At 64.2% G+C, this 115343-nt stretch carries 94 protein-coding genes, 1 tRNA gene, 1 other RNA gene and 1 pseudogene; 48 read left to right on the top strand and 49 right to left on the bottom strand.

Annotated elements, in window-relative coordinates; translation table 11 throughout:
* Positions 1 to 68 precede the first annotated feature (68 nt).
* Both QD208_RS02290 and QD208_RS02285 read left to right on the top strand, forming a co-directional pair.
* Entirely contained in the window at positions 69 to 989 is a 921-nt protein-coding gene (locus QD208_RS02290) for a recombination-associated protein RdgC (RefSeq protein ID WP_043331446.1), read from the top strand.
* Positions 990 to 1051: 62 nt separating this feature from the next.
* Positions 1052 to 2320 (top strand): 1-acyl-sn-glycerol-3-phosphate acyltransferase, encoded by a 1269-nt coding sequence (locus QD208_RS02285; protein WP_225347142.1) that lies wholly within the window; start codon positions 1052 to 1054, stop codon positions 2318 to 2320.
* Between the two features lie 85 nt (positions 2321 to 2405).
* Here the strand turns inward: QD208_RS02285 and QD208_RS02280 are convergent, their stop codons facing one another.
* Positions 2406 to 3869: a TrkH family potassium uptake protein gene (locus QD208_RS02280; protein ID WP_225347143.1), complete on the bottom strand. Its 1464-nt coding sequence runs from the start codon at positions 3867 to 3869 to the stop codon at positions 2406 to 2408.
* A 421-nt stretch (positions 3870 to 4290) separates the two neighbouring features.
* Between QD208_RS02280 and QD208_RS02275 the strand changes: the two genes are divergently transcribed.
* The 20 genes from QD208_RS02275 to QD208_RS02180 all read left to right on the top strand — a co-directional run bounded on the left by QD208_RS02275 (position 4291) and on the right by QD208_RS02180 (position 24395).
* Positions 4291 to 5004: a beta-ketoacyl synthase chain length factor gene (locus tag QD208_RS02275; RefSeq protein WP_225347144.1), complete on the top strand. Its 714-nt coding sequence runs from the start codon at positions 4291 to 4293 to the stop codon at positions 5002 to 5004.
* Between the two features lie 8 nt (positions 5005 to 5012).
* Positions 5013 to 5816, top strand: a complete 804-nt coding sequence (locus QD208_RS02270) for a lysophospholipid acyltransferase family protein (protein WP_225347145.1) — start codon at positions 5013 to 5015, stop codon at positions 5814 to 5816.
* A 145-nt stretch (positions 5817 to 5961) separates the two neighbouring features.
* Positions 5962 to 6231 (top strand): phosphopantetheine-binding protein, encoded by a 270-nt coding sequence (locus tag QD208_RS02265; protein ID WP_043331448.1) that lies wholly within the window; start codon positions 5962 to 5964, stop codon positions 6229 to 6231.
* Entirely contained in the window at positions 6221 to 6493 is a 273-nt protein-coding gene (locus QD208_RS02260) for an acyl carrier protein (RefSeq protein WP_043331449.1), read from the top strand. Before QD208_RS02265 ends, QD208_RS02260 begins: the two co-directional genes overlap by 11 nt.
* Positions 6490 to 7107, top strand: a complete 618-nt coding sequence (locus tag QD208_RS02255) for a hypothetical protein (protein WP_225347146.1) — start codon at positions 6490 to 6492, stop codon at positions 7105 to 7107. Before QD208_RS02260 ends, QD208_RS02255 begins: the two co-directional genes overlap by 4 nt.
* Before the next feature lie 126 nt (positions 7108 to 7233).
* Positions 7234 to 9288, top strand: coding sequence for an AMP-binding protein (locus tag QD208_RS02250; RefSeq protein ID WP_279835485.1), 2055 nt, complete (start codon positions 7234 to 7236; stop codon positions 9286 to 9288).
* Entirely contained in the window at positions 9285 to 10148 is an 864-nt protein-coding gene (locus tag QD208_RS02245) for a glycosyltransferase family 2 protein (protein ID WP_225347148.1), read from the top strand. The genes QD208_RS02250 and QD208_RS02245 overlap by 4 nt, the downstream gene beginning before the upstream one ends.
* Positions 10145 to 11188 (top strand): glycosyl transferase, encoded by a 1044-nt coding sequence (locus QD208_RS02240; RefSeq protein ID WP_225347149.1) that lies wholly within the window; start codon positions 10145 to 10147, stop codon positions 11186 to 11188. Before QD208_RS02245 ends, QD208_RS02240 begins: the two co-directional genes overlap by 4 nt.
* Positions 11189 to 11301: 113 nt before the next feature.
* Positions 11302 to 12906, top strand: coding sequence for an aromatic amino acid ammonia-lyase (locus QD208_RS02235; RefSeq protein WP_225347150.1), 1605 nt, complete (start codon positions 11302 to 11304; stop codon positions 12904 to 12906).
* Positions 12907 to 12920: 14 nt separating this feature from the next.
* Positions 12921 to 13433: an acyl-CoA thioesterase gene (locus QD208_RS02230; protein ID WP_225347151.1), complete on the top strand. Its 513-nt coding sequence runs from the start codon at positions 12921 to 12923 to the stop codon at positions 13431 to 13433.
* Positions 13433 to 14038 (top strand): LolA-related protein, encoded by a 606-nt coding sequence (locus QD208_RS02225; RefSeq protein WP_225347152.1) that lies wholly within the window; start codon positions 13433 to 13435, stop codon positions 14036 to 14038. The genes QD208_RS02230 and QD208_RS02225 overlap by 1 nt, the downstream gene beginning before the upstream one ends.
* Positions 14035 to 16491: a hypothetical protein gene (locus QD208_RS02220; RefSeq protein ID WP_225347153.1), complete on the top strand. Its 2457-nt coding sequence runs from the start codon at positions 14035 to 14037 to the stop codon at positions 16489 to 16491. Before QD208_RS02225 ends, QD208_RS02220 begins: the two co-directional genes overlap by 4 nt.
* 84 nt (positions 16492 to 16575) lie before the next feature.
* Positions 16576 to 17967, top strand: a complete 1392-nt coding sequence (locus tag QD208_RS02215; RefSeq protein WP_225347154.1) for a tryptophan 7-halogenase — start codon at positions 16576 to 16578, stop codon at positions 17965 to 17967.
* Between the two features lie 9 nt (positions 17968 to 17976).
* Positions 17977 to 18792, top strand: coding sequence for a DUF3261 domain-containing protein (locus QD208_RS02210; RefSeq protein WP_225347155.1), 816 nt, complete (start codon positions 17977 to 17979; stop codon positions 18790 to 18792).
* Positions 18785 to 20104 (top strand): beta-ketoacyl-ACP synthase, encoded by a 1320-nt coding sequence (locus QD208_RS02205; RefSeq protein ID WP_225347156.1) that lies wholly within the window; start codon positions 18785 to 18787, stop codon positions 20102 to 20104. Before QD208_RS02210 ends, QD208_RS02205 begins: the two co-directional genes overlap by 8 nt.
* Positions 20098 to 20706: a hotdog family protein gene (locus QD208_RS02200; protein ID WP_225347157.1), complete on the top strand. Its 609-nt coding sequence runs from the start codon at positions 20098 to 20100 to the stop codon at positions 20704 to 20706. The genes QD208_RS02205 and QD208_RS02200 overlap by 7 nt, the downstream gene beginning before the upstream one ends.
* On the top strand, positions 20706 to 21479 hold the full coding sequence (gene fabG, locus QD208_RS02195) for a 3-oxoacyl-ACP reductase FabG (RefSeq protein WP_225347158.1): 774 nt from the start codon (positions 20706 to 20708) through the stop codon (positions 21477 to 21479). The genes QD208_RS02200 and fabG overlap by 1 nt, the downstream gene beginning before the upstream one ends.
* Positions 21479 to 22738, top strand: a complete 1260-nt coding sequence (locus QD208_RS02190) for a beta-ketoacyl-ACP synthase (RefSeq protein ID WP_225347159.1) — start codon at positions 21479 to 21481, stop codon at positions 22736 to 22738. The genes fabG and QD208_RS02190 overlap by 1 nt, the downstream gene beginning before the upstream one ends.
* A 214-nt stretch (positions 22739 to 22952) precedes the next feature.
* Positions 22953 to 23492, top strand: a complete 540-nt coding sequence (locus QD208_RS02185) for a heavy metal-binding domain-containing protein (RefSeq protein WP_225347160.1) — start codon at positions 22953 to 22955, stop codon at positions 23490 to 23492.
* A gap of 33 nt (positions 23493 to 23525) precedes the next feature.
* Positions 23526 to 24395 carry a hypothetical protein gene (locus tag QD208_RS02180; protein ID WP_225347161.1) on the top strand — a complete coding sequence of 290 codons (870 nt, stop codon included), beginning with the start codon at positions 23526 to 23528 and terminating at the stop codon, positions 24393 to 24395.
* Positions 24396 to 24407: 12 nt separating this feature from the next.
* On the opposite strand, the gene QD208_RS02175 is transcribed toward QD208_RS02180, so the two are convergent.
* The 12 genes from QD208_RS02175 to QD208_RS02120 form a co-directional block, all read right to left on the bottom strand.
* Positions 24408 to 25142, bottom strand: coding sequence for an NYN domain-containing protein (locus tag QD208_RS02175; RefSeq protein ID WP_131432607.1), 735 nt, complete (start codon positions 25140 to 25142; stop codon positions 24408 to 24410).
* Positions 25143 to 25166: 24 nt separating this feature from the next.
* Positions 25167 to 26534 carry a biosynthetic peptidoglycan transglycosylase gene (locus tag QD208_RS02170; RefSeq protein ID WP_225347162.1) on the bottom strand — a complete coding sequence of 456 codons (1368 nt, stop codon included), beginning with the start codon at positions 26532 to 26534 and terminating at the stop codon, positions 25167 to 25169.
* A 124-nt stretch (positions 26535 to 26658) separates the two neighbouring features.
* Positions 26659 to 27015 carry a RidA family protein gene (locus QD208_RS02165; protein WP_043331456.1) on the bottom strand — a complete coding sequence of 119 codons (357 nt, stop codon included), beginning with the start codon at positions 27013 to 27015 and terminating at the stop codon, positions 26659 to 26661.
* A 422-nt stretch (positions 27016 to 27437) separates the two neighbouring features.
* Positions 27438 to 28328 carry a universal stress protein gene (locus QD208_RS02160; protein WP_279835482.1) on the bottom strand — a complete coding sequence of 297 codons (891 nt, stop codon included), beginning with the start codon at positions 28326 to 28328 and terminating at the stop codon, positions 27438 to 27440.
* A 176-nt stretch (positions 28329 to 28504) separates the two neighbouring features.
* Positions 28505 to 29992, bottom strand: coding sequence for a SulP family inorganic anion transporter (locus QD208_RS02155; protein ID WP_054555610.1), 1488 nt, complete (start codon positions 29990 to 29992; stop codon positions 28505 to 28507).
* Between the two features lie 264 nt (positions 29993 to 30256).
* The gene (locus QD208_RS02150; RefSeq protein WP_225347164.1) at positions 30257 to 31306 is read right to left on the bottom strand and encodes a DMT family transporter; all 1050 of its coding nucleotides are present in this window, start codon (positions 31304 to 31306) and stop codon (positions 30257 to 30259) included.
* A 6-nt stretch (positions 31307 to 31312) separates the two neighbouring features.
* The gene (locus QD208_RS02145; protein WP_225347165.1) at positions 31313 to 32173 is read right to left on the bottom strand and encodes an HAD-IB family hydrolase; all 861 of its coding nucleotides are present in this window, start codon (positions 32171 to 32173) and stop codon (positions 31313 to 31315) included.
* 134 nt (positions 32174 to 32307) lie between these two features.
* Positions 32308 to 33336 (bottom strand): cyclodeaminase, encoded by a 1029-nt coding sequence (locus QD208_RS02140; protein WP_225347166.1) that lies wholly within the window; start codon positions 33334 to 33336, stop codon positions 32308 to 32310.
* Positions 33337 to 33394: 58 nt separating this feature from the next.
* Complete coding sequence (locus tag QD208_RS02135) at positions 33395 to 34504, bottom strand: pyridoxal-phosphate dependent enzyme (RefSeq protein WP_225347167.1); 1110 nt, start codon at positions 34502 to 34504, stop codon at positions 33395 to 33397.
* 3 nt (positions 34505 to 34507) lie between these two features.
* Entirely contained in the window at positions 34508 to 35968 is a 1461-nt protein-coding gene (locus QD208_RS02130; RefSeq protein ID WP_225347168.1) for an aminotransferase, read from the bottom strand.
* A gap of 96 nt (positions 35969 to 36064) precedes the next feature.
* Complete coding sequence (locus tag QD208_RS02125; protein ID WP_225347169.1) at positions 36065 to 37618, bottom strand: NAD-dependent succinate-semialdehyde dehydrogenase; 1554 nt, start codon at positions 37616 to 37618, stop codon at positions 36065 to 36067.
* A gap of 252 nt (positions 37619 to 37870) precedes the next feature.
* Positions 37871 to 38419 carry a hemerythrin domain-containing protein gene (locus QD208_RS02120; RefSeq protein WP_043331576.1) on the bottom strand — a complete coding sequence of 183 codons (549 nt, stop codon included), beginning with the start codon at positions 38417 to 38419 and terminating at the stop codon, positions 37871 to 37873.
* Between the two features lie 312 nt (positions 38420 to 38731).
* Here QD208_RS02120 and QD208_RS02115 point away from each other — a divergent pair, with 312 nt between their 5' ends.
* Positions 38732 to 40099 (top strand): replication-associated recombination protein A, encoded by a 1368-nt coding sequence (locus QD208_RS02115; RefSeq protein WP_153636423.1) that lies wholly within the window; start codon positions 38732 to 38734, stop codon positions 40097 to 40099.
* Positions 40100 to 40230: 131 nt separating this feature from the next.
* On the opposite strand, the gene lolA is transcribed toward QD208_RS02115, so the two are convergent.
* Both lolA and QD208_RS02105 read right to left on the bottom strand, forming a co-directional pair.
* A complete protein-coding gene (gene lolA / locus QD208_RS02110; protein WP_054555615.1) occupies positions 40231 to 40899 on the bottom strand; it encodes an outer membrane lipoprotein chaperone LolA in 669 nt (222 codons plus the stop codon).
* A 193-nt stretch (positions 40900 to 41092) separates the two neighbouring features.
* Positions 41093 to 45181, bottom strand: a complete 4089-nt coding sequence (locus QD208_RS02105; protein ID WP_225347170.1) for a DNA translocase FtsK 4TM domain-containing protein — start codon at positions 45179 to 45181, stop codon at positions 41093 to 41095.
* A gap of 170 nt (positions 45182 to 45351) precedes the next feature.
* Between QD208_RS02105 and aat the strand changes: the two genes are divergently transcribed.
* The 3 genes from aat to infA all read left to right on the top strand — a co-directional run bounded on the left by aat (position 45352) and on the right by infA (position 47481).
* The gene (gene aat / locus QD208_RS02100; protein ID WP_225347171.1) at positions 45352 to 46068 is read left to right on the top strand and encodes a leucyl/phenylalanyl-tRNA--protein transferase; all 717 of its coding nucleotides are present in this window, start codon (positions 45352 to 45354) and stop codon (positions 46066 to 46068) included.
* A gap of 36 nt (positions 46069 to 46104) precedes the next feature.
* Entirely contained in the window at positions 46105 to 46908 is an 804-nt protein-coding gene (locus QD208_RS02095) for an arginyltransferase (RefSeq protein ID WP_054555616.1), read from the top strand.
* Positions 46909 to 47262: 354 nt separating this feature from the next.
* A complete protein-coding gene (gene infA / locus QD208_RS02090) occupies positions 47263 to 47481 on the top strand; it encodes a translation initiation factor IF-1 (RefSeq protein WP_024953359.1) in 219 nt (72 codons plus the stop codon).
* A gap of 575 nt (positions 47482 to 48056) precedes the next feature.
* On the opposite strand, the gene clpA is transcribed toward infA, so the two are convergent.
* The 3 genes from clpA to icd all read right to left on the bottom strand — a co-directional run bounded on the left by clpA (position 48057) and on the right by icd (position 52518).
* A complete protein-coding gene (clpA, locus tag QD208_RS02085; RefSeq protein WP_043333850.1) occupies positions 48057 to 50321 on the bottom strand; it encodes an ATP-dependent Clp protease ATP-binding subunit ClpA in 2265 nt (754 codons plus the stop codon).
* Between the two features lie 33 nt (positions 50322 to 50354).
* Positions 50355 to 50756 carry an ATP-dependent Clp protease adapter ClpS gene (gene clpS / locus QD208_RS02080; RefSeq protein WP_225347172.1) on the bottom strand — a complete coding sequence of 134 codons (402 nt, stop codon included), beginning with the start codon at positions 50754 to 50756 and terminating at the stop codon, positions 50355 to 50357.
* A gap of 499 nt (positions 50757 to 51255) precedes the next feature.
* Positions 51256 to 52518 carry an NADP-dependent isocitrate dehydrogenase gene (icd, locus tag QD208_RS02075; RefSeq protein WP_279835477.1) on the bottom strand — a complete coding sequence of 421 codons (1263 nt, stop codon included), beginning with the start codon at positions 52516 to 52518 and terminating at the stop codon, positions 51256 to 51258.
* 100 nt (positions 52519 to 52618) lie between these two features.
* Here icd and QD208_RS02070 point away from each other — a divergent pair.
* The 11 genes and pseudogenes from QD208_RS02070 to QD208_RS02020 form a co-directional block, all read left to right on the top strand.
* A pseudogene (locus QD208_RS02070) lies at positions 52619 to 53158 on the top strand (pseudouridine synthase); the annotation flags it as partial.
* 263 nt (positions 53159 to 53421) lie between these two features.
* Positions 53422 to 53871 carry an NUDIX hydrolase gene (locus tag QD208_RS02065; RefSeq protein WP_043333853.1) on the top strand — a complete coding sequence of 150 codons (450 nt, stop codon included), beginning with the start codon at positions 53422 to 53424 and terminating at the stop codon, positions 53869 to 53871.
* Between the two features lie 201 nt (positions 53872 to 54072).
* Positions 54073 to 55254, top strand: coding sequence for a tRNA 2-thiouridine(34) synthase MnmA (gene mnmA / locus QD208_RS02060; RefSeq protein ID WP_054555617.1), 1182 nt, complete (start codon positions 54073 to 54075; stop codon positions 55252 to 55254).
* On the top strand, positions 55251 to 55886 hold the full coding sequence (hflD, locus tag QD208_RS02055; RefSeq protein WP_043333854.1) for a high frequency lysogenization protein HflD: 636 nt from the start codon (positions 55251 to 55253) through the stop codon (positions 55884 to 55886). The genes mnmA and hflD overlap by 4 nt, the downstream gene beginning before the upstream one ends.
* Before the next feature lie 149 nt (positions 55887 to 56035).
* Positions 56036 to 57403 carry an adenylosuccinate lyase gene (gene purB / locus QD208_RS02050; protein ID WP_192837462.1) on the top strand — a complete coding sequence of 456 codons (1368 nt, stop codon included), beginning with the start codon at positions 56036 to 56038 and terminating at the stop codon, positions 57401 to 57403.
* 257 nt (positions 57404 to 57660) lie between these two features.
* Positions 57661 to 58905, top strand: a complete 1245-nt coding sequence (locus QD208_RS02045; protein WP_054555618.1) for a cupin domain-containing protein — start codon at positions 57661 to 57663, stop codon at positions 58903 to 58905.
* Positions 58902 to 59333, top strand: coding sequence for a GNAT family N-acetyltransferase (locus QD208_RS02040; RefSeq protein ID WP_225347173.1), 432 nt, complete (start codon positions 58902 to 58904; stop codon positions 59331 to 59333). Before QD208_RS02045 ends, QD208_RS02040 begins: the two co-directional genes overlap by 4 nt.
* A gap of 338 nt (positions 59334 to 59671) precedes the next feature.
* Positions 59672 to 60442, top strand: coding sequence for a hypothetical protein (locus QD208_RS02035; protein ID WP_225347174.1), 771 nt, complete (start codon positions 59672 to 59674; stop codon positions 60440 to 60442).
* 197 nt (positions 60443 to 60639) lie between these two features.
* Positions 60640 to 61950: an isocitrate lyase gene (gene aceA, locus QD208_RS02030; RefSeq protein WP_225347175.1), complete on the top strand. Its 1311-nt coding sequence runs from the start codon at positions 60640 to 60642 to the stop codon at positions 61948 to 61950.
* A gap of 488 nt (positions 61951 to 62438) precedes the next feature.
* Positions 62439 to 62942 (top strand): glycine zipper 2TM domain-containing protein, encoded by a 504-nt coding sequence (locus tag QD208_RS02025; RefSeq protein ID WP_052384587.1) that lies wholly within the window; start codon positions 62439 to 62441, stop codon positions 62940 to 62942.
* Between the two features lie 549 nt (positions 62943 to 63491).
* Complete coding sequence (locus tag QD208_RS02020; protein WP_107336769.1) at positions 63492 to 64469, top strand: lipid A deacylase LpxR family protein; 978 nt, start codon at positions 63492 to 63494, stop codon at positions 64467 to 64469.
* Positions 64470 to 64627: 158 nt separating this feature from the next.
* Here the strand turns inward: QD208_RS02020 and QD208_RS02015 are convergent, their stop codons facing one another.
* A complete protein-coding gene (locus tag QD208_RS02015) occupies positions 64628 to 64912 on the bottom strand; it encodes a hypothetical protein (RefSeq protein WP_043333859.1) in 285 nt (94 codons plus the stop codon).
* 493 nt (positions 64913 to 65405) lie between these two features.
* Here QD208_RS02015 and QD208_RS02010 point away from each other — a divergent pair, with 493 nt between their 5' ends.
* Positions 65406 to 65888, top strand: coding sequence for a peptidylprolyl isomerase (locus tag QD208_RS02010; RefSeq protein ID WP_043333860.1), 483 nt, complete (start codon positions 65406 to 65408; stop codon positions 65886 to 65888).
* Positions 65889 to 66090: 202 nt separating this feature from the next.
* Here QD208_RS02010 and QD208_RS02005 read toward each other — a convergent pair whose 3' ends face one another.
* The 5 genes from QD208_RS02005 to QD208_RS01985 all read right to left on the bottom strand — a co-directional run bounded on the left by QD208_RS02005 (position 66091) and on the right by QD208_RS01985 (position 72906).
* Entirely contained in the window at positions 66091 to 66789 is a 699-nt protein-coding gene (locus tag QD208_RS02005; RefSeq protein WP_225347176.1) for a DUF3047 domain-containing protein, read from the bottom strand.
* An 82-nt stretch (positions 66790 to 66871) separates the two neighbouring features.
* Positions 66872 to 67534 carry a CDP-alcohol phosphatidyltransferase family protein gene (locus QD208_RS02000; protein ID WP_225347177.1) on the bottom strand — a complete coding sequence of 221 codons (663 nt, stop codon included), beginning with the start codon at positions 67532 to 67534 and terminating at the stop codon, positions 66872 to 66874.
* Between the two features lie 59 nt (positions 67535 to 67593).
* Positions 67594 to 69357: a hypothetical protein gene (locus QD208_RS01995; protein WP_225347178.1), complete on the bottom strand. Its 1764-nt coding sequence runs from the start codon at positions 69355 to 69357 to the stop codon at positions 67594 to 67596.
* Entirely contained in the window at positions 69333 to 70616 is a 1284-nt protein-coding gene (locus QD208_RS01990) for an ABC transporter substrate-binding protein (protein ID WP_279835475.1), read from the bottom strand. The genes QD208_RS01995 and QD208_RS01990 overlap by 25 nt, the downstream gene beginning before the upstream one ends.
* A gap of 67 nt (positions 70617 to 70683) precedes the next feature.
* On the bottom strand, positions 70684 to 72906 hold the full coding sequence (locus tag QD208_RS01985; RefSeq protein ID WP_225347180.1) for an FAD-dependent oxidoreductase: 2223 nt from the start codon (positions 72904 to 72906) through the stop codon (positions 70684 to 70686).
* A gap of 296 nt (positions 72907 to 73202) precedes the next feature.
* Here QD208_RS01985 and msrA point away from each other — a divergent pair, with 296 nt between their 5' ends.
* The gene (gene msrA, locus QD208_RS01980) at positions 73203 to 73880 is read left to right on the top strand and encodes a peptide-methionine (S)-S-oxide reductase MsrA (protein ID WP_225347181.1); all 678 of its coding nucleotides are present in this window, start codon (positions 73203 to 73205) and stop codon (positions 73878 to 73880) included.
* A gap of 141 nt (positions 73881 to 74021) precedes the next feature.
* Here the strand turns inward: msrA and QD208_RS01975 are convergent, their stop codons facing one another.
* Positions 74022 to 75341 carry an MFS transporter gene (locus QD208_RS01975; RefSeq protein ID WP_225347182.1) on the bottom strand — a complete coding sequence of 440 codons (1320 nt, stop codon included), beginning with the start codon at positions 75339 to 75341 and terminating at the stop codon, positions 74022 to 74024.
* A gap of 187 nt (positions 75342 to 75528) precedes the next feature.
* On the opposite strand from QD208_RS01975, the gene QD208_RS01970 reads away from it, so the two are divergent.
* Entirely contained in the window at positions 75529 to 76503 is a 975-nt protein-coding gene (locus QD208_RS01970; protein ID WP_225347183.1) for a LysR family transcriptional regulator, read from the top strand.
* A gap of 150 nt (positions 76504 to 76653) precedes the next feature.
* Here QD208_RS01970 and QD208_RS01965 read toward each other — a convergent pair whose 3' ends face one another.
* The 13 genes from QD208_RS01965 to QD208_RS01905 form a co-directional block, all read right to left on the bottom strand.
* Positions 76654 to 77253 (bottom strand): NlpC/P60 family protein, encoded by a 600-nt coding sequence (locus tag QD208_RS01965; RefSeq protein WP_131432632.1) that lies wholly within the window; start codon positions 77251 to 77253, stop codon positions 76654 to 76656.
* Positions 77254 to 77565: 312 nt separating this feature from the next.
* Positions 77566 to 80202 (bottom strand): YbeU/YbeR family protein, encoded by a 2637-nt coding sequence (locus QD208_RS01960; RefSeq protein ID WP_279835473.1) that lies wholly within the window; start codon positions 80200 to 80202, stop codon positions 77566 to 77568.
* 227 nt (positions 80203 to 80429) lie between these two features.
* Positions 80430 to 83513 (bottom strand): efflux RND transporter permease subunit, encoded by a 3084-nt coding sequence (locus tag QD208_RS01955; protein WP_215823365.1) that lies wholly within the window; start codon positions 83511 to 83513, stop codon positions 80430 to 80432.
* Positions 83514 to 83516: 3 nt separating this feature from the next.
* Positions 83517 to 84749, bottom strand: coding sequence for an efflux RND transporter periplasmic adaptor subunit (locus tag QD208_RS01950; RefSeq protein ID WP_225347185.1), 1233 nt, complete (start codon positions 84747 to 84749; stop codon positions 83517 to 83519).
* A gap of 86 nt (positions 84750 to 84835) precedes the next feature.
* Positions 84836 to 85462, bottom strand: a complete 627-nt coding sequence (locus QD208_RS01945) for a TetR/AcrR family transcriptional regulator (protein WP_225347186.1) — start codon at positions 85460 to 85462, stop codon at positions 84836 to 84838.
* A gap of 393 nt (positions 85463 to 85855) precedes the next feature.
* Positions 85856 to 86335 carry a YcgN family cysteine cluster protein gene (locus QD208_RS01940; RefSeq protein ID WP_054555633.1) on the bottom strand — a complete coding sequence of 160 codons (480 nt, stop codon included), beginning with the start codon at positions 86333 to 86335 and terminating at the stop codon, positions 85856 to 85858.
* Positions 86336 to 86404: 69 nt separating this feature from the next.
* Complete coding sequence (locus QD208_RS01935) at positions 86405 to 86761, bottom strand: YcgL domain-containing protein (RefSeq protein WP_225347187.1); 357 nt, start codon at positions 86759 to 86761, stop codon at positions 86405 to 86407.
* Between the two features lie 115 nt (positions 86762 to 86876).
* Complete coding sequence (gene rnd / locus QD208_RS01930) at positions 86877 to 88058, bottom strand: ribonuclease D (protein ID WP_225347188.1); 1182 nt, start codon at positions 88056 to 88058, stop codon at positions 86877 to 86879.
* A gap of 217 nt (positions 88059 to 88275) precedes the next feature.
* Entirely contained in the window at positions 88276 to 88902 is a 627-nt protein-coding gene (gene recR / locus QD208_RS01925) for a recombination mediator RecR (protein ID WP_043333870.1), read from the bottom strand.
* Positions 88902 to 89234: a YbaB/EbfC family nucleoid-associated protein gene (locus QD208_RS01920; protein ID WP_043333871.1), complete on the bottom strand. Its 333-nt coding sequence runs from the start codon at positions 89232 to 89234 to the stop codon at positions 88902 to 88904. The genes recR and QD208_RS01920 overlap by 1 nt, the downstream gene beginning before the upstream one ends.
* A gap of 181 nt (positions 89235 to 89415) precedes the next feature.
* The gene (dnaX, locus tag QD208_RS01915) at positions 89416 to 91689 is read right to left on the bottom strand and encodes a DNA polymerase III subunit gamma/tau (RefSeq protein ID WP_225347189.1); all 2274 of its coding nucleotides are present in this window, start codon (positions 91687 to 91689) and stop codon (positions 89416 to 89418) included.
* A gap of 430 nt (positions 91690 to 92119) precedes the next feature.
* Positions 92120 to 92216: signal recognition particle sRNA small type (ffs, locus tag QD208_RS01910), an RNA gene on the bottom strand.
* A 129-nt stretch (positions 92217 to 92345) separates the two neighbouring features.
* On the bottom strand, positions 92346 to 93509 hold the full coding sequence (locus tag QD208_RS01905; protein ID WP_225347190.1) for an AbrB family transcriptional regulator: 1164 nt from the start codon (positions 93507 to 93509) through the stop codon (positions 92346 to 92348).
* Between the two features lie 179 nt (positions 93510 to 93688).
* Between QD208_RS01905 and QD208_RS01900 the strand changes: the two genes are divergently transcribed.
* The 3 genes from QD208_RS01900 to QD208_RS01890 all read left to right on the top strand — a co-directional run bounded on the left by QD208_RS01900 (position 93689) and on the right by QD208_RS01890 (position 97529).
* Positions 93689 to 94519, top strand: a complete 831-nt coding sequence (locus QD208_RS01900; protein ID WP_225347191.1) for a response regulator transcription factor — start codon at positions 93689 to 93691, stop codon at positions 94517 to 94519.
* Positions 94516 to 96240, top strand: a complete 1725-nt coding sequence (locus QD208_RS01895) for a sensor histidine kinase (protein ID WP_225347192.1) — start codon at positions 94516 to 94518, stop codon at positions 96238 to 96240. Before QD208_RS01900 ends, QD208_RS01895 begins: the two co-directional genes overlap by 4 nt.
* A 128-nt stretch (positions 96241 to 96368) precedes the next feature.
* Complete coding sequence (locus tag QD208_RS01890) at positions 96369 to 97529, top strand: ABC transporter substrate-binding protein (RefSeq protein ID WP_225347193.1); 1161 nt, start codon at positions 96369 to 96371, stop codon at positions 97527 to 97529.
* A 144-nt stretch (positions 97530 to 97673) separates the two neighbouring features.
* Here the strand turns inward: QD208_RS01890 and mscK are convergent, their stop codons facing one another.
* Positions 97674 to 101219: a mechanosensitive channel MscK gene (gene mscK, locus QD208_RS01885; RefSeq protein ID WP_225347194.1), complete on the bottom strand. Its 3546-nt coding sequence runs from the start codon at positions 101217 to 101219 to the stop codon at positions 97674 to 97676.
* Between the two features lie 425 nt (positions 101220 to 101644).
* Here mscK and QD208_RS01880 point away from each other — a divergent pair, with 425 nt between their 5' ends.
* The 4 genes from QD208_RS01880 (at position 101645) to QD208_RS01865 (ending at position 104446) form a co-directional block, all read left to right on the top strand.
* Entirely contained in the window at positions 101645 to 102859 is a 1215-nt protein-coding gene (locus QD208_RS01880; protein WP_225347195.1) for a phospholipase A, read from the top strand.
* Positions 102860 to 103300: 441 nt separating this feature from the next.
* A complete protein-coding gene (locus tag QD208_RS01875; protein WP_082388358.1) occupies positions 103301 to 103639 on the top strand; it encodes a DUF883 family protein in 339 nt (112 codons plus the stop codon).
* Positions 103639 to 104061, top strand: coding sequence for a phage holin family protein (locus tag QD208_RS01870; RefSeq protein ID WP_225347196.1), 423 nt, complete (start codon positions 103639 to 103641; stop codon positions 104059 to 104061). The genes QD208_RS01875 and QD208_RS01870 overlap by 1 nt, the downstream gene beginning before the upstream one ends.
* A 34-nt stretch (positions 104062 to 104095) precedes the next feature.
* A complete protein-coding gene (locus tag QD208_RS01865) occupies positions 104096 to 104446 on the top strand; it encodes a YqjK-like family protein (protein ID WP_225347197.1) in 351 nt (116 codons plus the stop codon).
* A gap of 95 nt (positions 104447 to 104541) precedes the next feature.
* Here QD208_RS01865 and QD208_RS01860 read toward each other — a convergent pair whose 3' ends face one another.
* Positions 104542 to 105738 carry an MFS transporter gene (locus QD208_RS01860; protein WP_225347198.1) on the bottom strand — a complete coding sequence of 399 codons (1197 nt, stop codon included), beginning with the start codon at positions 105736 to 105738 and terminating at the stop codon, positions 104542 to 104544.
* Positions 105739 to 105984: 246 nt separating this feature from the next.
* Here QD208_RS01860 and QD208_RS01855 point away from each other — a divergent pair, with 246 nt between their 5' ends.
* Positions 105985 to 106893: a LysR family transcriptional regulator gene (locus QD208_RS01855; RefSeq protein WP_225347199.1), complete on the top strand. Its 909-nt coding sequence runs from the start codon at positions 105985 to 105987 to the stop codon at positions 106891 to 106893.
* A gap of 28 nt (positions 106894 to 106921) precedes the next feature.
* Here QD208_RS01855 and QD208_RS01850 read toward each other — a convergent pair whose 3' ends face one another.
* The 9 genes from QD208_RS01850 to QD208_RS01810 form a co-directional block, all read right to left on the bottom strand.
* On the bottom strand, positions 106922 to 108118 hold the full coding sequence (locus QD208_RS01850; protein WP_225347200.1) for an NAD(P)/FAD-dependent oxidoreductase: 1197 nt from the start codon (positions 108116 to 108118) through the stop codon (positions 106922 to 106924).
* 181 nt (positions 108119 to 108299) lie between these two features.
* Positions 108300 to 109889, bottom strand: a complete 1590-nt coding sequence (locus QD208_RS01845; RefSeq protein WP_225347201.1) for an ABC-F family ATPase — start codon at positions 109887 to 109889, stop codon at positions 108300 to 108302.
* 94 nt (positions 109890 to 109983) lie between these two features.
* On the bottom strand, positions 109984 to 110265 hold the full coding sequence (locus tag QD208_RS01840) for a peptidylprolyl isomerase (RefSeq protein WP_043333877.1): 282 nt from the start codon (positions 110263 to 110265) through the stop codon (positions 109984 to 109986).
* A gap of 276 nt (positions 110266 to 110541) precedes the next feature.
* Positions 110542 to 110629 (bottom strand) — tRNA-Ser (locus QD208_RS01835).
* 176 nt (positions 110630 to 110805) lie between these two features.
* Positions 110806 to 111393, bottom strand: coding sequence for a YiiD C-terminal domain-containing protein (locus QD208_RS01830; RefSeq protein ID WP_225347202.1), 588 nt, complete (start codon positions 111391 to 111393; stop codon positions 110806 to 110808).
* Between the two features lie 66 nt (positions 111394 to 111459).
* Complete coding sequence (locus tag QD208_RS01825; RefSeq protein WP_054555640.1) at positions 111460 to 112020, bottom strand: NAD(P)H nitroreductase; 561 nt, start codon at positions 112018 to 112020, stop codon at positions 111460 to 111462.
* 150 nt (positions 112021 to 112170) lie between these two features.
* Positions 112171 to 113049, bottom strand: coding sequence for an NADPH-dependent 7-cyano-7-deazaguanine reductase QueF (gene queF / locus QD208_RS01820; protein WP_225347203.1), 879 nt, complete (start codon positions 113047 to 113049; stop codon positions 112171 to 112173).
* Positions 113050 to 113183: 134 nt separating this feature from the next.
* Positions 113184 to 113957: an ABC transporter permease gene (locus tag QD208_RS01815; RefSeq protein ID WP_043333883.1), complete on the bottom strand. Its 774-nt coding sequence runs from the start codon at positions 113955 to 113957 to the stop codon at positions 113184 to 113186.
* On the bottom strand, positions 113954 to 114922 hold the full coding sequence (locus QD208_RS01810; protein WP_043333884.1) for an ABC transporter ATP-binding protein: 969 nt from the start codon (positions 114920 to 114922) through the stop codon (positions 113954 to 113956). The genes QD208_RS01815 and QD208_RS01810 overlap by 4 nt, the downstream gene beginning before the upstream one ends.
* Between the last annotated feature and the right edge of the window lie 421 nt (positions 114923 to 115343).

The following is a 115343-nucleotide window of genomic DNA, read 5'->3' as shown; positions in this document are numbered from 1 at the left end:
TGAGTTTCGCCATAATATGCGCCATTCAGACGGGCAGCCCCCGTTCACCGGACTCAAGGACTGGTCGCATGTGGTTCAAGAACCTGCAACTGTATCGCCTGCACGATAGCGCCCCGCTGGAAGAGGGTCGTCTCGCCGACGCCCTGCCGGAGCATGTCTTCCGCCCGGTCACCGGCGTCGAAGCCAAGCGTATCGGCTGGGTCGCACCGGGCGGCCGCAACAGCGACCTGCTGGTGCACGAGATTCAGGGCCATTTCCTGATCAGCGCCCTGCGCCAGGAGCGCGTACTGCCCTCCGCCGTGGTCAAGGAAGAACTCGAGGAGCGCGTGGCCGAGCGCGAGACCGCCGAAGGCCGTCCGCTGCGTCGCCGCGAGAAGCTGACCCTCAAGGAGCAGATCTACGAGGAGCTGCTGCCGCGCGCCTTCACGCGCTCCTCGCGCACCGACCTGTGGTGGGACAGCCGTCGCGGCCTGATCGCCGTCAACGCCTCGAATGCCAAGCGCGCAGAGGAAGTGCTGGACCTGCTGCGCCAGACACTGGGTACGCTCAAGGTCACGCCGCTGGCCGTCGCGCAGCCGCCTTCCCAGGTGATGACCACCTGGCTCAAGGATGTCAGCTCGCGCCCGGAAGACCTGATCGTCGGTGACCAGGTCGAACTCAAGGCGCCGGGCGGCGAGGATGGCGTGCTGCGTGCACGTCAGTTCGATCTCGACGGCGAGGAAATCCAGACGGCGCTGAATCTGGGCCGTGTGGTCAGCAAGCTGGCGCTGGAAGTCGATGGCCGCGTCGCGCTGGTGCTCGGTGAGGACATGGCGCTCAAGAGCCTCAAGTTCGCCGATGCCGTGGTCGATGAAGCCAACGCCCAGGATGACGGCGAAGACCCCATCCTGCGTCTGGAGACCGACTTCGCGCTGATGGCCCAGGTGCTGTCCGGCGTGATCGAGCAGATGACCGCCTGGCTGGGTGGTGAAGCCCAGCCCGCCAGCTGAGCCTTGGGCCCGCTGCCGACCCTCTCTTTTTTCAGAATGACAAACCCGGATGACGTGCGTCGATGACTGACACTGCAACACCCAAGCCTGCCACGACCAGCGAACAGGACCCGTTCGCCGATATTCGCCCCTACCACGACGACGAGGTAGCGGAGGTGCTGGTACGCCTGGAGCAGGACCGCGAGCTGCTCGACACCCTGACTCGCTTCCGCCTGCCGGGCCTGACCCAGCGTTTCCCGTGGCTGGCACGCCAGGTCGCGCGCCTGGCCATCAAGCGCGAGATGATTGGCGTCAAGGATGTTGCCAGTTTCCAGAGCCGCATCGCCGTCTACATGGCGCGCATGATCCACACCACCACCACCAGCTTCGAGACGGTGGGGCTGGAGCGCCTGTCCCCGGACACGCCGTATCTGTTCCTGTCCAACCATCGCGATATCTCGCTGGACCCGGCCTTCGTCAACTACGCCCTCTATCGTCACGGGCGTGACACGGTGCGCATCGCCATCGGTGACAACCTGCTGCAGAAACCCTTCGTCACCGACCTGATGCGCCTCAACAAGAGCTTCATCGTGCCGCGCTCCGCCAAGGGCAAGCGCGCGATGCTGGCCGCCTACCAGTCGCTGTCGGGCTATATCCGCCACTCGCTGACCCACGACCAGCACTCCATCTGGCTGGCCCAGCGTGAAGGGCGCGCCAAGGATGGCCGTGATGGCACCGAGAGTGCCATCATCAAGATGCTGACCATGGCGGCGCGCACCGCCGACAAGACGCGTCCGTTCAGCGAGGCGGTCAGCGAGCTCAACATCGTGCCGGTGTCGATCAGCTACGAGTTCGACCCCTGTGACCTGCAGAAAGCGCGTGAGCTGGCGGCCGTCGCCAATGAAGGCCGTTACGAGAAGGTGCAGTACGAGGACATCAAGTCCATCGCGGCGGGTATCAGCGGGCACAAGGGGCGCGTCAAGCTGGTGTTCGGCGAGCCGCTCAAGGGCGACTTCGAGACCCCGGAAGACGTGGTGAAGGAAGTCGACCGCCAAGTGCTGGCCTACTACACCCTCTACCCGAGCCATCAGCTGGCACTCGAGAAGCTGGCCGCCAGCCGCCCGCAGCTGCGTGAGGAGCCGCGCCTGGCCTCGGCGCTGGATGTCTCGGCCATCAGCGGTGCCGAGCGCGCCACCTTCGAGAACCGCCTCGCAGAGGTGCCCGCAGAGCTCAAGGACTGGTGGCTGGTGCAATACGCCAACCCGATCCTCAATCGCGAAGGGCTCTCCATCGATCTCGATGAAAAGCTCGATGCCGCCGAGGCGACGGACGGCGAGAAGGTCGCTCAGTAAGCCAGCACTGCGGAGCAAGACACTTGAGTCTTGTACCTGCCACGAAAAAGCCACCGTCAATCGACGGTGGCTTTTTCGTGGGCTGCTACTTGCGCCAGAAGCTGGGCGAGAACAGCACCAGCACGGTCAATATCTCGAGACGCCCCATCAGCATGCCGATGCACAGCAACCACTTGGCGCTGTCCGGCAGGCTCGAGAAGTTGCCCGCCGGGCCGATGATCTCACCCAGCCCCGGGCCGACGTTGGTGACGGCCGTGGCGGCGCCGGTCACCGCGGTGATCAGGTCCAGCCCGATGAACGACAGCGCCAGCGCCAGGCCACCGATGGTGATGAAGAAGAAGAACGAGAAGGCGATCACGGCGCGCACCACCTCATCGGGCAGCGCGCGACCGTTGTAGCGCTGCGAGAAGACGCCATTGGCATGGATCAACGAGCGCAGATGGTTGCCGAGCATGATCAGGCCGATCTGCAGGCGGAAGATCTTCATGCCGCCGCTGGTCGAGCCGCTGCAGCCTCCGACGAAGGTCAGATAGAAGAAGGCCACCACCGCAAAGGACCCCCAGGCACTGTAGTCGTCGCTGGCGTAGCCGGTGGTGGTCACCACCGAGATGACATTGAAGGTCACCTGGGTCAGCGCCGTGAAGATGGCCTCGCCATTGACGACGCGATACAGCGTCAGCAAGGCGATCACCCACCCCAGCAGACGCAGGAAGCCGCGCACCTGGGCATCACGCCACAGGACACCGGCCTGGTCCTGCCAGGCGCGGATGAACAGCACGAAGGGCAGCGCCCCCAGCAACATGAACGCCGACGCCATCCACAGCAGATAGGGCCGGTCGGAATAGACGCCCATCGAGCTGTCGTAATTGGAGAAACCGCCGGTGGCCAGCGACGTCATGCCATGCACCAGCGCATCCAGCCAGTGCATGCCACCGAGCCAGTAACAGACGATGGCCAGCAACGTCAGCCCGACATAGACCAGCCCGATGGCCTTGGCCACGCCACCGGCACGCGGCAGCACCTTGTCGGACCAGTCCGAGGATTCGGTCTGGAACAGGCGCATGCCGCCGACCTTCAGAAACGGCAGGATCGCGATCGCCATCACGATGATGCCGATACCACCGACCCACTGCATCAGGCCGCGCCACAGCTTGAGGCCATCCGAGAGCCCTTCGATGTCAGACAGCACGGTCGAGCCGGTGGTGGTGATCGCCGACACCGATTCGAACACGGCATCGGTCACGCCCAGGTGGGTCGCACCGAAGATCAACGGCAGGCTCGAGTAGGCCGACACCAGCACCCAGCTCAGCGTCGTCAGCACGAACATCGCACGCGGCTTGAGTTGCAGCTCCACCTTGCGCGAGACCGTCAGCATGATGACCGCCGAGCCGAGCGTGATGCCCAGCGAGATCAGAAAGGCGCTGGCATCCGCATCCGCTTCGCCGAGCAACACCAGCAAGGGCGCCAGCATCATCAAGGCCACCACGCATAGCAGCAGGCCGAGTACCCGGATGACCGGCAACCACTCCGAGAGCGAAAGAAGGCGCATCAGCGCCTGCGAGTGCGCTCGGGTCGCCTGCCCTGCGCGAGCACTTGCGCGCGCTCGTCTACGCAGCAGGTCCCGCGAGCCACCCTTCATGCCACCGGCCTGTTGATGACAGTCATCATTGTGCGTCCTCAGCGTTTTACCCCATGACGCCCCGGGCGCCAGTCTCAGTGCGACGATACCCTACACCCTCTTCTGCCGCTGTCCAGCGCCGCCACAGCGGTGACCCGCCGCAGGACATCACACCCCGACACCTCACGTCAGGCGCCTTGTGCCGCCCTGCAAGCTGCTATCCTGCCAACGACACGCGTAGCCACGCCGCCTGCTCAGTGCCAACACGCCTGAGTCCGGTTGGGCTGCCCAACCCCTGTGCGGTACACTGAGGCCCCAATATGGCAACGATGCGTTCACGGACAAGAACCTCATGCGTCTGACTGATTGGCGAGCCTGGCAGGCGAGTGCGTCCCGCACCGCCCACGACAGCCGCGTAGATATCACCCCCTCCCCGCGTGCCGAGCAAGTCCCGGCCATGCAGCGTCGTCGACTCAGCCCGGTCGGCCAGGCCTGCTGCAAGCTGCTGTTCGCGCTCGACCCTGACGCCGACCTGCCTATCATCCATGCCTCGCGCCATGGCGATACCGGCAAGATTCTCGCCCTGCTGGACGCCGCCACCCAGTCCGACGAAGCCCTGTCACCGGCGCGCTTCTCGCTCTCGGTGCACAACGCCGTGCTGGGCATGTACTCGATCACCGGCAAGTCCCATCAGCCGCTGGAAGCCCTCGCCGCCTGTGGCAACGAATTCGAGGCGCTGATGAGCGAGGCGCTCGGCTATCTGAGCGAGCGCGGGGACGTCATCGTGCTGTTCTCCGATATCGCCGCGCCGGAGGCCTTCCTGCTCCACGGTGACTACCCGGCCTGCGCCAGCGCCGTCGCCCTGCGCCTGAGCCGCAGCAGTGACGATGACAGCGCATGGACACTGAGCGCTACGCCTGGCGAATCGTTGACGGACAGCGCCCCGACGCCGCTTGAGGTCATCGCCTGGCTCGAGCAGGCCGGGGCTGAGACGCTCCCCTGTCGTCGCCATCACTGGCAGCTGAGCCGCGCTCACGCCGCCTCACCGACGCCGCCAGCAGACTGATGCCACGCATGCTGTCGTCTCCCCTCGGGCGCCTGTGGCGTGGCATCGCTACGGCCATCAGCTTCCTGACCTTCGGGCTGGGCGGCTTGCTGGTGGGGGGAATGTGGCCCCTGCTGACACTGGTGGTACGCCGCCCCGACAAGCGACAGAAGCTCGCGCGCAGCATCATCCATCACTGCATGCGCGGCTTCGTGGGCCTGATGCGCGGCCTGGGCGTGCTCGACTATCGCCTGCACGACTGCGAGCGTCTGCAACGTCCCGGCCTGCTGGTGCTGGCCAATCACCCGACGCTGATCGACGTGGTCTTCCTGCTCGCGCTGATTCCCCACGCCGACTGCGTGGTCAAGGGACGGCTGGCACGCAACCCCTTCACCCGTGGCCCCATCCGCGCCGCTGGCTACATCACCAATGAAGAGCCGCAGGGCGTGCTCGAGGCCGCCGGCGCGAGCCTGGCGCGCGGCAATGCCTTGATCCTGTTTCCGGAAGGCACGCGCAGCGTGCCCGGGCGCGCGCTGAAATTCCGCCGCGGCGCCGCCAACATCGCGCTGCGCACGCCAAGCGAGATCACCCCCGTGCTGATCGACTGCCAGCCCAGCACCCTGACCAAGGGCGAGCCCTGGTATCACATCCCGGCCCGACGGGTGATGCTCAATATCAAGGTGCTGCCGGACATGACGGCGCATGTCGCACCGCCACCGGCAGCAGAGGATGAGGTGCCGCTGTCACGCGATGCCCGCCAGTTGACGCGCCGCCTGGCCAGCGACTTTGCCGCTGAGCTGGCCGCCTTTCAGCGACGGATTCGCGAGTCATGACAACGCGCTGATCCGCACTGCCCCTGATCTCGATGTTGATCAGATAGCGAGAAAAAGTGATTAAGATATTCGGCCTTCCCGCCGTTAATAAAGCCTGCTGCCATTCATACCGGCCATTATCGGTACGCCGACACGAGGAATACTCATGAGCGATAGCGCCAAGCTGGAACTGGAACTCAAGCAACTGATCATCGACACCCTGGAGCTTGAGGACATCACGCCGGACGACATCGTCGCCGATGAACCGCTGTTCGTGGACGGCCTGGGGCTGGATTCGATTGACGCCCTGGAGCTCGGTCTCGCGCTGCAGAAGCAGTACGGCATCACGCTGGACGCCGAAGCCGAGGACACCCGCGCGCATTTCGCCAGCCTCAATGCCCTGCGTGAACTCGTGGAGGCCCGTCGTGAGCGCTGAGCAACAGACCGCGTCCCGCGAAGAGATCTATGCCCATGTGCGCAGCACCCTGATCGAGCTGTTCGAGATCGATGCCGCTGACATCCACCCCGAGGCGCTGCTCTATGAAGACCTCGACATCGACAGCATCGATGCGGTGGACCTGGTGGTCGAACTCAAGAAGTTCACCGGCCGACGCATCGAAGCCAATGACTTCAAGAGCGTACGCAGCCTCGATGACGTCGTGACCGCCGTCGAGCAGCTGATGCAGCGCCAGGCATGACGTCATTGTCCTCTGGTCGAGGGCGGCGTCCGTCACTGCCAAGGCTGCTGCTCGGCGGGCTGGGCGTCGTGGCCGCCATATGCTGGCCACTGCTGGTCTATGCCCTGCTCTCGCGGCTGACGGCAGACCCGGTGGGCGACGCGACCAGCGGACATGTCTCGCCCTGGGTGTGGGCACTGATCGCGCTGGGCGCCTTGCTGATCCAGCGTCTGCCCTTGCCGTTGATCCTGCGCCTGACGCTGGCCGCGCTGCTGATCGCCATCAGCCTGCTCAGCGAGGCGGAACTGGGGCTGCGCGCCTATCCGGTGCTGGTCAATCTGGCCATGCTCAGCGTGTTCGCCACCAGTCTGTGGCGCGGCATGCCGGTGATCGAGCGCCTGGCGCGTCTGCAGGAGCCTGATCTGCCCGCCGCCGGCGTGCGTTATACCCGCAAGGTCACCCGAGTGTGGTGCGGCTTCTTCGTCTTCAATGCCAGTGTTGCCGCGACCACGGCGCTGTATGCCGACCTCGCGACCTGGACGCTCTACAACGGCCTGGTGAGCTACGTGCTGATGGGGCTGCTGTTCTGCGGCGAATGGCTGGTACGCCGTCGCCTGCGCCGCGCCGATGGCTGAACCTGGTTATCGATGAGCTTGGCTATCGATGAGCTCGGCTATCGATAGCTGAATCCATGTATGGATACGCCCGGCGTGGATACGCCCCCAGATGAATTCGACTTTCTGAAGAGTTGCCTGCCTCACATGTCTGATGCCCGCCAGCCTGCCAGCCGCGCCACCGCACGCTCCACTGAGCAAGACGCCGCCCAGCGCGCCACCTCCCTCATCCATCAGGGTTGGCGCCAGCTCGCCCGACTCGCGCCCGCGGCGCCGGCCTGCTGGCTGGCCAGTCCCGGTCAGCCGCTGCGCCCGCTGAGTCGTGCCGAGCTGATGGCACGCGTCGATGCCTGGCATCAGTGGCTGGACAACCTGCCCGCTGCGCATGCTGGCCGCCGACCCGCCGCCCGTTGGGTGCTGTTCCAGCCCACCACACTGGGCGCCTGCGTGCAGCTGCTGGCGCTGTGGGAGCGCGGCATGCTCGCCGTGCTGCCCGGCGATGACCGCCCGGAAACCCTGGCCCGCCTGGCCGAGAGCAGTGATGGCAAACTGCCCGAGACCAGCGCCGCTGGCTGGCCGCCGGAGCAATCCGGAGCTCTCAGCTCTACCGGCACTCTCAGCTCTACCGACTCTGTCGGCTCTACCGCAGCACCGAATACACCGTTCGAGATCACGCCGGACGGCGGGCGTCTCGCGCTGGAGCTCTGCACCTCCGGCTCCACCGGCGAGCCGCTGCGCATCGCCAAGCGCTTCGATCAGCTCGAGGCCGAACTGGCCGTGCATCGCGCGCTGTGGCCGCTGGCGACGGACGCTTCAGGCACTGACTCAGCGTCTGAGCCAAGCACAGGCGCCGTCAGCCTCAGCCAGGTCAGTCACCAGCACATCTACGGTCTGCTGGTGTCGCTGCTGCGCCCGCTCAGCGAAGGGGTGCCGTTTCTCAGCGAAGCCTGTCATTACCCGGAGCAGCTGGCCGCCGCCATCGCGCAGCTGTCCGGCCTCGGGCATCGCTGCCAGCTAGTCAGCTCGCCGGCCCAGCTGGCGCGCCTGCCCCAGGCCAGTGACGGGAGCCGCGTGGCGGGCCAGGCTCAGGCTCAGGTGTTGCGGGTCTTCTCTTCAGGTGCCCCGCTGCCGGCCGAGGCCGCCCGCCACGCAGAGAACTGCCTGCAGGCGCCGGTGATCGAGATCTACGGCAGCACCGAAACGGGCGGCATCGCGCATCGCCGCCAGCACGAGACGTCCGACTGGACACCGCTGCCGGAGGTCGAGATCCGCTTCTCGCCCGCCTTCGCGGTGCGCTCGCCGTTTCTGGAGCAGCCGGACCAGTGGTGGCAGCAGGCCGACAACGCCGCGCCAGTGGCGGCTGAAACGTCGTCGCAAGGCGAGCAGCAGGCGGCGCCACGCTTCCAGCTGCTGGGGCGCAGTGATCGGCTGGTCAAGCTGGCCGGCAAGCGGGTCTCGTTGAGCGCGGTGGAGCGCTGCCTCAGCGCGCAAGCGGAGGTGCTGGAAGTACGTTGCCTGCCGATGCCCACCCGCGATCATCGTCTGGGCGCGGTGGTGGTGATGGACGAGAGCGCGCTGCCGCAGGACCACGCCAGCCGCCGTGATCTGATTGCCCGTCTGCGCCGTGCGCTGATGCCGGGTTTCGAGCGCATCGCCCTGCCGCGCTACTGGCGATTCGTCACGCGCCTGCCGCTGAATGCCCAGGGCAAGTTCACGGCGGATTCCGTCGCGCGGCTGTTTGCCGATCTCGACGATCATCGTCTGCCACGCTGGCTGGGCGAAACCTCCAGCGGTCCGCAGCAGCTGACGCTGGAAGCCGAGGTGCCCGACAGCCTGTGCTACCTCGAGGGGCATTTCGCTGACCAGCCACTGGTGCCCGGCGTGGTGATGCTCAAATGGGCTCGCGATCTCGGTCGCCGCCTGCGCCTGGCGGGTGTCGGCGTGCAGGAAAGCCGTTTTCAGCGTCTGGAGCGCATCAAGTTCTCCAACCTGTTGCTGCCGGGCATGCGCTTTACGCTGGCCGCGACACTGGTCGCCGACAGTCACGGCCTGCGCGTCGACTTTCGCCTGGAATCCCGCGCGGGCCTGCACGCCAGTGGCCGCTTGCGCTACGGTGCTGAAACCGATAGCGCGGCTGATAGCTCGCCCCTCAGCCCACCACTCAGTTCGCCCCAGACGACACCCACACCGGAGGCGTCATGAGCCAGCCCCAGGCGCCGATGACCGGCCACACACCCTCTCCCCCCGTCAGCGAGTCGCCACTGCGCGCCTGCGTGGTGATTCCGGTCTACGACCACCCCGCCACCATCGCCGGCGTGTGCGCGGGTCTGGCACCGCTCGGGCTGCCCATCGTGCTGGTGGATGATGGCTGCAGCGCGCCCTGCGCCGAGGTGCTGGATCAGCTGGCGGCCGAGGGTCATCACCTGGTGCGCCGTGAGCAGAATGGCGGCAAGGGCGCTGCCGTGCGCAGCGGCCTGCAGGCTGCCGAGCAGCTCGGCTTCACCCATGCCCTGCAGGTGGATGCCGATGGGCAGCACGACGTCAGTGATCTGCCCGCCTTCCTCAACGGCATGCAGGAAAATCCCGACTGCCTGCAGATCGGCTATCCGCAATACGACGCCAGCGTGCCGCGCATCCGCTTCTATGGCCGCTACGCCTCGCACATCTGGGTGTGGATCAACACCCTGTCGCTGGCCATCCGCGACACCATGTGCGGCGTGCGCCTCTATCCGCTGGCCGCCACCAACCGGCTGCTGGCGCATCATGACTGTGGCGATCGCATGTCCTTCGACACCGAGGTGCTGGTGCGCTGGTACTGGGCCGATGGCGAGGTCGCCAACCTGCCGGTGCATGTCAGCTATCCCACCGGAGGCGTCAGCCACTTCCGCCCCGGTCACGACAACCTGTTGATCAGCGCCATGCACACGCGGCTGTTCCTCGGCATGCTGCTGCGCTCACCGAAACTTGCCTGGCGCACGCTGTCGGGACGCAATGGCAGGACATCATCCACTCATGTCAGTCGCCCCTCGCAGCCTGACGATGCGAAGGGGAAACACGAATGACCCATTGGGCACGCCTGTCGGAAACCGGCTCCACCACTGGCATGCGCCTGATGGTGACGATTCGTCGTCGCCTAGGTGCCTGGCCGTTTCGTATCGCGCTGTTTCCGGTGCTGGTGTGGTACTTCCTGCTGCGCGGGGTGGCGCGGCGTGCCTCCTTCGACTTCCTCAAGCGCCTCGAGCCAGAGCTTGGCGGCGTGCGCCTATGGACGAGAAGCTTCGCCCACTTCATGCAGTTCGGTGAGGCGATCATGGACAAGGTCTCGGCCTGGAGCGGCGAGATTCCGCTGACCTCGCTGACCGGCACCGGCCCGGAAGACCTGCGCGACGCCGCGCTGCGTGGCGAGGGCGGCATCATCCTCGTCGCTCACCACGGCAATCTGGATGTGATCAATGCCATCGGCGAGCGCCACGACATCGATCTGTGCGCGCTGGTGCACACGCGCCACGCCGAGAAGTTCAATCAGCTGCTGGAGCAGGCCACCGGGCGCAAGCCGCCGCAGATGATCGAGGTCAGCGAGATCACGCCTGCCACCGCCATGGCGCTGGGCGATCGGGTCAATCGCGGCGGCTTCGTGGTCATCGCCGCCGACCGCGTGCCGATTCCGCCCACCGCCGACGATGCCAAGGCAGACACCCCTCCAGCAGAAGGCAGCAGACTCGCGTCGCCGGCCAGTGCCGCGGCCTCACCGCGCGTGCTGCACTGTGACTTCATCGATCAGCCCGCGCCCTTCCCGCAGGGGCCCTTCATGCTGGCCGCGCTGCTGCGCTGTCACGTCTATACCCTGAGCTGCATTCGCGAACAGGGCGGCGCCCATCCGCGTTTCCGGGTCGACTTCGCGCCCTTTGATGACAGCCGCGCCGTCAAGCGCAGCGGTCGCGAGGCGTGGATCCAGCAGGCCATGCAGCGTCACGCCCGTCATCTGGAAGCGCGCGTGAAGCGCCATCCGCTGCAGTGGTTCAACTTCTTCGACTTCTGGCATCAGGCGCCTGACAGCACGTCGAATCCAGACAGCGCGTCGGCTCCGAAACAGGACGCCTGAGCCGCGCCGGGCCTGCGGCAACGCTGCTTCGCGCCCGGCTCTGCGGCCTTCACCTTGTTCGCTCTTCACGTTCAGCGCATTTTCACGCTTCTCTCTTCGCCAGGTACCTCGTCATGTCACAGCCCGCCACCTCTTCCTCCGCCCTGATTCTCGACGGCAGTGATATCACCCTCGAGCAGTTGATCGATGTCGCCGAAGGCCGCCGTGAGGTGCGCCTGACTTCGGATGCCGCCTTCCGCGCCCGTATCGAGGCCGGCCCGGCCCTGCTGGAACGCCTGCTGGAGGAAGAAGGCGTGGTCTACGGCGTCACCACCGGTTACGGCGATTCCGTGACGCGTGCCGTGCAGGGGGCAGAGGACCTCGAAGCCCTGCCGCGCCATCTCTATACCTTCCACGGCTGTGGCATGGGCGCGGACCTGGATGTGGTCAGCAGTCGCGCGGTGGTGATGGTGCGCCTCGTCTCGCTGTGCCGTGGTGTCTCCGGGGTCAGCATGGCGCTGCTGGAGCGCCTCGTATGGCTGCTCAATCACGACATCCTGCCGCGCATTCCCGAAGAAGGCTCGGTGGGAGCCAGCGGCGATCTCACCCCGCTTTCCTATGTCGCCGCCGTGCTGTGTGGCGAGCGTGAGGTCTGGGTGCGCCCCGGCGCAGGCCAGCCCCACGCGCTGCGCCCGACGGCCGAGGTCTTCGCGGCACACGGCCTGACGCCCTATGTGCTGCGCCCCAAGGAAGGCCTGGCGCTGATGAACGGCACCGCCGTGATGACGGCTCTCGCCGCGCTGGCCTATGGCCGCACCTGCTACCTCAGCCGCCTGAGCGCGCGCATCACCGCCCTCAGCGTGCAGGCGCTGGAAGGCAACCCCTACCACTTCGATGCCGACCTGTTCGCCGCCAAGCCGCACCCCGGTCAAGCCCGCGTGGCCCAGTGGCTGCGCGATGATCTGGCCCACCCGGCGGCACCGGAAGTCGACGCCACGCCGATCAACTCGCCGCGTCTGCAGGACCGCTACTCGACGCGCTGCGCGCCCCACGTCATCGGCGTGGTCGAGGACAGCCTCAGCTGGTGGCGCAGCTTCCTGGAGACCGAGCTCAACAGCGCCAACGACAACCCGCTGATCGATGTCGAGGCCGGCAAGATTCTCCACGGCGGCCACTTCTATGGCGGCCATGTGGCGATGGTGATGGACAGCCTCAAGACGGCGGTCGCCAACCTGGCTGACCTGCTCGACCGCCAGCTGGCACTGCTGGTCGACAGCCGCTACAACCGTGGCCTGCCCAGCAATCTCAGCGGTGCCACGCCCGAACGCGCGCCGCTCAATCATGGCTACAAGGCGGTACAGATCGGCGCCTCGGCCTGGACGGCGGAAGCCCTCAAGCTGACCATGCCCGCCAGCGTCTTCTCGCGCTCCACCGAGTGCCACAATCAGGACAAGGTCAGCATGGGCACCATCGCCGCGCGGGATGCGCTGCGCGTGCTGACACTGGTGGAACAGGTCGCCGCCGCCACCCTGCACGCCGCCGTGCAGGGCAGCGAGCAACGCGCCGACATCACGGGTCAAGCCGCCACGCCGCCCAGACTGGCCGCCTTCACCCGTGAACTGCGTGAAGACATCGCGCCCCTCGAGGAAGATCGCGGTCTGGAAGCCGACCTGCGCCTGCTGTGCGCGCGCATCCGTGAGCGCCATTGGGCCCTGAGCGCCGGCGAGGCCAACGCATGAACGAGAGACAAGCCATGAATCAGCCAGCCGAAACACCGATGCCGACCGCCACGGTAGAGATGGAAGTGCCCTTCCACGACGTCGACATGATGGAAGTCGCCTGGCACGGCCATTACGTGCGCTATCTCGAGATCGCCCGCTGCAAGCTGCTCGACATGCTCGACTACAACTACCCGCAGATGCGCGATTCCGGCTACGCCTGGCCGGTGATCGACCTGCGCCTGCGCTATGCCGGCCCGGCGCGCTTCGGTCAGCGCATCGCCGTCACCGCGCGGCTGCGTGAGTGGGAGAACCGCCTCAAGCTCGACTACGTGATCCGCGATGTCGAGAGCGGCAAGCGCCTGACCCGCGGCTACAGCGTGCAGGTCGCCGTCGGGTTGGAAGATGGCGAGATGCTGCTGGCCTCGCCCGCCGCGCTCAGCGAGCGGCTGGCCGCCTGGCAGGCCAGTCAGTCGCAAGTCAGCCAGTCACGCTCCAGCGACGAGGATGCGCCTGCCACCCCGAACCCGACACAAGGAACACCGTGATGACTTCGCGCCTTGCCATTGCCGCCACTGCCCTGCTGCTGACTGCCGGTGCCCCCTGGGCCAGCGCATCCGAGAACAGTGCCTCAAAGACCAGCACCGCCGAATTCGACGCCCGCGCCCTGACGCAACAGCTGGCGCGCACCGCCCCGGTCTGCGGTGACTTCCAGCAGACGCGCTGGCTCGAGGATGTCGGTGCAGAGCTCGAGAGCCGGGGTCACTTCCGTCTGATCGGCGACCCGAACGCACCCGAAGGCCTGGTGTGGGAAACCACTTCGCCGATTGAAGACCGTCTCGAGATGCGCCCCGATGCCGGCCAAGGCCCGAATGGCGAGCCGCTGCCGGCCGACCAGCAGGCGATGGCGGAGCTGCTGATCAGCTTCTTCCACGGCGACTGGCAGGCGCTGGAGGAGCACTTCTCCCTGACGTTGACGGGTACGCCGGATGATTGGCAGGCCAGCCTGACGCCCAACGATGCCCGGCTGGCCGAGGCCATCGAGCGCCTCGAGATCGACGGTGGCAGCTGGCTGGAACACGTGAATCTCGACAGCGGCGACGGTGACCGCCTTGAGCTGGCGCTCACCGCCGGCGGTCACTGCGAGCGATGACATCGCCCAGCCATGAGCCGCGCCAGGGGCTGGATCGCGCCATCTGGCGCTGGCTGTGGGCCGCCGCCCTGCTGCTGTGCGCGCTGCTGCTGGCCGCGAAGATCGTCCCGCAGAGCCCCTGGCGTGGGGCGATCGACACCCGCATCACCGCCATGCTGCCAGAGCAGGAGCGCAGCCCGCTGGCAGCGCGCGCCGAATCGCTGGATGACACCGCCAACCGGCTGGTGATTCTGGTCGGCAGTCGCGATGCCAGCGCCGCCGCACGCAAGCAGCGTGACGCCGCCGCCCAGGCGCTGCGTCAGGCGCTCGCGCCCATCGCGACGCTGGATGACGGCAAGAGCCTCGAAAGCCTGCGCCTGCCGGCAGAGGTCCAGCCGGCCCTGATCGCCCCGTCGCTTGCAGGCCTGAGTGACGATGACTGGCAGGCACGCGCCCTCAGGCAACTGTTCCAGCCCGGCGGCCAGCGCGACCTGATCCGCGATCCCTTCGGTCTCGCCGGCGCCTGGCAGAGCTGGCTGACGCCCGCCAACCTGTCGCTGTCCGGCGGCCAGCTCTTGCTGCGCGCGCCGGCTTCCGCTGGCTCAGCCAGTAACGAACAGGACAGTGATGAGCAGAACAGCGAAGAAGGCGGTAGCGGCTATCGGCTGATCAGCGCCACCCTGACGGGCAGCGCCTACGCGATGAGTGACCAGCAGGCGCTGGAGCAGGCCGTGAATGGCGTGAAGGCCGACTATCCCGACGTCCAGCTGCTGCGCTCCGGACTGGTCTTCCATGCCAGCAACGGCGCGCAACAGGCCAAGCAGGAGATGTCGACCATCGGGCTCGGCTCGCTGATCGGCGTGCTGCTGTTGCTATGGGCGGTGTTCCGCACCCCGCGTCGGCTGCCATTGCTGCTGGTGCCGGTGGCCACGGGTGTGCTGTTCGCGCTGCCGCTGACCTGGTGGGCCTTCGGCAGCCTGCATGTGCTGACGCTGGCCTTCGGCGCCAGCCTGATCGGCATCTCCATCGATTATGTGCTGCATCTGGAGTGCATGCGCCGTCTGGCGACGCATGGCCGTGGCGGGCTCGCCGCGCTGTGGCCGGGCCTGACGCTGGGACTGTGCTCCAGCCTCGCCGCCTATCTGGCCATCACCCTGACGCCGATGCCCGGCCTGCGCCAGATGGGCATGTTCGCGGCGCTCGGCTTGATCGGTGCCTGGCTGAGCGTGCGCCTGTGGCTACCGCAACTGCCACTGCCGGCACAGGCCACCCGCGAGGACTCCCCCGCCGCCCGCGCCGCAGGATGTCTGGCGCGCGCCATTCCCGGCAAGCGCAGCTGGCAGGCACTGGGTCTGCTGCTGATGGCTGCGCTTGCCAGCCTCTACGGACTGCGCAGCGATGACCGCCTCACGCAGCTCAACCCCTCGCCTGCGTCTCTGATCAACGAGCAACGCGAGGTCCAGCGCCTGCTTGCCGAACCGGATGGCCTGCGCTACCTGATCGTGCAGGCCGAGACTGACGCCGCCCTGCTCACGCGCCTGCATGCGCTGGAAGACACCTTCCAGCAGCTGAATGCACGCCAGCAGCTGGGCCACTGGGCGAGCCTCGCTCAGCAACTGCCGACGCTTGAACAGCAGCAGGCCAATCTCGGCGCCATGCGTGAGCGCACCCGCACCCTGCTGCCCCAGGTGCTGAGCACCGCAGGCCTGTCACCCGAGCTAGTCACGCGTGCCGAGCAGGCCATCGCAGACGCCCACCCGCTGCGCCCGGCGGACTGGGTCGCGCTGCCCGCCGGTGAGATGGGCCAGCGACTGTGGCTCGATTCGCGCCGCGCCGCCATCGGCATCGTGCGCTTCGGCGATGTCACGGCTGAGGGCAGCGCAGCGCTTGCGCGCCTCGCCGCGGATGACGACAGACTCGAGTATGTCGATCAGGTCGCCAGGCTCTCGACGACGCTGGGCAGGATTAGCAGCGAGATGGCCTGGCTGGTCGGCGGCGCGGTGGTCTTGATCAGCCTGCTGCTGGCGCTGCGCTATCGCCGCAGCACCTGGCGAGCCCTGCTGCCGCCGCTGGGCGGACTGGTGCTGACGCTGGCGGCCCTGACGCTGGCAGGCGTCGGCCTCAACCTCTTCCACCTGCTGGGCCTGTTGCTGGTACTGGGGATTGGCCTCGATGCAGGCATCTTCTGTGCCGAGCATCCCGCGCGCAGCGCAGAAAAAAGCAGTGCTGGCATCTTCTGTGCCGAGCATCCTGCGCGCCGCTCTTTATCAGCTCCAGCGTCAGATGCAGCACAGACCAGCACCAGCCGTGCATCGCAGGCCAGCCTGCTGGCGATTTCGCTGTCGTGCGCCTCCAGCCTGCTAGCCTTTGGGTTGTTGAGCTTCAGTCAGACACCGGCGCTGGCGGCACTGGGGCTGGCCTGCCTGCTGGGGCTGAGCGCCACCTGGTGTCTGGTGCCCTTCGCGCGCAGTTGAGGCGGGTCTGAAGCGAAAGACAAGCAAGCCGCAGGGAACGCAGCGCAGCATGTACACATAACGACAACGACAGGGGACGATGCCATGGAATCGGCAGATCGCAGCAACAACCCACCACGCAAGGAAGTCATCATCATCGGCGCCGGACCCGCCGGCGCGGCGGCGGCGGCGTGGCTGGCACGCGCGGGCCATGCGGTGCGCGTACTGGAGCGCAGCCACTTCCCTCGCTTCTCCATCGGCGAGAGCCTGCTGCCACGTTGCATGCAGCATCTGGAGGCCTGCGGCTTGATGGAGGCCGCCGCCGCCGGTGGCTATCAGCGCAAGACCGGTGCGGCCTTCACCCGCCGCGGCGAGCATCGCGTGATCGACTTCCGCGACAAGTTCAGCGACGGCCCCGGCACCACCTGGCAGGTAGAGCGCGCCGACTTTGATCAGCGCTTGATCGAGGGCGCGCGGGCGGCGGGCGCCGAGGTCGAATTCGGTGTCACGGTCACGGGCTTCACTCCGGCTCGCGCCGCGCAGAGCGACGCCACCGGCCATGCGCAGGGGCCACGCCTCACGCTGGCGGATGGCCGCGAGCTTGAGGCCGCCTTCGTGCTGGATGCCAGCGGCTATGGCCGCGTGCTGGCGCGCCTCGAATCGCTTGAGCGTGACCCGCGCCTGGAGCCGCGCATGGCGCTGTTCGGCCATGTCCACGATGGCATCGCCGACCTCGCGCCGCCCGCCGAGGGCTATCGCCGCGACAATATCCTGATCGCCTCGCATCCTACGCATCCCGATGTCTGGTACTGGCTGATTCCCTTCGCCAATGGCCGCGCCTCGCTGGGCGTGGTCGGCCCGCGCGAGCTGATCGAGCCTGCCGCCGAGGACGATGCGCAGACACGCCTGTGGCAGTGGGTGATGGAAGAACCGCGCCTGGCGGAGCTGCTGCGTGATGCTCGACCGGCCAACGCCGTGCAGTCGCTGGGCGGTTACAGCGCCGATGTCAGTCGCCTGCATGGCCCGGGCTATGCGCTGCTCGGCAATGCCGGAGAATTTCTGGACCCGGTGTTCTCCTCCGGCGTGACCATCGCGCTGGAATCGGCGCTGCGTGCCGCGCCGCTGGTCGGGCGTGAGCTTACCGCGACCCGCGATGAGCAGCGCCCCGACTGGGCCAGCGAATATGAGCAGCCGCTGCGCCGTGGCATCGAGGTCTTCCGCGAATTCGTCACCGCCTGGTACGACAGCCGCCTGACCGACATCATCTATCATCCCGAGCCGCATGCGCGGATTCGCCAGATGATCAGCGCGGTGCTCGCCGGTTACGCCTGGGACACGACCAACCCCTTCGTCAGTGCCAGTCGCCGCCGCCTGACGGCCCTTGCCAGACTGACCGCGCCCGAGCAGACACTCGCGCCAGACGCGGTGCCGGAAAGCGATTCGCTCGCTGACCTCAGCGCCTTCGGCCGCGCAGCAAGCGTCGGCGAGAACAGGTAAAGTAGCGTCATGAAAAACATGTCTTTCGCCTCTCACGCTGTTTCTACTGGGCTGCACACAGTCGGGCTGCGCTCAGCAGGGCTGCGCTCTACTGGGCTGCACACAGTCGGGCTGCGTTCAGCAGGGCTGCGCAGCCGCCTCGGGCTGGCCAGCCTTGCCGTGGCCGCCACGCTGCTGTTGAGCGGCTGCAGCCTGCTCGCCCCACAGCCGCTGGAGGCTGCCAGCCCGATGCCGGCGCTGGCGAGTCTCGAGCAGACCAGTACCCAACGTCTGATTCTGCGTGTGGCGCGTATAGAGAGTGATGACAACGCAAAACGGACTGTCGCTGTGGATGCCGAGGCTGGCGAGGGTGCGCAGGAGCAGAATCTGCCGCCTCTCATCGGCGTACTGCGTCAATCGCCCGAGGCCATGCGGCTGGTCATGCTCAGCGTGCAGGGCCAACGCCTGCTGACGCTGGTGCATGATGCCGACGGCAGCCGTTTCGAGAAGGCACGCCCCGAGGTACTCGAGAAGCTGCCCTTCAGCGCCGACTGGCTGGCGCGACGTATCGCCTGGGTGCACTGGCCGCAGGCCGCGATCGATGACGCCTTTGCGAACACAGGCTGGCAGCTGGTACAACGCGGCGACTGGCAACAAAGTCGCCAGCCCGCGCAGCGCATCATCACGCAAGATGGTGTGACCATCGCCGAGCTGACCCGCGATGCCAGTGGCAGCGTGACCCTGCGCGACCCGGCGGCCGACATGCAGCTGACGCTGGAACCGCTGGCAGCGCCCAGCACACAGAACGCCCCTGACGACTCACCGGAAGCTCCCGCGCATGACTGAATCTGTTGCAACCGTGGCCACCGCTACCCCCAAGGGCCGCGACACTGGCAACGCCTGCCGCCTGTCTCGCCCCGGCATCGTCTGCCCGCTGGGCGCAGACCACGGCCTGATCAGCAGTGCGCTGTTCAGCGCCAGCCGTGGCCTGCGTGTCAGTGATGACTTCAGCCCCGGCACGCCGCTGTCGCTGGGGCGCGTCACCGCGCGGCTGGTGGATGACAGCGACTGGCCGGCCCCGCTGCGCTCACGCAACAACCGCCTGCTGGCCACCGCGCTTGAGCAGTTGGCACCGGAACTTGAAGCCCTCAAGCGTCAGGGCATCGCGCCGGAGCGCATTGGCGTGGTGCTCGGTACCAGCACCTCCGGCATCGGCGAGACGGAAGCCGCGATGGACGCCCAGCGCGCCGCCGTCGCCCAGGGCACGCCGAGCGCCGACAGCTGGCCGCAAAGCTTTGAATATCGTCGTCAGGAACTGGGCGCACCCGCCGAGTGTGTCGCCTGGCTGAGCGGCGCGCGTGGGCCGATCTACACCCTGTCCACCGCCTGCACCTCCAGCGCCAAGGCCTTGGCCAGTGCACGTCGTCTGCTGGCCTCCGGCCAGTGCGATGCGGTGATCGCCGGCGGTGCCGACAGCCTGTGCCACATGACGGTGAAGGGCTTCATGAGTCTGGAGGCCGTCAGCCGCAAGCAGAGCCAGCCGCTGGGAGCCGAGCGCGATGGCATCAATCTGGGCGAGGCCGCAGTACTGTTCGTGGTCACGCCGGAGCGCGGCGGCGTACAGCTGACCGGCGTCGGCGAATCCAGCGATGCCCACCATATTTCCGCGCCCTGCCCCGATGGCAGCGGCGCCGAGGCCGCCATGCGCGGCGCGCTCGCCAGTGCCGGCCGCGCCCCCGGTGAGATCGACTACATCAACCTGCACGGCACCGCCACGCCGCTGAATGACGCGATGGAAAGCCTCGCCATCAGCCGCCTGTTCGGTGCAGATGCCGACTCTGACACCGGTTCTGATATCGATCACGCCCGTCTGCCCGCCGTCAGCTCGACCAAGGCCCTTACCGGCCATACGCTGGGCGCCTGCGGGGCGCTGGAAGCCGCCTTCTGCTGGCTGGCGCTGGAACATGGCCGCCTGCCGCCGCATGCCACGCCGCGTGAGGCGCTGGACCCGACGCTGCCTGCGCTCAACATCGTCTATCGTGACCGCCCCGAGACCCCGCCGCTGCGGGTGATGAGCAATGCCTTCGCCTTCGGCGGCAACAATATCTCGCTGGTGCTGGAGCGCCACACCACCGACCCGGAGTCCTCTGCATGCTGACCCCGAGCACCGACTCAGTTTCCCTTGCTGGCGCTGAGGTGCAGCCCCGTGAGGCGCGCTATCCCGCCATGCCCTGCGCCATCGGCCCCTATGTGCCCCATGATGCCGGCATGTGCCTGCTGGATAGCGTGCTGCGCTGTGACGAGCATTCGCTGAGCGCCGACATCACCCCGACGCCAGACAATCTGTTCGCCGAGCCGGACGACGACGGCCAGGCCGTGATTCCCGCCTGGGTCGGGCTTGAGTGGATGGCGCAGGCCATCGCCGCCTGGTCGGGCCTGCAGGCTGCGCGCAGCGGCCAGCCGCCGCGAGTCGGCTTTCTGCTCGGGAGTCGCCGCTATGAGAGCGAAGTCGCCGCCTTTTCCTGCGACTGTCGCTGGCTGATTCATGTTCAGCTCGACTATCGCGCCGACAACGGGCTGGGCGCCTTCGAGGCCACCATCAGCGACGAGCACGGCGCCACTGTCGCGCGTGCCGGCGTCAATGTCTTCGAGCCGGCGCCCGAGCCGCTGCCCTCCGCGGCGTCTACGCAAGAGACCGCACAAGAATCCTCACCCGGACAGCAGGATGCTGCCGGTGCCTCATCGCAAGGTAATGTCTGATGTCTGTCACACCCCTCGCTACTGAAACTGCCACCGCTGCCCCTGAAGCACGCGAGTGGATTCTGGTCACCGGCTCCAGCCGTGGTATCGGCCGCGCCATCGCGCTGCGTCTGGCCCGCGAAGGCTACAACCTGGTGCTGCATTGTCGCTCGCGCCGTGACGCCGCCGAGGAGGTCGCGCGTGAGATCAGCGCCCTGGGCGGCGAATCGCGCATCCTCAGCTTCGATGTCGCCGACCGTGACGCCGCACGCAGCGCGCTGGAAGCCGATATCGAGGCCCACGGCTGCTGCTACGGGGTGGTCTGCAATGCCGGTATCCATGCCGACAACGCCTTCCCGGCGCTCACCGATGAAGACTGGGACAGCGTGATCCGCACCAACCTCGATGGCTTCTACAACGTCATCAAGCCGCTTTCCATGCCGCTGGTACGCCGCCGCAAGCCGGGGCGCATCATCGTGATATCCTCGGTGTCGGGCATGATGGGCAATCGGGGTCAGGTCAACTATTCCGCCGCCAAGGCGGGGCTGATCGGCGCGGTCAAGGCACTTGCGGTGGAGCTGGCCAAGCGCCGCATCACCGTCAATGCCGTCGCACCGGGCGTCATCGCCACCGAGATGACCGAAGGCGTCGAGATGGAAGAGGCGCTGAAGATGATTCCCATGCGCCGCGCAGGGGAAGCCGAGGAAGTCGCCGCCACCGTGGCCTTCCTGTGCTCGAAGGACGCCGGCTACATCACCCGCCAGACCATCGCGGTGAACGGGGGGATGTTCTGATGACGACTTCCTCTCAGGCACTGCGCGGCAGACGTGTCGTGGTCACCGGCATGCATGGCTTCTCGCCCATCGGCAATGACTGGCCGACCCTGCGCGCCAACCTGGCCGCCGGGCGCACCGGCATCCGCTATATCGAGGACTGGGACAAGTACGACGGCCTCAACACCCGCCTCGGCGCGCCGGTCAACGATTTCGAACTGCCCAGTCACTACAACCGTCGCGCGCTGCGCAGCATGGGCCGTGTGGCGCAGCTGGCGACCCGCTCCAGCGAACTGGCGCTGGAAGCGGCCGGCCTGAGTGACAGCCCGCTCAAGGAGAGCGGCCAGATGGGCATCGCCTACGGCGCCTCGGCCGGTGAGCCGGATGCGGTGGCCGACTTCGGCAACATGCTGCTCAACCACTCCACCGACGGGCTCAGCGCCAATTCCTATATCCGCATGATGGCGCACACCGCGCCGGTCAATATCGGCGTGTTTCTCGGTATCAAGGGGCGGATTCACACCACCTCCAGCGCCTGCACCTCCGGCAGCCAGGGCATCGGTTACGCCTATGAGGCGATCCGCTTCGGCCGCCAGACCGCGATGGTCGCCGGTGGCTGCGAGGAGCTGTCCGCCGCCGACGCCGCCGTGTTCGATACCCTGTTCGCCACCAGCACCTGCAATGAGCGCCCGGACCTGTCACCGCGGCCCTTCGATGCCGAACGTGATGGCCTGGTGATCGGTGAAGGCGCCGGCACGCTGATTCTGGAAGAGCTGGAGCACGCCCTGGCGCGCGGCGCGACCATCCACGCCGAGATTCTCGGCTTCGGCACCAACTCCGATGGCCGTCACGTCACCCAGCCGGACGCCAACATGATGGAGGCCGCGATGCGCATGGCGCTGGAGGATGCCGGTGTCGAGGCCTCAGAGATCGGCTATGTCAGCGCCCATGGCACCGCCACCGAGCGCGGCGATATCGCCGAGAGCCATGCCACCCATGCGGTGTTTGGCGATTCCACGCCGATCAGCGCCTTCAAGAGTTACACCGGCCATACGCTGGGCGCCTGTGGCGCGCTGGAGGCCTGGATCGCCATCGAGATGATGCGTGATGGCTGGTTCCACGGCACCGCCAATCTCACCAGTCTCGACCCGCGCTGTGCGCAGCTCGACTACCTCACCGGCGCAGGCCGCGAGATCGAGACGGACACCGTGATGAGCAACAACTTCGCCTTCGGTGGCATCAATACCTCGCTGATTCTGCGTCGCTGGCAGGGCGAGTGAGTCACTGGCAATCTGATCTGGCGCCAGTCATTACGCTTCGCGCTGACGCCTTTGCAGGGTGTCGCCAACGTACGACTTTGCAGCGGGTCGGATCTGGCGCAAGATACGCGCCCGCTGCATGGTCTATGGTGTGATTGGCTCACGCCCCTGGCTGGCTGACGGCGCTATTCACTGGCGTCGCGCCAGTCAATCACCCTGTTAGGAGAGGTCTCAGATGGCGTCACGTTCTGCTCAGTCGCTCGCATCCTCGAAACGTTCCACGGCACCTGCCACGCGCACTCGCTCGGGTCGCGCCTCGCGTGTGCTGACACTGGTGTCTGCACTGCTGCTCGGCTCTGCGGGGCTTGTGGCCTCCGCCCCGGCGGTGGCGCGGGACACGCAGCACTTCCTGCCGATCATGCCGGTGATGGCCAGCACCGCGGCCAGTCAGCGACTGGGCAAGGACGTGGCTTTCTTCTTCGGTGACAAGCAGCCCTACGAGCGGATCGAGAAGCGCGGCTGGGCGCGGGTGAACCCGAAGACCAACGCCACCAACAAGAGCGATGCGGAAGCCTGTCGCTGGGTGTTCCTGTCGGCGCTGCGTGAGCTGCAGGAAAAGGCGCGCGAATATGGGGCCAATGCGGTCATCAACATTCGCAGCGACTATGACAAGGTGCCCTACTCCAGCAGCGAGAAGTACGAGTGCCATGCGGGTAATATCGTCGCGGGCGTCGCGTTGCGTGGGGATCTGGTGATCCTGCATCCGAAGAACTGATTCGCCATCATGACGGCCAGGCAAGGCGAGGGTGTGAGCGAGACAAGTAAGCCGGTTGAGGATAACTCGGCAATCGAGCCTGCGGCGCGCCCGACCGACCACCCCGCCTACCGCTGCGTGGTGCTGGGGCATGCTGCAGCGGATGGCTCCGCTTCGCTGAGCACTGGTTCACTGAGCAGTGGTTCGCTGAGCAGTGATTCGCCATGCATTGAGCCGCTGAGCGTCGGGCGGCCAAGCATTGAGCCGCTGATCTCGCATGATCCCCACGCCCTCGCCGCTTCCTTGGCGTCTGCGACTGGCGGCGCTGCCCGCGCCTTGGCGAATCACTGCTCTGCATCATCCCCTCGGCCAGCCCGCCTGTGGCTGGCCGAGGCGTGTGTGCTGCCAGCATCCTGTGCTGATTCGGCTGCTCCCTCTATCAACTCCTCGGCGGATGCTTCACGCCGTCGCTCGCTGCGCGCTCGCCAGCCGGATGTGGATAACGCGGACACCCCCGTGTCATCTGCCAAGGCCCGCCGTCGCCAGCAACGTGAAGCCGAGTCACACCTCGCTCGCCTCCTGCTAGGTGAACTCGCCGCGGCCCAAGGCATTGTGCTGCCACTGACCGACTGGTCGCCGCGTGGCCAGGCACCCCATCACCCTGCGCTACCGGCAGGCTTCTACGTCTCCATCGCCCACCGCCACGGCCATGTACTCGTCGGCCTCGCCACCGCCCCGCTCGGGCTGGACCTCGAATACCGCAACCCCCGCCACGCCCACGACCTCGACGCCCGCATCGCCATGCTGCCCCAGGACGCACGCGAACACCTCGCCGAGGCATCACACCTCAGCGAGACAGAACGACTGGACGGGTTTTATCGAGAATGGGTGAGGTATGAGGCGGCGTTCAAGTTAATAAGATAATGCGTCTTAAGCTCAGGATTTCCTAGCATCTCTGATATACATGGCAGTTCCATTGCCACGCATTTCTATGGAAAACAGTTCTGATGCTCTAACTAAATCCCCAAGCTTTTTATACCCATAATTAATAGATGAAAAAGAACTTTTATTAGACATATAATGTCCCACTCGGCCTAATAAAGACCACCCATCGTCTTCTGAAGATTGCTCTGCAGCGTTTCTTAGCAAATTGACTAATGCTGTATCACTTCTAAGCTCATTCCTACATCTTGGAACTTGGCTACTATCATCTGGTATATCCGTAACTGGCTCTTCATAATACAATTTTTCAGTATATATAAATGTCGAACAAGCATCTACAAAAGGTCTCGGAGTCTTTTGCTCTCCAAAACCATAGACAGGGAATCCTCCTTCAAGCAGCCTCAAGACTAATGGTGTAAAATCGCTATCACTAGTCATGAGCGCAAAAAGATCAATATTACCACTATAGAGGAGATCCATAGCATCTATAATCATTGCAGAGTCAGTAGCATTTTTACCTTTCGTAAAGGCAAACTGCTGCATAGGCCTTATAGCATTTGGATGAAGCTTTTCAATCCATCCTGATAGCAAAGGGCTGTTCCAATCACCATGGGCATGTCTGACATTAACCACACCATATTTTGCAAGCTCTTCTAGAACCCCTTCAATTGAATTATGACTAACATTGTCACAATCTATCAAAAGCGCAATCCGTTGCTCTCCAGCCATCAGCTCATCCCCTTGTTAGAAGTTTTAGTGGTTACAAAAATTATTTCTTAAGTACTCAACACCTTCAGTAGTATTATTTTCAACCAGTCCCTTTGCAACCATTTCATCATATATTTCAATAATTTTCACGACATCATCCATGGAAATTTTATCATCATCGAGTAAAGCTTGTAATATCTGTCTAATCCTCTTGCCATATATTTTTGACCTGACATTTGATAAACGCTCTATCAAGAAGAATGACTGCGCAATAGAGAAGCTACGCTCGATACCCCCAAAGAAATATTTAGATGCTTGAATTACCCCCATAACCCTGAACTCATACCTTACGGAAGACAAGTACATATCTAGCTGCTCGTCTTTATCTATAACTTTAGTAAACCACTTGGCTAAAAGTATCTCTACAATCTTTCTTCTTTTTGTTTTACTAAAATCTTTTATAAACAATGTACGAACTAACTGCTGTGTAATAGTCGAGCCACCTGACCTTGGGTGCAATTTCAACGAGGACAATATAACTCTTGCAAGCCCCTTCCAACTCACACCGCTGTGACGGTAAAACTCTTTATCCTCTATTCGCACTGCAATTTGCTTGAGGGCCTTTAAGTCAATATTTAATCTCTGAGCTTCGTATACAGATAATTTTGCATGATAAACAATATGCTCTATTCGCTCCTCGACTTTTAACGAGAGTAGCTTAGACACATACTGAGTAAAAACAAGAAGCATACTCTCGTGCTTATCTAGCAAAGCGTGCCTATATAGGAAACAAAAGGCAACAAAAGCAAGGAATGATGCTGGAACAGAGACAACCAGATCAGCATTCAAAGTAGAAGCTATTGACAACCCGCCTACATCTAACAAAATAGTCAAAATAAAATATATTACAAAAGCCGAGATTCCTGATATGGCATAGCATGGATATGCTACGTAAGTTTTCCAGCCTGGAAACATACGTATGGCAAATGGTTCATTAGCTCCTTCAATCCGCCAATTAGGAAGAACGAGCTGAAACTCACCATATTTAACACCGAGCACAGTTCTCAAAACAACTACTTTTCTAGCCGCATATACTATTGATTTTTGTCTTGCAGCAAAATGAAACAAAAATAGAACAGTAAATAGAATAGTGATAATGAGAAAAGCAAAAAGCATAGACTCAACTGGCATCAAAAAATCTTTATTACCTGTAATGCTTTCCAATTTACCTAAAGTCAGTGAACCGAATGCTGCACCTATTACAATCGCGATATTAGCCGCGCTCAAGAAGACCTTCTCTTCCGTTTCTAACGTTTTTGACGCTGACCTATACTCTTCAAGAATCATTTCATTATTATCAAACTTAAACGTTGGGTAGTGCTGCTTCCAACCTGGGTTATCGCCACTATTCATCCAAAACCACCTATAAGCCCATCATGCAAAGAAAACATTTCTTAACACTTATACCCTAAACGACTAATAATAAAAAACCCCGCCAGAGAAATCTCTGCCGGGGTTAGGAAAACCATACTGCGAGTTACTTAACAGCGGCGACCACGGTAATTTCACACAGCAGTTCCGGGCTGGCCATGGCGGCTTGTACACAGGCGCGGGCGGGGGCGTGACCTTGTGGCACCCAGGTGTCCCAGATGTCGTTGAAGGTCTTGAAGTCGTCCATTGTCTTGAGATAGACGGTGGCGGAGAGCAGGTGCTCGCGGTCGGTGCCGACTTCTTCCAGCAGCGCATCGACACGCGCGAGCATGCTGTTGGCCTGGTCCGTGATATTCCCGAAGCGATGGTCCGGACCGGCGACCTGGCCACACAGGTAGATGGTGTTGTTGTGGATCACGGCGCGGCTCATGCGCGGCTTGGTGTCATGGCGTTGGATGTTCATCGAGAGTGTCCTTGTGCTGTTCTTCTTGGGTAGTGAAAAAATGCCCCCAGCGGTGCTGATACAGAAAAGACCGCTAGCGAAGCAGGGTGAGGTCAGTCCTTCAGCGTTCCAGATTCGCGCGAGCGGCGCAACGCGACCTGCGGAGAATATTACCCTGCATCAGAAGAACCTGTGGTTTCAGTTATGGGGGCTCTTGTGATGGCTCTTGTGGTGGCTCTTGTGGTGACAGCTGTTGTTTCACGCGTGCTGCCGGTGATGCAGGAAAACGTGCGTGAACTCAAGACTGCCGGTATACGAAGACACCCGCCAGACAGCAAGACGCCGCGCCCGAGAGATTACGGAAGCGCGGCGTCACGGCAATGATGGAACGGCTCGCTCATCAGCCAATGCTCATAGAGCCGCCTGAGCGCCTCAGGGATGGCTCAGCGCAGGATCAGCAGCGGCACCGTGGCGTTGCGAATCATCCCGGTGGTGGTGCTGCCGACCAGCAGCTGACGGATGCGCGAGTGGCCATAGGCGCCCATCACCAGCATGTCGATGGCGTGTTCCTTGGCATATTCGCGCAGGCAGGCTTCCACCTCTCCTGCTCTGAAGCTGGCCTGCACGCTGAAACCTGCCGCGGTGAGGGTGTCGCGCGCGGCGTCCAGCGGAGCCTGATGTTCCACCGACTCCGCGCCGACCATCACCAGATGCAGCTCCGCGCCTTGCAGCAGCGGGCTTGCCGCCAATACCTCGACGGCGCGCTTGATGGTGGTGCTGCAATCGAAGGCGATCAGCACCCGCGTCGGCTGATTGAACTCGCCCGGCACCACCAGCACCGGACGATGCAGACTGCGAATCACGCGCTCCAGATTGCTGCCCAGGTGCTCGCTGGCCTGCTCCGCCCCTTCGCCGCGCTTGCCGATCACCAGCAGGCGAATCTCGTCTTCCAGCTCCGCGAGGGTCTCGACCAGCTCTCCATTGCGCTGGCGTGGACGCGGCTCCGCGATACCCGCCTGCACGGCGCGCTCGTAGGCGGCCTCCAGCATCAGGCGGCCCTGCTCCTGGGCGATACGCCCGCGTTGCTCATCCAGGGTGGCGAGCTCTTCCAGCAGATGCTCGCGCGCACCGAGCCCGATACTGCCGGAGAGATCACTGTTGGTCTCGCCCGCCCCTTCCTGGCGGTCGATCACATGCAGGAAGCTCAGCGGCGCCGAGAGACGTTGGCTTGCCCATACGGCGGCATCACACACGGAGACGGCAAAGGCGGAGCCGTCAATGCAGGCGGTGACCTTGTCATGGCCTGTCAGGGCACTGGCAGAGGATTGGCTCATGGCGTGCTTCCTTATGCTGACGATCAAGGTGGCGCTTCAGGCGCCTGTTTCGAGATTACCACTTTCCGACCCTACCAACGCAAACGGCGGGCAGCCCGTGAAGGACTGCCCGCCGTCTTTACGCATCAATCACGCTGCTGGCGCCGCCCTCGATCAGGCGGGTGGCGCCAACGGGATCAATGCCCCATCAGTTTCTCGACCGCATCCGGCTTGTCATGCACCGCGAAGCGATCCACCAGCGTGGCGCTGGCTTCGTTGAGGCCACGCACCTCGACCTCGGTACCCTCGCGGCGGAACTTGACCACCACGGTGTCCAGCGCGCCGATGGCGGTGATGTCCCAGAAGTGTGCACGGCTGACGTCGATGACGACACGCTCGACGGTCTCCTTGAGGTCAAAACCGGCCTGGAACTGCTCGCTGGAGGCGAAGAACACCTGACCGACCACGCGGTATTCGCGGGTACGACCATCGGCATTCATGTCGCTGCCGATATGCAGCACCTGACCGATCTTGTTGGCGAAGAACAGCGCCGAGAGCAGCACGCCGACCAGTACGCCGATCGCCAGGTTGTGGGTCGCGACCACGACGGCCACGGTGCCCAGCATGACGATGTTGGTGGACATCGGGTGGGTCTTGAGGTCACGGATCGACTGCCAGGAGAAGGTGCCGATGGAGACCATGATCATCACCGCGACCAGTGCGGCCATCGGAATCTGCGAGACCCACGGGCCGAGGAACACGACCAGGATCAGCAGCACGACACCCGCCACCATGGTGGAGAGACGCGTACGACCGCCGGACTTCACGTTGATCATCGTCTGGCCGATCATCGCGCAACCCGCCATGCCGCCAAGGAAGCCGGTGACGACGTTGGCCGCGCCCTGGCCCTTGCACTCACGGTTCTTGTCGGACGGCGTATCGGTCAGATCATCGACCAGGGTGGCCGTCATCAGGGATTCCAGCAGGCCCACGACCGCCAGCGGCAGCGAGTACGGCAGGATGATCCACAGGGTTTCCAGATTGAAGGGGATGTCCGGAATCAGGAACACCGGCAGGCTGTCCGGCAGCTCGCCCATGTCGCCGACGGTGCGGATATCCAGACCGACGACCATCGCGAAGATGGTGAGCACGATGATGCAGACCAGCGGCGACGGCAGCAGCTTGCCGACCTTCGGCACCAGCGGCAGCAGGTAGATGATGCCGAGACCGGCCGCCGTCATGGCGTAGACGTGCCAGGTGACGTTGGTCAGCTCCGGCAGCTGGGCCATGAAGATCAGGATCGCCAGCGCATTCACGAAGCCGGTGACCACCGAGCGCGACACGAAGCGCATCAGCGAGCCGAGCTTGAAGTAGCCGAAGATGATCTGGATCACGCCGGTCAGCACGGTGGCGGCCAGCAGGTATTCCAGGCCGTGGTCCTTGACCAGGTCGACCATCAGCAGTGCCATGGCACCGGTGGCGGCGGAGATCATGCCCGGACGGCCACCGGCGATGGCGGTCACCACGGCGATGGAGAAGGAGGCATACAGGCCGACCTTGGGGTCGACACCGGCAATGATGGAAAAGGCGATGGCTTCGGGGATCAGGGCCAACGCCACCACCAGGCCGGACAGGATGTCGGGCCGGAGGTTGGAGAGCCACTGCTGTTTGAGGCTGCTTGTCATCGAGTCGTCCGCAACAGGTTGGGGAAGGTGGTGTGCGTGCTGGATCCTGGCGCTGTCGAGTCAGTCTGGCGTCCGGTTGTTGCAATCTTCATCACTGCCGTCAGGGGCAGTGCCGCTCGCGCCTGGCTCGCGTCGTGAAGTCGCCGTCGTTTCCGATCGCCCTGTGGCTTTCTTCGCGCCATGAGCTATTCGCTCCGGTCGCCGTGAGGCGTCCAGAGGGCTGTCATTTGACAGTGAATAAACTCGGGGATGGGCGGGATTGTATCAGTTGCCGCCCGCAGACGCATCCGCAGAAGGCGTGCGCGTGGCCTGCAGGTGACGCAGGCGGCGGTCGATCAGGCTCTTGATCAGCATCGCGCCCAGCACCATGGCGCCGCCCACCCAGCCGCGCACGGTCAGCGACTCGTCCAGCACCCACCACACCCACAGGATGCCGAACACGCTTTCCAGCAGCATCAGCAGCGCCACCTCGGCGGACGGCAGATACAGCGGACCACGCTGGATCAGCGTGAAGCCCAGCGGCGATAGCACCAGACACAGCAGCACCAGCCAGCCGGCGCGCCGGGCGAAATCATCGCTGTGCGAGGGCCATAGCTGGGTGAGCACGCTCTCGAGGCCCTCTGCTGCACCCTCCCCAGCACCAGAGACCGCCAACCACGTGCAGGCCAGCAGGCCGCACAGCGCGGTCAGCAGTCCCGACAGTGTCAGCATCGGGCTCATGTCGAGGCCCGGGCGCGTACGGCACAGCGTGAAGTTGCCCGCCAGTGACAGGCTGCAGCCCAGCGCGAGCAGATTGCCGGTCAGTGAGCCGTTGCCCGCCTCGTCCATCACCAGCAGCGTGATGCCCGCCAGCGAGACCAGAATCGCGCCCCATACATGGCGCGGCTGACGCTCGCCCAGCCATAGCCGCGACATCAGCGCCGCGAACAGCGGACTGGCAGCGAGGATGATCAGCACATTGCCGGCGCGGGTGTATTGATTGGCGAGCACGAAGCCCAGCGTGGAGCCGGTGAACAGCAGCGCGACCCACAGCCCCGTACGCCCGCAGCCACGCATGCGCGCCAGCGCACTGGCGAAGCGCTGGCCTGGCCCGCCGCGCTGGGTGAGCAGCAGAATCAGCGCAAAGCCGATGGCCGTCAGCAGGCCGCGCCAGAACACCAGCGGGCCATCGGCGACATCGGCGAGGCGCAGCAACAGCGCATCCGGCGAGATCAGCAACACGCCCAGCGCCGTCAGCGCGACGCCGCGCGCCTGCAGGGCTCTGGCATCCGGGCCGTGATCGCGGGAAAGATGGGAGTCAGTCGACGGCTGCATGCACGCTCAGTCCGATTCGATGGACAGGTGCGACTGGCGCCAGTCGACCACCGGCCAGCCACGCGCTTCGGCGAACTGGCGCAGCGGCGCATCCGGCTGGGTGGCGTGGGGATGATCGACCCGCTCGAGCAGCGGCAGGTCGTTGTGGGAATCGGAGTAGCCCCACAGTGCCTGCGGCGCACGCTTGAGCTGGCTGGCGTCTTCCAGCCAGGCATCCAGCGCCGCCAGCTTGCCTTCGCGGAAGGTGACGATGCCGGTGGTCTCGCCGGTGAAGCGGCCCTCTTCATCGAAGGCAGGATGGGTGGCCAGCGCGCCATCGGCGGTCAGACGACTGGCGATGGGGCCGACCAGATGATGCATGGAGGCGGAGATGATCAGGGTGCGATGGCCCGCCTCGCCGTGTTCGGCCAGCCGTGCGATGCCGCCTTCCAGCAGACGCGGCATTACCATTTCTTCCACGAAATCATCGACTTCACGACGCACCTCATCGCGATGCCGTCCGATGAGCGGGCTGAGCAGATGGCCGGTATGCTCGTGGATATCTAGGGTGCCGGCGTGATACTCGCTCTGGTGGCGCTCGCCGATGGCCATGAAGGCATCGACATCCTCGATCCAGCCACAGGCGGCCATCCAGCGCATCCACATGCCGGTGCAGTCGCCATCGAGCAGGGTATCGTCGAGATCGAACACCGCCAGCGGGGAATCCAGCTGGCAGAAATGGCGCAGATACCCCTCACCCGGCGGCGATAGCGGTGGCAGCAGCGTCACGGCATCGCAGTCGGCACAGAGATCCGCCAGCGGTGAGCGGCGGACCTCTACCCCGGGGGCAGCATTGAGGGCGCGCGGCGCAGCAGAGGGTGAGGGCATGGTTCGAGTCACGACAGGCTCCGAGTGGACGAGGGAGTCAACGGCTTCCTGCCGTTACTGCGTGACCCTCGCATGCGGCGCCGCGCTGGGCAAGTCCGTCGCGCCTTCATGACCCGCAGTCGCTGCGCGCGGCGCTAGCGCTGGGCGAGTCGAGCGAGCGCCAGACTGGCAATCGCGGTGTCCTGCACGCCGGTGCCGGTAAGGTCTGCCACCGTGATGAGGGTATCAGTGGCGGTTTCAGCCTGTTCACCGCTGTTCTGGTCACCGCTGTTCTGGTCACCGTCACGCAGACGACGCCCATCGGCCAGCAGCTTGCCCAGCTCGTACACCTCGCATGCCTTGGCCTGGTCTTCATCCAGCCCCTTGAGCTCCCCATTGATTTCCGACTGGGCGCGGCTGTCACACACGAAGTAGTCGCAATCGGTCAGCACGTCGGCTTCCAGCTCGCGCTTCTCGGGGCTGTCGGAGCCCATCGCGGTGACATGCACGCCTTCCGGCAGCATCGAGTATTCCAGCAGCGGCGTGTGAGACGGCGTGGCGGTGATGATGATATCGGCGTTCTGACACACCGCATGCAGGCTGTCATGGCTGCGCACGGTGAGTCCCAGGCGCTGCTCGGTGTCGCGCGCGAAGCGCTCGCCGCGCTCCTTGTCGCGTGCCCAGACATCGACACTCTCGATATCGCGCACCAGTCGCAGCGCTTCCAGCTGCAGGCTCGCCTGCTCACCGGCGCCGATCAGTGCGACGCGCTTGCTGTCGGGGCGTGACAGGGCCTCTGCCGCCACGGCACCGGCCAGCGCGGTGCGAATGGCGGTGAGATAGCCACCGTCATCCAGCAGGGCCTTGGCCAGCCCCGTCTCGGCGGAGAACACCACCATCAGGCCATTGAGGCTTGGCAAGCCGCGGGCGGGATTGTTGAAGAAGCCGGGGCTGATCTTGATCGCGAAGTGCTTGAGCCCCTGAATGTGGGCGGTCTTGACGTCCACCTCGCCGTTGGCCTCCTCGATGGCCATCGACAGGATCGGCGGCTGCACCACCTTGCCTTGGCCCAGCGCGATGAAGGCATCGCGAATGGTGCCCAGTGCCGTGGCGTCCAGCCCCACGACCTGCTCGATCTGTTCACGGGAATACGTCTGCATGCTTTCTTGAGTCGGTTCCGTCATGCGCCCTCCTCCTGATGTGCCATCATCTGTCTCACGCTGTGAGCCATGGGCGAAAAAATCACTGCTGAGCGTCCGCCAGCAGCGCTCTGGCCTGATCGAAGGTCTCCAGACTGACGCCATTGCCGCTGATGATCAGCGCGACACGCTGGCCGCGGATCGACTCGGCCAGCGCCGGGTCGGTCTCGCCCAGTCGCGAGGCCTCAAGCGCGGCAAGCCCGACCACGGCGGCGCCCTCGACCAGCAGCTTCTCCTCTTCCAGCAGCATCAGCATGGCGCGGGCGATGGCGCGCTCGCTGACCTGATGGTGTTCATCCATCACGCGGCGCACCAGCGGCAGCGTGGTGTGATTGCCAAGCCCGATGCCGCCGCCCAGCGAATCCGCGAGGCTGGCGACCTCTTGCACCTCCACCGGTGTGCCCGCCTGCAGGCTATGCCACATCGCGGCGCCTTCGGTGAGGCTGATGCCATGCACGCGGGTCTCGGGGCGAATCGCCTTGAGCGCCGCCCCGATACCGCCGAGCAGGCCGCCGCCGGACAGTCCGATCAGTACCTGATCGAGCTGCGGGCAATCTTCCATCAACTCAAGCCCGATGGTGCCCTGACCGGCCGCGATCAGCGGGTCATCGAAGGGCGGCACCGCCAGCATCCCCTCCTCCTCGACCAGCCGATTGACCTCGTGGAAGGCCTCGTCCTGACTGCGCCCGACCCGGCGCACCTCGACACTGCCACCAGTGGCACCGCCCAACTCACCCAGCGCCTCGATGGCACGCACCTTGTTGGCGGGCACCTGCTCGGAGAGACAGATGACCGCCCTGAGGCCACGGCGCATCGCGGCGTAGGCCAACGCGCGACCATGATTGCCGGTGGAGGCGGTGGTCACGCCGCGCTGGAGGCGCTCGTAGGCCTCCCCGGCGGCCTGCTCCGCCACGGCGGCCAGCAGATTGCTGGCCCCGCGCAGCTTGAAGGCGCCAGTGGGCTGGCGGGTCTCCAGCTTGAGCAGAATCTCGGCATCGAAGCGGCGCGACAGCGCCGGTGAAGGCACCAGCGCTGTGCGTTCGACACCCGTGGCCGTCGATGAATGAAACAGCCGCTGGCGCGCGGCATGGATATCGGCCAGCGCCAGCGGCGTTTCCCGTGTGCTCTTGAGCGGGGGTAAGGTCAATGCCATGGCCTACTGATCACCAGACGTGAGATCGCCATTGTCGACAAGCTCCTGATGCACCTTGTCCACGGCGCGACGCGCGCGGGCGACGATGTCATCGATTTCCTCAGGCGTGACCACCAGCGGCGGCGCGAAGCCGAGGATGTCGCCCTGCGGCATGGCGCGAGCGACCAGGCCTTCCTCGAGGGCTGCCGCGGAGATGCGCGGGCCGACCTTGAGCGCTGAGTCGAACGCCTTGCGCTGTGACGGCTGCGGCGAGAACTCCAGCGCCGCCAGCAGGCCGATGCCACGCACATTGCCGACGATGGGGTGATCGGCGAAAGCCTCCTGCATGGCGTTCTGCAGATAGGCGCCGGTATCGCGGGCGTTGTCGACCAGGCCCTCGCGACGGATGATCTCCAGGTTGGCGACACCGGCGGCGGCGCCCAGCGCATGGCCGGAGTAGGTCCAGCCATGGCCGATGGGGCCGAATTCGCCGGTGCCCTGCTCCAGCACCTTCCACACGCGGTCACCGACGATGACCCCGGACAGCGGCTGATAGGCGCTGGTCAGGCCCTTGGCGATGGTGACCAGGTCCGGCTTGATGCCGAAGTGCTGGTAGCCGAACTGGCTGCCGATGCGCCCGAAGCCGCACACCACCTCATCGCAGATCAACAGGATGTCGTGGCGCTTGAGCACGGTCTGGATGGCCTCCCAGTAGCCCTCCGGCGGCGGCACGATGCCACCGGTGCCCAGCACCGGTTCGCCGATGAAGGCGCCGACGGTCTCCGGCCCTTCGGCCTGGATCATCGCCTCGAGCTTCTCGGCGCACCAGGTGGAGAATTCGCGCTCGCTCATCTCGGCGCACTCGGCGGGACGACGATAATAGTCCGGCGCCTCGGTGTGCAGGATGCCCGGAATCGGCAGATCGAAGTGATCATGGAAGGCCGCCAGTCCGGTCAGCGAGCCTGAGGCGATGCCGGAGCCGTGATAGCCGCGCCAGCGCGAGATGACCTTCTTCTTCTCCGGCTTGCCGATCACGTTGTGGTAATAGCGCACCAGCTTGAGCTGGGTCTCGTTGGCATCACTGCCGGACATGCCGTAATAGACCTTGGACATGTCGGGGCCGGCCAGCTCGAGAATCTTCTCGGACAGCGCGATCTGCGGCTCATTCGAGTGGCCGACATAGGTGTGGTAGTAGCTGAGCTTGAGGGCCTGCTCGTGGATGGCATCAGCGACTTCCGTGCGCCCGTAACCGATGTTGACGCAGTAGAGGCCGGCGAAGCCATCGATCAGCTCACGCCCGTCACGCTCGCGGATGCGGATGCCTTCGCCACCGGTGATCACGCGGCCCGGTGCATCGCCCTGGGCGTAATCGCGCAGGTGGGTCGAGGCATGGAAGGTGACCTTGCGATCACGGCGAATCAGCTCATCGGTCGAGGTCGCGTCGTCGAAGCTGGCGGCCTGACTCAGGGTGTTATCGGTGCTCATGTGACTCTCCGAATGCTCAACTAGGGGCGATCGACCGGTGGTGCTCAATGGCCACCGGTCGCCATGATCGACATGTGACAGTGAAGGATGTCCGTCTCAACTTCCGGAGGCGCTTTCCAGTCCACCCAGACAGTAGTACTTGATATCGAGATATTCCTCGAGCCCCTGACGGCCACCTTCGCGACCCAGGCCAGATTGCTTGACGCCGCCGAAGGGAATCGGCGCGCCGGTCATCTTGACGGAATTGACGGAGACCATGCCGAAGCGCAGGCCACGCATCAGTTGCCAGATGCGGCGCACATCGTGGGTATAGACGTAGGCGGCGAGGCCGTATTCGGTGTCGTTGGCCATCGCGATCACCTCTTCCTCATCGTGCCAGGCGGTGATGCCGGCCACCGGCGAGAAGGTTTCCTCGCGCCAGACGCGCATGTCCGGCGTGATGTCGGCCAGCAGTACCGGCATGAAGAAGTTGGGGCCCGGCGCCATGCTCTGGTCGCCGTGGATCAGCCGCGCGCCACGCTCGACGGCGTCATCGACGATGGTCTGCGCCTTGGCGACGGCGTCGCGGTGGATCAGCGGGCCAAGGTCGATCCCCTTCACCTGACCATTGCCGACCTTGAGCTGCTTCATGATGCGTGCGAAGTGGCTCAGGAAGTCCTCGTAGAGGCTGTCGTGGACCAGGATACGGTCGGCCGCGAGGCAGTCCTGACCGGAGGTCTGGAACTTGGCATCGACGGCGGCGCGCGCAGCCTCCTCGGGGTCCATGTCCGGCCCGACGATGAAGGGGGCGTTGCCGCCCAGTTCCAGCGAGACACGCTTGACGCTGTCGGCGCACTGTTTCAGCAGCAGACGCCCGACCCGGGTGGAGCCGGTGAATGACAGCCCAGCGACGCGCGGGTCGTCACACAGCTGCCTGGAGACCTCGGAGGCCTCGCCGGTGATGACGCTGAAGACACCTGCGGGAATGCCGGCACGCTCGGCCAGCTCCGCCAGCGCCAGCGCCGAGAACGGCGTCTCGCCGGCCGGCTTGACCAGCACCGTGCAGCCCGCCGCCAGCGCGGCCGCGGCCTTGCGAGTGATCATCGCCAGCGGGAAGTTCCACGGCGTGATCAGCGCCGCGACACCGATAGGCTCACGCACGGTGCCCAGCGCGGCATTCGGGATATGGCTGGGAATGGTCTCGCCGAAGGCACGATTGCCCTCCTCGGCGAACCAGTGAACGAAGCTGGCGCCGTATTCCACCTCGCCACGCCCATCGTCCAGCGACTTGCCCTGCTCACGCGTCATCAGCATGGCCAGGTCTTCCTTGTGGGCGCGGATGAGGTCGTACCAGGCATCCAGCAGCTCGCCGCGCTGGTCGACGCGCAGCTTGCGCCATTCACTCTGGGCCGCATCGGCGGCGGCGATGGCGGTGTCGATCTGCGCCTCCTCGAGCCACGGCACCTGGCCGAGACGCTCGCCGGTGGCGGGGTCGAAGACCGCCTCCTCACGCCCGCCTTCGCCATGCACCCAGCAGCCATTCACGTAGGCGAGCTGGCGAAACAGGCGCGGGTCTTCCAGGGCAATGCCTTGGCTGGCGAACTGGGTGGGCTCGGACGTCGCTCCGTCCTGGGAAGTTGCCCACTGTCGTGCAAGAGATTGAGCACTCATCGCTTGTCTCCCGGGCCGCACGGCCGTCATCTGAGAAGGCGGAACACCGCCAAAGACAACGCCCACCGAAACGCGGCGGGCGTCATGTGATGACCTCAGTGTGGGGGAGATGGGACGTGGAGACTTTCGGAATACCCGCCAACGACTTGGCGTTCTTTCTGTTGTGGCGGGTAAAGTGCGGATTCTTTCTGTGTGGCGAGTTCCTGACTAGACGGTTATGGATCAGAGCGTCACTGATCGGACCGACGTGGCTCAGGCGGTCACGACATCACTCTCGGTCAGCTCGGCGTAGAGTTCCGGGTAGGCTTCCTGGAGGCGCTCAAGCTCGGTGCGCGCATGCGGGATGGCATCGGTCAGCTGCTGCCATTCCTCGTCACTGAGGTTGTCGCGCATCAGCGGGAACAGCTCCTGGCGCTCGGCACGCAGGTAGTCACGGTGTGCCTCCACATACTCGCGCAGGTCGGCATTGAACTGATCCATCGGGATGATCTGGTCCATCAGGATGCTGTCGAGATTGTCGGACAGCTTGTCCAGACGCTCGTGCAGGGTGCGATATTGCTGGATGAGGCGCTGACAGAGTGGCGCGGCGTCTTCGGAGCGTTCGCACAGCATCTGGGTGCATTGACGCTCCAGCGGAATGATGAAGCCCTGCATGTAATCGAGAATGTAATCCACCACCTCACGCATCATGCGAAAGTCGGGACGCTCACCACTGACGAGCGTCTTGTGGCGGTGCGAAAGCACGTGCAGCAGACGGGCCATGTTGGCGTGGTCCTGGCGCAGCTGAGTCACATTGGGCATGACTTCCTCCTCCTTACGGAACAGGTGGCCGATGCTGGCAGACAGCGCTGCCGCCTCGGGCATTGCTACCGAATGTAGCAATGTCGTCACCTAGAAGTGTAGGACACATCCCCCGAGCGCCAGTTAGACGTTGGGTGGGATTGCCTAAATGAGCGTGTCATGCTGTCAGGAAAACATGACAGTCTGGTGCAATGCCACGCGCGGCCTGAGGCCGCTGACTGACCGTGCCGCCCCTGCTGATTTGTACAGTCCTGCAGGATCGGCCATGATGAGCGCAATACTGCCCCACGCCTGCCGGAGCCAGACTCGCCGATGGATCTTTTTGCCGATACCGCCTCGAATTCCCATGCGCCACTGGCCTTCCGCATGCGTCCCCGCACCCTGGATGACTACATCGGACAGACAGCGTTGGTCGGGCCTGACATGCCGCTGCGCCAGATGGTGGCCTCCGGCGTGGTGCGCTCGATGATCCTGTGGGGGCCGCCGGGGGTCGGCAAGACGACGCTGGCCGAGATTCTCGCCAAGGGCTGTGATGCCCATCTGGAGCAGCTCTCGGCGGTGATGGCCGGCGTCAAGGACATCCGCGAGGTGGTGGAGCGCGCCAGACACTTCCAGGCCAGCGATCGCCAGACGGTGATGTTTCTCGATGAGATCCACCGCCTCAACAAGAGCCAGCAGGATGCCCTGTTGCCGCATGTGGAATCCGGCCTGCTGACGCTGATCGGCGCGACCACCGAGAACCCGTCCTTCGAGGTCAACTCGGCCCTGCTGTCACGGGCGCGGGTCTATGTGCTCAAGGCCCTGGAGACGGACGACCTGATCGAGGTACTGACGCGCGCCCTGCAGGATGAGGTCAACGGCCTCGGCAAGCGTCATATCGAAGCCAGCCGCGAGACGCTGACCCGCATCGCGCGCTCGGCCTCCGGCGATGCACGCCGCGCCCTCGGCCTGCTGGAGACTGCCTGTGACTTCGTGCGTCGTGAGCCAGACGCCCAGGGGGGAACGCGCGAGATACTCGAGGACAGCTCGCTGGAGGCCGTGCTGGGCCATCAGGCCTCCAGCTTCGACAAGCAGGGCGATGACTATTACGACCTGCTGTCGGCGATCCACAAGTCGATACGCTCCTCGCGGCCCGACGCGGCGCTGTTGTACATGGCGCGCTTCATGGATGGCGGCGGCGACCCGCTGGATGTCGTGCGGCGCCTGACGGCGATTGCCTCCGAAGATGTCGGCAACGCCGACCCACGCGCCCTGCCGCTGACCATCGCCGCCTGGGACGCCTATCTGCGCCTCGGTGACTACGAGGGCCAGCGCGCCATCGCCCATGCGGCGATCCACCTGGCCATCGCGCCCAAGAGCAATGCCATCGAGGTGGCCTGGAAGGAAGCCAAGGCCTTCGTGCGCCAGCAGCCCCACTTCGGGGTGCCGGTCTACCTGCGCAATGCCCCGACCACGCTGATGAAGGAGCTGGGCATGGGCGAAGGCTATCGCTATGCCCACAACGAGCCCAATGGCTATCCGGCCGGCCGCTCCCACGATGCCTGGCCAGAAGAGCTGCCGACCCAGCAGTTCTACCGCCCGACCCAGCATGGCGGTGAGAAGCGCTTCGCCGAGATTGAGCGCTGGCGCCGCGAGCAGGACGCCGCCGCAGACCGTGGCGAGACGCCCGGACAAAGCTGATCAGCGGCGAATCCTGCGCGCACATGGCTGCAGAGTCGCGACTGGCACAGACAAGAACGCCCGGACCAGAAGGTCCGGGCGTTCTTGTCTGGTCAAGCGTATTCAGGATTTGCGCTGCACCTTGGGCGTGATCACTGCTCGCGAATGACGTCGGCGCCTTGCGGGATCTGGAACACGAAACGACTATCCTGCAGCGACGGGTTGTACTGCACGTTGCTGAAGTCGATCGCCGTACGCTGGCCGGTGGAATCCGCCATCTGCAGCATGTCGAGCTGCTCGCTGTCGAAGGTCAGCTTGAGGCTTTCAAACAGCGTATCGGCCTGTTTGGGCGTCAGCGTGAAGGTCTCACGCGCGCCCTGCTGCTGACGCTTGACCGCATAGTTGGCGGTCAGCTCACTGGCACGACCGGACAGCAACAGCGCCGGCGTGTGGGTGACGCGCTCATCCAGCGGCTGCACGGTGACCTGCTCGAGGTCCGGGTCATGCAGATAGACTTCCTTGCCGTCCGACACCACTTCCTGACGGTACGGCGCATCGACGCTCCAGCGGAACTTGCCCGGGCGCGACAGCCACATCTTGCCCTTGGCTTCCTGCAGACGCTGACCGGAGGCATCGAGGATCTGCTGATCGAAGTCGGCTGCATAGGTCTTGAGCGGCTCCAGCAGGCGCGACAGGCGATCGCCTGCCGATTCCTCGGCGTGCGCTGGCAGAGCGGCCATGCCCAACATCAGCGCGGCGCCCAGCCCCTTGGCCAGACGAGCGGTCAACGAAGAAGCGAAAGAACGGGACAATGTCTTCATGAAACTCCTTGCGATGAGGAAGACCAGTGGCAAGCCTCGGCACCGAGGCCCTGCAGCTGACCATCATCATTTCAGCGATTCGGGATGATTGCTGCCAATATCCTGCTGGCAGTGATCTGTTATCTGATGTCTTTGACACGAAGGGGAGCAAAAAGCTCCCCTTCGTGTGTTTCAGCGACCAGGCCGGCGGCGGCTAGCCGCTGTGGTTGGGCGCGATCACTTCCCGCGAGCCATTGGTGCCCATCGCGGAGACGACGCCCGCCATCTCCATCGCCTCGACCAGACGCGCGGCGCGGTTGTACCCGATCTTGAAGCGACGCTGCACGGCAGAGATGGAGGCACGACGCGACTCGACCACATAGGCCACGGCCTCATCGTAGAGCGCATCCTGCTCGGCATCGCTGTCCTCGCCTTCAGCCTCGAGGCCGGCCAGCGCATCCGCCTGCACACCACCGGTGAGGATCTCCTCGATGTACTCCGGCGAGCCGCGACGCTTCCAGTCATCGACCACACGGTGAACCTCGTCATCATCGACGAAGGCACCATGAACGCGCGTCGGCATGCCGGCACCGGCCGGCAGGTAGAGCATGTCACCGTGACCCAGCAGGTCCTCGGCGCCGCCCTGATCGAGGATGGTGCGCGAGTCGATCTTGGAGGAGACCTGGAAGGCCATGCGCGTCGGGATGTTGGCCTTGATCAGGCCGGTCACCACGTCCACCGACGGACGCTGGGTGGCCAGAATCAGGTGAATCCCCGCGGCGCGCGCCTTCTGGGCCAGACGTGCGATCAACTCCTCGACCTTCTTGCCGACGATCATGAACATGTCGGCAAACTCGTCGATCACCACCACGATGTAGGGCAGCTTGGCGAGCACCGGCGGATGCTGGTGCATCTCCCAGGGCTGCGGCTCCCACAGCGGGTCAGCGATCTGGGCGCCATGTGCCTCGGCTTCATCGATCTTGGCATTGAAGCCGGCCAGGTTGCGCACGCCCATGGCGGCCATCAGCTTGTAGCGACGCTCCATCTCGGCGACACACCAGCGCAGGGCGTTGGCGGCCTCCTTCATGTCGGTCACCACCGGCGCCAGCAGATGCGGAATGCCGTCATAGACCGACAGCTCCAGCATCTTGGGGTCGACCATGATCATGCGCACTTCGTCCGGCGTGGCCTTGAGCAGCATCGAGATCAGCATCGAGTTGATGCCGACTGACTTGCCCGAACCGGTGGTACCGGCGACCAGCAGGTGTGGCATCTTGCCGAGGTTGGCCACGACAGGCGCGCCACCGATATCCTGCCCCAGCGCCAGGGTGACCGGAGATTCCGCCAGCTGATAGGCATCGGAATCGAACACTTCGCGCAGGCGAATCATGGCGCGGTTGGGGTTGGGGATCTCGATGCCGACCGTCGGACGGCCCGGAATCACCTCGACCACACGCACGCTCTTGACCAGCAGCGAACGCGCCAGGTCCGTCGACAGGTTGGAGATCTTGGACGCCTTGACGCCCGGCGCCGGCTGAATCTCGAAGCGTGTGATGACCGGCCCCGGCCAGACATCCGCCACCTCGGCCTTGACGCCATACTCGCGCAGACGCACCACCAGCAGCTCGGCCATCTGGTCGAGCTCTTCTTCGCTGTAGTTGGGCTTCTGGGCATCCGGCGGCGTCAGCAGACTCAGCTGCGGCAGGTCCCCTTCCGGCTCGTCCTCGTGATCGGCGCCTTCATGGCGCTGACTCTGCATGTGCTCCACGGTCCACAGGGTCGGGCCGGAGGGATCACTGGCAGCCGCCTGCGCATCTTCCGCCGTCGCCAGACGACCACCGCCCGGCACCATGCCGGACTCATCGCCGTCATAGGCCCAGGAAGGACGCTCGGCCGTTGCGGGGGTCGCTTCCGGCGTGGCTGTCGGCGCCTCGAAAGGCGGCACATGCTCGGCCTGAGGCGCCACGGAATCGGGCTCCGCTGGTGCGACCGGCTCGGCCGGTTGATGAGGCGCTGCAGGCTGACGCGGCTCAGGGGCATGCTGCGGCGGCGTGGCAGACGGGCTGCTCGGCGCCGCAGGCGCGTCTGCCTGTGTCGGCGCGTTGCCCGTCGGCTGCTCGAAGGCATCATCCCAGGAGACGACCGCCTTGCGAGCGGGAGTCTCGGAAGCGGCCGCCGCGACACCGGCCGCCATCACACCCGCACCGGCAGCCAGCCCTGCGGCCGTGGCGAATTGACCACCACTGCCGGGCAGGGGCGCATCATCGTCGTCCCTGGGCTCCGGCGGTTGATTGCGGCTATCCGGCGCGGCATCACTGCGCTCGCGCGCAAGTTGCGCGTCGCGCTCACGCTGTGCCTCTTTCTCAAGCTGCGCCTGCTGCTCGAGCTGTGCCTGCTTTTCGAGCTGCGCTTGTCGCTCTGCCGCTTGCTGCTCGGCTGCACGCTGCGCTTTCTGTTCAGCTTCGCGCTGCGCCTCCTGTTCTGCCAAGCGCTGCGCTTCCTGTTCAGCCAAGCGCTGCGCTTCCTGCTCGCGAGCCAGCTCTTGAGCCTGAGCTTGTGCCTGAGACGGAGCCTTGTGAGCTTCGGCCTCGCTCTGCGCCTGAGCGTCTTGCGCCGTGTCGTGTCGGGCGGTCTCATGACGAGCCGTGTCGTGACGAGCGGTCGGTGCAAAGGCTGAGGCGGCGTCCCAGGCAGCAGGGGCAGCCGTACTGTCGGAGGCTGATGCCGTATCTTCGGCGGCAGGGGCTGGCGTCGCCGCCTTGGGAGCCTGCGTGGTGACTGAGGCGTCAGCATGACGCTGGCGCTCGGCCTCAATGGCAGCGGCTTGCGGCAGACGGGAGCGCGTGACATCGGCATGCGCGACACGCGGCGCGGAGGCGGCCTCTGCCGCCACGGCGGTCTTCAGGGCCGCGGCCAGATCAACCCCTTCGATGCTGACATTGGCGCTCTGCACCGTCATGCGCTCGGTGTAGGCAGCGCCCGGCACCTTGGCGGAAGGCGTGGTTTCAGCGGTCTGCCACGGGATATCGGTGCTGCGGTCATCCGCGAAGTCATCGCGAGCGCTGATGGCCTCGTCGGTGCCGCCATCCAGAGACGGCTCGACACGGCGCTGGCCGCGCGGCTCGGCGGCGATGCCTTCTGCCTCCTGACGGCGACCAAGCAGAATCTCGTCGCTGTCCTCGTCCCACTCATCCTCACGGGCACGGCGGCCCGGCAGCAGACGCTGCCACCAGCTCAGTCTGGGGGCCGGGTCGCGATCCGAGTCATCCTCTTCACCGTCCTCGTGCGTCAGCGACTCTTCGGCGTAGGCTGCCTCGTCATCGTAGGCGTCCTGATCGTCGCGGCGACTGTTGAAGCGCTCGGCGAACCAGCCGGACACCCGCATGCAGCCATTGCCCAGCTCATCCATGACCGTCAGCCACGACATGCCGGTAAACAGCGTGAAGCCGCACAGGAAGCTGGCCATCGCGACCAGTACCGTGCCGCCCATGCCGATCAATGGCGTCAGTGCCCCGGCGATGCCCTTGCCGAGAATGCCGCCCGCGCCGTTGGTCAGCTGGCTGTCGGGGCTGTAGAACTGGATATCGCCGATGACGCAGGTCGCCATGATCAGCAGGAACAGGCCGCCAGCGCGCACCGCGATGGTCGTCGGGTCCCACACCAGCTCTGTACTGGGCTGACGCATCAGGCGCCAGGCACCGAAGCCCAGCATTGCCGGCCACCACAGGGCACTGCCGCCAAACAGCGAATACAGCACGTCTGACAGCCAGGCACCGATGCTGCCCATCCAGTTGCTGGGCGTGAGTTCAGGGCCGCTGTAGGACCAGCCGGGGTCCGTCGGCGCATAGCTGAACAGCGCCAGAAGCATGAAGACGCATAGGCTGAGCATGAGAATGACCACGCCTTCACGGCTGACGCCCTGCAGGGTGGTGGTCAGGCGTGACGGTGGTCGCGCTGCCTTCTCCGCACGCTGCTCGGCGCGGATGGCCTGGCGTTCGGCGCGTTCGGCCTGACGCTCGGCGCGGCGCTGGGCTGCAGGGCTCTCTTCCTGCACGCGCGGCTTGTTTCTGGCCTTGGCAGCAGGCTGGCCGCTGGCGTCCTTCCTCGCGGGCTTGCCCGAGACGCGCGGCGTCTTGCGTGCCGGGCTGGACTCAGTGGCCGAAGCACCGCGCAGACGCGCGAAGAAGCCCGGCGAGTCCGCTTTCTGACGGGCACGCTTCCTGGGTGTTGCTGCCGCACGGCGGCTACGGGTTTCAGGCTTGGCCTGTTCCCGACTTGTCTTTCTGGCACTCTTGGCAGTCAAGTCGCCATCCCCCTTGCACCTTGTGGGCGATTTTCCATGTACCTTCAGCCGGTTATCATAACCATTCGATGGCAGTGACGTCATAATTGCCGATTCACGTCTGCTCATGACGCCAAGGCGCCAGGAGCCCATTGCTCCGTGCATGTTCCCGAACCGACAAGAGGCTGCCCATGCTTCCCTGGCTTCCCCCTGCCCCTGTCCGCTTTCCGCATGCTTCCACCGCCCTGAGCGAGCCCGACGGCCTGCTGTGTGCAGGGGGCGAACTCAGTCCCGAGTGGCTGCTGGCGGCCTACCCCCGCGGCATATTTCCCTGGTTCAGTCCGGGTGACCCCATCCTGTGGTGGTCACCGGACCCACGCATGGTGCTCAAGCCAGAGGAAGTCCGTGTACGCCGCAGTCTGGCCAAGCGCCTGCGCAATGCAGGCCTGAGCTACAGTATCGACCGCGACTTTACCGGTGTGATCAATGCCTGTGCCAGCATTCCTCGCGATGGCCAGGCAGGCACGTGGATATTGCCAGAAATGCAGCGGGCCTACATCGCCCTGCATGCCATGGGACATGCCCACAGCGTTGAAGTCTGGCAGGGCGATTCTCTGGTGGGCGGCCTGTATGGCGTCGCCTGTGGACGCATCTTCTTCGGCGAGTCGATGTTCTCGCGCGTGCCCGATGCCTCGAAACTGGCGCTGGTGATCCTGTGCCAGGAATTGAAGGCACGGGATTTTCCGTTGATCGACTGTCAGATGCATACTCCGCACCTGGCAAGTCTTGGCGCCCGCAGCATCGCCCGCAGCGATTTCATCAGCTATCTTGACCAGTATGCCACTGGCCAAGGGCATGAGGGCAAGTGGTCACTGACATCCTGGCCCACGCAGCACGCCCGGGAATGATGGCCACGGCAATTCCAAGAGGGAGATGATGCAACGGTGAGCAGCAATACCCCCAAGCAACCGCAACGCGATCTGCGCTTCTTTCTGACGGTACCGCACGCCTGCAGCTATCTGGAAGGCCGCCAGGCGACCACGCTGTTTCTCGATCCGCAGGAAGCGCCCAATTCCGGTGTCTATGACGCCCTTGCCCTGCTCGGCTTTCGTCGCAGCGGCTCTCATCTCTATCGTCCGCATTGCGGTGATTGCCGTGCCTGCATTTCCGTACGCGTGCCGATCGCCGACTTCACGCCCAACCGCACCCAGAAGCGTCTGGTGCGTCGCAATGCCGACCTGGTCATCGAAGAGGGGCCAGCACTCTTCGACCCCGAGCATTATCGCCTCTACGCCCACTACATCCGCAGCCGTCATGCGGATGGCGACATGTTCCCGCCCAGTCATGAGCAGTATCGCACCTTCCTCACCTCCCGCGATGACTATGCCCGCCTGGTGAGCTTTCGCCTCGATGGCCGTCTGGTGGCCGTCGCCGCCATGGACCGCATGAGTCATGGCCTGTCCGCCATCTATACCTTCTACGATCCCGATGAGTCACTGAATCAGCGCTCGCTGGGGACCTACGCGGTGCTGTGGCAGATTGAGCAGGCACGCCGCGAAGGCCTGACCCACCTCTATCTGGGCTACTGGATCCGCGATTGCCGCAAGATGAACTACAAGCAGCATTTCCAGCCGCTCGAGTATCTGGATGGCAGCCACTGGCGGCGACGCATACCGGCCAACCATACCGACAGCCATCTGCCACTGAGCCTGGTCAAGCAAGGCGCGTCAGTGACATCCGGCGAGTGACGCGCTGAGCTCATTGCATGGGCTCTTTCGACGCGCTCTCCAGGCGCCCTCTCGACGCAAGCGCTCCGACAACGCTATGGTGACGCAACGCTCAGCTGGCAGGGGCTCATCAGACAGCGCTGAGTGCCGACCAACCGCCTGCCGAGAGTTGCCCCGGCGCAAGATGCCGATTTTTATCTTCCTCCTGAGCTGCCCACAGGCGCTCAAGGAACGTACAATCGCGCTTCGACTTTGCCTTGCCGCCGCCCTTACGGCACAATATCGCGTATCGAAGTCCCGAATCGGGCACTTTTTGTGCTGAGGCGGCTCGGAACTACCAGCAGTATTCCCTGTAATAAGTGAGGATCAGCCTATATGGCGCGTGAAGATCATATTGAAATGGAAGGCGTCATCGTCGACACCCTTCCGAACACCACTTTCCGTGTTGAACTGGAAAACGGCCACATCGTGACCGCTCACATCTCCGGCAAGATGCGCAAGAACTACATCCGCATCCTGACTGGCGACAAGGTCAAGGTTGAGCTGACTCCGTACGACCTGTCCAAGGGCCGTATCGTCTACCGTTCGCGCTAAGCACGGTCAGACTGCCCTGCCGGTTGCCATGCCATCGATCACTCTGTACGTCCTGGACCTGCATGCGATCATCATGACACCGGCTGGCTGAACCGGTCGTTCCCGGCACCTCAGGCACCAGCGTCACCTCCGCCTGAACCCTCCGCCCGGACCCGGAACGCATCGAGGTTGCAAGACTTGCCCTTCGCGGCGAGACACCCGCCACCTCGATGGCGTATGCCTGAGTATTCCGATGATGCCGCCTTGTCCCATGAATGCGTCTTGAGCCCGAACGCCAATCTGGCCTTCGCTCCCATTCAATGATGACAGGCGGCTCATCCCCGCTGGGCATCTTCTCCCCCCAGTACGCATTCGCTTCCCCCGATACGCATTCGCCTCCTCCAGTACTCATCCAACTCCCCGCCCCTCCCTTGAGGATGGCGAGCCCCTTGGCGTGCGCGCGTGTCCAGCTTGAGCAATCGACTTCATGCTCGCTACGTGCGGACAGCTTGCTGACTGACAGGCATAAAAAACGGCCAGTGCTTGAGCACTGACCGTTCATGTCGACCCTTCAGGGCAGCAAGCTGAGCGTCAGATCACGCCATTTCCGCTTCCGTTTCCAGGTGCAGCTCGCCGTTGTCGACCGTGACATGCACGATGCCGCCCGACTCGGACAGGTCGCCGAACAGGATCATCTCTGCCAGCGGCTTCTTGAGCTTCTCCTGAATCACGCGTGCCATCGGGCGAGCCCCCATTGCCGGGTCATACCCGAGAGTCGCCAGCAAGTCGCGCGCCTCATCAGCGACATCCAGCTGCACACGCTTCTCATCCAGCTGCGCCTGCAGTTCGACCAGGAACTTGTCGACCACATTGCGCACCACGGCGAGATCCAGCGCGCCGAACTGGATGATGCCATCCAGACGGTTGCGGAATTCCGGCGAGAACGTCTTGCGGATGACTTCCATGGCGTCGGTGGAGTGATCCTGGTGCTTGAAGCCGATGGAGCGACGCGCCACCTGCTCGGCACCCGCATTGGAGGTCATCACCAGAATGACGTTGCGGAAGTCCGCTTCGCGACCGTTGTTGTCGGTCAGGCGGCCGTGGTCCATCACCTGCAGCAGCAGGTTGAAGACTTCCGGGTGTGCCTTCTCGATCTCATCAAGCAACAGCACGCAGTGCGGCTGCTTGGTGATGGCTTCGGTCAACAGACCACCCTGGTCATAACCGACGTAGCCCGGCGGTGCCCCGATGAGGCGCGAGACGGTGTGGCGCTCCATGTACTCGGACATGTCGAAGCGCACCAGCTCGATGCCCATCAGCGCCGCCAGCTGACGAGCGACCTCGGTCTTGCCGACCCCTGTCGGGCCAGCGAACAGGAAGCTGCCCACCGGCTTGTCCGGCGCCTTGAGGCCTGCACGCGACAGCTTGATCGCTGCGGACAGCCCGGTGATGGCGTCGTCCTGCCCGAAAACCAGCATCTTGAGATCGCGCTCGAGGTTGGACAGCAGCTTCTTGTCGGAACTGGAGACCGTCTTCGGCGGAATGCGGGCGATGGAGGCGACGATCGCCTCGACCTGCTCGGTATCGATGGTGTCGACGCGGATGCTCTCCGGCAGCAGGCGCTGGTGGGCACCGGCCTCGTCGATCACGTCGATGGCCTTGTCCGGCAGCTGACGGTCGTTGATGTAGCGGTCTGCCAGACGCACTGCCGTTTCCAGCGAGGCATCGGTGTACTTGATGGCATGGTGCTCCTCGAAGCGACCACGCAGCCCCTTGAGGATGCGGATGGTGTCATCCACCGACGGCTCCATGACATCGACCTTCTGGAAGCGGCGCGCCAGGGCGCGGTCCTTCTCGAAGATGCCACGGAATTCCTGGAAGGTGGTGGAACCGATGCAACGCAGCTCGCCGGAAGACAGCAGCGGCTTGAGCAGGTTGGAGGCATCCATCACGCCACCGGACGCGGCACCCGCACCGATGACGGTGTGGATCTCATCGATGAACAGGATCGAGTTCGGTTCCTTGCGCAGCTCCGCCAGCAGCGACTTGAGACGCTTCTCGAAGTCACCGCGGTACTTGGTGCCGGCCAGCAACGCCCCGAGATCCAGCGAGTAGACCACGGCTTCCTTGATGACGTCCGGCACGTCCTCCTCGACGATGCGCTTGGCGAGACCTTCCGCGATGGCGGTCTTGCCGACACCGGCCTCACCGACCAGCAGCGGGTTGTTCTTGCGGCGACGCACCAGAATCTGCACCACGCGCTCGAGCTCGCCATCGCGACCGATCAGCGGGTCGATCTTGCCCAGACGCGCCTGCTCGTTGAGGTTGGTGGCGTAGTTGGTCAGCGGGTTGTTGCCGCCTTCGCTGCTCGCCTCTTCGCTCTCTTCATTCTCGACCGACGCCTGGGGCGTCTGGGTGTGACCCGCGACCTTGGAGATGCCATGCGCGATGTAATTGACCGCGTCCACACGCGCGACATTCTGCTGCTTGAGGAAGTAGACGGCCTGACTTTCCTGCTCGGAGAAGATGGCCACCAGCACGTTGGCGCCGGTCACTTCACTCTTGCCGGAGGATTGCACGTGGAAGACGGCACGCTGCAGGACGCGCTGGAAGCCCAGCGTCGGCTGCGTCTCGCGGTCTTCCTGCTCTTCCGGAATCAGCGGGGTGGTGGAATTGATGAAGTCCTGAAGGTCGACTCGCAGCTTGTCCAGATTGGCACCACAGGCGCGCAGGACATCGGCAGCGGAGGCATTGTCCAGCAGTGCCAGCAGGAGGTGTTCCACGGTCATGAATTCGTGGCGTTTGGAACGTGCCACGGTGAAGGCCGTGTTCAGGGTCAGTTCAAGTTCTTTGCTCAACATGGCAAGTCCCCTCTAGGCCGCGTCTTGGACGGATCACTCCGCCCGGTCGATGTCGCACAGCAGCGGATGCTGGCACTCTCGAGCATATTGATTGACTTGGTGGCATTTCGTTTCCGCGATGTCGCGACTGAAGATGCCACAGGTTCCTTTTCCCTGATGATGGACAGCGAGCATGATCTGTACTGCCTGCTCCTGATCCTTGTTGAAAAAGGTGGTCAGCACCTCCACGACGAAGTCCATCGGCGTGAAGTCATCATTGTGCAGAACGACCTTGTACATGGGCGGTGGAGCCAGTTCAGGCTCAGCGGTCTCGAATGCCAGATCACCTTCGTGGTCTTCCTGGTATCCGGGTGCCTGAGCCGACGGGGCCTGATTGCTGATCGACAGTGTCTCCAGAAAGGGAGGACTGCCGCGCGATGTCTCTGTCTTGAACATAAGGGGCTGATCCGGTGAACACAAGCCGTGACGAAGCAGATTGCCTCAACGCGCCGCGGAGAAGGTCAAGCGCTGCCACGTCGTCTCAATGTGGGTGTGATAAGGAAAAGATGGGGGCTTGTCGATCTGGTTGCAAGCTTTAGTCGCGCACGCCTGAGCGTACACGTTCATGCCTGCATCGCGACGCTCTGACATGAATGCGGACATTTGCATGCATTTTCGCTCACATACGCGACAGACACCTCTCGACAGGCGTCGCCAACCGGCGACCCACTCAAGCGTCTCGCCGCTCAATGAAGCCCGCAATGCTTCCGCACAGAACCCCCGCGCAGAACGCTCCACGCAGAACGCACAGGAGTGGCAATCGTTGGCAGCAGACTGAGCGCGCAACCGAGAAGCTTCCATCTCAAACGCAAGAAGGCCCCCGGACATGTCCGGGGGCCTTCTGCTGAAACCTGTCACGCAACCTGATGCCTGGGCATCAGATCAACGCAGGGTCTCAGGCATCCATGTTGTCAGCAACAGCCTGACCGAACTCGGAGCACTTCAGCAGCTTGGCATCGTCCATCAGGCGATGGAAGTCATAGGTGACTTCGCCCTTGGCGATGGCCTTCTCGACGCCTTTCAGCACGAGATCAGCCGCTTCGACCCAACCCATGTGACGCAGCATCATCTCGGCAGAGAGGATGACGGAGCCCGGGTTGACCTTGTCCTGGCCAGCGTACTTCGGTGCAGTACCGTGAGTCGCTTCGAACATGGCGACGGTGTCGGACAGGTTGGCACCCGGCGCGATACCGATACCACCCACTTCCGCCGCCAGAGCGTCGGACAGGTAGTCACCGTTCAGGTTCAGGGTGGCGATGACGTCATATTCCGCCGGACGCAGCAGGATCTGCTGGAGCATGGCGTCAGCGATGACGTCCTTGACCACGATGTCCTTGCCGTTGTTCGGGTTCTTGAAGGTCATCCACGGGCCGCCATCCAGCAGCTCGCCGCCGAACTCGTCCTTGACGATTTCGTAGCCCCAGTCCTTGAAGGCACCTTCGGTGAACTTCATGATGTTGCCCTTGTGCACCAGGGTCAGCGACTCACGGTCGTTGTCGATGGTGTACTGGACAGCCTGACGGACCAGACGCTTGGTACCTTCTTCGGAGACCGGCTTGACGCCGATACCGCAGTTCTCCGGGAAGCGGATGTTGGTGACACCCATCTCTTCACGCAGGAACTTGATGACCTTGTCGGCTTCCGGCGTTCCCGCTTTCCATTCGACACCGGCATAGATGTCTTCGGAGTTTTCGCGGAAAATGACCATGTCGACGTCAGCCGGCTTCTTGACCGGGCTCGGCACACCAGTGAACCAGCGCACCGGGCGCAGGCAGGTGTACAGATCCAGCTTCTGACGCAGAGCGACGTTCAGGGAGCGAATACCACCGCCCACCGGAGTGGTCAGCGGACCCTTGATGGAAACGATGTAATCCTTGACAGCCTCGAGAGTCTCTTCCGGCAGCCAGGTGTCAGCATCATAAACGTGAGTGGCTTTTTCACCGGCGTAGACTTCCATCCAGTGAATCTTGCGCTCGCCGCCATAGGCCTTGTCGACAGCAGCGTCGATGGCAATCTTCATGGCCGGAGTCACGTCCACACCGATACCATCGCCTTCGATGAACGGGATGATCGGATTATTCGGAACGTTGAGGGTATTGTCGGAATTTGAGGTGATCTTGGCACCGCCTTCCGGGACGACAATCTTCTGGAACCCCATTGATAACTCCCCTGTCATGGATTCAGTGGAGGCGCGAGTATAGCACCCGTGCCGCTTCTCACAGTAGGCTTATACGGCAGCCGCGACAAAAGTCTAAACCATGTCTCTCATATATCTGCTTCACAAGCCTTACCGCGTCCTGACCCAGTTCACCGACCGCGATCAGGGCCGCCAGACACTCGCTGACTTCATCGACGTACCGGATGTCTATGCCGCCGGGCGCCTCGACTATGACTCCGAGGGACTGCTGCTGCTCACCAGTGATGGCGCACTCTCCCACCAGATCGCGCACCCGAAGAAGAAGCAGCCCAAGACCTACTGGGTACAGGTGGAAGGTGCCCCTGACGAGCAGGCCATCGCCGCGCTGCGTGCCGGTGTCGAACTCAAGGATGGCATGACGCGCCCAGCCAAAGTGCGGCGCATCGAGCCCCCCGAGTTGCCTGACAGGCAACCCCCTGTGCGCTTCCGTGCGAGCATTCCGACCCACTGGCTGGAGATCATCATCAGCGAAGGTCGCAATCGCCAGGTGCGCCGCATGACCGCCCACGTCGGCCTGCCGACCCTGCGCTTGATCCGCGCGGCCATCGGGCCGTGGAAGCTCGACGGCCTTGCCCCCGGTGAATGGCGCAGCGAGGAAGTCGAGATGCCTGCGCCACCTCGTCGCGAGTCCCGCTCGCCACGCCACAAGGGCGCGACTGGCAAGCCGGGCGAGCGCCGCACCGGCAACGCTGGCCCCCGGGGCAGTGACAATAGAGGCAACAGCGCGGGCAAGAGCGGCAAGGGCTCAGGTCGGGGTTCCCGTCGGAGTTCTGGCCAGACTGAAGGCAAGGGTTCAGGCAAGACACCCGGCGCCCGCGCCCCCTCCCGTCGTCCCTCATCCCCCAAGAAAGGAAGGAAATCCTGATGGCTGCTCGCTGGACCCCGAATGTCACCGTCGCCTGCGTCGTCGAACGCGCCGGGCGCTACCTGATCGTCGAGGAAGACAAGGGCGGGCCCTGCACGGTGTTCAACCAGCCGGCCGGCCATCTCGAACCCCATGAGCGCATCATCGACGGCGTGCAACGCGAAGTGCGCGAGGAAACCGCCTGGCGCATCCTGCTGACCGGCTATCTCGGCCTCTATGTGCACGTGGCCGAGGACGGCACCCACTTCCACTCCCACAGTTTCGAGGCCGCCGCCCTTGAGCACCTGTGCACGCCGCTGGACCCTGACATCGTCAGAACGCACTGGCTGTCGCTTGAGGAGATCGAGCAGCTCGAGGACATGGGCCGCCTGCGCAGCCCGCTGGTGACCCGGCGTATTCGCGACAGCCAACGTGGCAAGCGTTTCCCGCTGGATGTGCTGCACGATTGAGCGATTGCCCGCGCCGGAAGTCCGCCGCCGGGCGTGCTGTCGAGCGGCGCTTGCGGCCCTGTGCGGCAGACGGCGCAGGCGGGGTGAATCCCACCCCCGCATTCAGGTATAATCCCGCCCATTCAAGCGGCGCCAGAATGACGGGGCTGCCGCCTCCCCTGTTTGTGACAACCCGCGGCCATGCGGGTGACGAGAGAACTGATGACCGCTGAAACCGGTACCGGAACCAAGGTCATCGTCGGCATGTCCGGCGGTGTCGACTCCTCCGTCTCTGCCCTGTTGTTGATGGAGCAGGGCTACCACGTCGAAGGCCTGTTCATGAAGAACTGGGACGAAGACGACGGTAGCGAATACTGCACCGCCCTCGAAGACCTGGCCGATGCCCAGGCCGTGTGCGACAAGCTCGGCATCAAGCTGCACACCGCCAACTTCGCCGCGGAGTACTGGGACAACGTCTTCGAGCACTTCCTGGCCGAGTACAAGGCCGGTCGCACGCCGAATCCCGACATCCTGTGCAACCGCGAGATCAAGTTCAAGGTCTTCCTCGAGTATGCCGAGATGCTGGGCGCCGAGCTGATCGCCACCGGTCACTACGTGCGTGGCGGCGTGCGTGATGGTCTCCCGCGCCTGCTCAAGGGCCTGGACACCAACAAGGACCAGAGCTACTTCCTGCATGCCGTGCCGCAGGCGGCCATCGCGCGCACCCTGTTCCCGGTCGGCGAGCTCGAGAAGCACGAAGTACGCGCCATCGCCGAGAAGCATGAGCTGATCACCGCGCGCAAGAAGGATTCCACCGGTATCTGCTTCATCGGCGAGCGGCGTTTCGCCGACTTCCTCAAGCAGTACCTGCCCGCTCAGCCCGGCAAGATCGAGACCCCCGATGGCGATGTCATCGGCGAGCACATGGGCCTGATGTACTACACCCTCGGCCAGCGCCAGGGGCTGGGAATCGGTGGCCTCAAGCGCTATCCGGACGCGCCCTGGTTCGTGTGTGCCAAGGACCTGGAGCGCAACGTGCTGATCGCCGTGCAGGGCAAGCACCACGACCTGCTCTACACTCAGGCGTTGAGCACCGAATCCGTCGACTGGGTCGCCGGCGAGCCGCCGCAGACCGATGCCAATGGCGAGCTGCGCATTCGCTGCAAGAACCGCTATCGCCAGGAAGACCAGGCCGCGACCTTGATCGTCAATGACGGCCAGCGTGTCGAGGTGCGTTTCGATGAACCGCAACGCGCCGTCACGCCCGGCCAGTCTGCCGTCTTCTATCTCGGCGACATCTGTCTGGGCGGCGGCGTGATCGATGCCGCCTGGAAACTTCCGGCGGCGGACGCCAGCGCTTCCACCGCCCCGCTCTCTGGCCCCGAGGAGTCCGCCGCGCAATGACCAGCGTGCCGATCCGTCCCGTCACTGATACCACTACCCGCCAGGCACTGTCGCTGGCGGGCGTCTTCCAGGCAGCCGCGCTGGTCGATGAGCTGGCCCGCCACGGCCAGTGCGATGAGCGCGCCTGGGAAACCCTGGTCAATGCCACGCTGGATACCAATCCGGAAAGCTTCGAAGCCATCTACGGCGGACACCATAACCGCCTGCGGCTCGGCATCGACACCGTCAGTGCGGTGATGGAACGTCGCCAGGTCTCGCCCGTGGTGATGCGTTACGGCTTCTCGCTGGTGATGCTGATGAGCAAGCTCAAGAAGGACCCGGACATGCTGGACAAGCTGGGCGCGGGCCTGACGCGCATCCAGGGCCAGGCCGAGCACTTCGGGCCGACCCACGAGAACGTGATCGCAAGTCTGGGCGAGCTTTACCAGCAGACCCTCTCCACCTTCCGCTACCGGATCGTGGTGCAGGGCGACCCCGGCCTGCTGCAGCAGCGCATGATGCCGGAACGCATCCGCTGCGCCCTGCTGGCAGGCGTGCGCTTCGCGCTGCTGTGGGACCAGCAGGGTGGCCGTCGCTGGAAGCTGGTCTTCCAGCGCAGCGCGCTCAAGAAGTCATTGCAGCAGCTGGGCTGAGCCCGCCTCCGCGCTCGCGCCAGCGCGTCACCTGACGCACCAGATTCACACCCGAATTCGCTTCAACAACGCTGGAGCCCATCAACCGGGCTCCGAGACACTTGAACCGGCAGCGCATCATGTCCTGCCACCATCGGAAGATTCTCATCATGCAGCTGTCCGCCCTCACCGCCCTGTCTCCCGTCGATGGCCGCTATGGCGCCAAGACCGAGGCCCTGCGCGAGCACTTCAGTGAATTCGGCCTGATCCGTGCCCGCGTCATCGTCGAGGTGCGCTGGTTGCAACGCCTGGCCGCCCACGCCGAGATCGCTGAAGTGCCGGCCTTCTCCGCGGATGCCAACGCCGTGCTGGATAGCATCGTCAGTGAATTCAGTGTCGAGGATGCCCAGCGCATCAAGGACATCGAACGCACCACCAACCACGACGTGAAGGCGGTCGAGTACTTCCTGAAGGAAAAGGTCGAAAGCAACGCCGAACTCAACGCCGTCACCGAGTTCATCCACTTCGCCTGCACCAGTGAAGACATCAACAACCTGTCTCATGCCCTGATGCTGCGTGGCGGCCTGGACAACGTGCTGCTGCCGCAGATGCGTGAAGTGACCGAAGCGATCGTCGCGCTGGCCCACCAGCACGCCGAACAGCCGATGCTGTCGCGCACCCATGGCCAGACGGCCAGCCCGACCACCCTCGGCAAGGAAATGGCCAACGTCGCTGCGCGTCTGCGTCGTCAGCTGGCGCAGATCGAACGCATCGAGATGCTCGGCAAGATCAACGGTGCCGTGGGCAACTACAACGCCCACCTGACCACCTATCCGGCCATCGACTGGGCGGCCAACGCCGAAACCTTCGTCGAGAGCCTCGGGCTGACCTTCAACCCGTACACTACCCAGATCGAGCCGCACGACTACATCGCCGAGCTGTTCGATGCCATCTGCCGCTTCAACACCATTCTGATCGACTTCGATCGTGACGTCTGGGGCTACATCTCGCTGGGTTACTTCAAGCAGCGTACCGTGGCCGGCGAGATCGGCTCTTCCACCATGCCGCACAAGGTCAACCCGATCGACTTCGAGAACTCCGAAGGCAATCTGGGCATCGCCAACGCCGTGCTGGGCCATCTGGCACAGAAGCTGCCGATCTCCCGCTGGCAGCGTGACCTGACCGACTCCACCGTGCTGCGCAACCTGGGTACCGGCCTGGCGCAGGGTCTGATCGCCTATCAGGCGACCCTGAAAGGCATCAGCAAGCTGGAAGCCAACCCGGAGCGCCTGAACGCCGATCTGGACAACAGCTGGGAAGTGCTGGCCGAGCCGATCCAGACCGTCATGCGTCGTTACGGCATCGAGAAGCCCTACGAGAAGCTCAAGGAGCTGACCCGTGGCAAGCGTATCGACCAGGCCGGTTTCGCCGCCTTCATCGAGACGCTGGAACTGCCGGACGACGTCAAGACCGAGCTGAAGGCACTGAGCCCGGCCAGCTACATCGGTAACGCCATTGCACAGGCCAAGGCGCTCTAAGCGGCGCAGGTTCACTGCAAGTCTCAAGACGCCGGGGCCTCTGCTCCGGCGTCATACATTACGCATTACGCAGCACGCTGAACGACACACTGGATTCACGACCACTGACGCTCTCCGTCAGTGGGCACGACATGCCACGCTCTCAAGGCTCGGCATGGAACGCATCGCCGTCTGCCATCCGGCAACACGGCTTCAACGACGTCATCGCGAGACCGCCGCCCCCTGACAGGCTGCCGTTCGCGTTCGAGAGGTTCTGCATGAGCACATCCCCCGCCCCCCGCGACACCGACACGCCACTGGCACTGTTGGGCGGCCTGAGCATCCGTGAATTCCTGCGCGATTACTGGCAGCAGAAGCCGCTGCTGATCCGCGGAGCCTTCGCAGACTTCGAGACGCCGCTGGAAGCCGATGAACTGGCCGGTCTGGCCTGTGAAGATGGCATCGAAGCCCGTCTGGTCGAGGAAAACGGCCCGGACAAGGCCTGGCAGGTCAGCCACGGCCCCTTCGATGAGGCGACCTTCGCGCGTCTCGACGCCAAGGACGACAGCCAGTGGAGCCTGCTGGTACAGGCGGTGGACCATTACGTCCCCGACGTCGCCGCGCTGTTCGAGCCCTTCACCTTCCTGCCGCGCTGGCGCCTCGATGACATCATGATCAGCTACGCGCCGACCGGTGGCAGCGTCGGCCCGCACCTGGACAACTACGATGTCTTCCTGCTGCAGGCCCAGGGCCAGCGTCATTGGCAGCTGGGCGGCATGCATGGTGACGACGCCGAGATCATCGATGGCATCGACCTGCGCATCCTCAAGCACTTCGAGGTCACTCCGGGCGAGGACTGGGTGCTGGAACCCGGCGACATGCTCTACGTGCCGCCGCGCCTGGCGCACCACGGTGTCAGCCAGTCCGATGACTGCATGACCATCTCCGTCGGCTTCCGTGCGCCTTCCGCCGATGAAGTCGTCACCTCCTACGCCGACTATCTGGGTGCCAGTCTGCCGGAATCGCTGCGCTACCGTGACCAGGGCATGGCACCGGTCGCCAATGCCGGCGAGCTGGACGACGCCTCGCTCGAGCGCGTGCGTGAGTTGCTGCTCAGCACGCTGGACAACCCGACCCAGCTGGCACAGTGGTTCGGTCGCTACATGACCCAACCCAAGTATCTGGAGCAGCTCGCCGCCCGCGAACCGGCCCTCAAGACGCATGAGCTGGTCGAGTATCTGGAAGATGAAGGCGTACTGGTGCGCTCCCTGGGCTCACGCTTCGCCTTCCGTCACGGCGAGAATGGCACCAGCACGCTGTTCGTCGATGGCGATGGCATCCTGGCCCCTCAGCCGCTGGCGGAAGCGCTGGCCTCCGATCAGCGCCTCACGGCGGTGTTGCTTGACTACACCACAGCAGACCTTGATCGCAGTGCCGTGGTCAGCCTGCTGACGGCGCTGATCAACCGCGGCAGCCTGATACTGGAATGCGACCTTCAGGACGAAGAGGACGATGAAGAATGAGTGACGCCATGATCAGCCTGGAACGGGGCGACTGGCAGACGTTGGGCAACGAGGCCAGCGAGATCCGCCGCGTCGTGTTCATCGAGGAACAGCAGGTACCGCAGAATGAGGAGTGGGACGGGCGCGATGACACCTGCGAACACTTCCTCGTGCATCTGGATGGCCGCACCGTCGGCACGGCCCGTCTGTTGCCGGACGGCCATGTCGGCCGCGTCGCCATCCTCTCCGAAGCGCGCGGACTGGGGCTTGGCCAACGCCTGATGGAAGCGGTCATCCATGCTGCGCGCCAGGCTGGTCATGCTGAAGTGCTACTGGATGCTCAGACCCATGCGCTGGAATTCTATCAACGCCTCGGCTTCACGGCTTACGGCGACGAGTTTCTCGATGCCGGCATACCGCACCGCAGCATGCGCTTGATTCTGAACTGAATTTTAGCGTCCGCCTTACAAAAACCGGCCCCATTTGGGGCCGGTTTTTTTGTGCCTTGAAGTTTCTTGTAGTCTGGCTACAACCCGCTCCTTGACCAAGTCATCATTCCCCAAGGCCCATGGATACTGACATCATGACGTCATTGATAAATATTAAAACGACTGTTTGTCGGCAGGAATTCCACAACGTTGAAACTGGTATAAAACGATCGTTTTAATGCGACCAAGGAATGAAAGACAGCACTCAATTTCGGAGCGATGCTAGAGATCAGGTCATTTACGCTGCACTGCGACATGACACGCTGCCCGACCCGGCACCGCCTTCAGGAGATTCGCCCATGCTCACCTCAGACTCACGAACGCAGACCACCCTGATGGGCGGTAGAGGTGACCAGGTACTCGGGCAGCCTGAGGATGCCGCTCTGGCCGAGCAATGGCACAACGCCGAGATCCGCACGCGGATTCTCAAGCTGGCACGTCCCCTCAAGGACCTGCTGCCACCGCAGACAGCGGAGTCGGTGGCGGCACAGGCGCAGACGATCTGCCATCTGAGTCGCGACCAGCGCTGGCAGCTTCCCGGCGAGCAGTGGCAACTGCGCTCACAGGGCAGCGGCTGGCAGCTGAAGTGCAATGGGAAGCTGAAGTGCAGTGTGCAGCCGGCAACCGCAGGCGAGACGCAGGACGCGCCTGACCAGCTGGCGCTTGCCGGACTCACCGATGACGTGACTGGGGTGCAGCTGGGCAACCGCCCGCTCCCTCGGGCCCTCTGGACCCTGGCCGCCGCGCGGCATCGCGGCGAACGTCATTCGGTGCTGGCCATTGCCCAGATCAGCAGCGTGCGCGAAGCGCTGTGCTGGGGAGAGCTGATCTCACGGCTGCGTGCGCCGGACGGCAGGCCGCCACGCATCGCCCTCACCCTCAGCCACTGCACGTTACCCACGCTGGAAGCCAGCCTGTACTTCCTGATGCCCTGGTTGGACAGCATCACGCTGACAGCGGCCCCCGGCCTGGAAACTGCCTGCCTTGGCGTGATCAAGGCTCGCTTCAGACTTGCTGAGCCAGCGGAGCTCGACAACGCCACCGACGACGCCTTCTGTCGCACGGCGTGACTCCACTGGTAACGCCTGAAAGATCAATAACAACAACAAACTGTCATGCAGCAACTCAAGACGCAGAGCACCGACACTCCCATTTCACGCGTCGCTCTCGCGTCGACCGCCAGACGAAAGACAAGCGAACAGACACAAGACACAGACAACACGCCAGGGGCTGAGCCCCGACGACGAAGCCATCAGGAGATGCCACCATGAGTCACACACGTGCCGATCAGATTGCCGCGCTCGAAAAGGACTGGGCCGAGAATCCGCGCTGGAAAGGGGTCACTCGCCCCTATTCCGCCGAGGATGTGGTGCGCCTGCGCGGTTCCGTTCCGGAAGCCAATACCCTGGCGACCCGCGGTGCCGAGAAGCTCTGGAAGCTGGTCAATGGTGATGCCAAGAAGGGCTACGTCAACTGTCTGGGCGCCCTGACCGGTGGCCAGGCCATGCAACAGGTGAAGGCCGGTATCGAGGCCATCTACCTGTCCGGCTGGCAGGTCGCCGCCGACAACAACACCAGTGAAGCCATGTACCCGGATCAGTCGCTCTATCCGGTGGATTCCGTGCCGACCGTGGTCAAGCGCATCAACAACACCTTCCGCCGCGCCGACCAGATCCAGTGGCAGAAAGGGGCCAATCCGGGCGATGCCGACTTCGTCGATTACTTCGCGCCTATCGTGGCGGATGCCGAGGCCGGTTTCGGTGGCGTGCTCAACGGCTACGAGCTGATGACCGCCATGATCCGTGCGGGTGCCTCCGGCGTGCACTTCGAGGACCAGCTGGCCTCGGTCAAGAAGTGTGGCCACATGGGCGGCAAGGTACTGGTGCCGACCCAGGAAGCGGTGCAGAAGCTGGTGGCCGCTCGCCTGGCTGCTGACGTGGCGGGTGTCCCGACCCTGGTCATCGCGCGTACCGATGCCAATGCCGCTGACCTGATCACCTCCGATGTCGACGACTACGACAAGCCGTTCCTGACCGGTGAGCGCTCCGACGAAGGCTTCTATCGTGTCAATGCAGGCCTGGATCAAGCCATTGCCCGCGGCCTGGCCTACGCGCCCTACTCCGACCTGATCTGGTGTGAAACCGCCAAGCCGGACCTCGAGGAGGCGCGCCGCTTCGCCGAAGCGATCAAGAAGGAATACCCGGACCAGCTGCTGGCCTACAACTGCTCGCCTTCCTTCAACTGGAAGAAGAACCTCGACGACGCCACCATCGCCAAGTTCCAGCAGGAACTGTCGGACATGGGCTACAAGTACCAGTTCATCACCCTGGCCGGTATCCACAACATGTGGTTCAACATGTTCGATCTTGCCTACGACTATGCGCAGGGCGAAGGCATGAAGCACTACGTCGAGAAGGTGCAGGAAGCCGAATTCGCCGCAGCCGAGAAGGGCTACACCTTCGTGGCGCACCAGCAGGAAGTCGGCACCGGCTACTTCGATGACATGACCAACGTCATTCAGGGCGGCAACTCCTCCGTCACCGCACTGACGGGCTCCACGGAAGAAGACCAGTTCTAGACCGCTGACATCACGGCATGGCACCTCGCAATGACCGGATTGCGCGAGGTGCCACTCGCAGACTGACCGAAGCCCGCTCACGCGGGCTTTTTCGTGCTTTACGCCTTGAATGCCCGCCGCGAATGTCCACCATCAGCAACGAACGCCCCTGCGCTGACATTCACTCGGTATGGCTCAAGAAGAAGTGCTCACGCGGAAGTACTTGCGTGGCAGCACTCATGCGCCGGTACTCACGTGGTCGGTACTCACGCGGTAGCACTCACGCGACCGGGAAGTGCAGAAGTTGCGTCACCTCAGCGTTTCAGGTCGGGAACCCGTCATGGTCGACGTGGTCTATAATGTTAAGAAACAGTGTTCTCGCACGCCCGTCGTGACAAGAACCTGCTGGCGGCCCAAGGAAGTGATCGCCTACCTGAGCCTTGCTCTCTCAGCCTCAGCATTCTCCATCACAACCTCAAGCTGCACCGCATCATGCGAGGAGACACACCATGACACTCTCACTGACTCACAAACGATCGACTGGCGCACGCCGCTGGCTGCCCGTGATCGCACTCGGCGTGCTGACGCTTGGCGGCTGCGCGAACAGCGACATCTACTCCGGCAACGTCTACACCGGCGATCAGGCCAAGCGCGCACAGTCCGTCAGCTACGGCACCATCACCTCGCTGCGCCCGGTGCAGATCCAGGCACAGGATGAAGGCAGCGGCGTGCTCGGTGGCCTGGGTGGTGCGGTCGTCGGCGGCCTGCTCGGCAGCCAGATCGGCGGCGGCTCCGGTCGTGCGATCGCCACTGCCGCGGGTGCCATCGGCGGTAGCGTGGCCGGCAAGTCGATCGCTGACAATGTCGACCAGATCGACGCCTACGAGATTGAAGTCCGCCGCGATGCCGGCGACAGCCTCATCGTCGTCCAGAAAGCCGACACCGCCTTCTCGGTTGGCCAACGTGTCCGCCTGGTCGGCTACGGCGCCAACCTGAGCGTCGCGCCTTACTGAGTCTCTCGACGGCTGGCGCTCCCTTGCCGGGACGCCAGCCGTTCTGATTCTGCGCCTTCAGCGACGCCTGTCGCAGCCCTGCGCGGGAAACGCCGCCACGCTCTCCCCATCTCGCCTGGCTCACGCATCCCCGCCTCTCTCGCGTCTCTCGCACCTCTCGCGCTCTGCATCTCCCACACGCCCCACCCCCTCGCTTCGCTTCGCATCCCCTCCCTCGATCTCACACAGGCACGGCTCGCCGCAGTGGGCGATATGCAGACTGCCTATTGATTAACAGGCTATGAAATCGGGATTTTTTGTGCAAAGTTATACGCCTGCAGCCTAACTTGACTCTGTACACAACTACCCGTCCCAGGAGTTGCGATGCGTCCCGTCACTGCCCGTCCGCCAGGTTCTCGCCCAGGCACCCGCAAGCTGTCTTGTGTCACGTCTTCTTCAAGAAACGCTCCCCGCGCTTATCCCAGTCCAGTCAATGAGAACCCTGGCGGTACCGCCGCCTCAAGCCATGCCCCGCAGATGGCGCCGGCCTTCTCGACCCGGCGCCTGGGCATGGCATTGATCATGCTGGGCGCGGTGGCATTGGCTCCCATGGTGGAGGCCGCCGAGGACGAGGGTGGCGTGCTGTCATTGAAGGTCGAGAACGACATTCTCACCTCCGGCGATGATGGCCATTACACCAACGGCTTTGCGCTGAGCTACACCTTCAAGACACCAGAGCAGCACTGGTCACGCTCATTCGCGGACTGGGTGCCCGGCTTCAGCGCGGCGCGATTGGACGCCACGGCCTACCGCTTCGGACAGCAGATCTATACCCCCAATGACATCAAGCGAGAGCAACCGGATCAGGATGACCGCCCCTACGCGGGCTACCTGTTCGGTGGCGTCTCGCTGTTCGCCGGTGAAGAGGGAGATGACTGGCGACGGGTGGACACCTTCAATCTGGATCTCGGCATCGTCGGCCCGGCCTCGGGCGCCAAGGATGCTCAGAAGGCGGTACACAAGCTGACCGGCAGTGATGAGCCGGAGGGTTGGGATCACCAGCTGCACAACGAGCCGGTGATCAGCACCGGCTGGCAGACGCAGCTATGGCTGCCGGCCAGGGCCGCAGGGCTGGAGGTGGAGTACGGCCCCTCGGCTTCCGTGGCGCTGGGCAATCTCTACACCTATGCGGGCGTCGGTGGCGGGGTACGCATCGGCCAGGGGCTGACCCGCAGCTACGGGATACCGACAGTGGCGCCGGCCCAGGGCGGCCGTCAGTACTTCCATCCCGACGGTGATTTCGCCTGGTACCTGTTCGCCAATATCGAGGGCCGCGCGATGGCCTACAACATGCTGCTGGATGGCAATGGCTTCGAGGACAGCGCCTCGGTAGACCGTCGCCCACTGGTCGGCGACCTGCAACTGGGCTTCGCACTCAGCTGGCAACGCTGGCAGCTGGCGTTCGTCAACGTGTGGCGCACTCACGAATTCGAGACGCAGCAGGAGAGCGATCAATTCGGCTCGCTGACGCTCTCGACCTGGCTATGACTCGGCGCTGAGCTGCAGGCGGCACTGACAAGACGCGATGGATGAGCAGAGCCTGATGAGAAGTGTCTGATGAGCAGAAACAGAAAGGCCGGGCAGATAGCCCGGCCTTTCTGTCTGCGGGAAACGTCATGCTTCCCGGAAGGTTGCTGCTGGTGAGATCAGTGCATCTTGACCTTGCTCATGCCCCAGCAGATCAGCTTGCCGCCGATCAGAACGATCAGCGCCAGCACGATCAATGCCATCAGCATGGAGACGGGATTGACGATGAAGGTCGCACCCAGAATACCCAGGGCCACGCCCCAGACGTAGCGGTCACCGCTATCGATGCTCAGAGCCTCCGGCAGGACACGCTTGACGGTGGCACCCAGCGAGCCTTCCCAGCGGTTCAAGCACAGCATGAAGATCGCAGCGAAGCTCACCAGCCAGATCAATGTCACGGTCATCGAAATTCTCTCCTGAAAAATAGGGTCGCATGGCGCCTGAGTTGTCATTTCCCGTCAGGCGACGGGACAGAGTGTGCAGAGCGAGGCCACCTCGGGCCGCGCGTCAGAATCCGCAATATCCGAGTAGGCAGAGTAACCAGACCCTGTGGCCCTCGCAAGCCATCGCCCCAACCTTGTCTGGCCGCCAGCAGCAAGGCCGCTGTGCGCTGACAGGGCAACCCCGCCAGACACCTGATAATCCAACCGTTTTGCCCCTTTGTTCACCGATGGCGTCGGGGGTGAGAAAAAACCCTGCCTCAGGGTTGAAATGCACGCCTGCGAGCGTCACCTATACTTTCAAGACAAGGTAACGTGCGCTGGATTGCCTCTCTGGCAATGTCATCAGCGGGCCAGGAGCCACGTGATACGCGGCTTTTTTCCAGTTTCCCCCCTGACAGTCACCTCAGGGGCACGTTACCATTGACGTTCATATACCTATCGAAAGGCTCTCATCATGCAAATCGCCCAGAATGCCGTCGTATCCTTCCACTACACCCTGACCAACAACGAAGGGGAAGTGCTGGATAGCTCCGAAGGTCGCGAGCCGCTGGCCTACATCCACGGCGCTGGCAACATCGTCCCGGGCCTCGAGAAGGAACTCGACGGCAAGACTTCCGGCGACGAGCTGAAAGTTGCCGTCTCTCCGGAAGAAGGTTACGGCGAAGTCCAGGAAGCCCTGGTCCAGGAAGTGCCGCGTGAAGCCTTCCAGGGTGTCGAAGACATCGAAGCTGGCATGCAGTTCCAGGCGCAGACCCAGGGCGGCCCGCTGATGGTCACCGTCACCAAGGTCGAAGGCGACACTGTCACTGTCGATGGCAACCACCCGCTGGCCGGCGAAACCCTGAACTTCGACGTGCAGATCACCAACGTGCGTGAAGCTTCTGCTGAAGAGCTGGAACACGGCCACGTTCACGGCGAAGGCGGCGTGGAGCACTAAGCTCCGCCTCTTCCCTCATCTGAGGCATCTCCCCGGATGAGCGCCTCCCACAGTGTGGGAGGCCGGAACCGAAAGCCCCGCGACTGAGTCATCAGTCGCGGGGCTTTTTCGTGTCTGGCTCCGTGTCGGCCTGACTGGCTTGGCGCGCTTGTCAGACTGGCTCAGCCCTCTCTTCACAGCCCTGATCACTCATGATTCCGGATCAGGCACCGCAGCTGGGCGGCGTGGCATCGCTGGAAAGGCTCAGGCCACGAAACAGCGCCGTGGCATCACCGCCGGCATTGTCACCGTCAGCCATCAGCGCCAGTCCGGCAATCTCGCTCGGCTTGCTGCCAAACAGTGACGCGTAATCAGCACGCAGATCACGCACCTCCGCCACCCACTGCCCCACCTTCTCATCACCGGATTCAACGGCCAGCAGCACGGCACGATCCGTGAAGGCATTGTCCCAATGGCTGCCTTTGGCTTCATTGCTGGACCAGACGTAATTGATGGCCTCGACCTGCCACGGCAGGATACCGGTCTTGTTGACCACGTAGAGACGCGCCGGATAGTCATCGCCGCCCTTGGTCTTCTCGTTCACGCTCGGGTAGATGCCATCCACCTGCCAGCACCATTTCAGATAGGGCGTCTCTTCAAGCGAGATATCCTGCTCCAGATAGCGCGCGGACGCCTGGCCCCGAGCGCGCGCCTCGAGCGCAGGTCTGCCATCGCGCTCCACCACGCGATAGGCCGTCTGGCCTTCGAAGGTCTTCTCGCCCCAGGCAAGAATCTGCGCAGGCGAGAAACTCCTGTCAGCCGCGTGGGTCACCGAGGGCAGTAGCGCCGCCAGCAGGCCGCTGGAGGCGACTGCCGCGAACAGGGGCAGGAATGATGGCAACTGACGGGAAGCAATCTTCATTGGCAGGACTCCGAGGCGCCTGAGCAAGGCGAGTGAGAAAGGTAACGAGCCGTATCATCAGCAAGGCCAGGTTCGCAGCGCATCATCTCCGGTCAGCATTGTGCGGATCAGCGCCATGCTGCTCGCATCGATCCTGGGCTCGCAAGGTGACATACCCTCCCCATACGCGCGTCAGTGTGGTCAGGATGCATGCCGCGGCGAAGATCCATGCCAACAATGCGAAATGCTGTGGCATCAGGCAGGCCAGTACGAAGAAGGCGATGGTCTCGGTGCCCTCGGTCAGGCCATCCAGATAATAGAAGGCCTTGCGCGTGAAATTGGGCCGCTCCAGCTGATGCTTGGCCGCCATGATGGCAAAGGCCAGAAAGCTCGAGCCCGTGCCGACGAAGGCGAACAGCAGCGCCACCGCCGCCATCGCATTGGCACCAGGGTCTGCCAGGGCGAAGCCCACCACCACGGCGGCGTAGAACAGGAAATCGAGACAGATGTCCAGAAAGCCACCGGCATCGGAGCTCAGGCCGGCATGCCGCGCCAGCGCGCCATCCAGCCCGTCCACCACCCGATTGATCAGGATCGCGACCAGCGCGAACCCGAAATGCCCATAAGCCAGCAACGGCAACGCCAGCATGCCGATGGCGAAGCCCGCGAGGGTCAGCTGATCCGGATGCAGACCGCGCGCCGCCGCACTTTTCGCAAGACGTTTCAGAGGCGGCTGTACCCAGCGTGAGGTCCACTTGTCCAGCATGTTGCATCTACTCCCATGAAGTCGTTGAGGTCATCGTCATTCCAGCGCCTGACAGGCGCTCAGCCGCGCGTCGGCGAGACCGAGCGCCCGGCAGGTACCGCACGCGCCAGCAGGTAGACCACCAGCGGCAGACAGGCCTGCAGGCAGGCGGCCACCGCGGTCAGGCGCGGGTCGGCCCCCGTCGCCAGCGCTAGGGTTTCGGTGGTCAGGGTCGGGACACGCCCGCCGCCCAGCACCACCGTCGGCACGTACTGCGCGATACTGACCGCGAAGGCCACTGCCCAGCTGATGGCCAGCGGCCTGAGCATCAGGCGCAGGCGGATACCGATCAGCACCTCGAGCCGTGAACGCCCCAGCAGGCGTGCCGCCTGCTCGAGTCGGGTATCGAAGCGTGCCCAGGGGCCGGCCAGCGTCAGCCAGGCGTAAGGCAGGGCGAACAGCAGATGGCCGATCACCACTCCCGCCCAACCGGGGCTGGCCCCCAGGCTCAACCAGCCGACCTGAAAACCGAACAGGAAGCTGGCCTGCGGCAGCAGCAATGGCAGATAGAGGCAAACCACGAAGCCGCGCAGGCGGCCACTTTCCCGTTCACGCTCGAACACCGCCACGCTGAGGATGACGGCCAGCGTCGCCACCAGCAGTGCCAGCCACAGGCTGTTGCTGAAGGCATCCCCCAGGCCAGCGAGGGCCTGGTGCCAACTCTCCCAGCCCCAGCGAGACGGCAACAGCGCAGGGAAGAACCAGCTTCTGGCCACCGATTTAACGCCGATCACCACGAAGGCGAGCAATGAGATCAGCGTGACCACGCCCAGCACTCCGCGCGCGACACGCCCGAACAGGGCTTCACTCGCCAGCGCCAGCCGGCTTGCACGCGCCGGGTGATGGCTCAGTGCCCAGTCGCGATGCCAGGTGAGCAGAGCACGCCCCAGCGCCGCGCCAAGCGCCATCATCCCGATCACCAGCAGGGCCAGCATCAGGGCGCCGACACTCGCCGGCAGGCGCGCCGACGGGTCACTGTCGCGCCACAGCTCGATCAGGCGCACCGCCAGCGTCGGCGTGCGTGTCGGCCCCAGCACCTGCGCCACATCCACCACCGCCAGCGAGTAGGCCAGCACCGCGCCAATGGGCAAGGCGATCGCGCGCATCACCTGTGGCATCAGAATGCGCCAGCGCAGCTGAGGGATGCTGTAGCCGAGCGCCTGGCCTGCCTGAAGCTGCGCCGTGACCGGCAGGCGTGACAGCGCCGTCTGCGCCATCAGCATCAAGAATGGCGCCTCCTTGAGCGCCAGACCGACCGCCAGCGAGATGCCGTGGGCATCCGGCAGCGGATACTGCGGCGGTACCAGCACCTCGAAGGGCGCCAGTAGCAGGCGCATCAGCACGCCACTCGGGGCGGCCAGCCACAGCAACCCCAGCGCCAGAGCCAGATGCGGCATCGCCAGTATCGGGGCCAGCAGGCGCTCCATGTGCTCACCGAAGCGAGTCCCGGCGGCCGCCGAGACCCACCCCATGGTCAGCAGCACCGCCAGCAGCGTACCGCCGAGGCCACTGACCAGCGTCAGTCGAAAGCCCTCCGCCAGCCCGGGCAAGGCCCACCAGCGTTGCCAGGCGACCGCCGAGACTTGCTCGAAGCCCAGCGTCGGCCACAGCCCGAAGGCCGGCGCGACCAGTCCAGCCAGCCCCAGCGCCGTCGGGCCGAGCAGCAACAGCAAGACGCCCCAGCGCAGCACACGGGCGGGCGTCAGCGGTGCATGACCAGTGGCGGGGGCGACACGCCAGCGGTCAGCGACCCATTGCGTCAATTGCGATAGCGTCGCGCCCACTCGGCCTCCAACGCATCGGTCCAGCTCGGGTGTGGCTCGCTGAGCGGAGTGCCCAACGCCTCGGGCGACATGCTGCCGGGCAGCTGCGGCAAGGCCTCGAAGGCGGCGCGCTCTTGCGGCGGCAGGCGGGCGACATCCAGCACCGTGTCATCGCCCCAGCGTGAGGGGTCGGCCTTGGCAGCCTGGGCCTCGGCGGACATCAACTGATTGATCCACACCAGTGCTGCGGCCTTGTGCGGTGCACTGGCCGGAATCGCCAGATAGTGCACATTGCCGAGAGTGCCGCCGTCATGGATATACGGCTCGATGGTCGGTGGCAGCCGCCCTTCCTGACGGGCGTTGGCCACTTCCTGGGGCACGAAGGTCAGCGCGATCCACACGCTGCGCTGAGCCAGCAACTTCATCTGCTCTTCGGCACCGGCTGGCTGACGCTCGCCCTGCGCCCACATCAAAGGATGCAGCGCATCGAGATAGTCCCACAGCGGAGCGGTCACCTCAGCGAACTGAGCATCACTCGCCACGGGGGATGCCAGCACCTCGCGCTGCTCTACTAGCATCAATTCAATCAAGGCCTGCTTGAGGAAGGTGGTGCCGTGGAAGCTGGGCGGCTGCGGATAGGTCACGCGCCCGGGATGCTCTCTGGCCACCTCCAGCAGCGCCTGCATCGAGCGCGGCGGCGATTCCAGCAGTGCAGTGTCATACATGAAGATCAGCTGCGCACGCCCCCAGGGCGCCTCCAGACCATCGGTGGCGAGTCCGAAATCGCGCGCACCGATCTCCTCGAGCAGATAGTCGCTGTTGGGCAGATGCTCGACGAAGGGCCCCCACACCAGCTCGGCCTGCTTGAGCGCACGGAAGTTCTCGCCGTTGATCCAGATCACATCGATGCTGCCGTCGCGGCGCCCGGCCGCCTTCTCGGCCAGCAGGGTCGAGACGCTCTCGGCGGTATCGGCGATCTTGACGTGGCGCACCTCGATGCCATGCCGCGCCGCCGCCGTCTCGGCCTGGGCGCGCAGATAGGCGTTGGTCGCCTCACTGCCGCCCCAGGCATGAAAGTCGATGCGTTGACCGCGCGCGCGCTCGGCGATCACCTGCCACTCGAGCGAGGCGAGCTCAGGGGTCGCGCGCCCGGCCTGCGCGTCTGCGGCATACGCCAGAGAAGCGGCCCAGGGACTGGTAGTGACGCCGGCCAGCAAGACCAGCGAGCCGCCCATCAGCGCCAGGGCACGACGGCGACCCGCCAGATGATTCGTCTTCATGAAGGGCTTCTCCTGATGGAAAAATGCCGCGACCCTGCACCTGCAGGCCCGCGGCATGATTCAGCGATTACTGTTTTTCGACAGCCACAGTCCGCTCGGCAGCATTTGCCTTGAGGGTCTTGGTCGGCTCGAAGCGGCCGTTGCGGCGCCAGGTGAAGTAACGGTCGAGCACCTTGAGCACGCCTTCCGGCTTGTGGGCATTCTTCCACATGCCCGCCGCGGCCTTGTTGGCCTCGGACAGCGTCGGATACGGATGGATGGTGGACAGGATCTTGTTGAGACCGATGCCATGCTTCATCGCCATGGTGAATTCGGCCAGCCACTCCCCTGCCGAGGCACCGACCAGCGTCACGCCGAGGATACGATCGCGTCCCTTCTCGGTGAGCACCTTGACGAAGCCTTCCGTCGCACGCTCGGCCAGCGCGCGATCACTCTCGCCCATCTCGTAATGCGTGACCTCGTACTCGTAACCCTGGGCCTTGGCTTCGGTCTCGTTGAGGCCGACACGTGCCACTTCCGGCTCGGTGTAGGTGACCATCGGCATGATACGGTAGTCGACCTTGAAGGTCTTCAGACCACCGAACAGCGCGTTGACCGCCGCGTGCCACGCCTGGTGGCCCGCCGCATGGGTGAACTGGTACGGACCGGCCACATCGCCACACGCCCAGATATTCGGCTGCAGGGTCTGCAGCGACTCGGAGACATCGATGGTGCCGCGCTCGGAGACCGCGATGCCCAGATCTTCCAGACCGAAGCCTTCGACGTTGGCTTCGCGCCCGATGGCCACCAGCAGCTCATCGAACTCGATCCAGCTCTCCTCGCCGTCGGGAGAACTCACGACCAGATGGCGCATCGGCTGACTGTCCTTGTCCTTGAGCACCTCGATGCGCGTGGCGGTGGAATTGACGCGCAAATCGACGCCCTCACCGGCCAGCTGCTCGTGCATCAGCGCGCTGACTTCTTCGTCTTCACGCGGCATCACGCGCGGGGCACCCTCGATGATGGTGACGTGACTGCCCAGGCGCGCGAAGCTCTGACCCAGTTCCATGCCGATCGGGCCGGAACCCAGCACCACCAGACGCTTGGGCTGCACCTTGAGGTCCCACAGGTTCTCGGAGGTCAGCGGCGTGATCAATTCCATGCCCGGGATGGCTGGCACACGCGGACGGGCACCAGTGGCGATCACCACGTTGCGCGTGGTCAGCACGCGACCATCGACTTCCACTTCCCAGGGCGTCCTGAGTCTGGCGTTGCCGGTATGCACTTCCACGCCGAGGCCTTCGTAACGCTCGATGCTGTCATGCGGTTCGACACTCTCGACCACGTCATGCACATGGCCCATCACCTTGGCGAAATCGATTTCCGGCTCGTTGGCGGTGATCCCGAAGCGCTGGGACTGACGAATCTCATGAGCCGCACGCCCGGCACGAATCAGCGCCTTGGAGGGCACGCAGCCGGTATTGAGGCAGTCACCGCCCATCTTGTGGCGCTCGATCAGCGCGACACGCGCATTCACGGCAGAGGCGATATAGCTGGTGACCAGCCCGGCGGAACCGGCACCGATGACGACCATGTCGTAATCAAAGGTCTTCGGCTTGTCGAAGGCCGCCTGCTGCTTGCGCTTGCGCAGCACGCCGACGATCTTCTTGGCGATCAGCGGGAAGAGGCCCAGCGCGATGAAGGAGGCGATCAGCCCCGGCGAGAGGATGCCGGACAGGGATTCCAGCTGGCCCAGCTCACGCCCGGCGTTCACGTAGATGGCGGTGCCCGCCAGCATGCCCAGCTGGCTTGCCACGTAGAAGGTGACCACGCGCATGCGGGTCAGGCCCATCACCAGATTGACGATGAAGAACGGGAAGACCGGCACCAGGCGCAGCGTGAACAGATAGAAGCCGCCTTCGCGCTCGACGCCACGGTTGAGGGATTCCAGCTGACGGCGGAAGCGCTTCTCGATGCTCTCGCGCAGCAGAGTGCGGGAAATCAGGAAGGCCAGCGTCGCACCGATGGTGCTGGCGAAGGAGATCAGCAGCAGCCCCCAGCCGAAGCCGAACAGCGCGCCACCCAGCAGCGTCAGCAGTGCTGCACCGGGCAGTGAAAGCGCCGCCATCGCCACGTAGACGACGAAGAAGGTGCCCGCGACCTTGTACGGTGATTCCGCGAACAACGCCTGGAATTCGGACTGGCTGGCCTTGAGGCTCTGCAGAGTGAAGTAATCCTGTGCCCCGCTGGCAAAGAAGACCACGATGGCAGCGACGATGGCGCCCAGAAGCAGTAACTTGCGTTTATTCACTGGCGATTTCCTTTTCGATTCCTGCCGTCATGGGCATGTCATTGGGATGTACCGTGTCCTTACGAGGCATGTCGCTGACTGGATGCACTGATTCGCGTAGCGGAGTGAATGGCAGTGGCTTGATCACGACAACGGTAACGTTTCATTCTGCATGTTCGCATCCATCCCACGTTTATTCGCGTAGAAACCTATACAGGCAGTGAGGACTCAACAGCGCCAGTCACCTCACGGCTCACCGAGACATGGAGATTTCCGTGTACTCATCTCGAAGGAATGACGCCTTTCCCGGAGACACCATGACCCGATACACGCGAATCCCCTTCCCTGCGATCAGACGTCTCACGCCACTGGCAAGCCTCCTCGGCGGCCTGCTGCTTGTCGGCCACGCCCATGCCTTCGACCCGCAGACAGCGCCCAAGGGCGTCGCCGAGGGTGTCGCTCAGGGCCAGGAAGTCGCCATCTTCGCCGGTGGCTGCTTCTGGTGCATGGAAGGCCCCTTCGACAAGCTTGAGGGTGTGATCTCGACCACCTCCGGCTATACCGCGGGCGAACAGGACAACCCGACCTACAAGCAGGTCTCCGCGGGCGGCACCGGGCATACCGAAGCGGTCAAGGTGGTCTACGAGCCGGAAAAGGTCAGCTACGACACCCTGCTGGAGGTCTTCTGGCACAACATCGACCCGGTCGCGGTGGACCGCCAGTTCTGTGATGCCGGCACCCAGTACCGCAGCGGCATCTATCCCCTCGATGAGGCCCAGCGTGACGCGGCAGAGGCCAGTCGCGATGCGCTGAAGGACAGATTCCCCGAAGGCATCGCCACCGAGATCGAGGCGGCAGGGCCCTGGTATGCGGCCGAGGACTACCATCAGGACTTCTACAAGAAGAACCCGGTGCGTTATCGCTTCTACCGCGCCGGCTGTGGCCGCGATGATCGTCTGGAAGAGATCTGGGGTGACGACGCGCCCGCGCACTGATCTCGCCCTCCAGGCCCTCTGAACGACAACGGCTCGCCATCTGGCGAGCCGTTTTCAGTTGCATGCTCTGATTTACGTGCCCTGCTCTCTATTCTGCGGTCTGCTCTGCTCTCTGATCTTCCATCAACCCTGCTCTCAGGCTCAATACTGCGTGGTGGCCCGGCGCCAGCACAGGATCGCCAGCGAGAAGGTCACCGCCAGCACCAGTACGCTGGCCATGACCACCCCGGGCCAGCCGGCAGCCTGCCAGAAGGGTTCCAGCCAGAAGCCGCCGAGACTCGCGCCCAGATAGTAGGCGGTCAGATACAGCGCACTGGCACTGGCCCGCGCGCCCTCGGCATTGCGCCCGACCCAGGCTGAAGCTGTGGCATGCGCGAGGAAGAAGCCGAAGGCATTCAGACTCAGGCCGATCAACATGCCGATCAGCGAGTGACTCAGCGTCAGCAGCGTGCCGAGCATCACGATGCCGGTGCCCAGCATCATGGTCAGTGCCTGACCGCGTCGCTGAGCGATCGCCAGCGCGGCCTCGCCGTCCTCAGCCGCACCTCCCGGTACCAGACGCCGTGCCAGCCGGCCAGACTGGGAGGCGCCGAAGGTGCCCGCCAGATAGGTCAGGAACAACAGCCCCAGCCATTGACTGCTGAGCGACCAGGGCGCCTCACTCAGCCGGAAGGTCATGTAGCTGTAGAGATTGACGAAGATGAAGAAATTCAGCCCACCGAGCAGGAACACCGGCCACAGACGAGGATTGCGCAGATGGCGACCCAGACCTGCCAGCATGCTGCTCAGCTTGAGCGGCTGGGCGACGAAGCGTCTCTGGCGCGGCAGCAGCTGCCATAACGCCCCCAGCACCAGCAGGCTGACGCCGCCGATAGCGGCGAAGCTGGCCTGCCAGCCCCAGTGCTCCGCGATCACGCCCCCCGCGACCCGCCCCGAGATGCCGCCCAGCGAATTGGCACTGATGTAGAGCCCCACCGCCACCATCAAGGCGGGTTGCTCCATCTCGTCACTCATGTACGCCACTGCCACCGCCGGCAGGCCGCCGAGCAGAAAGCCCTGCAGCGCGCGCACCGCCAGCAGCGACCAGAAGCCCTCGGCGAACAGTGCCAGCCCTGAACAGGCCACCCCGCCGGCCAGGGTCCACAGCAGAATACGCCGCCGCCCCAGCGCATCGGACAGCGGGCCGAACACCAGCAGTGCCATAGCCAGCGTCAGGGTGCTCACCGACAGGGACAGACTCGCCTGCAGCGAGCTCAGGCCCAGATCCGTCGCCAGCAGCGGCAGCAGCGGTTGCACCAGATAGAGGTTGATGAAGACCACGAAGGAGCCCAGGCACAGCGCCTGGGTCATGCGCCGCCAGTCACGCCCGCGCGCCTTGAGCGGCTCGGGCAGCTCGGACTGTGTGGCGGAAACCGAGGCGGCGGAATCGGGGGAAGAAGACGCGGAAAGCGATGAAGCCATCAGGTACCTGCACTCAATCAAGCATGGGGATGGCGCCAGTCTGCGCCGCGCGCTCGCATCAGTAAAATAGCTCGACATGATGCTGGCCATCAGCAAAGCTGATGACAACGGCGACACAGGGATGTCGCAAACTGCGCCGAGAGGAAGCAGCGCTGATAAAGGACTTCGCGATCAACAGGACCCCGCGATGAAACTGCCCTTCGATCTGCGTGCACTGGAGATATTCGTCAGTGTCGTCGAGCACCAGAGCTTCACCACTGCCGCTCAGGCACTCAGCCTGGCCCAGTCAGCGGTCAGCCAGTCGATCGCCGGGCTCGAAAGCCGGCTGGGCACGCAACTGCTGGTCAGGGGCTCACGCGGTCTGCGCCTGACACCGGCCGGCGATACGCTGCTCGAGCATGCCCGGCCCCTACTGCAACAGGCACAGCGCGCGGCACTGGCGATGGCGGAGCTCGAGGGGCTGGTCAAGGGCGAGGTGCGCATCGGCGTCTCCTCGATGCTCGGCTCCTACTACTTCCCGCCCCTGTTGATGGCATTCAAGGCACGCTATCCCGACATCAAGCTCAGCGTGATCGAGGGCGGCACCCTGAGCCTGCGCCGAATGATCGACAATGCCGAGCTGGACCTGGGCGTCATCGTCGAGGATCAGCTCGGCACCGACACCCACGGCCTGATTCGACGCCACTTCCTGAGCGAGGAAATGGTGGTCTGCCTGGCGAACGATCATCCGCTGGCCGCCCGCACGCAGATCAGCGTCGAGGAGTTCTTCGCCGAGGAGCTGGTGGTCTTCAAGCGCGGCTACTTCCATCGCGACTTCATCGAGCGCCTGGCCAGCCAGCATGGTCTCGCGCCGAGCATCGCCTTCGAATCGAACCTGATCGCCCTCAACAAGGCGATCGTCGCGCGTGGCTTCGGGATCACCACCTTCCTCAAGCGTGTGGTCGAGGATGACCGTGAAGAGAACAACCTGACCGCCGTCTCCTTCGATGAGCCCGCCTGGCTTGAGCTGTCACTCGCCTGGCGCCGCGAGCGCGGCCTGTCACGTGCCGAGCAGGCGCTGGTCGATTTCGTCATTGAACACTCGGCGGCCGGGAGGCTCGCCCCGGATGCCTTGAGCGCTGATGATCAGGCAAGCAGCACTACGCTGAAGCCCCCTTCCTGAGCAGTGGCTGACATTTGCCGGGGCTCATAAACGACATCACCCGGCCAGGGCCGGGTGATGTCGAAGAAGACACTTGTCTATTCAAGGGCCTGTCTATTCAAGGGCTTGTCTGTGTCAGCGCTTGTCTGTTTCAGTGCCAGCGTGATCGGCTCACTGACTGCGCATGGCCAGCTTCATCTGCATGGCCTCGTAGGGCATCGGGCGACGCGACTGCCAGTAGTGCTGGGACCAATAGACATTGTCGAGTCGCGACAGCTTCACGCCACGCGAGGTGGAGGCATGCAGGAAGTAGCCGTTGCCGACGTAGACCCCCACATGGTTGTAGCGACGCGAGGGACGGAAGAAGACCAGATCACCCGGCTTGAGCTGCGACTTGTCGATGCGCTTGCCACGCTTCACCTGGTCGGTGGTGGTGCGCGGAAGATCGATGCCGAAGCCATCACTGAAGACATGCTGCATCAGGGCGGAACAATCGATGCCGCGGGAGTTGGTTCCCCCCAGACGATAGGGCGTCCCGGCCCAGCGGTCATGCTCTTCAAGCAGGACATCGCGGATGCTCGGCCCTGACATGGCGTAGTCCTGCGACTCGGCGGCCGGCTGGGACGCGGACTGGCGATAGCGCTTGAGCTTCGGCAGTTCCGGCAGGTCCACATCGTAGTAGGCCACATCATTGGACGGTGTTGAGTGACTGGCACAGCCTGCCACACCCAGTGGCAGGATCAGAAAACAGCATAATAACGCGTGGCGCATCCAGCATTCCTCGTCGTGGGCCCGGCGCTGGAAGGGTGAAGGTGAGCAGCGCTTGCGGACGGCGATAACCATTGATGCATGACGATGATCGTTGATCGATCAGGGGTAACACGGCGACTATCTGACAAGGTGGGCCGGATCAGGCAGCAGCACACATTGCAACACGATGACGACAGTCAGATGACAAACTCAATTCGTTCGCAGGATAGTAGTTCATGTTTCCGCAAACCGTATGCCATTGCCGCACAAGTTAGACCAAAGCATCAGAGAAAGTGCCCCCCTGCCGCTCACCCAACCTGAATTGAATCCCGCTCAGTGCAACGTGCGAGCGTCTCCGCTCAGCACATCCAGATGCAACGCCGGCCAATGCCCCGGGCGCGCGCCCGGGAAGTCGAGACTTGACCAGGCACCGGCCAGCGGTGGCGCCGCCGTCAACCACTGGATGAGCGCATCGCGGAAGCCGCGCAGGAAGCTGTCACGCTGGTCGGTGTCGCCCATGAAGAAGGCATAGCCGGCGAACAGTCCCCGGGCATATTCCTTCCAGCTGCCGTAGTGGTCGCGCGCCATTGCATAGGCGCTGTCCAGATAGGCGGTGAAGGTCGCGTCGTCCAGCCAGCCCAGCTGGCGCCCGGCAATCGCGAGGTCCACCATCTGGGCGATGTCCCACGCCGCCATGTCCAGCTCGTTGCAGCGCGCCTCGTTGTCCCTGACGCGACGCAGACGGTCCAGATGCACCTGCTCATCATCGCCGCGCTCGGCGCTTTCCAGCACGTCGATCTCATTGTCGAGACGGGCGCGATTGAGGGTGTAAGGGCCGTAATTGATCTGGTATTCATCCCGATCACCGGCATCGCGCAGGAAGTCGAGGAAGCCCTTGAGCGCCTCGGCATTGGCGAGACCATAATGACCTTCGAGCCAGCCGCTGAGTTCCTCGACGCCCCGCCCGTACTCGACCATCGGCTCACCCCAGCACGGCGTATTGAGCGGACCGCTCAGCGCCAGCGCCGTGAAGCGATCCAGACTCGGACGCAGCCCCGGCTCCTGCCAGTCGCTGGCGCGCCAGTCGAGCCAATGGAACAGGCTGCCGGGGTCATCGAGATGCCAGCGGATCTCGTTGACCAGCGGATGATCCTCGAGTTCCGGCACCGCGGATTCCCACACCGCCCAAGCTTCCAGCAGACGCATGGCGTCCGGATAGTAGCGGCACAGGGCACTGCGCAGACGCTCGGCACACTGGGCCAGCTCATCGGCCGGGAAATCACCGCTGTCCTGGACCATCAGCAGGTAGAAGGCGTACTTCTCGGCCATCACCACGCTGGCGGGATAGCGATGACAGACGGCCAGACGCTGTCGGCGTTCCAGCTCGACGGCATCGGCACGCCCGAAGGGCGTCTGGGCGTCGGGCAAGGCACCACGCGCGGCATCGGCGGCCAGCTGGTTGAGATGATGCGCCTGCGCCGGCAGCCAGAAGCGCGCCATGCCCTGCACGCCATCGCGGGTGTCCAGCGCCAGCGTCTCGTTGAGATATTGGCGTGCCTCTTCGCGGCGCGCCGCATCGACCTCGGCGACCTCGGCGACAAGCCCCTGACGATAGAGCAGGTCCGGCTCGCGGATACTGGCGATGGCCAGCACCCAGTGGCGGCTGTCATTGCGCCACGCACGAATCGCCGCACGGCAGCGCTCACGCCGGGCGGCAGGCAGCAGCGCATGCAGCTCGCAACGCAGCGGCGTCAGCGGCGACGCCATCAGCGGACGCCAGTCACTCTCGGTGTCGCGGGTCAGATCGACACCCTCGAACAGACTGCGACCGCGCTGATAGGCGCGGGCCACGCCCTGCCAGTCGGCATAGCGGCGCACCAGCAGGTCGATGCCGTGGGCGGCGAAGTCCTCGCCCTCCTCACGACTCAGCCAGCCGGCACATAGCCCGGCGAAGGCGAGATCGACCAGACGCAGCCAGTCCCAGGCGGCGAATTCCAACGGCTCGCCACGATCGAGATACTGCAGCAGCAGCTCGCCATAGGCCGTCGGTGACGGGGGCTTTTCCAGCCCGCCATCGGCGACGTCGATGCTGGAGGAGGCATGCGCGGGGGCGCCCTTGCGCCCTTCCGTCTTGCGTTCGGCCTCTTCCTGAGCCGCATCCGCTTCCAGCTCATCCAGCCACTTGGCACGCTCGCTGTCGCTGGCCGTCATCAGGCGTGCGCTGTCGATGTCCCAGCCATAGCGATGCCCCTGCGAGGCCAGCCACAGCAGCAGTCGAATCAGCTCATCACGCCCGGTGATCGCCCAGGTCTCGGCCAGCCAGCGCGTGACGTCCGGCCAGTGCGCCGCGGCGTCAAAACCGCTGGCACCGTCCTCGTGCGGGCCGCTGTCATCGGTGGTCAATGTCTGACCGCCGAGCCACGGCGAGAAGATGGCGCGCGCCATCCAGACCCGGTCGCGCTCGCCCTGAGGCCAGAGCTCAGTAACCGCCACCGGAGGCTGTGCCTCCAGCGCTTCCTGCAGACGCGGCCAGGTGACGCCGGCGTCTTCGTGCTCCAACTGAGACAACGCGAGGCTGGCCTCGAAGAAGCCATCATCGCCTCGCGTCCAGCCCGCATCGCTGCGCGAATGAGCCAGGGCCTTGAGCCAGTCATCCAGCGAGGCGAAACGCCCGCCGATCGCCGTGAGCAGACGTATCAGCCAGGCACGCGTGCGCGCCTCTGACAGCCAGCCGGCGGTACGTGCCAGCGCCAGCAATTCCAACGCCTCCAACTGGTGCAGCGGGTCCGGGGTGTCATTGGGGAAGGCCTCCAGCAGACGCCATCCCAACTCGCCCGCATCCGGGACTTCCTGGGCCTTCATACGCGCGCACGCCTGGGCCGGTGTCCACACCGTTTCCGGCGCTGCACTGAAACCCCAACCGCACAACACCAGCTGTTGCCCCCACCAGGCACTCAGGGGTTCGACCAAGGCACACCTCACGACTCGATAGGATTCGACTGACGCAACACTTGCGACCGGGCAACTCGCAACCGGCGGCGCATAGTGTAACGGAAAGGGGCTTGCGGCGATGCCCCTCACGCAGGATAGCGAGCACGAACCACACCATGACGCCCGATGACAAAGGCACTGTCATCGGGCGTCATGGTGTGGGTGGCCGCGACTGCGCAGACCAAGATTACCGCATTATCATCACATCAGGATGTCTTCATGGACTTGTTGCCGGTCGGGATGCGGAAGAAGGCGCAGTACGCCACCGGCAGCACCACCAGCGTCAGCAGGGTCGCCACGCCCAGCCCGAACACGATCACCACCGCCATGCTCGAGAAGAAGGCATCCGGGAACAGCGGAATCATGCCCAGCATGGTGGTGATGGCCGCCATCGACACCGGCCGTACACGACTGACGGCCGCCTGCACCACCGCCTGGAAGCGATCCTCCTGCTCATCGAGCTGCACGTTGATCTCCTCCACCAGCACGATGGCGTTCTTGAGCACCATGCCGATCAGGCTCAAGGTGCCGAGCAGCGCCATGAAGGTGAACGGCGCGCCGAACACGATCAGACCACTGACGATACCGATCAGCGTCAGCGGCACGATGGACCAGATGGCCAGCGCCTGACGCAGGTTGGAGAACAGCAGCACCGTGATCACGAACATGCCCAGCAGCCCCATCGGCAGCGAGGAGAACAGCGCCTCCTGAGCTTCGGATGAGGTTTCGTACTCGCCACCCCACTCCAGGTGATAGCCCTCGGGCAGCTCGATGGCCTCGATCTTGGGACGGATACGCCCCAGCACGCTGGCGGCCGTTTCGCCGGACAGCGGCATGGGCTCGGCGTAGACCGCCAGCATGCGCTGACGATCGCGACGCTTGATCAGCGGGTCGCGCAGCTCGGTCTCGAGCGGCCCCATCACCGAGCCCGCCGGCACGTAGGTCTCCTGCTCATCGCTCCAGACGTTGAGGCTCGCCAGGGTATCGAGGTCGAAGCGCTGACGCTCTTCACCGCGCAGCAGGATCGGGATCAGCTCGGAGCCTTCGCGATAGACACCGACGCTCTCGCCGTCGCTGTTGATCAGCAGCGCCTGATGCAACGAGTCACGCGTCACGCCGACACGCCGCGCCTGATCATCCAGGAATTCGGGCTCGATGCGATTGACGCGATTGCGCCATGACAGACGGATGCTGTCGGCCAGCGGCTCCTCCTCGAAGACGCTACGCACCTTGCCTGCCAGCTGACGCAGCACTGCGGGGTCTTCGCCGTAGAGGCGCGCCTCGAGACTCGCCTTGGCCGAGGGGCCGACCTGCAACGCCTGCACCTTGTACTCGACTTCAGGATACTCGGCGCGCACCAGGCGTATCACCTCCTCCATGCGCGCTTCGCGACTGGCCCGGTCCTGAGTCTCGACGATCAGCTGCCCGAAGCTGGCATAGCTGTCTTCCGGCGAGTAGGTCAGCGTGAAGCGCTGGGCGCCCCCGCCGGTGACGCTGGTGACATGATTGACCTTGTCCATCTTGAGCACCTGCTGCTCAAGGTCCGCGATGCGCGCTTCCGTCGCCAGCACATCGGTGCCTTCCGGCATCCAGACATCGACGAAGAACAGCGGGGTCGAGGCATCCGGGAAGAAGGCATTCTTGACCTGACCGAAGCTCATCACGGCCGCCACCAGCAACGCCACCGCGCCCCCCAGGGTCAGCCAGCGCAGGCGAATCGCCCAGCTCAGCAGGCTGCGGAAGCCACGGAAGATGACGCCACGATAGGGGTCTTCCTCCTGATTCTCGTCCGTGTCGCTGCCTGCCGTCTCCCGCGCTTCGCGGAAGAACATGTCGAAGAAGAACGGTGTCAGCGTCAGGGCGGTGATCCAGCTCAACAGCAACGAGTAGCACAGCACCCAGAACAATGACCCGACGAACTCGCCGGTGGCATCCGGCGACAGACCGATGGGCGCGAAGGCGGTGATCGCGATCACCGTGGCCCCCAGCAGCGGCATGCGGTTCTGGTTGACGACCTCGAAAGCGGCCTGGCGCTTGGTCTTGCCGCGCTTGAGACCGATCAACATGCCCTCGGTGACCACGATGGCGTTATCCACCAGCATGCCCAGCGCGATGATCAAGGCCCCCAGCGAGATCTTCTGCAGCTCGATGCCATGAATCGACATCATCACGAAGGTGCCGAGAATGGTGATCAACAGCACCAGCCCCATCAGCACGCCGCTCTTGACGCCCATGAATACCAGCAGCACCAGAATCACGATGCCGACGGCCTCGGCCAGGTTGATCAAGAAGCCGGACACCGCCTCATCCACCACCTGGGGCTGGTGATAGACCGTGGTCAGCTCCATGCCCAGCGGCATGCGCGACTCAAGCTCGCCAAGACGCTTGTCGACCAGCGCACCGACCTCGACCACATTGACGCCAGAGGCGAACGAGATGCCCAGCGACAGCGCCGTCTCACCATCGGTGTGATAGAGGCGCGACGGCGATTCGGTGTACTCGCGGCTGACCGAGGCGATATCGCCGAGACGAATCAGGCCACCATTGCCGGGACGACCGACCACCAGACGCTCCAGGTCCTGCACGCTCTGGAACTCGCCACTTGGCTGCAGTTCCAGCGACAGGCCGTTCTGACGGATCCGTCCGGCGTCGCCGACCACGTTCTGGGCATTGAGCAGGTTGGCGAGCTGATCCGGCGAGATGTTCAGCGCCTGCATGCGATCACGATCCAGCGCGACGATGACCTGCTCGCTGCGCGCGCCGACGATGGAGACCTTCTTTACCCCCTCCACCAGCGTCAGCTCGCGCTGCAGGAAGTCGGCCTGGTCCTCGAGATCATGCGCCGAATAGCCCTTGCCGCTCAGGTTGTAGAGCAGCCCGAACACATCGCCGAAGTCGTCATTGACGATCGAGGAGCCACTGCCGGGCGGCAGGCTCGACTGGGCGTCATTGATCTTGCGGCGCAGCAGATCCCAGTACTGCTGCATCTCGCCTTCGCGCACGCTGCTCTCGAGCTCCAGCGTGATCTGGGAAAGCCCGGAGCTGTTGACCGAGCTGACGCGCTTGAGATTGGGAATCTGCTGGATCGCCTTCTCCAGCGGCAGCGTGACTTCCTCTTCCACCTGCTTGGGCGTCGCGCCCGGATACTGGGTAATCACCACCGCGTTGCGGATGGTGAACTCGGGAAATTCCAGCTGGCCGAGGCCGAAGAAGGAGGTCACGCCACCCACCGACAGCAGCAACACGACCATCCAGCTGATGACCTTGTGTCTCAGGAAATAATCGACCATGGATCAGAGCCCCGCTTCCTTGACCCAGGGACGCACAGGCTCCCCGGCTTCCATGCGACTGGCGCCCGCGGTGACCAGACGGTCACCGGCACTCAGTTCTCCCGTGATCACCAGCCCTTCGCCGGTGGCCTGCAGTACCGTGACCGGCACGGCCTCGACGGTGCCCTGGGCGCCAGCTTCCTGCTGCTTGCCCTCGCTCTTGCCGGCGTCCTCGTTGATCGTTTCGCTCACCTGAGCGTCACCGCCCTTGGGCACATAGCGCCACACCACGGCCTGGTTCGGGCTTTCCTCCTGAGTGACCACCGCCTCGATCGGCACGCGCCACTGGCCCTGGGTCGCCGCCGTCAGCTGCTGCATGTCCAGCTCCACGGTGGCGCTCATGCCTGACAGCACGGTGATGTCCTGCGGCTCCGGCAGCGTCAGGGTGACTTCATAGCTCAGCGAGCCCTCGCTGGCGCTGGTGTCGTGCTCCTTGTAACGGGCCGGATAGCGCGACTCGCCACTGCCGAAGCGCACCCAGGCCAGGGCGGCATCCTCAAGGCGCCCGGCCTCGGCACGCTCACGATCGATGGCGCGCACCTGACGCTCCGGCATGTTGAAGATCACGTCGATCTGACCCGGCTGCTGCAGCACGGCGATGGTTTCCTGAGCGGCGACCACCTGATAGTTGTCCACCGGCACGCGCGCGATCACCCCGTTATAGGGTGCCTTGAGATAGGTGTAGCTAAGTTGGTCCTGCGCCTGGGAATACTGGGCCTGCGCTGACTGGAATTCGGCCTGCGCCTCATCGAAGCGCGCCCGACTGATGGCGCCCTTCTCCACCGAGTACTTCATGCGCTTGTAGGTCGCCTGCGCCAGATTGAAGCTGGAGCGGGCATTGTTGAGCTCGCTTCTGGCATCGCGATCATCCAGGCGCGCGATCAGCTCGCCCTTCTCGACCTCCTGACCGGCCTGGACCTTGAGTTCACGCAGCTCACCGCCGATACGGAACGACAGGTTGGAGCGCTCCGAGGCCTCGACCACACCGGGGTAGCGCTGGATGACACCGCCGCCTTCATCCGACAGCGACAGCAACTTGACCGGATGCACCTTCTGCTTCTCCAGCGGCGCCTCTTCCTCGCTGCAGGCCGCAAGCCCGAGGGCCAGCACGAGTCCGGCGAACAGCTGAAGGACGCGGCCTCCCCGCCAGGCGAAAGGAGTACGCAGGTGTGGCTTGGCACCAGGTCGAAGTTTCATCAGCGGGCCCTTGAGTCGTTGGAATAAAATGGCACAAGCGAAAATCTGTCATCTGTCCGGCGTGCGCGCTTCGGGGCTGGCTGCCCTCACTGGCGAAGCGCGATCGCGTCCCAGGCCATCTCGAAGGCCTGGTCGAAGCTGGCATGACTGATGGCCGGCAACTGGCAACTGGAGCCCTGCAGCAGGCTGTAGATCGACCGGAACATGAACACCTCGATGAGGGCGAGATCGATCTGCTTGAGGATGCCGGACTGCTGGCCCAGCGCGAAGGCGTCCAGCAAGGGCGCGGCGCGCTCCTGATTGGCCACCCTCAGGGCGTCCTGCATATGGGAAGAGTGCAGAAACTGATCGTGAAAGAGGAACAACGCAGGCTGACGGCGCCCCAGCGCCACCAGGGCATTCCACACCCGACACAGTGCCGACTTCAGCTGCTGGGCGGCCGGCGACAGCGTTGACGGCTCGGCCTCGAATGCCTCTGCCGGCTCGGCCTGGAAGGCCTCGATGGCGACCGCGATGATGCGCCGGCTGACCTCGCGAAAGGTCGCCTCCAGCAGGTCATCCTTGCCGCGGTAGTAGAGATAGAGCGTGCCGGGCGACATGCCGGCGGCACGCGCGATGCGCGCCACGGAGGTCACGGCAAAACCATGCTCGGCCACCTCATGCAGCGTGGCTTCCAGCAACGCCTGCTGCTTGTGTTCATCACGATGGCGCATGGCCCGTCTGCCTCTGGTCTGTTCTGGTCTGTTCTGGTCTGTTTTGGTCAGTTCTAGTCTGATCTGGTCTTGAGCGAATCCTCACAAAATAAATGAACGTTCATTTATTTACAACCAGACATTGCGCGGCCGAGTGCGTGCACCCGCCTCGGCCATGCAAATCAGCTCATCAAAATCAGCTTATGCAAATTATCGTATCTAGCAGATCAAGCCGTGACTGAGGGTCAGAGGCGTCAAATACAAGGCCACTGAATGCCTGACTCGAAATGCCTGACTCGAAATGTCAGGCACGGAATGCCAGATACAGAATGTCAGAAACAAGAAAGCGCAGCTCATAGAGCTGCGCTTTCTAAAGACATCCACCTGAAATCTGACACGCGCCCGCGGCGCGTCTCAGCTCTCGGGATCGATGATCGCGATGATGTGGTCTTCCAGGTCCTGCTGGCGCACCGATACCTCGGAGACGGCGAAGCGTGACACCGAGACCCCGGCGCGCTTGACGCTCTTGGCATCCCCGGTCAACAGCGGGTGCCATTCGGGCAGCTCACGGCCTTCATTCAGGCGACGATAGCCGCAGGTTTCCGGCAGCCAGCGCAGCTTGCCCACCGTCTCGACATCCAGCGGGATGCAGCCCGGCACGCGCGTGGCGCGATTGGGATAATCGCGGCAGCTGACCTTGCGCACATCCAGCAGACGACAGGCGACATCGAGTACCGCGATATCGCCACTGTCTTCATCCTCGAACTTGAGCAGGCAGCATTGGCCACAGCCATCGCACAGCGCCTCCCACTCGGCGGTATTCAGCTCCGAGAGTGCGTGGCGCTCCCAGAAACGCTCACGCTTTCCGCCGTCAGGCTGCGGAACATCGCTCATCTTGCTCTCCTCGCCCTGCCGGGCAGCAGGGTCGTTTCATCAGTACGGTCTTGTCTGCCGGACAGGGCGTCAGTAATGCGTTTCCGGCGGCGTCACGCCAATCTCCTTGAGGAGATTTTCCTTGGCCGGCGGCATCTGCAGATAGAAGCCCTGCTCGCGAATCTTCTCGAGCACCGTGGTGCTGGCAACGCGCGCCAGCGGCTTGTCGGCACGAATCAGCAGTGTCATCAAAGGGGTCGGCGTGCCGAAGATGCCCAGCAGGGATTCCGGCACATCCTTGAGTCCACGCGCCTTCTCGACGTAGAGATACATCTCGTCCTTCTTGGCGCTCTTGTAGATCTCGCAGATCATCTTGTCGTCTGTCATCGGGCTACCCATCATCTTGCAGCGCTTGCGCGCATCAGCGGGCTCTCGCGTCACGGGCATGACCCGAGAGCTCACTACCGGTTTCTGGCCTGTTTCTGACCTGTGTTGCTGGCAGGCCAGGCTGCGCGAGCCTCGCGCATGCCCCTTGCAGTCTGGCCCACGAAAGCGGCGAGCGTCAGCTCTCGAGCGCCTTGGCCAGGCGCGCGGCCAGCAGCTCACCACGCCAGCCCTGCGCCAAGGGCAGCGGCTCGCCCTCGTAATCGGCGATCACCAGCGCTTCCATGTCACGGCGCTTGCCGAGAATCTCAGGCTTGAGCTGCTGTGCCTCCGCCACCGCATTGACCTCACGCTTGAGGCGCTTCATGCAGTTCTTCCACTCCGGCGCCAACGGCGACGGCGGCACGCGCGGCAGCTGACTGTCATCGAGCATCGCCACGTCCTTGAGCAGCGTCAGCACGGTGTCCCCGTGGCGCTTGATCTGCGGCGGATGCATGCCATCGACCTTGGCCAGCTCGAAGCGATTGGTCGGCAGTCGCTCGCAGATCCCGAACAGCTGCGCATCGGCCAGCAGGCGTGAACGCGGCACGTCGCGCAGACGAATCTGCTCCTCGCGCCAGTCACACAGCACCTGCCAGGCGGCCAGGCCACGCGGCGAGAGCTTCCACAGGCTGCGATGACGCTTCCAGTACTCCGGGTCCGGCGTGGCACCGCCGCTGCTGCCCGGGTCCCGGCAATCCTCTTCAAGCCACGCCATGCGGTCCAACTCGAGCAATGCATCACGCTGCTCGGACCACACCTGCGGCAGGAACAGCACGTCCAGCGCGGCGTAATCGCACTGCGCCTGACTCAAGGGGCGCTTGAGCCAGTTGGAACGCGTCTCTTCCTTGGGCACGGTGACGCCCACCACGCGCTCGACCAGACGCTGATAGCCCATTGAGGCTTCGCCGCCGGTCAGGCCTTCGGCGATCTGGGTATCGATCAGCGGCGTCGGCGCCACGCCCGCCCAGCGCAGGAAGACTTCCATGTCCTCGCCACAGGCGTGCAGCAGCTTGAGCGGACCCTCTGCCCCCAGCAGACGCTTGAGCGCCTCGCTGGCCGGCACCACGGTGGGGTCGATCAGGAAGATGCGCGGCGTCTTGCCGTCCGCACCGGGCAGCTCGCCGTCACGGGCGGCCATCAGCTGCACCAGTGCCGGAATCGGGAAGAAGGTCGACTCGCGGATGAATTCGGTGTCCAACGCCAGCCAATCGGCGCCTTCCAGTTCTGCACAGGCAGCGGCCAGCGCCTCGGGGGTCTCGACCCAGACGGCCTCGAAATCGAGTTCTGACAGCAGTGCGGTGGCGGGTTGATCACTCATCAGCAAGGAAATCTCGTGGTGACAGGCTTGCCCGGGCAAGCGGGAATTGAAGGTGACGGGCACTCGCCAGACACCGGGCGGTAAACGACCGCGGGCGTGGTGGTTCCTGACCACCACGCCCGCAGACGTGCTGCTGTAGTTGCTTTGATACCGAAGCTGCTTTGCTACCGAAGTTGCCTTGATGCCGGTGCCGAACAGCGTCGGCACCGGTATCGCATCAGATCTCGCCGAGGGTGAACGGCAGACGGCCGCTGAAAGCACGACTGAGCGTGCCGCCATCGACGTATTCAAGCTCCCCGCCCATCGGCACGCCATAGGCCAGACGCGTCAGCTTGAGCGGCTGCCCACCGTGCTGCACATCGCGAAGCTGCTCGGCGATGTAATGTGCGGTGGCCTCGCCCTCGACCGTCGGGTTGGTGGCCAGCACCAGCTCCTCGATCTGGCTCTCGCGGACGCGGGTTTCCAGCGCATCCAGCCCGATATCCTCGGGCCCGATACCATCCAGCGGCGACAGATGGCCGTGCAGCACGAAATAGCGCCCCACATAGCCACCCGCGCCCTCGATGGCGAGCTGGTCGGCGGGCGATTCCACCACGCACAGCACGCGCTCATCACGCCGCGGACTCAGGCACAGCTGACAGACCTCTTCCTCGGTCAGCGTGCGACAGCGCGCGCAATAACCGACGCGCTCCAGCGCCTCGCCCAGCACGCCGACCAGACGGTCGGCGCCCATGCGATCACGCTCCAGCAGATGCAGCGCCATGCGCTGTGCCGTTCGCGGGCCAACGCCCGGCAGCACGCGCAAGGCATCCAGCAACTGATCTACCAGCGGCGAAAATCCCATCAGAACGGCATCTTGAAGCCGGCCGGAAGGTTCATGCCAGCAGTCGCCTCTTCCATCTGCTTCTTGGAATTGACTTCGACTTTGCGCACCGCGTCATTGACGGCGGCCGCCAGCAGATCTTCCAGCAGCTCCTTGTCTTCTTCCATCAGGCTCGGGTCGATCTCGACGCGCGCGACGTCATGACGACCGTTCATGGTGACCTTGACCATGCCCGCGCCGGATTCGCCCTGGACTTCCGCCTTGGCGGCTTCTTCCTGGACCTTCTGCATGCGCTCCTGCATTTCCTGCGCCTGCTTCATGATGTTACCCATACCGCCTTTTCCACCGAACATGGCTCACCTCATCAATAACGTGTTGAACATGACCTAACGATAAATGCTGTCTGCCGGACGTGCCATGTCGTGGCACCTCCGGCCTGTGGTGTGCATGCCTTGTCGGCACACGCACCGCGAATCCGGGAAAGCGTCAGCGATGCCCGGCACCGCCGACACTCGGTCGAAACTGCCCAGAGCGTCAGAAATCGTCCGGCTCGAAGGAGTTGACGCTTTCCTCGATCAGACGTGCGCCCAGCTGTTGCTCCATGGACTGGATATGCGGGTCAGCACGCAAGGCTTCAACCGCGCGCACATGACGTTCGCCCAGCAGACGAATGCGACGACTGTGCGGCGTTTCCAGACCTTCCGGCAGCGGCGCGACGCTGATCTCCAGCACACGCTCCACGCCCTGGCCCGCCAGCGCCTTGCGAATGCGCTCCTGATGGACTTCGGCCATCATCGCCGACTGGGCGGGGTCCAGCCTCAACTTGAGGTGGGTGCCGTCATCGTGCTCGACCAGGCAATGCGCGCCGATATTGCGCGTGATGCCGCCCAGCCCCAGTGAGGGGAACAGCTCCAGCCACGCGGCGTGATTCAAGCGACCATCGGTACTCGGGGCGCTCGGCGCCGGCGTGGGAGCAGCCGCGGGTGCCGGCTCCGGTGCGGGAGCAGGCTCCGGCAGCGGTTGCGCTGCCACGGCTGGCTCGCTGGCGACCGGCTCGTTTGCGACCGGCTCAGACACGGCCGGCTCAGGCGCCGGCGGTGCAGCGGGCTCGGGCTGTGCTGGTGCTGACGTTTCAGCTTCAGCGGGCTCTAGCGCTGCTGGTACGGCTTCAGCGGGCTGCGGCGCTGCCATTTCAGCGGGCTGCGGAGCCGATGACTCAGCAGCCTCTGGCTGCGCCGGCGCGGAACCGAAGGCGGCACTCAGGCGTGACATCGCCGAACTGGGCGCAGCGGGCGCCTGTGCGGGAGCTGCCGTCTGTTCTGGCGCTGGCGCCGACACTGGCGCGGCCGCTGGCTGGGGCACGTCTTGCGCTACGTCGCGAAAGCCGGCATCCCGGGCGTCCTGCGAAGCGTCCTCCGTCGCCCACGGGGGCGGCTCGTCGGCCATCGGCGGATGTGCTTCGGTCGCTGGCGCGGCCACTGGTGCGGCAGGCTGAGGCGCGGGTGCCATCGGGGCTGCCGGTGCTTGCTGAGGCTGAGCCTGCTGGACAGGTGCCTGCTGAACCGGAGCTTCTTGAACAGGAGCCTGCTGAGCCGGAGCTTGCTGAACAGGAGCCTGTTGAACAGGCGCTTGCTGGACAGGCGCCGGAGCTTGAGCGCCAGGCGCGTTCGCACCCTCCGCCTGGCCGGTCATCGGCAGCGGCGTCTGCGCCGGGCGCGGCACGCCCTGCGGGCGGAAGGCCAGCATGCGCAGCAGCGTCATTTCCAGCGCGGTGCGCGCATCCGGGGCGTTGGCCATGTCGCCACGCCCCTGCAGGGCGATCTGGTAATAGAGCTGCACGTCTTCACCGGTGAAACGGCTGGCCAGCGCCAGCAGCGCATCACGGTCGCCATGCCCGTTGTCCAGTGCGCTCGGCACCATCTGGGCGATCGCCAGACGGTGGAAGACGGAGGCCATGTCATCCAGCACCCCGCCGTAGTCCGGCCCCTGCTCGGCCAGTGTCGCCACCTCCGCCAGCAGACTCGCGGCGTCCAGCGAGGCCAGACACTCCAGCAGCGCCAGCACATGGCGGTGATCCAGCGTGCCGAGCATGGCGGCGACATCTTCGCGCCGCACCTGACCATGGCCGAAGGCGATCGCCTGATCGGTCAGACTCATGGCGTCACGCATCGAGCCATCGGCAGCCTTGCCGAGCAGCCACAGCGCGTCTTCCTCGAAGCTGACTTCCTCGCGGGCGAGAATGTCGGACAGGTGCTCGACCACGCGCACCGGCGGCATGTTCTTGAGCGTGAACTGCAGGCAGCGCGACAGGATGGTGACCGGCAGCTTCTGCGGATCAGTGGTCGCGAGCAGGAACTTCACGTGGGGCGGCGGCTCTTCCAGCGTCTTGAGCAGCGCATTGAAACTGTGGGTCGACAGCATGTGCACCTCATCGATGAGGTACACCTTGTAGCGGCCCTGGGTCGGCGCGTACTGGACGTTGTCCAGCAGCTCACGCGTATCCTCGACCTTGGTCCGCGAGGCGGCGTCGACTTCGATCAGGTCGACGAAGCGGCCCTCATCGATCTCGCGACAGGTGCCACAAACGCCACACGGCCTGGAGCTGACGCCCTCTTCACAGTTCAGGCACTTGGCCAGGATGCGCGCCAGCGTCGTCTTGCCGACACCGCGGGTCCCGGTGAACAGATAGGCATGGTGCAGGCGCCCCTGATCGAGGGCATTGACCAGCGCACGGCTGACATGCTCCTGACCGATCAGTTCGTGAAAATTGCGCGGGCGCCACTTGCGCGCCAATACCTGATAGCTCATTGAGCGGGGCATTCCTTGGGCGATCTGAAACATGAGCTGAAACCTGCACGACCCGGCTGGGCTTTACCCCCGACGGTCGACAGACGGAGACCGATGACGAGGCCTCGCTGAGAATGCGCTCATTCTAGCGACTTGCCGTGTGGCTTCAAAGCACGATGCCACTTGCGTAGCAGGATTGAGGGCACGAGGCCGGATGACAGGCGTGGTGCTCGTCCCGAATTGCGGGCACGACGAAACGCCAAGCGGGGCTCGGGACAGGCAGGAGATGACAGATTCAGACAGCGAGGGTGTGGCGAAAGGCTTCAGGCAACGTAAAGCGAAGGGCTTGCAGGGGGGGCTTGCGAGGACTTGAGATAGAGCCTTGCACAGCAGGCGGGATGATTCGGACATTTCACGAGCAGCCACTTTCAAGGCCCTGAAATGGAGGCGGCCCCATCAGCCACATCCCGGCACACGCGTCAGCCACTACCGTTGCTCCCTTCCGGGCCTGGCGGGGTTTGCAGCCTAGCATTGCGGGAGGACCGACAGGGCCACCACAAATATGATCATTCGGTGAACTACCGAGCCAATCGCTTGAACTTCAAGCACTTGGCGTGATCAAGGCGCACACTATAACAGCGCATCGCCGCCCTCACAAGGGGAGATCACGCCACGGGCTATTGCGTCGCCTCACGCGCTCGGCGATGGCGGAAATGACGCGCCATCACCGGCAGCAACAGCATCAGGACGATCAGGCGCAGAAGGTGATGGAAGGCGACGAAGATCGGGTCGAGATCGAGCGCCACCGCCAATAGCGCCATCTCGCCGATACCGCCGGGCGCCAGGGCGAGAAAGGCCACATCACGCGGCACGCCCATCAGCTGATGGATCAGCTCGGCAAAGCAGCCCAGCACCGACAGCGAGATCAGGGTCGCCACGCCCGACTGGCCCATCACCCCGACCAGCACCCGCGGCGTAAGGCCCTTGAAGCGCGCCCCGATGGCGCAGCCCAGCACCAGCTGCATGACATCGGTGCCCCATACCGGTGGCGAGAAACGCACCACGTCGCCAAGCGACAGCACCAGCGCCAGCAACAGTGGCGCCAGCAGCGAGGCATTGGGAATGCGCAGTCGCCTGGCCAGGGGCAGCAGAAACGGCAGCACCGCGATCAGCCACAGGCCGCTTACCGCCACATCGCTGCCGATGCCGGGCGTGCCCGCCGCACCTTCCAGCACCCAATAGAGCGGCGGCAGAATCATGATCACCAGCAGCACCCGCAACGATTGCGCCACCGCGATGCGCTGCGGGTCGCCACCGATGCGCTCGCCGATCACCACCATCGCCGTCAGCGCGCCGGGCACCGAGGAGAACCACGCACTGGTGGCGTCAAAACCACAGCGGCGATACCAGGCGGCGCAGGCCAGCGTCGAGGCCCACACCCCCGCCAGCAGCAGCAACGCCGACAACCACCAGCTGGAGAGGTGCGAGACCAGCTCGGGCGAGACGCGCGCGCCCAGCGTCAGCCCCAGCACCCCCAGAAACAGGTTGCGCAGGCGGTCCGGTACGCCCAGCCTCAGCCCGGCCATCGCGCCCAGCAGATTGGCGACCAGCGGCCCCAGCATCCACGCCAGCGGCATGCCGGTGAGCTGGAACAGCCAACCGCCCACCACCCCCAGCGCCAGCGAGGTCAGCAGCGGCCTGAGCGGCGCGTCAGCCTTGAGCGAGGTGGCAGCCTTGAGCGACGTGACAGCCCTGAGCGACATGACAGCCGTGAGCCTATGGGCTGGCGAGAGACGAGAGGCGCGCGCCTTGAGGCGCTGCAATAGCGGAACGGATGGCATGCTGGCTTCCTTGTCAGCGACACGAAACAGGCCACCAATGATACGCTGGCGCAAGCGCCATTGGCTGCCTGTTTGAGGCAATATTGCGCCTTCAAGCGGCCATTGCAGGTCGCAGACCGGCCCTGTGCCTGACTCTCATCACTCTTGTCGCGTACCTGACGCGCCCTTGCGGAGCCCGGATGACTTCTCCCGACTCACTCCCCTCAGCGGCTGACGATTCAGCGGCTGACGCCTCAGCGCATGGCCCAGCCACCGCACCGCCCCCGGCCCTGCTGCTGGTCGAGGACGACGCCCTGCTGTCCAGCACGCTGTGCAGCGTCTTTTCCGCCGAGGGCCTTGCGGTCACCCACCTGGCCGACGGCGCCGCGGCGCTTGCCCGCCTGGCGGCCCACCACGATCACGGCTTCGCGCTGATCGTACTCGACCTCAACCTGCCCGGCGCTTCCGGGCTCGAGATTCTCGCCGCGCTGCGCCAGCACGATCGCCAGACCCCGGTGCTGATTCTCACCGCGCGCGGCGCCATCGAAGATCGCGTGCGCGGGCTGGACCTGGGCGCCGATGACTATCTTGCCAAGCCCTTCGTGCTCGATGAGCTGGAAGCCCGCGTGCGCGCCCTGCTGCGCCGCCATGCCACTCTTCAGGCCAGTCAGCAGGCCACTCTTCAGGCCAGCCAGCAGCCGGCGCCCTCGCCTGGCATCGCCCCACGCCTGACTCTCGGCAGCCTGGCCTTCGAGCCACTCAATGCACGCTTTCTGCTCGCCGATGCCCCACTGGCGCTGCCGCCCCGCGAACAGCGCCTGCTGGGTTGTCTGATCCAGCATGCCGGCGAACCGGTGGACAAGGCGCGCCTGACCCGCGAGGCCTTCGGTGAGGAAGAGGCCGTGGGCGACAACGCCATCGAGGTCTATGTGCATCGCCTGCGCAAGCGCCTGGAAGGCAGCGACGTCAATCTGCGCACCATCCGTGGCCTTGGCTATCTACTGGAACAGACCACGGACGGCAGCGCTTGAATTCCGCACCCTCACCACGCCCACAGACAGAGGCAAAACGCAGTATCAGCCTCTATCGGCGCCTGCTGAGCTGGCTGCTGCTGCCTCTGCTGGCGCTGGGCACGCTATTGCTGGTGCAGGCCTTCCTGTCGGCGCGTGAGGCAGCGGACCGCGCCTACGACCGGCTGCTGGAGGCCTCGCTGGTCACCATCGCGGAGCAGGTCAAATGGCAGGACGGCCAGCTGTGGCTCGACCTGCCGCCCGCCGCCCTCGAGATGCTGGCTACCGACGCCCAGGAACGCGTCTTCTACAGCCTGGTGGATGCCGATGGCGAGCAGGTCACCGGCAATACCCACCTGCCGGATGCCAATCGCGCCGCCAATGGTCGCCTGGCCCCGCAGGAATCACTCGGACGCAGCGGCGAGCTGTCGTTTCGCGATATCGCCTGGCAGGGACAGGCACTGCGGCTGGGCAGCCTCGATACCCGCTTGGGCGGCTGGGGCGATGACCCACGCCACGGCCAGCGTTACAGCATTCGCGTCGCCCATACCCGCGAGGGGCGAGACACCCTGACGCGTGAGCTGTTCAGTGGCTCGCTGGTGCGTCTGGCGGGCATGGCCACGCTGGCACTGCTGGTGGTGCTGATCGGCGTCCGGCTGGCGCTGTCGCCGCTGACCCGCCTGCGCCGCGCCATTCGCGAACGCGACTCGCGCAGTCTGGCGCCGCTCAACCTGCCCCTGCCGCGCGAGCTCGAGGAGCTCAAGCACACCATCAATGACCTGCTGGCGCGCATGCGCCGCGTGCGCGCCAACCAGGAGCGCTTCATCGGTGATGCCTCGCACCAGCTGCGCACCCCGCTGGCGGGACTCTCCGCTCACGCCGAGCTGGCACTGCGCCAGCAGGACCCCAGCGCCTGGCATGCCGCGCTGGGCCAGATGCAGGCCACCGCCAGCCATACCGCCCATCTGGCCAATCAGCTGCTGTCGCTGACACGCCTCAACAACCCGGAGGTGCAGCCGCCGCGCGTGCCGCTGGAGCTGTCAGCGCTGGCGCGCGCCACCGTCAGCCGGCTGTTCCTGCGCTGTGATCGCGCCGGCGTGGACCTCGGCCTCGAGATCGCCCCGGACATCGATGGCGCCGCCTGGACGCTGGGCGTCGAGTGGCAGCTGGAGGAGGCACTGGCCAATCTGATCGACAATGCCTGCAAGCACGGCGCACGCACCGTCACACTCACCCTGAGCCGGATGGCGACACCGAGCGATGCCACGTTCACGCAATCGGACAGTGCCGCACTGGCGGGCCGCTGGCGGTTGAGTGTCGAGGATGATGGCCCGGGCATCGACGCCGAGCGGCGCCTGCTGGTGCTGCGCCCCTTCCACCGCAACACCCAGCCCGACAGTCATGATCAGGCGCCGGCGCAGCAGCCCGATGAGCTCAAGCATCACGAAGGCGCCGGACTGGGGCTGGCGATCGTCGATGGCATCGCGCGACACCACGATGCGCGCCTGACGCTTAGCGACGCGACAGCACGCAGCATGACGCAGGCTGCTGATCCTGCATCCCGCACAGACGATGCAACCCGCGCAGCCGACGCAGACGACGCAGACGAGACAGGCGCGTCCTGCGGGCTATGCGTCAGTCTGCATCTGGCGCCCTGTGCAGCGCCTGAGGTGAGAGTGGGTGGGGATGATGAATCAGCACAGGCCGGCAAGCCTGCGAAGACAGGAGGCACAGCATGCTAGCGAGACGACCGCCAACCGGGCAGCAGCATTCTGACAATCGCTGCTCTGACCATCACGGTCATGACAATCACCGCCCGGGCAGACAGCGATCTGGACGGCTGACGGCCTGCCTCGTGCTGGCCGTGCTTGTGAGCCCCTTTAGTCAGGCGGCGTCCCGGGCGGCGACCCAGGCAGCGTTTGACCCGCTGCTCGAAGAGCATCAATCGCTGTGGTTGCAGGGCGGCCAGCCAGTCACGGCGCCCGCGCCTGACAGCGACGCCAGCCACGCGGCCGATCTGACGATTCACGCCGCGCTGGACCTGCCCGAGATTCGCCCGCTGCTGCTGCGTTACAGCCGCCAGCATCCTGAGCGAGTGCTGCACTACGTCAATCGCTCCGCCTTGGGGCTTGAAGCACAGTACCTGCAGGCACCGCTGACACCGCAGGCGGATCTGATGATCTCCTCGGCCATGGGCCTGCAGTACCGACTCGCCAATCAGGGTCACGCCCTGGCACTCGAGGCCCCCAATCTGGCCGCCTGGCCGGCCAACTCACGCTGGCGCAATGAGCTGTATGCGATGAGCTTCGAGCCGATCGTGATGGTGGCGCGACGTGATGCGCTCAAGCGTCTGGCGGACCTCGACGGCCTGCGCAATCCCCGCGATGTGCTGCGCAGCCATCGCGACTTCTGGCACCTGCTCGAGACGCGCCGCGAGCAGCTGCGCGGCCGCATCATCAGCTACGACCCGCGCCGCAGCGGCTCCGGCTTCACCTACGCCGTGTCCGATGCCCGTCAATCGCCGCGCTACTGGACGCTGGTGCGCGCCATGGGTCAGGCCGATGCCAGACTGGTCAGCACCACCGGCGCCATGCTCGAGGCGCTGGCCAGCGGCGAGGTGGATATCGCCTACAACCTGGTCGGCCCCTACGCGGTGACCTTTGCCCGCGCCCATCCGGAGCTGGTGGTGATCGTGCCGGAAGACTACGTGCTGATTCAGCGCCGGCTGGCCTTCGTCCCCCAGCAGGCGCCTCATCCCGAGGCCGGTGAGGCCTTTCTCGACTGGTGGCTGAGTCTGGAAGGCCAGCAGGCGGTGGCCAGCGACAGCCAGCTGGGCGCACTGCACCCCGAGGTGCGTGGCGAGGGCAGCGCTCAGCATATGCGCGAGCAACTGGGCGATGCACTACGTCCGATCGAGATCGGCCCTGGCCTGTTGGCGACACTCGATCGCCTCAAGCAGGCCAGTTTCCTGAGCCGCTGGGTACTGGAATTCGAGGCCCCGTCAGCCACGCAGCCCGAATTGAACCAATGATGCGTGGTGTCAGGGCTGGCTAGCCCCTCCCGTTCTGTAAACGCACTAAACACAGCTCCGAGCCCATCACGCACAAGGCGCCCCGCGGGGCGCCTTGTGCGTGATGCCATGCGGCATTCAATGACATGAGCAGTGGATTCAGCGTCAGCGACCACCGGCATCTCCGCCGCCATCACCGCCATCGGCGTCCGGTGCGGCCTCGCGCAGCCCGGCGTCCTCACGGCCTGCCAGACCCTCGGCGGGCTTGCGCCGCGCGATCAGCGCACCACCTTCCCGGTGCTCGCTGCTCTGATACTCCGTGCTTTCCGTCTCGCTGCTTTCCGGTGAGCCGCTGGCGGGGCGCAACGGCTCCGCCGAGGCGCTGCGCTGCTCGACGAGGCGCTCGGTGCCATCGTCGCGATGCAGCCAGACATCCATCTGCTGGAAGGCGACCTTGAGGCCATGCTCACGGAAACGTGCGTCCACCCAGCGGTTGATCTCATCGGTGGCGTAGAGGCGATCGGTCAGGTCATTGACGTAGATGCGCAGCTCGAAACCGAAGTTGTCCTGGTTGTAGGTCAGGCAGAACACCAGCGGCTCCGGGTCCTTGAGCACCCGCCTGTTTTCCTGGGCGGCCTGCATCAGCAGACGATGCGCCAGATCCAGATCACTGCCATGGGCGACACCGAAATTGAGCACCACCCGCGTGACGTTGTCCGACAGCGACCAGTTGATCAGCTGGTCGGTGACGAATACCTTGTTGGGAATGATGATCTCCTTGCGATCGAAATCCGTCACCGTGGTGGCGCGGATCCGGATGCGATTGACCGTGCCATGCAGGTTGCCGATGGTGATGGTGTCGCCGATGCGCACCGGCCGCTCGAACAGGATGATCAGGCCCGAGATGAAGTTGGCGAAGATCTCCTGCAGACCGAAGCCCAACCCGACACTCAACGCCGCCACCAGCCACTGCAGCTTGTCCCAGCTGACGCCCATGCTGCCCAATGTCATCACGAAGCCGGTGGCCATGATCACGTAGGACAGCAGCGAGGTGATCGCGTAGCTGGAGCCCTGCTTGAGCTCGAGCCGCGACAGGATCGAGACCTCCAGCAGGCCCGGCAGGTTGCGCGCCATCATCACCGCCACGGCGAGGGTGATCATGCCCGCGATCAAGTCCGCCAGCGAGATGGGCGTCGCCGAATCGCCCTCGACGGAAGCGGCGATTTCCCACACCACCACGCTGTCGAGATAGCTGAGCACATTGAGCAGATCGGCCCACACCACATAGAAGATCGACAGGAAGCTGATGACCAGGATCAGCTTCGAGAGACGCAGTGACTGGGAGTTGACCTGCTCCATGTCCAGCGGCGGCTCTTCCACCACCTCGACACCGCCTTCGGCGCCCTCCTGCACCTGGGCACGGCGACGCGCTACGGCGCGACGATAGGCCAGACGCCGCGCGGCGACTGCCAGCCCGCGCACCACGGTGGCTTCCACCAGAATCCAGGCCCCGAACAGGAAGATGGTGGTGATGAAGCGGCCACACAGGCGCAGCGCGGTGTACTCGTAGCCGAGACAGATCAGCACGCCCAGCGCCACCGGCACCAGCGCCATCGCAAGGCCCAGAATCAGTCGGAACAGCTTGAGGCCGAAGAAGGGGACGTGGGCCAGAATCAGTCGCGACAGACAGAAGCTCATCGCCATCAGGCCCACGAACAGAATGGCCAGCCCCAGCGGACGCTCGAGCAGGTTGAGGTCCGCCTCGCTGATGATGTTGGTGGTCAGCACCACCGGCAGCAGCGCGAAGCCCAGCCACCAGATATGGCGGCGCAGCTCCGCCACGTAGTTGGCCGGCCACTGGAAGTGACGCTCGGCGACACCGTCCTTGACCAGCAGGCGGCGGAAGATGGCGAAGATGCCCCACGCCAGCGACAGCTTCAACAGCGCCTGGCCCAACGCCCACAGCATGATGCCCTCGCCCAGCGACAGCACGCCGCCGATCAGCGCCAGCGCCAGCGCGCCGGGGATGGCCAGCAGGACGTTGAGCAGAATGGCGCGCGGCGTATGCAGCTGGGTGTCCTGCTTCAGGCGCCCTATCTGGGCGTGCAGGTCCGCCAGGCGCGCACGGATGCGCGAACGCTTCCAGGTGATGAAGATCAGCAGCAGCAAGCCCGGCAGCGCCACCCACAGGTCACTGAGCTGAAAGCCCTTGGACAGCCCCGCCACCACGCCACGCCAGACGTTGGGCCTGAGCTCCTCGGCGAGCATTTCCGGGGTACGCGACAGCCAGTCGAGATCCAGCGGCTTGCCATTGGCGACCCAGAACAGCTGCTCCTCGATGGTCTGGCGCAGACGCCCTGACACTTCCAGCAGCTGCTGCTGGTTGAGCTGCAGGTCGATGGCGCGTGCCAGCAGGCTGTCGTATTCCTTGTCGAGCTTGTCGACCAGCTCCTTGCGCGCCTCCAGCTGACCGATCAACGCCTGACGCAGCTCGGCGCTGATCTGGCTGACATCGGCATTGCCGCCGGGGCGTTCCAGCGCCGCGGCCTCGCCCAGCACGTAGGAATTGAGATAGCCCGGAATATCGGCGAGTTGCTCGCGCACCTTGTTGAGTTCGAACTGCTTGAGGCGCAGGTCGGCGATCTCTTCCTTCAAGTCCTTGCGCACATCGACCTGCGGCAGGCGACTCTGCTGCTCACGCAGGATACGCGCCAGCAGGACGCTGCCCTTGATGGCCTCGATCTGCTCGCTCATGGTGCGCTCGACCTGGGTGACGCGGTCGAGCTGGGTGCGCACCTCCAGCCCATCGCGAATCACGGCGTTGACGCGATCGGTGATCGCCAGCAGCTGGCTGCTGAGTTCGCGGTTGCGGTTGAGCACCTGCTGGAAGATGGGGTTGTCGGCCAGCGCGGCATTCTCGCCACTGGTGGCATCGGCGATGGTCTGCTCGGACTGGTTGCGGCGCTTGTCGTTGACCAGCGTCTGGACCTGCTCCAGGTCCTGCTCCAGATTGGCGATCTGACGGCTGTAGAGGGTCTTGCGCACCTGGGCCAGCTCACGCAGCAGAGAGCTTGAATTGAGCTCTGAATGGCTCAGCTCGCCACGCGTCTCGGCCAGCGCCAGGCGGGCCTCGATCAGGTCACGCCCGGTGCCGGACAGGTCGGCATCGCCGCTGCCACCCAGCTGGGTCTGCAGGCGCTGCACCTGCTGCTGTGCATCGGCCAGGGTCGAGCGCGAACGCTCCGGCAGGCTCTGGGCATTGATCAGGCGCCGATTGGTGTCGGCCAGCTTGTCCTGCAGGTTCTGCAGCGAGTCGAGAATCGAGGTCATGCGCTTGTCCAGCGCCTCGACCGACTCGTCTTCCAGCGAGGCGATGCTGGGCGGGGTGTAGTCCTGAGGCAGGCGCGCCAGCTCGGCCTGCGCCTTCGCCAACTCCGCCGGCGCCTCCTTGACCTCACTCTTGAGGGAATTCAGGCTGCTGGTGGCTTCGGCGAGGTCGTCGAGCACCGTCAGGGTATCCTTGAGGTCCGCGATGCGCTGACGGGTGTCGGCATCCGGTTTCTCGACGCTCTGCAGGTCTTCAAGCTGAGTCTGGACATCAGCACGCTTCGGGGCGTCCGCACTGGCCGTGGCCGGCACCCAGGCCAGCAGCACCATCAGCAGCAAGGCGCCTGCCAACATCATCAGTCTCAAGGACTTGTTACCTGTCACAGCTGTCTCCTCAATGGTCACCACCGCACTTCTTCATCGGCTCTGCTGCCCCGCCAGGCCGCCGCCAGCCATGCAGGATGACATCGTGACCGGCCGCAAACGCGGGCAAGGGCCGCATTGTCGACTGGCGCTGCATCCCACGCAATCCTTGTCGGCAAACGTCCGCCGGCGGCCGCCCAGCAAAGGATGAAGTGGAGATTGAACTAGAGAGTGAAGCGGAGAATGCAGCAAAGAGTGACGGGGCGAGAAAGCGATGCTTGCAGGCCAGCGTGAGCGACATGCATCGTCGCATCGAGGCGACGCACCTGTCGGAATCTTCGTGCTGGAACCGGACACTGCGCCACCAGTAGAATGGCAGACATGTCATGAACATTGCTCCATAATGCGCTGCTCCCCCGCCGCGGTGTAACCGACAGGATATTTCCATGCCCCTCCGCCTTGCCTCCATCGGATTCCGGTCCGTCCCTGCACGCCTCTCGGGAGTGCTGGCCACAGTACTGCTGGGTGCCGCCGCACCGGCAGCGGCCGACGTGCCCTACACCATGGATGCCGAAGGACGCGTGGTACTGGCCAACGGCAAGCGCTTCGCTCCCGAAGCACTGGGCATGACTGCCGCCCAGGCCCGCGCGGGTGCCATGAGTCAGGCTGACTGGCGCGAGCTGGCGGCCTCTGCACCGGGCACGGCGGACGGCGTCGAGAGTGACCCGCGTACCGAGCAGGTCTTCCTCTCCAACCGCGAAGACGCGGATGACGAGCGCTACTCGGCGGAAGCGGCCGAGACCGAGGGGGCACAAGGCCAGAGCGTCGATGCGCCCCTCGATGAAAGCCTGGCCCAGCAGCGCGCCAAGGAGCGTGTCGTGCTGGAGAACGACGCCGAGAAGAATCCGCTGGCCATCACCGCCTACAAGCGCAATTACCTGCTGCCCTGGGCCTACAACACCAACCCGGATGCCAACGGCTTTGCCGAAGTCACCCAGGAAGGCGAGGTGGACAAGACCGAGGTGAAATACCAGCTCAGCCTCAAGGTCGAGCTGATGGATGACATCTTCGGTGACAATGGCGACGTGTTCTTCGCCTATACCCAGCGCAGCTGGTGGCAGGCCTACAACTCCGATGCCTCGGCGCCGTTCCGCGAGACCAATTACGAGCCGGAAGCCTTCCTGCAGTTCGACAATCGTTATGAGCTGTTCGGCTGGACCAATACCCGCAACCGCATCGGTTTCGCGCATCAGTCCAACGGCCGTTCCGACCCGCTGTCGCGCAGCTGGAACCGTGTCTACGCCGACATGATGTTCCAGAACGGCGACTGGGCCATCGCGGTCACGCCGCACTGGCGCGTGCCGGAGGAGTCCGACGAGGACGACAATCCGGACCTCTACAACTACATCGGCTACGGCGACATCACGGTCGGCTATACCTCCGATCAGCACGAAGTCACCTGGATGGTGCGCGGCAACCCCTCCAAGGGCAACTACGGCAACCAGCTCGACTACTCCTTCCCGCTGTTCGGCAAGGTACGTGGCTACGTGCAGTACTACCACGGCTACGGTGAGAGCCTGATCGACTACGACCACAGCGTGAATCGCTTTGGCCTGGGCTTCTCGATCAATACCTTCTTCGCCGGCTCGCCCGAGACCTGATCAAAGAGTTCTGATCAAAAAGTTCTGATAAAAGAACTCGCATGACCCTCCCGCAACGGGCAGCCCAGGCTGCCCGTCTTGCCATCTGCCCTCCGTATGCACCGCCCTTATGTGGACTGCCCATGTGGACCGACCATGTGGACAAGGTGGCACGTCCATGATCCAGATCATGCCTCCCGCACGTGACATGGCGATATCGTGCTCTGTGCGTGTCTTGCCCTTGTGTTTGTCGCATTCGACCCCCACGACTTGTGCATGACCACGCAAGACGCGTCATGACGACGTGCTGACGATGCTTGCAAGAGTCTCGTGCAAGTGGATTCAGGTCATGCCCTGCCGCCTGCGGCGCCCCAGGGAAGAGAGAGTTCGAGAGTCAAGCGCAGACAACACCGCGCTCACCATTCGCGAAATCTGATTCGACATACGGGAAGGAGTTACACCATGGCTATGCAAAAGATCGGCGATCACACCACTTCCGCGACCGGTGCCAACACCGACCAGCTGAAGGAAGATCTGCGCCATCTGTCCCAGACCGTCGAGGAACTGCTGCACGCCTCGGCTGAAGATTCCCGCGAGAGCATGAAGGAAGCCCGCGCCCGCGCCCAGACTCGCCTGGAAGCCACCCGCGCCCGCCTCAGCGCCCAGGGCGATCGCCTCGCCGCCGGTGCGCGCGAATCCGTGGACTGCGCTGATCGCTACGTGCACGACAACCCGTGGACCAGTGTCGGTATCGGCGCGGCCGCCGGTGTCGTCGTCGGCATGCTGCTTGGCCGTCGCTGATGCAGGAACAAGGGCCGGTTGAACGCGTACTTGGCGCCATCCGACGTCTGACTGCGAGCCTGGTCGAGAGTGGCGAGACGCGCTTGCGTCTCGCCGTGCTGGAGCTCGAGGAAGAGCGCGAACGGCTGTTCGTGATGCTGCTGCTGTCGGGTATCGCCCTGATGCTGATCTGCTTCGGCATCGGCCTGGCGATCCTGCTGGTGGTCGTGACCTTCTGGGATACCCACCGCCTGCTGGCCATCGCCCTGAGCGGCGGTATCCTGCTGGCATTGGGGGGGTTGATCGCCTGGCGCGTCAAGGTGATCGCTTCCCAGCGCAGCCTGCTGCGTTCCACGCTCAGCAACCTGAGCCGTGACAGCGACAGCCTCAAGGATGTGCGTGCCGACGCACTGGAACGCCAGCGCCAACGCGAAAACCTTTGATGCCCCGCCTGCCAGTGCCTGCCAAGGAGGCGAGATGAATTCTTCCAGACAGTCCCTCGCGCGACGCGAGCCGGCGCTGCCCCCCGTGCAGGGGAACGGACGCCGGTCAGCACATCCGCGTGACGCTCGGCGTGCGGAACTCGAAGCACGCATCAGTCAGCAGCGCCTCGATGTCAGCCATGCGATGCGCGAACTCAAGGAGGCCACCGCCCCCATCGACCGCGGCTGGGCCAAGGTCCAGCAATACCGCGGCCCGTTGGTGCTGGTGGGCGGCCTGATCGCGGCGCGGGGCGGGTTCCGGCCAAAGAAGGGCCTGAGCCTGCTCAAGCGCGGGCTGATGAGCTGGGTGATGATTCGCCGTCTGAGAATATTGTTCGACAAATGATCACGGCATTACAGCGAAAGCCCCGCCACCTGGGATTCAGGTGGCGGGGCTTTTTTTCGTCATTGCGACGTGTCGTTCTGTTAACCCTGCCGCGATCAGGCGCTGCGGCTGTCACGCTTGAGCAGATACACGCCCAGATAGAGCACCGCGAAGATCAGCCCCAGCACGGCGGCGGCGCCGAAGACGTTGCTGCCGTCACCGGACAGGAATTCCAGGAAGGACGTCAGGAACTGTCCCAGGAAGATCGCCATCGTCAGGTAGGAGAGATTGCGACCGCGCACCGAGGTGTGGCTGCGCTCCACCGTCATGTGGTTGAGCAAGGGGATCGAGAAGCCGAAGCCCATGCCGGACAACACGGCACCGACGCTCATCAGCGTCATGTTCTCGGCCTGCTGGAAGAGGAACAGGCTGCCGGCATAGAGCAGGAAGGCCAGCACCAGCGTCGGCATCTCACCCAGGGCACGCGACACCTTCGGCATCAGCATCGCCGCGACCACCGCGACCAGCGAAATGCCCGCCAGGAAGATACCGGTGGCCGCTTCATCCAGCCCCAGCAGATTCAAGCGCATCGGCAGCATGACGATGGCGGTGAAGAACAGCGTCAACGAGATGGCCGCGGCCAGGTAGACGCTGGTCAGCGAGGAGGACAAGGCCTCACCGCCGGCATTTCCGCTCTCCTCGGCAGGCGCTTCAGGCGACTGTTTCGGCACCATCATCCACAGCATGGCCAGCAGTACCCAGGCCAGCAGATAGAGGGCGAAGGGCCACTGCCAGGCGATACCCGCCAGCACACCACTGACGAACAGGAAGATCACCCCGCCAAGCTCGATGGACATGCCCTGCTGGGCGATCATCGCCAGACGCGCATGGCCGTGATACCACTCGGAGATCAGCGTGGTGCCGCCCGCCATCACCACGGCGGTCACGCCGCCGAGCAGAATGCGATCGGCGAACACGACGACGGTGCCTTCCAGCAGTGCGCCACCCGCGCCCAGCACGCCATACAGGAACAGCCCGCCCACCAGCGAGCGATAGGCACCGACACGATCGATCATGCGCCCGGCGATGGGCGCGAACAGCACGGCGCCCAGCGACGGCAGGGTAATCAGCCAGCTGGCATGGCTCTCCACCTCAAGCGCCGAGGCGATGCTCAGAAGCCCCGGTGCGACCACGGTTCCCACCATGATGGTCAGACAGGCGATGGCCAGCAGCGTGAAACGGCCGCCGGCAGAAAGCGGTTGTGAGGGTCCGCGCGTATCCTGCGCGGCCACTCCACTCGTTGATGTCGTCATATTGGCTCCACTCGAATTCAGAACCCTCCTGTCAGCCGCTACGCGCCCCGCCTGCTCGCTTGCTTGTCTGCTTGCGAGGCAAAGCCAGCGGCAAGCAGCAAGAGACAGGAGACAAGGCGAGACGGCAGAGACTGACGAAGGGAGGTTTGGCAGGCCTTCAGACTAGCGAGTGCAGGCTTATAATAGAAATGACAATACTTGATATGACTTATACTTACTGAACATCAATCAGCCACGAGGGCCGGCATGGAACTCCGCACACTGAAAACCTTCGTCTCGGTGGCGACGCACAGAAGCTTCTCGGCCGCCGCCCGCGAGCTGCATACCGTGCAACCCGCCATCAGCCGCCAGATCGCCGATCTCGAAGCCGAGCTGGGCGTCAGCCTGCTATGGCGCAATACGCGGGAGGTGAAGGTGACGGGACCGGGGGAGGCATTGCTGGAAGAAGCGCAGCGCATGCTGGCGCTGGAGGCGCAGGCACGCAAGCGCGTGGCGATGGCTGCAAGCGGCCAGACCGGCACACTGCGCATCGGCTACATGAGCTCGGCCTGCGCAAGCTTCGTGCCCGGACTGATGCGCGACTTCGCCAGCGACCATCCCGAGGTCAGCCTGTCATTGCATGAGATGAGCGCCCAGCAGCAGCTGGATGCCTTCGCGCGTGACGAGATCGACATCGGGCTGTCGCGCCCGCTTCCCAGCGAGCAGCGTGACAGCCTGACCGCCCTGGCGGTCTACGAGGATAGGCTGATGGCGGTGGTGCCCGAGGGGCATCGTCTGGCGCACCGCAAGCGACTGGCCCTCAGCGAGCTTGCGCAGGAAGATTTCGTGCTGTTTCAGCGCGGGCAGGCGACGGGGCTGTTCGATCAGATCATCAGTGCCTGCGGCGATGCCGGCTTCTCGCCGCGCATCCAGCGCCAACCGGCCTTGATGCAGACACTGCTCAGTGAGGTGGCGGCGGGACTGGGAGTCGCCATCGCGCCCGGCTGCATTCGCCGCCTGCAACGTGATGGCTGCCAGTTCATTCCCCTGCGCCCGGCACTCGGCGCGGTACCGCTGGAGCTGCACTACCCGACCACACCGGTCCGCCCGGTAATCGAGGCCTTTGTCGCGCTGGTCGAGCAGCGCCTGCCCGCCATCCGCCAGCAGATGGCGTGAGACGCAGCCAGAGGCGAGAAGGTGCCGGTCAGCAGTTCAAGCCGCAGGCCACCGCCGAGGACCACGCCCACTGGAAGTTGTAGCCGCCAAGTTCCCCGGTGACATCCAGCACCTCGCCGATGAAGGCCAGCTGCGGCAGATCGCGCACGCTGAAGTCCTTCTGCGAGATGGCGTCAGTGACCACGCCACCCATGGTCACCTCGGCGGTGCGCCAGCCTTCGGTGCCCGCCGGCTTGAGCTGCCAGTGATTGAGTGCCTTGGCCAGCTGCTCGAGACGCGCGTTGGAAAGCTCGGCGAGGCTGCGCTCGCTGATGCGACCGGCGTCGGCGTCCTGCCACTCGACCAGCGACTGGGCGAGGCGCTTGGGCAGGCGCTCGCCAAGCCAGGGGCCGATCTGGCGCTTGGGATGCTGCTCGCGCAGGGCCAGCAGCTCGGCGTAGGCATCCACGCCCGGCAGCAAGTCGATGCTCAACGGCTGCCCGGGCGTCCACCAGCTGGAGGCCTGCAGCATCGCCGGACCGGAAAGCCCGCGATGGGTGATCAGCATCGGTTCGCGATAATGGCCCTTGCCGGCGGTGACGCTGACGTCACAGGCAAGCCCTGACAGCGGCGACAGACGCTCCTTCCACTGCGAGGTCAGCGTGAATGGCACCAGCGCGGCGTAGGTATCGGTGACCTCGAGCCCGAACTGGCGCGCGATGTCGTAGCCGAAGCCGGTCGCGCCCAGCGTCGGAATCGACATGCCGCCGGTGGCCACCACCACGCGCCCTGCCGTGTGCGTACCATTGCTGGTCTCGACCCGCATGCCCTCGCCCGCGCGCTCCAGCGAGGTGATGCGCGTACTCAGGCGAATCTCCGCCCCGGCCCATTCACACTCCGTCATCAGGATCGCCAGCAGGTCCTTGGCGGAATCGGCGCAGAACAGCTGTCCCGGCTTCTTCTCGACGTGCTCCAGCCCATGACGCTCCACCAGTTCTAGGAAATGGTGCGGCGTATAGCGCTTGAGCGCCGAGATGCAGAAGTGCGGATTGCGCGAGAAGAAGTTGGCTGGGCCGGCATCCAGATTGGTGAAGTTGCAGCGCCCACCGCCGGACATCAGGATCTTCTTGCCGGCCTTGTTGGCGTGGTCCAGCACCAGCACGCGCTTGCCCTGATAGCCTGCCGTGGCGGCACACATCAGGCCTGCCGCGCCTGCGCCGATGATGATGACGTCATATGTGGCCATGCGGGACACTCCGTGAAGCGAAGAAAGGAAAGGAAATCGGCTGTGCAGACACACGCGGGCCGGCATTCTACCAGAAGCCTGCCGCAGCCAGCGGCCGGAGATGGGAAACAAGACACCCCCATCGTCAGAGACGATGAGGGTGTCTTGTCAGACCGGACAGACTAGCCAGTCATGGCGAGTCTCAGACGATGACGCCCTGGCTGCGCAGGTAGTCGTCGTAGGTGCCGGAGAAGTCGACCACGCCATCGGCCTTCAGCTCGATGATGCGGGTGGCCAGCGAGCCGACGAATTCGCGGTCGTGGCTGACGAAGATCAGGGTGCCTGGGTAGTTTTCCAGCGCGAGGTTGAGTGCCTCGATGGATTCCATGTCCAGGTGGTTGGTCGGCTCATCCATCACCAGCACGTTGGGCTGCTTGAGGATCAGCTTGCCGAACAGCATGCGGCCCTGCTCGCCACCGGAGATGACCTTGACCGACTTCTGGATGTCGTCATTGGAGAACAGCATGCGACCCAGGGTGCCACGCACGACCTGCTCGCCGCCGCCGGTCCACTGCGCCATCCAGTCATAGAGGCTCATGTCGTTGGCGAAGTCATGGGCGTGGTCCTGCGCGTAGTAGCCGACGTCCGCGGCGTCGGTCCACTTCACTTCACCGGCGTCCGGGTGCATCTCGCCGACCAGGGTGCGCAGCAGCGTGGTCTTGCCGATGCCGTTCGGGCCGATGATGGCGACACGCTCTCCGGCGGCGACCGTGAAGCTGAAGTTCTCGAACAGGGTGTTGCCGTCGAAGCCCTTGGAGAGCTTGTCGATCATCACCGCGTTGTTGTGGACCTTCTTGGTCTGCTCGAAGCGGATGAACGGGCTGACGCGTGAGGACGGCTTGATCTCGTTGAGCTGGATCTTGTCGATCTGCTTGGCACGCGAGGTCGCCTGCTTGGCCTTGGAGGCGTTGGCGGAGAAGCGGCTGACGAAGGACTGCAGCTCGGCGATCTGCGCCTTCTTCTTGGCGTTGTCGGCCTGCAGCTGTTCGCGCGCCTGGGTGGCAGCGGTCATGTACTCGTCGTAGTTGCCCGGGAACAGACGCAGCTCACCGTAGTCCAGGTCCGCCATGTGGGTGCAGACACTGTTCAGGAAGTGACGGTCGTGCGAGATGATGATCATGGTGCTGGCACGTGCAGTCAGCACGCCTTCCAACCAGCGGATGGTGTTGATGTCCAGGTGGTTGGTCGGCTCATCGAGCAGCAGGACGTCAGGATCGGAGAACAGCGCCTGTGCCAGCAGCACGCGCAGCTTCCAGCCCGGCGCGACTTCGCTCATCGGCCCCAGGTGCTGCTCGATGGGGATATCGAGGCCCATCAGCAGCTCACCGGCACGCGCTTCGGCGGTGTAGCCATCCAGCTCGGCGAATTCGACCTCGAGGTCGGCAACCTTCATGCCGTCTTCCTCACTCATCTCCGGCAGCGAGTAGATGCGGTCACGCTCGGCCTTGACCACGGCCAGACGCTCGTGGCCCATGATGACGGTGTCGAGCACCGTGTATTCCTCATAGGCGAACTGGTCCTGACGCAGCTTGCCCAGACGGATGTTGGGCTCGAGCATGACGTGACCACCGGACGGCTCCAGATCGCCACCGAGAATCTTCATCATGGTCGACTTGCCGCAGCCGTTGGCGCCGATCAGGCCGTAGCGATTGCCACGCCCGAACTTGGCGGAGACGTCTTCAAACAGCGGCTTGGCACCGAACTGCATGGTGAGATTGGCGGTAGAGATCACGAGGGAATATCCGTTTGAAATGAAAAAGGTGGGCGGTGACGAAGTGTCACGCTGGCGCCGGGAAATACGGGGAGCCGCAAAGGCCTGGCAGGCATCAGCCGCGGAAGAAGACTTCCAGCAGGTGATAGCCGAACTTGCTCTTCAGCGGCCCCTGCAGGGTATTGAGCGGCCCCTTGAAGATGGCGCGATCAATGCCGCCGACCATCTGGCCGGGGCGCACTTCGCCCAGGTCACCGCCCTGCTTGCCGGAGGGACAGGTGGAGTGCTTCTTGGCCAGTTTCTCGAACGGCTGGCCGCGCTCCAGTGACTGCTTGAGACGCTGCGCCTCGGCCTCGGTCTTCACCAGAATGTGGCGTGCCATGGCAATACGAGCCATCTCATGTCCTCTTGCAGGCGGAATCGGTCTTGCCTCACACCATCTCGTGCCCCGGGCATCCCGGAGGCGGGCCCGACGTCATCCGAGCACGTCCCTGACGACATGACAGCCGTCATGACGCGAGATCAGGCGTTCGGGGAAGGTTCGACAGGCGATGGGGTGAGTCTGAAGGCGGGCATGATAACAGCTCAGGATGACAGACGCTGCAGTGCAAGCTCGATAGCTCGCTCAGAAACGCGAAAAGCCCGCATCGTGAGATGCGGGCTTTTCTGAATCTGGTGGAGGAGGAGGGATTCGAACCCTCGAAGCCTTTCGACTTACACACTTTCCAGGCGTGCTCCTTCGACCACTCGGACACCCCTCCAGATCAGTGCTCTCATTGGTCACCCGACTGCGTCGTGTTTCCCTTGAGAACGCGGCGTATATTATCGATAACCTTCGAGTGGCGCAAGCCTTTTTTCCAAAAACTTTCAGATAGATAGCGTCAGCGCTCTCGCCCTACGCTCCACCCTGCGCACTGGGCCGAGACCGCACTCATCGTCACGGCCCCAGCACCACGTAATCGCCGCGGGCCTCGAAACACAGTCGCGGAGCGGACTGCCCTTCGACCTGACACCACAGCTGCTGGGTCAGCGACAGTCGCGCTCGCCGCCCTGCTGCTAGGCGCTCGCCCACCTCGTCCAGCGCTGCCATGTCATCCGGCGCGCAGATGATGTGATAGTCGCCACTGACCGGGGCCAGAAACCGCTGACTGGCCTGCGACACCACGATATCGCGCTGGATACCGCGTGCACGCAGCCAGAGCGTCAGCCAGCTCCAGCCACACAGGGTCGCCTCGAGACTCATGGCGCCACCAAAGGCAGTGCCCTTGTCATTGAGATTGGGCGGCAGATGCAGATGCCAGCTCAGCTGACCCGTCGCACGCTCGGGCTCTGACCACTGCATCTCGACAAGCCCCAGATGAACAGCCAGCGGGATCGCCTGCGTCAGCCAGCCACGAAACCGTGACAGGTCGTCGCTGACCGGCGCCGCGAGACTGCCCGGCTGCCCCTGCGCATCACGCGGCAGGGGCAACGGTGGCCAGGCCTCACCACTCAAGCGCGACGGCTCATTTCGCGTCTCACTCACTCAGCGTCTCTCTCATCAAGGGCCTCGCTCAGCGCTGCTCATCAAGGGCCTCGCTCATTCAGCGTTTCACTGCCAGCGTTCGACGAAGTCGGCACTGTTGCGGTTCGGCAATGGCTTGAGGCGTCCGCCCGGGGTGCCGAGATAGAGGAAGCCGACCAGCTCATCCTGCTCGCCCATGCCCAGCCCTGCGTGCACGATAGGGTCAAAGGCGTAGCCACCGGTGCGCCACATACCACCGAGCCCCTGGGCCTGAGCGGCATACAGCATGGCGTGAGCGGCACAGCCGGCACTGACCACCTGCTCGACACGCGGCACCTTGGGGTGGTCCGGCGTGACCCTGGCGATCACCGCGATCACCATCGGCGCACGCAGCGGCTTCTTGCTGGCAGCGGCCTGGGCGGCCTCGTCACCGGCCGGCGACTTGTTGCGCTCCGCCTCGGCGAACAGCTCGCCAAGGCGCTCAAGCCCGCCACCCGTGAATTCGATGAAGCGCCAGGGCGTCAGCTCGGCGTGGTCCGGCGCGCGCAGGGCGGCCTGGTAGATGGCCTCCATCTGCTCAGCGCTCGGGGCCGGCGCCATCAACTTGCCCATGGAATTGCGTTCATGCAGTAACGTCAGCGCGTCCATCGTCTCTCCTGTCACAGACTTAAGATAAGAATGATTCTCACACTAGCATGTCGCCGGTACGCCGTCTCATCACTCGCTGCTATCTATCTGATTGGCAAGACGCTACCTGATTGCCAAGGCGCTATCTGGTTGGCGAGGTGACAGAGACGACTACTGCCGGGAGAGACGCCGCGGCAGACTGGCGCGGGCCTCGGCCTCGAGATCCGCCGTGGCTCGCCACGGGCTGATATCCAGGCCACCACGCCGCACATAGCGCGCCATCACCAGCAGAGACTCGGGCTTCACGCGCGCCATCAGGTCGACGAACAGGTGCTCGACGCAGTGCTCATGGAAATCCTGGTGCTGGCGATAGCTGATCAGATAGGCCAGCAGGCGCTCGCGGTCGATACGCGGGCCGCGATAACGGATCCACACACTGCCCCAGTCCGGCTGGCCGGTGACCGGGCAGTTGGACTTGAGCAGATGGCTGTGCAGGTCTTCGCTGACGATGTCGGCGTCATCGGCGCTGAGCAGCTCCGGCGACGGCGTGTAGTGCTCGACGCTGATCGGCAAGTCATCGAGGCACTCCCCCGGCAGACGCCCGACGTCCAGCTCGCTATCGTCCAGCTCCAGCAGGCACACCTCGACCGGCGCCCCGGCCGCGGCGGCGAGGTCACGCTCCAGCGTTGCCTGCACCGCTGCCTGATCGGGGAAACGGCTCTGATTGAGACTGTTGAGATAGAGCTTCCAGGACTTGGATTCGATCAGGTTCGGCGAGGCTGCCGGCAGGCGAAAACGGGCCACGCGTACCCACGGCTTGCCGGCCTCATCCAGCCAGGAGACTTCAAAGGCGTGCCACTCATCCTCACCGACGAACGGCAGCGCCGCGTCATCGATGCCGATGGGGCCACGGTTGGCCGCCCGCGCGATGGGGAACAGCAGGCTGGCATCGTAGTGCTCGGGATAGGCGGACTCTCGCCCGAGCGGGGCATCCTTGAGGGTCTCGGGGCGCGCCTCGTCGGGCACGTTGACGGCAGTGGGGTGAGCCATGACAGCACTCCAGTGAAATAGGCCAATAAAGCATCGATATCAGGGGGCGCAGACAGCAGAACGCCGGCAGAAGTCGGCGTTGCATGCACTGGCGCGATAGCGCGCATCTTACCATCATCGTCTGGGCGACATCTTCAGCTGCGGATGCCCTTGCCACGCTCCAGCAGCCACAGCGCGAAGGCGAACAGGCCGATGATGAAGGCCACGATGGCGGCCATCGCCGGGCCGACGCTGATGTCCGAGACGCCCAGAATGCCGTAGCGGAAGGTGTTGACCATGTAGAGGATCGGGTTGGCCAGCGACACCGTCTGCCAGAATTCCGGCAGCATGTGGATGGAATAGAAGACGCCACCCAGGTAGGTCAGCGGCGTGAGCACGAAGGTCGGAATGATCGAGATGTCATCGAACTTGCGCGCGAACAGCGCATTGATGAAGCCACCGATGGAGAACAGCAGCGCCGTCAGCACCACGACCATGATGGTCAGGAAGGGGTGATGGATATCGAGGTCCGTGAACAGGAAGGCCACGGCGGTCACGATGATGCCGACCCCCAGCCCGCGCACGGCGCCACCGATGATGTAGCCGAGCAGGATGATCCACGAGGGCAGCGGCGAGACCATCAGCTCCTCGATGCTGCGCTGGAACTTGTTGGAGAAGAATGACGAAGCCACGTTGGAATACGAGTTGGTGATCACCGACATCATGATCAGCCCCGGCACGATGTAATCCATGTAGCTGATGCCATCCATGGTGCCGATGCGCGAGCCGATGAGATTGCCGAAGATGACGAAATAGAGCGTCATGGTGATGGAAGGCGGCAACAGCGTCTGCGGCCAGATACGCGTGAAACGACGGACTTCCTTGACGACGATGGTGACCAGAGCCACCCATAGCTGACGGGGGTTCACTGCGTGATCTCCTTGGCAACATTGGAGGCGATACCGCTTTCGGCGTTGGAACGCTCGACCAGGTCGACGAACAGCTCCTCGAGACGATTGGCACGATTGCGCATCGACACCACGGTGATGCCAGCGCGATCCAGCGCCGCGAAGGCGGTATTGATCGACTGGCCCTTGCGCACGGCGAGCGCCAGCTGCTGAGGGTCACTCAAGGAGACCTCGAACCCGGCAATCACCGGCGCCTTGGTCAGCGGCTCACGAATGTCGAGCAGGAAGGTTTCCGCATCCAGCTCCTTGAGCAGCTCACGCATGCTGGTGTTATGCACGATCTCGCCATGATTGATGATGGCGATGTTGCGGCACAGGCTCTCGGCCTCTTCCAGGTAATGCGTGGTGAGGATGATGGTGGTGCCCTCCTCCCGATTGATGCGGCGCATGAACTCCCACATCGAGCGGCGCAATTCGATATCCACACCGGCCGTCGGCTCATCGAGAATCAACAGACGCGGCTTGTGAATCAGCGCACGGGCAATCATCAGACGACGCTTCATGCCACCGGACAGCATGCGTGACGGGGTGTCGCGCTTGTCCCACAGCCCGAGATCCCTGAGCAGACGCTCGGCACGCGGGCGCGCTTCCTTCATCGGCATGCCGTAATAACCCGCCTGGGTCATCACGATATCCTGCACCTTCTCGAACTGATTGAAGTTGAACTCCTGCGGCACGACACCGAGGTGATACTTGGCCTTCGAGAAGTCCTTGTCGATATCGATTCCGTAGATCTCGACCTTGCCTGCGGTCTTCTGCACCAGCGAACTCACCACGCCGAGGGTCGTGGACTTGCCGGCCCCATTGGGGCCCAGCAGCGCGAAGAAATCGCCCTCGGGAACGTCAAGATCAATCCCCTTGAGCGCCTCAAAACCGTTGCCGTAGACCTTGGTCAGGCCACGGATAGACAAGGCAGGTCGTGACATCGGACACCTGTAATCGATTGACGCTGTCAGCCAGCACAGCAGAAAAGACGCATCTGAGAACAATTGCGCAACAGTGATGGCACCGTTTCGCCGTCCGCGGACATGAAAATCAGACGCAAGATATTGGATGCGCATGGTAACGCATTCGGCGCTGCCACATCAGACACACGGCAGAAAGGCATTAGTGCGCCACGGGAAACAAGCAGAGGGAGAAAATCACGCGGGGACAGCACCAGAGAGCGGCGCAGAACAGGGTGGAGAGGAATTTCAGGCACAAAAAAATCGCCAGTGACGTAACACGATGATCGTGTCTGTCAGGCGATGGCGTACTGCTATGTCATGCTTCAGCTTGCAACGTCACATTCGACTGGAGCGGGAAACGAGATTCGAACTCGCGACCCCAACCTTGGCAAGGTTGTGC

Origin of the sequence: Cobetia sp. 29-18-1 (assembly GCF_029846405.1) — a bacterium.
Lineage (GTDB): Bacteria > Pseudomonadota > Gammaproteobacteria > Pseudomonadales > Halomonadaceae > Cobetia > Cobetia amphilecti.
This window is presented reverse-complemented; position numbering and strand designations above follow the sequence as displayed.

Bases quoted from the DNA above. Each gene is read 5' to 3' on its own strand.
- QD208_RS02290 (WP_043331446.1), top strand. From the start codon at position 69: ATGTGGTTCAAGAACCTGCAACTGTATCGCCTGCACGATAGCGCCCCG.
- QD208_RS02285 (WP_225347142.1), top strand. From the start codon at position 1,052: ATGACTGACACTGCAACACCCAAGCCTGCCACGACCAGCGAACAGGAC.
- QD208_RS02280 (WP_225347143.1), bottom strand. From the start codon at position 3,869: ATGCGCCTTCTTTCGCTCTCGGAGTGGTTGCCGGTCATCCGGGTACTC.
- QD208_RS02275 (WP_225347144.1), top strand. From the start codon at position 4,291: ATGCGTCTGACTGATTGGCGAGCCTGGCAGGCGAGTGCGTCCCGCACC.
- QD208_RS02270 (WP_225347145.1), top strand. From the start codon at position 5,013: ATGCTGTCGTCTCCCCTCGGGCGCCTGTGGCGTGGCATCGCTACGGCC.
- QD208_RS02265 (WP_043331448.1), top strand. From the start codon at position 5,962: ATGAGCGATAGCGCCAAGCTGGAACTGGAACTCAAGCAACTGATCATC.
- QD208_RS02255 (WP_225347146.1), top strand. From the start codon at position 6,490: ATGACGTCATTGTCCTCTGGTCGAGGGCGGCGTCCGTCACTGCCAAGG.
- QD208_RS02250 (WP_279835485.1), top strand. From the start codon at position 7,234: ATGTCTGATGCCCGCCAGCCTGCCAGCCGCGCCACCGCACGCTCCACT.
- QD208_RS02245 (WP_225347148.1), top strand. From the start codon at position 9,285: ATGAGCCAGCCCCAGGCGCCGATGACCGGCCACACACCCTCTCCCCCC.
- QD208_RS02240 (WP_225347149.1), top strand. From the start codon at position 10,145: ATGACCCATTGGGCACGCCTGTCGGAAACCGGCTCCACCACTGGCATG.
- QD208_RS02235 (WP_225347150.1), top strand. From the start codon at position 11,302: ATGTCACAGCCCGCCACCTCTTCCTCCGCCCTGATTCTCGACGGCAGT.
- QD208_RS02230 (WP_225347151.1), top strand. From the start codon at position 12,921: ATGAATCAGCCAGCCGAAACACCGATGCCGACCGCCACGGTAGAGATG.
- QD208_RS02225 (WP_225347152.1), top strand. From the start codon at position 13,433: ATGACTTCGCGCCTTGCCATTGCCGCCACTGCCCTGCTGCTGACTGCC.
- QD208_RS02220 (WP_225347153.1), top strand. From the start codon at position 14,035: ATGACATCGCCCAGCCATGAGCCGCGCCAGGGGCTGGATCGCGCCATC.
- QD208_RS02215 (WP_225347154.1), top strand. From the start codon at position 16,576: ATGGAATCGGCAGATCGCAGCAACAACCCACCACGCAAGGAAGTCATC.
- QD208_RS02210 (WP_225347155.1), top strand. From the start codon at position 17,977: ATGAAAAACATGTCTTTCGCCTCTCACGCTGTTTCTACTGGGCTGCAC.
- QD208_RS02205 (WP_225347156.1), top strand. From the start codon at position 18,785: ATGACTGAATCTGTTGCAACCGTGGCCACCGCTACCCCCAAGGGCCGC.
- QD208_RS02200 (WP_225347157.1), top strand. From the start codon at position 20,098: ATGCTGACCCCGAGCACCGACTCAGTTTCCCTTGCTGGCGCTGAGGTG.
- fabG (WP_225347158.1), top strand. From the start codon at position 20,706: ATGTCTGTCACACCCCTCGCTACTGAAACTGCCACCGCTGCCCCTGAA.
- QD208_RS02190 (WP_225347159.1), top strand. From the start codon at position 21,479: ATGACGACTTCCTCTCAGGCACTGCGCGGCAGACGTGTCGTGGTCACC.
- QD208_RS02185 (WP_225347160.1), top strand. From the start codon at position 22,953: ATGGCGTCACGTTCTGCTCAGTCGCTCGCATCCTCGAAACGTTCCACG.
- QD208_RS02175 (WP_131432607.1), bottom strand. From the start codon at position 25,142: ATGGCTGGAGAGCAACGGATTGCGCTTTTGATAGATTGTGACAATGTT.
- QD208_RS02170 (WP_225347162.1), bottom strand. From the start codon at position 26,534: ATGAATAGTGGCGATAACCCAGGTTGGAAGCAGCACTACCCAACGTTT.
- QD208_RS02165 (WP_043331456.1), bottom strand. From the start codon at position 27,015: ATGAACATCCAACGCCATGACACCAAGCCGCGCATGAGCCGCGCCGTG.
- QD208_RS02160 (WP_279835482.1), bottom strand. From the start codon at position 28,328: ATGAGCCAATCCTCTGCCAGTGCCCTGACAGGCCATGACAAGGTCACC.
- QD208_RS02155 (WP_054555610.1), bottom strand. From the start codon at position 29,992: ATGACAAGCAGCCTCAAACAGCAGTGGCTCTCCAACCTCCGGCCCGAC.
- QD208_RS02150 (WP_225347164.1), bottom strand. From the start codon at position 31,306: ATGCAGCCGTCGACTGACTCCCATCTTTCCCGCGATCACGGCCCGGAT.
- QD208_RS02145 (WP_225347165.1), bottom strand. From the start codon at position 32,173: ATGCCCTCACCCTCTGCTGCGCCGCGCGCCCTCAATGCTGCCCCCGGG.
- QD208_RS02140 (WP_225347166.1), bottom strand. From the start codon at position 33,336: ATGACGGAACCGACTCAAGAAAGCATGCAGACGTATTCCCGTGAACAG.
- QD208_RS02135 (WP_225347167.1), bottom strand. From the start codon at position 34,504: ATGGCATTGACCTTACCCCCGCTCAAGAGCACACGGGAAACGCCGCTG.
- QD208_RS02130 (WP_225347168.1), bottom strand. From the start codon at position 35,968: ATGAGCACCGATAACACCCTGAGTCAGGCCGCCAGCTTCGACGACGCG.
- QD208_RS02125 (WP_225347169.1), bottom strand. From the start codon at position 37,618: ATGAGTGCTCAATCTCTTGCACGACAGTGGGCAACTTCCCAGGACGGA.
- QD208_RS02120 (WP_043331576.1), bottom strand. From the start codon at position 38,419: ATGCCCAATGTGACTCAGCTGCGCCAGGACCACGCCAACATGGCCCGT.
- QD208_RS02115 (WP_153636423.1), top strand. From the start codon at position 38,732: ATGGATCTTTTTGCCGATACCGCCTCGAATTCCCATGCGCCACTGGCC.
- lolA (WP_054555615.1), bottom strand. From the start codon at position 40,899: ATGAAGACATTGTCCCGTTCTTTCGCTTCTTCGTTGACCGCTCGTCTG.
- aat (WP_225347171.1), top strand. From the start codon at position 45,352: ATGCTTCCCTGGCTTCCCCCTGCCCCTGTCCGCTTTCCGCATGCTTCC.
- infA (WP_024953359.1), top strand. From the start codon at position 47,263: ATGGCGCGTGAAGATCATATTGAAATGGAAGGCGTCATCGTCGACACC.
- clpA (WP_043333850.1), bottom strand. From the start codon at position 50,321: ATGTTGAGCAAAGAACTTGAACTGACCCTGAACACGGCCTTCACCGTG.
- clpS (WP_225347172.1), bottom strand. From the start codon at position 50,756: ATGTTCAAGACAGAGACATCGCGCGGCAGTCCTCCCTTTCTGGAGACA.
- icd (WP_279835477.1), bottom strand. From the start codon at position 52,518: ATGGGGTTCCAGAAGATTGTCGTCCCGGAAGGCGGTGCCAAGATCACC.
- QD208_RS02065 (WP_043333853.1), top strand. From the start codon at position 53,422: ATGGCTGCTCGCTGGACCCCGAATGTCACCGTCGCCTGCGTCGTCGAA.
- mnmA (WP_054555617.1), top strand. From the start codon at position 54,073: ATGACCGCTGAAACCGGTACCGGAACCAAGGTCATCGTCGGCATGTCC.
- hflD (WP_043333854.1), top strand. From the start codon at position 55,251: ATGACCAGCGTGCCGATCCGTCCCGTCACTGATACCACTACCCGCCAG.
- purB (WP_192837462.1), top strand. From the start codon at position 56,036: ATGCAGCTGTCCGCCCTCACCGCCCTGTCTCCCGTCGATGGCCGCTAT.
- QD208_RS02045 (WP_054555618.1), top strand. From the start codon at position 57,661: ATGAGCACATCCCCCGCCCCCCGCGACACCGACACGCCACTGGCACTG.
- QD208_RS02040 (WP_225347173.1), top strand. From the start codon at position 58,902: ATGAGTGACGCCATGATCAGCCTGGAACGGGGCGACTGGCAGACGTTG.
- QD208_RS02035 (WP_225347174.1), top strand. From the start codon at position 59,672: ATGCTCACCTCAGACTCACGAACGCAGACCACCCTGATGGGCGGTAGA.
- aceA (WP_225347175.1), top strand. From the start codon at position 60,640: ATGAGTCACACACGTGCCGATCAGATTGCCGCGCTCGAAAAGGACTGG.
- QD208_RS02025 (WP_052384587.1), top strand. From the start codon at position 62,439: ATGACACTCTCACTGACTCACAAACGATCGACTGGCGCACGCCGCTGG.
- QD208_RS02020 (WP_107336769.1), top strand. From the start codon at position 63,492: ATGGCATTGATCATGCTGGGCGCGGTGGCATTGGCTCCCATGGTGGAG.
- QD208_RS02015 (WP_043333859.1), bottom strand. From the start codon at position 64,912: ATGACCGTGACATTGATCTGGCTGGTGAGCTTCGCTGCGATCTTCATG.
- QD208_RS02010 (WP_043333860.1), top strand. From the start codon at position 65,406: ATGCAAATCGCCCAGAATGCCGTCGTATCCTTCCACTACACCCTGACC.
- QD208_RS02005 (WP_225347176.1), bottom strand. From the start codon at position 66,789: ATGAAGATTGCTTCCCGTCAGTTGCCATCATTCCTGCCCCTGTTCGCG.
- QD208_RS02000 (WP_225347177.1), bottom strand. From the start codon at position 67,534: ATGCTGGACAAGTGGACCTCACGCTGGGTACAGCCGCCTCTGAAACGT.
- QD208_RS01990 (WP_279835475.1), bottom strand. From the start codon at position 70,616: ATGAAGACGAATCATCTGGCGGGTCGCCGTCGTGCCCTGGCGCTGATG.
- msrA (WP_225347181.1), top strand. From the start codon at position 73,203: ATGACCCGATACACGCGAATCCCCTTCCCTGCGATCAGACGTCTCACG.
- QD208_RS01975 (WP_225347182.1), bottom strand. From the start codon at position 75,341: ATGGCTTCATCGCTTTCCGCGTCTTCTTCCCCCGATTCCGCCGCCTCG.
- QD208_RS01970 (WP_225347183.1), top strand. From the start codon at position 75,529: ATGAAACTGCCCTTCGATCTGCGTGCACTGGAGATATTCGTCAGTGTC.
- QD208_RS01965 (WP_131432632.1), bottom strand. From the start codon at position 77,253: ATGCGCCACGCGTTATTATGCTGTTTTCTGATCCTGCCACTGGGTGTG.
- QD208_RS01955 (WP_215823365.1), bottom strand. From the start codon at position 83,513: ATGGTCGATTATTTCCTGAGACACAAGGTCATCAGCTGGATGGTCGTG.
- QD208_RS01950 (WP_225347185.1), bottom strand. From the start codon at position 84,749: ATGAAACTTCGACCTGGTGCCAAGCCACACCTGCGTACTCCTTTCGCC.
- QD208_RS01945 (WP_225347186.1), bottom strand. From the start codon at position 85,462: ATGCGCCATCGTGATGAACACAAGCAGCAGGCGTTGCTGGAAGCCACG.
- QD208_RS01940 (WP_054555633.1), bottom strand. From the start codon at position 86,335: ATGAGCGATGTTCCGCAGCCTGACGGCGGAAAGCGTGAGCGTTTCTGG.
- QD208_RS01935 (WP_225347187.1), bottom strand. From the start codon at position 86,761: ATGCCCGTGACGCGAGAGCCCGCTGATGCGCGCAAGCGCTGCAAGATG.
- rnd (WP_225347188.1), bottom strand. From the start codon at position 88,058: ATGAGTGATCAACCCGCCACCGCACTGCTGTCAGAACTCGATTTCGAG.
- recR (WP_043333870.1), bottom strand. From the start codon at position 88,902: ATGGGATTTTCGCCGCTGGTAGATCAGTTGCTGGATGCCTTGCGCGTG.
- QD208_RS01920 (WP_043333871.1), bottom strand. From the start codon at position 89,234: ATGTTCGGTGGAAAAGGCGGTATGGGTAACATCATGAAGCAGGCGCAG.
- dnaX (WP_225347189.1), bottom strand. From the start codon at position 91,689: ATGAGCTATCAGGTATTGGCGCGCAAGTGGCGCCCGCGCAATTTTCAC.
- QD208_RS01905 (WP_225347190.1), bottom strand. From the start codon at position 93,509: ATGCCATCCGTTCCGCTATTGCAGCGCCTCAAGGCGCGCGCCTCTCGT.
- QD208_RS01900 (WP_225347191.1), top strand. From the start codon at position 93,689: ATGACTTCTCCCGACTCACTCCCCTCAGCGGCTGACGATTCAGCGGCT.
- QD208_RS01880 (WP_225347195.1), top strand. From the start codon at position 101,645: ATGCCCCTCCGCCTTGCCTCCATCGGATTCCGGTCCGTCCCTGCACGC.
- QD208_RS01875 (WP_082388358.1), top strand. From the start codon at position 103,301: ATGGCTATGCAAAAGATCGGCGATCACACCACTTCCGCGACCGGTGCC.
- QD208_RS01870 (WP_225347196.1), top strand. From the start codon at position 103,639: ATGCAGGAACAAGGGCCGGTTGAACGCGTACTTGGCGCCATCCGACGT.
- QD208_RS01865 (WP_225347197.1), top strand. From the start codon at position 104,096: ATGAATTCTTCCAGACAGTCCCTCGCGCGACGCGAGCCGGCGCTGCCC.
- QD208_RS01860 (WP_225347198.1), bottom strand. From the start codon at position 105,738: ATGACGACATCAACGAGTGGAGTGGCCGCGCAGGATACGCGCGGACCC.
- QD208_RS01855 (WP_225347199.1), top strand. From the start codon at position 105,985: ATGGAACTCCGCACACTGAAAACCTTCGTCTCGGTGGCGACGCACAGA.
- QD208_RS01850 (WP_225347200.1), bottom strand. From the start codon at position 108,118: ATGGCCACATATGACGTCATCATCATCGGCGCAGGCGCGGCAGGCCTG.
- QD208_RS01840 (WP_043333877.1), bottom strand. From the start codon at position 110,265: ATGGCTCGTATTGCCATGGCACGCCACATTCTGGTGAAGACCGAGGCC.
- QD208_RS01825 (WP_054555640.1), bottom strand. From the start codon at position 112,020: ATGGACGCGCTGACGTTACTGCATGAACGCAATTCCATGGGCAAGTTG.
- queF (WP_225347203.1), bottom strand. From the start codon at position 113,049: ATGGCTCACCCCACTGCCGTCAACGTGCCCGACGAGGCGCGCCCCGAG.
- QD208_RS01810 (WP_043333884.1), bottom strand. From the start codon at position 114,922: ATGTCACGACCTGCCTTGTCTATCCGTGGCCTGACCAAGGTCTACGGC.